This window comes from Gordonia sp. SCSIO 19800, assembly GCF_018132775.1.
GTDB classification, from domain to species: Bacteria; Actinomycetota; Actinomycetes; order Mycobacteriales; family Mycobacteriaceae; genus Gordonia; species Gordonia hongkongensis.
Window position 1 is genome coordinate 1 of record NZ_JAGRQM010000004.1, and the last position, 110,847, is coordinate 110,847.

Annotated in this window: 125 protein-coding genes, 3 tRNA genes and 1 pseudogene (1 of these 129 only partly in view); 92 read left to right on the forward strand and 37 right to left on the reverse strand. The window is 66.7% G+C overall.

The annotated features are described in order from the left end of the window. Together KB201_RS05650 and KB201_RS05655 are read left to right on the forward strand one after the other, a co-directional pair. Window positions 1–213: pseudogene (locus KB201_RS05650) on the forward strand (IS1380 family transposase); the annotation flags it as partial. A 424-nt stretch (window positions 214–637) separates the two neighbouring features. Then, complete coding sequence (locus KB201_RS05655) at window positions 638–2,344, forward strand: HNH endonuclease signature motif containing protein (protein ID WP_211538577.1); 1,707 nt, start codon at window positions 638–640, stop codon at window positions 2,342–2,344. Window positions 2,345–2,399: 55 nt separating this feature from the next. On the opposite strand, the gene KB201_RS05660 is transcribed toward KB201_RS05655, so the two are convergent. Next, window positions 2,400–5,828: an arabinosyltransferase domain-containing protein gene (locus KB201_RS05660; RefSeq protein WP_058250945.1), complete on the reverse strand. Its 3,429-nt coding sequence runs from the start codon at window positions 5,826–5,828 to the stop codon at window positions 2,400–2,402. A gap of 134 nt (window positions 5,829–5,962) precedes the next feature. On the opposite strand from KB201_RS05660, the gene aroQ reads away from it, so the two are divergent. Beyond that, window positions 5,963–6,421 (forward strand): type II 3-dehydroquinate dehydratase, encoded by a 459-nt coding sequence (gene aroQ / locus KB201_RS05665; RefSeq protein ID WP_058251126.1) that lies wholly within the window; start codon window positions 5,963–5,965, stop codon window positions 6,419–6,421. 85 nt (window positions 6,422–6,506) lie between these two features. Here the strand turns inward: aroQ and KB201_RS05670 are convergent, their stop codons facing one another. Beyond that, window positions 6,507–7,079: a TetR/AcrR family transcriptional regulator gene (locus tag KB201_RS05670; protein WP_176455872.1), complete on the reverse strand. Its 573-nt coding sequence runs from the start codon at window positions 7,077–7,079 to the stop codon at window positions 6,507–6,509. A gap of 140 nt (window positions 7,080–7,219) precedes the next feature. Here KB201_RS05670 and KB201_RS05675 point away from each other — a divergent pair, with 140 nt between their 5' ends. From KB201_RS05675 to KB201_RS05685, 3 genes are all read left to right on the forward strand, one after another. Next, window positions 7,220–8,116: an oxygenase MpaB family protein gene (locus KB201_RS05675; protein ID WP_078111872.1), complete on the forward strand. Its 897-nt coding sequence runs from the start codon at window positions 7,220–7,222 to the stop codon at window positions 8,114–8,116. A gap of 122 nt (window positions 8,117–8,238) precedes the next feature. Then, the gene (locus KB201_RS05680) at window positions 8,239–8,721 is read left to right on the forward strand and encodes an SRPBCC domain-containing protein (protein WP_078111871.1); all 483 of its coding nucleotides are present in this window, start codon (window positions 8,239–8,241) and stop codon (window positions 8,719–8,721) included. Next, the gene (locus KB201_RS05685) at window positions 8,714–9,031 is read left to right on the forward strand and encodes a metalloregulator ArsR/SmtB family transcription factor (protein ID WP_078111870.1); all 318 of its coding nucleotides are present in this window, start codon (window positions 8,714–8,716) and stop codon (window positions 9,029–9,031) included. Before KB201_RS05680 ends, KB201_RS05685 begins: the two co-directional genes overlap by 8 nt. 172 nt (window positions 9,032–9,203) lie before the next feature. Here KB201_RS05685 and KB201_RS05690 read toward each other — a convergent pair whose 3' ends face one another. After that, the gene (locus tag KB201_RS05690; RefSeq protein WP_078111869.1) at window positions 9,204–11,807 is read right to left on the reverse strand and encodes an AMP-binding protein; all 2,604 of its coding nucleotides are present in this window, start codon (window positions 11,805–11,807) and stop codon (window positions 9,204–9,206) included. Between the two features lie 332 nt (window positions 11,808–12,139). Here KB201_RS05690 and KB201_RS05695 point away from each other — a divergent pair, with 332 nt between their 5' ends. The 3 genes from KB201_RS05695 to KB201_RS05705 all read left to right on the forward strand — a co-directional run bounded on the left by KB201_RS05695 (window position 12,140) and on the right by KB201_RS05705 (window position 15,351). Then, the gene (locus KB201_RS05695; protein ID WP_211538578.1) at window positions 12,140–12,817 is read left to right on the forward strand and encodes a nitroreductase; all 678 of its coding nucleotides are present in this window, start codon (window positions 12,140–12,142) and stop codon (window positions 12,815–12,817) included. 237 nt (window positions 12,818–13,054) lie between these two features. Next, window positions 13,055–14,533, forward strand: a complete 1,479-nt coding sequence (locus KB201_RS05700; protein ID WP_211538579.1) for an AAA family ATPase — start codon at window positions 13,055–13,057, stop codon at window positions 14,531–14,533. Between the two features lie 140 nt (window positions 14,534–14,673). Continuing rightward, the gene (locus KB201_RS05705) at window positions 14,674–15,351 is read left to right on the forward strand and encodes a hypothetical protein (protein ID WP_211538580.1); all 678 of its coding nucleotides are present in this window, start codon (window positions 14,674–14,676) and stop codon (window positions 15,349–15,351) included. Between the two features lie 171 nt (window positions 15,352–15,522). Here the strand turns inward: KB201_RS05705 and KB201_RS05710 are convergent, their stop codons facing one another. From KB201_RS05710 to KB201_RS05725, 4 genes are all read right to left on the reverse strand, one after another. Continuing rightward, the gene (locus KB201_RS05710) at window positions 15,523–16,302 is read right to left on the reverse strand and encodes an MBL fold metallo-hydrolase (protein WP_211538741.1); all 780 of its coding nucleotides are present in this window, start codon (window positions 16,300–16,302) and stop codon (window positions 15,523–15,525) included. 5 nt (window positions 16,303–16,307) lie between these two features. Beyond that, entirely contained in the window at window positions 16,308–18,416 is a 2,109-nt protein-coding gene (locus tag KB201_RS05715) for an arabinofuranosyltransferase (RefSeq protein WP_282958889.1), read from the reverse strand. A 46-nt stretch (window positions 18,417–18,462) separates the two neighbouring features. Further along, entirely contained in the window at window positions 18,463–19,224 is a 762-nt protein-coding gene (locus KB201_RS05720) for a decaprenylphospho-beta-D-erythro-pentofuranosid-2-ulose 2-reductase (protein WP_058250949.1), read from the reverse strand. A gap of 65 nt (window positions 19,225–19,289) precedes the next feature. After that, window positions 19,290–20,714 carry an FAD-binding oxidoreductase gene (locus KB201_RS05725; protein WP_058250950.1) on the reverse strand — a complete coding sequence of 475 codons (1,425 nt, stop codon included), beginning with the start codon at window positions 20,712–20,714 and terminating at the stop codon, window positions 19,290–19,292. A 178-nt stretch (window positions 20,715–20,892) separates the two neighbouring features. Between KB201_RS05725 and KB201_RS05730 the strand changes: the two genes are divergently transcribed. Next, window positions 20,893–21,801 carry a diiron oxygenase gene (locus KB201_RS05730; protein WP_058250951.1) on the forward strand — a complete coding sequence of 303 codons (909 nt, stop codon included), beginning with the start codon at window positions 20,893–20,895 and terminating at the stop codon, window positions 21,799–21,801. A gap of 28 nt (window positions 21,802–21,829) precedes the next feature. On the opposite strand, the gene KB201_RS05735 is transcribed toward KB201_RS05730, so the two are convergent. Next, entirely contained in the window at window positions 21,830–22,456 is a 627-nt protein-coding gene (locus KB201_RS05735; protein ID WP_058250952.1) for a TetR/AcrR family transcriptional regulator, read from the reverse strand. A gap of 196 nt (window positions 22,457–22,652) precedes the next feature. Here KB201_RS05735 and KB201_RS05740 point away from each other — a divergent pair, with 196 nt between their 5' ends. Further along, entirely contained in the window at window positions 22,653–23,552 is a 900-nt protein-coding gene (locus KB201_RS05740; protein ID WP_058250953.1) for an arginase family protein, read from the forward strand. Between the two features lie 76 nt (window positions 23,553–23,628). Here KB201_RS05740 and KB201_RS05745 read toward each other — a convergent pair whose 3' ends face one another. Further along, window positions 23,629–24,189, reverse strand: a complete 561-nt coding sequence (locus KB201_RS05745) for a peroxidase-related enzyme (RefSeq protein ID WP_058250954.1) — start codon at window positions 24,187–24,189, stop codon at window positions 23,629–23,631. A gap of 264 nt (window positions 24,190–24,453) precedes the next feature. Between KB201_RS05745 and KB201_RS05750 the strand changes: the two genes are divergently transcribed. From KB201_RS05750 to KB201_RS05760, 3 genes are all read left to right on the forward strand, one after another. Further along, window positions 24,454–24,921, forward strand: coding sequence for an MmpS family transport accessory protein (locus KB201_RS05750; RefSeq protein ID WP_223259011.1), 468 nt, complete (start codon window positions 24,454–24,456; stop codon window positions 24,919–24,921). Then, the gene (locus KB201_RS05755; RefSeq protein WP_211538582.1) at window positions 24,922–27,897 is read left to right on the forward strand and encodes an RND family transporter; all 2,976 of its coding nucleotides are present in this window, start codon (window positions 24,922–24,924) and stop codon (window positions 27,895–27,897) included. 77 nt (window positions 27,898–27,974) lie between these two features. Continuing rightward, window positions 27,975–28,292 carry a hypothetical protein gene (locus KB201_RS05760; RefSeq protein WP_211538583.1) on the forward strand — a complete coding sequence of 106 codons (318 nt, stop codon included), beginning with the start codon at window positions 27,975–27,977 and terminating at the stop codon, window positions 28,290–28,292. Between the two features lie 27 nt (window positions 28,293–28,319). On the opposite strand, the gene KB201_RS05765 is transcribed toward KB201_RS05760, so the two are convergent. Beyond that, window positions 28,320–29,912 carry an NAD(P)/FAD-dependent oxidoreductase gene (locus tag KB201_RS05765; RefSeq protein WP_211538584.1) on the reverse strand — a complete coding sequence of 531 codons (1,593 nt, stop codon included), beginning with the start codon at window positions 29,910–29,912 and terminating at the stop codon, window positions 28,320–28,322. 61 nt (window positions 29,913–29,973) lie between these two features. Here KB201_RS05765 and KB201_RS05770 point away from each other — a divergent pair, with 61 nt between their 5' ends. After that, a complete protein-coding gene (locus KB201_RS05770; RefSeq protein ID WP_211538585.1) occupies window positions 29,974–30,804 on the forward strand; it encodes an aldo/keto reductase in 831 nt (276 codons plus the stop codon). 49 nt (window positions 30,805–30,853) lie between these two features. Here KB201_RS05770 and KB201_RS05775 read toward each other — a convergent pair whose 3' ends face one another. The 6 genes from KB201_RS05775 to KB201_RS05800 form a co-directional block, all read right to left on the reverse strand. Further along, window positions 30,854–31,366 carry a GtrA family protein gene (locus tag KB201_RS05775; RefSeq protein ID WP_307848044.1) on the reverse strand — a complete coding sequence of 171 codons (513 nt, stop codon included), beginning with the start codon at window positions 31,364–31,366 and terminating at the stop codon, window positions 30,854–30,856. 75 nt (window positions 31,367–31,441) lie between these two features. Beyond that, complete coding sequence (locus KB201_RS05780; protein ID WP_211538586.1) at window positions 31,442–34,075, reverse strand: dipeptide ABC transporter ATP-binding protein; 2,634 nt, start codon at window positions 34,073–34,075, stop codon at window positions 31,442–31,444. Further along, window positions 34,072–35,037, reverse strand: a complete 966-nt coding sequence (locus KB201_RS05785) for an ABC transporter permease (RefSeq protein WP_068971997.1) — start codon at window positions 35,035–35,037, stop codon at window positions 34,072–34,074. The genes KB201_RS05780 and KB201_RS05785 overlap by 4 nt, the downstream gene beginning before the upstream one ends. A gap of 1 nt (window position 35,038) precedes the next feature. Next, window positions 35,039–36,649 carry an ABC transporter substrate-binding protein gene (locus tag KB201_RS05790; protein WP_068971996.1) on the reverse strand — a complete coding sequence of 537 codons (1,611 nt, stop codon included), beginning with the start codon at window positions 36,647–36,649 and terminating at the stop codon, window positions 35,039–35,041. A 166-nt stretch (window positions 36,650–36,815) separates the two neighbouring features. Further along, window positions 36,816–37,694 (reverse strand): TIGR03619 family F420-dependent LLM class oxidoreductase, encoded by an 879-nt coding sequence (locus KB201_RS05795; protein ID WP_068972004.1) that lies wholly within the window; start codon window positions 37,692–37,694, stop codon window positions 36,816–36,818. Window positions 37,695–37,826: 132 nt separating this feature from the next. After that, window positions 37,827–38,300, reverse strand: a complete 474-nt coding sequence (locus KB201_RS05800) for a helix-turn-helix domain-containing protein (RefSeq protein WP_165629188.1) — start codon at window positions 38,298–38,300, stop codon at window positions 37,827–37,829. A 54-nt stretch (window positions 38,301–38,354) separates the two neighbouring features. On the opposite strand from KB201_RS05800, the gene KB201_RS05805 reads away from it, so the two are divergent. Together KB201_RS05805 and KB201_RS05810 are read left to right on the forward strand one after the other, a co-directional pair. Beyond that, the gene (locus KB201_RS05805; RefSeq protein ID WP_165630744.1) at window positions 38,355–39,182 is read left to right on the forward strand and encodes an acyl-CoA thioesterase II; all 828 of its coding nucleotides are present in this window, start codon (window positions 38,355–38,357) and stop codon (window positions 39,180–39,182) included. Continuing rightward, window positions 39,167–40,594 carry a DHA2 family efflux MFS transporter permease subunit gene (locus KB201_RS05810; RefSeq protein ID WP_165629187.1) on the forward strand — a complete coding sequence of 476 codons (1,428 nt, stop codon included), beginning with the start codon at window positions 39,167–39,169 and terminating at the stop codon, window positions 40,592–40,594. The genes KB201_RS05805 and KB201_RS05810 overlap by 16 nt, the downstream gene beginning before the upstream one ends. Window positions 40,595–40,767: 173 nt before the next feature. Here KB201_RS05810 and KB201_RS05815 read toward each other — a convergent pair whose 3' ends face one another. The 4 genes from KB201_RS05815 to KB201_RS05830 form a co-directional block, all read right to left on the reverse strand. Then, window positions 40,768–41,688 (reverse strand): glycosyltransferase, encoded by a 921-nt coding sequence (locus tag KB201_RS05815; protein ID WP_165629186.1) that lies wholly within the window; start codon window positions 41,686–41,688, stop codon window positions 40,768–40,770. Then, the gene (locus KB201_RS05820; protein WP_068971148.1) at window positions 41,685–42,524 is read right to left on the reverse strand and encodes an ABC transporter ATP-binding protein; all 840 of its coding nucleotides are present in this window, start codon (window positions 42,522–42,524) and stop codon (window positions 41,685–41,687) included. The genes KB201_RS05815 and KB201_RS05820 overlap by 4 nt, the downstream gene beginning before the upstream one ends. A gap of 11 nt (window positions 42,525–42,535) precedes the next feature. Then, on the reverse strand, window positions 42,536–43,399 hold the full coding sequence (locus KB201_RS05825) for an ABC transporter permease (protein WP_065631226.1): 864 nt from the start codon (window positions 43,397–43,399) through the stop codon (window positions 42,536–42,538). Between the two features lie 86 nt (window positions 43,400–43,485). Then, window positions 43,486–44,046, reverse strand: coding sequence for a bacterial proteasome activator family protein (locus KB201_RS05830; RefSeq protein ID WP_165629185.1), 561 nt, complete (start codon window positions 44,044–44,046; stop codon window positions 43,486–43,488). Window positions 44,047–44,106: 60 nt separating this feature from the next. Here KB201_RS05830 and KB201_RS05835 point away from each other — a divergent pair, with 60 nt between their 5' ends. Beyond that, entirely contained in the window at window positions 44,107–45,303 is a 1,197-nt protein-coding gene (locus KB201_RS05835) for a cysteine desulfurase-like protein (RefSeq protein WP_165629184.1), read from the forward strand. A 143-nt stretch (window positions 45,304–45,446) separates the two neighbouring features. Then, window positions 45,447–45,869 carry a MarR family winged helix-turn-helix transcriptional regulator gene (locus tag KB201_RS05840; RefSeq protein ID WP_211538587.1) on the forward strand — a complete coding sequence of 141 codons (423 nt, stop codon included), beginning with the start codon at window positions 45,447–45,449 and terminating at the stop codon, window positions 45,867–45,869. A gap of 8 nt (window positions 45,870–45,877) precedes the next feature. Here the strand turns inward: KB201_RS05840 and KB201_RS05845 are convergent, their stop codons facing one another. Further along, a complete protein-coding gene (locus KB201_RS05845) occupies window positions 45,878–46,849 on the reverse strand; it encodes an NAD(P)H-quinone oxidoreductase (RefSeq protein WP_211538588.1) in 972 nt (323 codons plus the stop codon). 76 nt (window positions 46,850–46,925) lie between these two features. Between KB201_RS05845 and KB201_RS05850 the strand changes: the two genes are divergently transcribed. The 4 genes from KB201_RS05850 to KB201_RS05865 all read left to right on the forward strand — a co-directional run bounded on the left by KB201_RS05850 (window position 46,926) and on the right by KB201_RS05865 (window position 50,287). After that, window positions 46,926–47,013: transfer RNA gene (locus KB201_RS05850), tRNA-Ser, on the forward strand. Window positions 47,014–47,346: 333 nt separating this feature from the next. Further along, complete coding sequence (locus KB201_RS05855) at window positions 47,347–48,516, forward strand: Fic family protein (RefSeq protein WP_211538589.1); 1,170 nt, start codon at window positions 47,347–47,349, stop codon at window positions 48,514–48,516. A gap of 28 nt (window positions 48,517–48,544) precedes the next feature. After that, window positions 48,545–49,417: an exodeoxyribonuclease III gene (locus KB201_RS05860; RefSeq protein WP_058251135.1), complete on the forward strand. Its 873-nt coding sequence runs from the start codon at window positions 48,545–48,547 to the stop codon at window positions 49,415–49,417. Window positions 49,418–49,612: 195 nt separating this feature from the next. Next, window positions 49,613–50,287 (forward strand): helix-turn-helix domain-containing protein, encoded by a 675-nt coding sequence (locus tag KB201_RS05865; RefSeq protein WP_058250974.1) that lies wholly within the window; start codon window positions 49,613–49,615, stop codon window positions 50,285–50,287. A gap of 15 nt (window positions 50,288–50,302) precedes the next feature. Here KB201_RS05865 and KB201_RS05870 read toward each other — a convergent pair whose 3' ends face one another. From KB201_RS05870 to KB201_RS05880, 3 genes are all read right to left on the reverse strand, one after another. Next, the gene (locus KB201_RS05870) at window positions 50,303–51,103 is read right to left on the reverse strand and encodes an ABC transporter permease subunit (RefSeq protein ID WP_058250975.1); all 801 of its coding nucleotides are present in this window, start codon (window positions 51,101–51,103) and stop codon (window positions 50,303–50,305) included. Continuing rightward, window positions 51,100–52,071 carry an ABC transporter ATP-binding protein gene (locus KB201_RS05875; RefSeq protein ID WP_211538590.1) on the reverse strand — a complete coding sequence of 324 codons (972 nt, stop codon included), beginning with the start codon at window positions 52,069–52,071 and terminating at the stop codon, window positions 51,100–51,102. The genes KB201_RS05870 and KB201_RS05875 overlap by 4 nt, the downstream gene beginning before the upstream one ends. A 124-nt stretch (window positions 52,072–52,195) precedes the next feature. Continuing rightward, window positions 52,196–53,287, reverse strand: a complete 1,092-nt coding sequence (locus tag KB201_RS05880) for a magnesium transporter CorA family protein (protein WP_211538591.1) — start codon at window positions 53,285–53,287, stop codon at window positions 52,196–52,198. Between the two features lie 149 nt (window positions 53,288–53,436). Here KB201_RS05880 and KB201_RS05885 point away from each other — a divergent pair, with 149 nt between their 5' ends. Further along, the gene (locus tag KB201_RS05885) at window positions 53,437–54,684 is read left to right on the forward strand and encodes a hypothetical protein (RefSeq protein WP_065631217.1); all 1,248 of its coding nucleotides are present in this window, start codon (window positions 53,437–53,439) and stop codon (window positions 54,682–54,684) included. On the opposite strand, the gene KB201_RS05890 is transcribed toward KB201_RS05885, so the two are convergent. Beyond that, window positions 54,658–55,167 carry a thioesterase family protein gene (locus tag KB201_RS05890; protein ID WP_211538592.1) on the reverse strand — a complete coding sequence of 170 codons (510 nt, stop codon included), beginning with the start codon at window positions 55,165–55,167 and terminating at the stop codon, window positions 54,658–54,660. The two genes, KB201_RS05885 and KB201_RS05890, sit on opposite strands and share 27 nt — an antisense overlap. 192 nt (window positions 55,168–55,359) lie before the next feature. Between KB201_RS05890 and KB201_RS05895 the strand changes: the two genes are divergently transcribed. Beyond that, window positions 55,360–56,337 (forward strand): alpha/beta hydrolase family protein, encoded by a 978-nt coding sequence (locus tag KB201_RS05895; protein WP_068972625.1) that lies wholly within the window; start codon window positions 55,360–55,362, stop codon window positions 56,335–56,337. A gap of 18 nt (window positions 56,338–56,355) precedes the next feature. On the opposite strand, the gene hisC is transcribed toward KB201_RS05895, so the two are convergent. Further along, the gene (gene hisC, locus KB201_RS05900) at window positions 56,356–57,423 is read right to left on the reverse strand and encodes a histidinol-phosphate transaminase (RefSeq protein WP_211538593.1); all 1,068 of its coding nucleotides are present in this window, start codon (window positions 57,421–57,423) and stop codon (window positions 56,356–56,358) included. A 118-nt stretch (window positions 57,424–57,541) separates the two neighbouring features. Between hisC and KB201_RS05905 the strand changes: the two genes are divergently transcribed. Next, window positions 57,542–57,633, forward strand: a tRNA-Ser gene (locus KB201_RS05905). A 36-nt stretch (window positions 57,634–57,669) separates the two neighbouring features. Next, window positions 57,670–57,742, forward strand: a tRNA-Arg gene (locus tag KB201_RS05910). 46 nt (window positions 57,743–57,788) lie between these two features. Here KB201_RS05910 and KB201_RS05915 read toward each other — a convergent pair. The 5 genes from KB201_RS05915 to KB201_RS05935 form a co-directional block, all read right to left on the reverse strand. Further along, window positions 57,789–58,958, reverse strand: coding sequence for a site-specific integrase (locus tag KB201_RS05915; RefSeq protein ID WP_211538594.1), 1,170 nt, complete (start codon window positions 58,956–58,958; stop codon window positions 57,789–57,791). 13 nt (window positions 58,959–58,971) lie between these two features. After that, window positions 58,972–59,199 carry a DUF3263 domain-containing protein gene (locus KB201_RS05920; RefSeq protein WP_211538595.1) on the reverse strand — a complete coding sequence of 76 codons (228 nt, stop codon included), beginning with the start codon at window positions 59,197–59,199 and terminating at the stop codon, window positions 58,972–58,974. Beyond that, the gene (locus KB201_RS05925; protein WP_211538596.1) at window positions 59,196–59,345 is read right to left on the reverse strand and encodes a hypothetical protein; all 150 of its coding nucleotides are present in this window, start codon (window positions 59,343–59,345) and stop codon (window positions 59,196–59,198) included. Before KB201_RS05925 ends, KB201_RS05920 begins: the two co-directional genes overlap by 4 nt. After that, window positions 59,342–59,761, reverse strand: coding sequence for a hypothetical protein (locus KB201_RS05930; RefSeq protein ID WP_249145160.1), 420 nt, complete (start codon window positions 59,759–59,761; stop codon window positions 59,342–59,344). The genes KB201_RS05925 and KB201_RS05930 overlap by 4 nt, the downstream gene beginning before the upstream one ends. Before the next feature lie 61 nt (window positions 59,762–59,822). Continuing rightward, window positions 59,823–60,974, reverse strand: coding sequence for a helix-turn-helix transcriptional regulator (locus KB201_RS05935; RefSeq protein WP_211538597.1), 1,152 nt, complete (start codon window positions 60,972–60,974; stop codon window positions 59,823–59,825). 180 nt (window positions 60,975–61,154) lie between these two features. Here KB201_RS05935 and KB201_RS05940 point away from each other — a divergent pair, with 180 nt between their 5' ends. From KB201_RS05940 to KB201_RS06170, 48 genes are all read left to right on the forward strand, one after another. Continuing rightward, a complete protein-coding gene (locus KB201_RS05940; RefSeq protein WP_211538598.1) occupies window positions 61,155–61,418 on the forward strand; it encodes a helix-turn-helix transcriptional regulator in 264 nt (87 codons plus the stop codon). Next, window positions 61,418–61,579 (forward strand): hypothetical protein, encoded by a 162-nt coding sequence (locus KB201_RS05945; RefSeq protein ID WP_211538599.1) that lies wholly within the window; start codon window positions 61,418–61,420, stop codon window positions 61,577–61,579. Before KB201_RS05940 ends, KB201_RS05945 begins: the two co-directional genes overlap by 1 nt. Next, on the forward strand, window positions 61,576–62,196 hold the full coding sequence (locus KB201_RS05950; protein WP_211538600.1) for a hypothetical protein: 621 nt from the start codon (window positions 61,576–61,578) through the stop codon (window positions 62,194–62,196). The genes KB201_RS05945 and KB201_RS05950 overlap by 4 nt, the downstream gene beginning before the upstream one ends. A gap of 57 nt (window positions 62,197–62,253) precedes the next feature. Then, window positions 62,254–63,072: a phage antirepressor KilAC domain-containing protein gene (locus KB201_RS05955; RefSeq protein WP_307848045.1), complete on the forward strand. Its 819-nt coding sequence runs from the start codon at window positions 62,254–62,256 to the stop codon at window positions 63,070–63,072. Beyond that, a complete protein-coding gene (locus tag KB201_RS05960) occupies window positions 63,069–63,296 on the forward strand; it encodes a hypothetical protein (protein WP_211538601.1) in 228 nt (75 codons plus the stop codon). The genes KB201_RS05955 and KB201_RS05960 overlap by 4 nt, the downstream gene beginning before the upstream one ends. Beyond that, entirely contained in the window at window positions 63,293–63,607 is a 315-nt protein-coding gene (locus tag KB201_RS05965; protein WP_211538602.1) for a hypothetical protein, read from the forward strand. Before KB201_RS05960 ends, KB201_RS05965 begins: the two co-directional genes overlap by 4 nt. Then, window positions 63,604–63,810, forward strand: coding sequence for a hypothetical protein (locus tag KB201_RS05970; RefSeq protein WP_211538603.1), 207 nt, complete (start codon window positions 63,604–63,606; stop codon window positions 63,808–63,810). The genes KB201_RS05965 and KB201_RS05970 overlap by 4 nt, the downstream gene beginning before the upstream one ends. After that, a complete protein-coding gene (locus KB201_RS05975) occupies window positions 63,807–64,169 on the forward strand; it encodes a hypothetical protein (RefSeq protein WP_211538604.1) in 363 nt (120 codons plus the stop codon). The genes KB201_RS05970 and KB201_RS05975 overlap by 4 nt, the downstream gene beginning before the upstream one ends. Beyond that, window positions 64,166–64,996 carry a PD-(D/E)XK nuclease-like domain-containing protein gene (locus tag KB201_RS05980; RefSeq protein WP_211538605.1) on the forward strand — a complete coding sequence of 277 codons (831 nt, stop codon included), beginning with the start codon at window positions 64,166–64,168 and terminating at the stop codon, window positions 64,994–64,996. The genes KB201_RS05975 and KB201_RS05980 overlap by 4 nt, the downstream gene beginning before the upstream one ends. Continuing rightward, a complete protein-coding gene (locus KB201_RS05985; RefSeq protein ID WP_211538606.1) occupies window positions 64,993–66,090 on the forward strand; it encodes a hypothetical protein in 1,098 nt (365 codons plus the stop codon). The genes KB201_RS05980 and KB201_RS05985 overlap by 4 nt, the downstream gene beginning before the upstream one ends. Further along, a complete protein-coding gene (locus tag KB201_RS05990; protein ID WP_211538607.1) occupies window positions 66,083–66,439 on the forward strand; it encodes a hypothetical protein in 357 nt (118 codons plus the stop codon). The genes KB201_RS05985 and KB201_RS05990 overlap by 8 nt, the downstream gene beginning before the upstream one ends. Then, complete coding sequence (locus KB201_RS05995) at window positions 66,436–66,717, forward strand: exonuclease domain-containing protein (RefSeq protein ID WP_211538608.1); 282 nt, start codon at window positions 66,436–66,438, stop codon at window positions 66,715–66,717. Before KB201_RS05990 ends, KB201_RS05995 begins: the two co-directional genes overlap by 4 nt. Continuing rightward, window positions 66,714–67,085, forward strand: coding sequence for a DUF3850 domain-containing protein (locus tag KB201_RS06000; RefSeq protein WP_211538609.1), 372 nt, complete (start codon window positions 66,714–66,716; stop codon window positions 67,083–67,085). The genes KB201_RS05995 and KB201_RS06000 overlap by 4 nt, the downstream gene beginning before the upstream one ends. Beyond that, window positions 67,078–67,515, forward strand: coding sequence for a hypothetical protein (locus KB201_RS06005; RefSeq protein WP_211538610.1), 438 nt, complete (start codon window positions 67,078–67,080; stop codon window positions 67,513–67,515). Before KB201_RS06000 ends, KB201_RS06005 begins: the two co-directional genes overlap by 8 nt. A gap of 106 nt (window positions 67,516–67,621) precedes the next feature. Continuing rightward, the gene (locus KB201_RS06010; protein WP_211538611.1) at window positions 67,622–67,771 is read left to right on the forward strand and encodes a hypothetical protein; all 150 of its coding nucleotides are present in this window, start codon (window positions 67,622–67,624) and stop codon (window positions 67,769–67,771) included. Then, on the forward strand, window positions 67,768–68,517 hold the full coding sequence (locus tag KB201_RS06015) for a hypothetical protein (protein ID WP_211538612.1): 750 nt from the start codon (window positions 67,768–67,770) through the stop codon (window positions 68,515–68,517). The genes KB201_RS06010 and KB201_RS06015 overlap by 4 nt, the downstream gene beginning before the upstream one ends. Continuing rightward, complete coding sequence (locus KB201_RS06020; protein ID WP_211538613.1) at window positions 68,517–68,726, forward strand: hypothetical protein; 210 nt, start codon at window positions 68,517–68,519, stop codon at window positions 68,724–68,726. Before KB201_RS06015 ends, KB201_RS06020 begins: the two co-directional genes overlap by 1 nt. Then, window positions 68,726–69,688 carry a DUF5131 family protein gene (locus tag KB201_RS06025; RefSeq protein ID WP_211538614.1) on the forward strand — a complete coding sequence of 321 codons (963 nt, stop codon included), beginning with the start codon at window positions 68,726–68,728 and terminating at the stop codon, window positions 69,686–69,688. Before KB201_RS06020 ends, KB201_RS06025 begins: the two co-directional genes overlap by 1 nt. Continuing rightward, on the forward strand, window positions 69,688–70,053 hold the full coding sequence (locus KB201_RS06030; protein WP_211538615.1) for a DUF4326 domain-containing protein: 366 nt from the start codon (window positions 69,688–69,690) through the stop codon (window positions 70,051–70,053). Before KB201_RS06025 ends, KB201_RS06030 begins: the two co-directional genes overlap by 1 nt. A gap of 74 nt (window positions 70,054–70,127) precedes the next feature. Beyond that, on the forward strand, window positions 70,128–70,295 hold the full coding sequence (locus KB201_RS06035; RefSeq protein ID WP_211538616.1) for a hypothetical protein: 168 nt from the start codon (window positions 70,128–70,130) through the stop codon (window positions 70,293–70,295). After that, the gene (locus tag KB201_RS06040) at window positions 70,295–70,507 is read left to right on the forward strand and encodes a hypothetical protein (protein ID WP_211538617.1); all 213 of its coding nucleotides are present in this window, start codon (window positions 70,295–70,297) and stop codon (window positions 70,505–70,507) included. The genes KB201_RS06035 and KB201_RS06040 overlap by 1 nt, the downstream gene beginning before the upstream one ends. Before the next feature lie 41 nt (window positions 70,508–70,548). Continuing rightward, the gene (locus KB201_RS06045; RefSeq protein ID WP_211538618.1) at window positions 70,549–70,881 is read left to right on the forward strand and encodes a hypothetical protein; all 333 of its coding nucleotides are present in this window, start codon (window positions 70,549–70,551) and stop codon (window positions 70,879–70,881) included. Continuing rightward, window positions 70,874–71,083 carry a hypothetical protein gene (locus KB201_RS06050; RefSeq protein WP_211538619.1) on the forward strand — a complete coding sequence of 70 codons (210 nt, stop codon included), beginning with the start codon at window positions 70,874–70,876 and terminating at the stop codon, window positions 71,081–71,083. Before KB201_RS06045 ends, KB201_RS06050 begins: the two co-directional genes overlap by 8 nt. A gap of 115 nt (window positions 71,084–71,198) precedes the next feature. Next, complete coding sequence (locus tag KB201_RS06055; protein WP_211538620.1) at window positions 71,199–71,618, forward strand: HNH endonuclease signature motif containing protein; 420 nt, start codon at window positions 71,199–71,201, stop codon at window positions 71,616–71,618. Beyond that, entirely contained in the window at window positions 71,619–72,512 is an 894-nt protein-coding gene (locus KB201_RS06060) for a hypothetical protein (RefSeq protein WP_211538621.1), read from the forward strand. After that, entirely contained in the window at window positions 72,509–73,003 is a 495-nt protein-coding gene (locus tag KB201_RS06065; protein WP_211538622.1) for a hypothetical protein, read from the forward strand. The genes KB201_RS06060 and KB201_RS06065 overlap by 4 nt, the downstream gene beginning before the upstream one ends. Further along, on the forward strand, window positions 73,000–73,227 hold the full coding sequence (locus tag KB201_RS06070) for a hypothetical protein (protein ID WP_211538623.1): 228 nt from the start codon (window positions 73,000–73,002) through the stop codon (window positions 73,225–73,227). The genes KB201_RS06065 and KB201_RS06070 overlap by 4 nt, the downstream gene beginning before the upstream one ends. Continuing rightward, window positions 73,224–73,592, forward strand: coding sequence for a hypothetical protein (locus KB201_RS06075; protein ID WP_211538624.1), 369 nt, complete (start codon window positions 73,224–73,226; stop codon window positions 73,590–73,592). Before KB201_RS06070 ends, KB201_RS06075 begins: the two co-directional genes overlap by 4 nt. Continuing rightward, entirely contained in the window at window positions 73,589–74,260 is a 672-nt protein-coding gene (locus KB201_RS06080; protein ID WP_211538625.1) for a hypothetical protein, read from the forward strand. The genes KB201_RS06075 and KB201_RS06080 overlap by 4 nt, the downstream gene beginning before the upstream one ends. 89 nt (window positions 74,261–74,349) lie before the next feature. Further along, complete coding sequence (locus KB201_RS06085) at window positions 74,350–74,682, forward strand: hypothetical protein (RefSeq protein WP_211538626.1); 333 nt, start codon at window positions 74,350–74,352, stop codon at window positions 74,680–74,682. A 61-nt stretch (window positions 74,683–74,743) separates the two neighbouring features. After that, window positions 74,744–75,064, forward strand: a complete 321-nt coding sequence (locus tag KB201_RS06090) for a hypothetical protein (protein ID WP_211538627.1) — start codon at window positions 74,744–74,746, stop codon at window positions 75,062–75,064. Beyond that, window positions 75,064–75,189 carry a hypothetical protein gene (locus KB201_RS25045; protein ID WP_282958890.1) on the forward strand — a complete coding sequence of 42 codons (126 nt, stop codon included), beginning with the start codon at window positions 75,064–75,066 and terminating at the stop codon, window positions 75,187–75,189. The genes KB201_RS06090 and KB201_RS25045 overlap by 1 nt, the downstream gene beginning before the upstream one ends. Then, window positions 75,189–75,497, forward strand: coding sequence for a hypothetical protein (locus KB201_RS06095; RefSeq protein WP_211538628.1), 309 nt, complete (start codon window positions 75,189–75,191; stop codon window positions 75,495–75,497). The genes KB201_RS25045 and KB201_RS06095 overlap by 1 nt, the downstream gene beginning before the upstream one ends. A gap of 122 nt (window positions 75,498–75,619) precedes the next feature. Beyond that, window positions 75,620–75,805 (forward strand): hypothetical protein, encoded by a 186-nt coding sequence (locus KB201_RS25155; protein WP_307848046.1) that lies wholly within the window; start codon window positions 75,620–75,622, stop codon window positions 75,803–75,805. A 7-nt stretch (window positions 75,806–75,812) separates the two neighbouring features. Further along, the gene (locus KB201_RS24785) at window positions 75,813–76,289 is read left to right on the forward strand and encodes a hypothetical protein (RefSeq protein ID WP_249145161.1); all 477 of its coding nucleotides are present in this window, start codon (window positions 75,813–75,815) and stop codon (window positions 76,287–76,289) included. Then, a complete protein-coding gene (locus KB201_RS06110; RefSeq protein WP_211538630.1) occupies window positions 76,261–77,820 on the forward strand; it encodes a terminase large subunit in 1,560 nt (519 codons plus the stop codon). The genes KB201_RS24785 and KB201_RS06110 overlap by 29 nt, the downstream gene beginning before the upstream one ends. A gap of 31 nt (window positions 77,821–77,851) precedes the next feature. Beyond that, entirely contained in the window at window positions 77,852–79,189 is a 1,338-nt protein-coding gene (locus KB201_RS25160) for a DUF935 family protein (protein ID WP_211538631.1), read from the forward strand. Further along, window positions 79,186–80,391: a head maturation protease, ClpP-related gene (locus tag KB201_RS06120; RefSeq protein ID WP_211538632.1), complete on the forward strand. Its 1,206-nt coding sequence runs from the start codon at window positions 79,186–79,188 to the stop codon at window positions 80,389–80,391. The genes KB201_RS25160 and KB201_RS06120 overlap by 4 nt, the downstream gene beginning before the upstream one ends. A gap of 3 nt (window positions 80,392–80,394) precedes the next feature. Beyond that, entirely contained in the window at window positions 80,395–80,757 is a 363-nt protein-coding gene (locus KB201_RS06125; protein WP_211538633.1) for a DUF2190 family protein, read from the forward strand. A gap of 27 nt (window positions 80,758–80,784) precedes the next feature. After that, window positions 80,785–81,708, forward strand: coding sequence for a hypothetical protein (locus KB201_RS06130; protein WP_211538634.1), 924 nt, complete (start codon window positions 80,785–80,787; stop codon window positions 81,706–81,708). Continuing rightward, a complete protein-coding gene (locus tag KB201_RS06135) occupies window positions 81,705–82,046 on the forward strand; it encodes a hypothetical protein (RefSeq protein ID WP_211538635.1) in 342 nt (113 codons plus the stop codon). The genes KB201_RS06130 and KB201_RS06135 overlap by 4 nt, the downstream gene beginning before the upstream one ends. 6 nt (window positions 82,047–82,052) lie before the next feature. After that, the gene (locus tag KB201_RS06140) at window positions 82,053–82,436 is read left to right on the forward strand and encodes a hypothetical protein (RefSeq protein ID WP_211538636.1); all 384 of its coding nucleotides are present in this window, start codon (window positions 82,053–82,055) and stop codon (window positions 82,434–82,436) included. A gap of 66 nt (window positions 82,437–82,502) precedes the next feature. Further along, window positions 82,503–82,817 carry a hypothetical protein gene (locus tag KB201_RS06145; protein ID WP_211538637.1) on the forward strand — a complete coding sequence of 105 codons (315 nt, stop codon included), beginning with the start codon at window positions 82,503–82,505 and terminating at the stop codon, window positions 82,815–82,817. Window positions 82,818–82,829: 12 nt separating this feature from the next. Then, window positions 82,830–83,159 carry a hypothetical protein gene (locus KB201_RS06150; protein ID WP_211538638.1) on the forward strand — a complete coding sequence of 110 codons (330 nt, stop codon included), beginning with the start codon at window positions 82,830–82,832 and terminating at the stop codon, window positions 83,157–83,159. After that, a complete protein-coding gene (locus KB201_RS06155; protein WP_211538639.1) occupies window positions 83,156–83,596 on the forward strand; it encodes a hypothetical protein in 441 nt (146 codons plus the stop codon). The genes KB201_RS06150 and KB201_RS06155 overlap by 4 nt, the downstream gene beginning before the upstream one ends. Before the next feature lie 2 nt (window positions 83,597–83,598). Next, window positions 83,599–84,360 carry a phage tail tube protein gene (locus KB201_RS06160; protein ID WP_211538640.1) on the forward strand — a complete coding sequence of 254 codons (762 nt, stop codon included), beginning with the start codon at window positions 83,599–83,601 and terminating at the stop codon, window positions 84,358–84,360. A gap of 71 nt (window positions 84,361–84,431) precedes the next feature. Continuing rightward, the gene (locus tag KB201_RS06165; protein WP_211538641.1) at window positions 84,432–85,082 is read left to right on the forward strand and encodes a hypothetical protein; all 651 of its coding nucleotides are present in this window, start codon (window positions 84,432–84,434) and stop codon (window positions 85,080–85,082) included. Window positions 85,083–85,087: 5 nt separating this feature from the next. Continuing rightward, window positions 85,088–85,339, forward strand: a complete 252-nt coding sequence (locus tag KB201_RS06170) for a hypothetical protein (protein WP_211538642.1) — start codon at window positions 85,088–85,090, stop codon at window positions 85,337–85,339. On the opposite strand, the gene KB201_RS06175 is transcribed toward KB201_RS06170, so the two are convergent. Continuing rightward, on the reverse strand, window positions 85,311–85,634 hold the full coding sequence (locus tag KB201_RS06175) for a hypothetical protein (RefSeq protein ID WP_211538643.1): 324 nt from the start codon (window positions 85,632–85,634) through the stop codon (window positions 85,311–85,313). The two genes, KB201_RS06170 and KB201_RS06175, sit on opposite strands and share 29 nt — an antisense overlap. A 33-nt stretch (window positions 85,635–85,667) precedes the next feature. Here KB201_RS06175 and KB201_RS06180 point away from each other — a divergent pair, with 33 nt between their 5' ends. The 11 genes from KB201_RS06180 to KB201_RS06230 all read left to right on the forward strand — a co-directional run bounded on the left by KB201_RS06180 (window position 85,668) and on the right by KB201_RS06230 (window position 101,197). Continuing rightward, window positions 85,668–92,099, forward strand: a complete 6,432-nt coding sequence (locus tag KB201_RS06180) for a transglycosylase SLT domain-containing protein (protein ID WP_211538644.1) — start codon at window positions 85,668–85,670, stop codon at window positions 92,097–92,099. Further along, window positions 92,099–92,926: a hypothetical protein gene (locus KB201_RS06185; protein ID WP_211538645.1), complete on the forward strand. Its 828-nt coding sequence runs from the start codon at window positions 92,099–92,101 to the stop codon at window positions 92,924–92,926. The genes KB201_RS06180 and KB201_RS06185 overlap by 1 nt, the downstream gene beginning before the upstream one ends. Before the next feature lie 254 nt (window positions 92,927–93,180). Continuing rightward, complete coding sequence (locus KB201_RS06190; RefSeq protein WP_211538646.1) at window positions 93,181–94,503, forward strand: hypothetical protein; 1,323 nt, start codon at window positions 93,181–93,183, stop codon at window positions 94,501–94,503. A gap of 95 nt (window positions 94,504–94,598) precedes the next feature. Next, window positions 94,599–95,699: an N-acetylmuramoyl-L-alanine amidase gene (locus KB201_RS06195; protein ID WP_211538647.1), complete on the forward strand. Its 1,101-nt coding sequence runs from the start codon at window positions 94,599–94,601 to the stop codon at window positions 95,697–95,699. A gap of 26 nt (window positions 95,700–95,725) precedes the next feature. Beyond that, window positions 95,726–96,094 (forward strand): hypothetical protein, encoded by a 369-nt coding sequence (locus KB201_RS06200; protein ID WP_211538648.1) that lies wholly within the window; start codon window positions 95,726–95,728, stop codon window positions 96,092–96,094. Next, window positions 96,094–96,483: a hypothetical protein gene (locus KB201_RS06205; protein ID WP_211538649.1), complete on the forward strand. Its 390-nt coding sequence runs from the start codon at window positions 96,094–96,096 to the stop codon at window positions 96,481–96,483. Before KB201_RS06200 ends, KB201_RS06205 begins: the two co-directional genes overlap by 1 nt. A 53-nt stretch (window positions 96,484–96,536) precedes the next feature. Beyond that, the gene (locus KB201_RS06210; RefSeq protein ID WP_211538650.1) at window positions 96,537–96,869 is read left to right on the forward strand and encodes a hypothetical protein; all 333 of its coding nucleotides are present in this window, start codon (window positions 96,537–96,539) and stop codon (window positions 96,867–96,869) included. Then, a complete protein-coding gene (locus KB201_RS06215; RefSeq protein WP_211538651.1) occupies window positions 96,869–97,585 on the forward strand; it encodes a PE-PPE domain-containing protein in 717 nt (238 codons plus the stop codon). The genes KB201_RS06210 and KB201_RS06215 overlap by 1 nt, the downstream gene beginning before the upstream one ends. After that, window positions 97,585–98,640, forward strand: a complete 1,056-nt coding sequence (locus KB201_RS06220; RefSeq protein WP_211538652.1) for a hypothetical protein — start codon at window positions 97,585–97,587, stop codon at window positions 98,638–98,640. The genes KB201_RS06215 and KB201_RS06220 overlap by 1 nt, the downstream gene beginning before the upstream one ends. Next, window positions 98,640–99,011: a hypothetical protein gene (locus KB201_RS06225; protein WP_211538653.1), complete on the forward strand. Its 372-nt coding sequence runs from the start codon at window positions 98,640–98,642 to the stop codon at window positions 99,009–99,011. The genes KB201_RS06220 and KB201_RS06225 overlap by 1 nt, the downstream gene beginning before the upstream one ends. Beyond that, on the forward strand, window positions 99,011–101,197 hold the full coding sequence (locus KB201_RS06230; RefSeq protein WP_211538654.1) for a glycosyl hydrolase family 28-related protein: 2,187 nt from the start codon (window positions 99,011–99,013) through the stop codon (window positions 101,195–101,197). Before KB201_RS06225 ends, KB201_RS06230 begins: the two co-directional genes overlap by 1 nt. On the opposite strand, the gene KB201_RS06235 is transcribed toward KB201_RS06230, so the two are convergent. Continuing rightward, window positions 101,176–102,612, reverse strand: coding sequence for an O-antigen ligase (locus KB201_RS06235; RefSeq protein ID WP_211538655.1), 1,437 nt, complete (start codon window positions 102,610–102,612; stop codon window positions 101,176–101,178). The two genes, KB201_RS06230 and KB201_RS06235, sit on opposite strands and share 22 nt — an antisense overlap. A 37-nt stretch (window positions 102,613–102,649) precedes the next feature. Next, the gene (locus tag KB201_RS06240) at window positions 102,650–102,883 is read right to left on the reverse strand and encodes a hypothetical protein (protein ID WP_211538656.1); all 234 of its coding nucleotides are present in this window, start codon (window positions 102,881–102,883) and stop codon (window positions 102,650–102,652) included. Window positions 102,884–103,015: 132 nt separating this feature from the next. Between KB201_RS06240 and KB201_RS06245 the strand changes: the two genes are divergently transcribed. Beyond that, window positions 103,016–103,216, forward strand: a complete 201-nt coding sequence (locus tag KB201_RS06245; RefSeq protein ID WP_211538657.1) for a hypothetical protein — start codon at window positions 103,016–103,018, stop codon at window positions 103,214–103,216. A 6-nt stretch (window positions 103,217–103,222) separates the two neighbouring features. Here KB201_RS06245 and KB201_RS06250 read toward each other — a convergent pair whose 3' ends face one another. Then, entirely contained in the window at window positions 103,223–103,402 is a 180-nt protein-coding gene (locus KB201_RS06250; protein ID WP_211538658.1) for a hypothetical protein, read from the reverse strand. A gap of 44 nt (window positions 103,403–103,446) precedes the next feature. Next, the gene (locus KB201_RS06255; RefSeq protein WP_211538659.1) at window positions 103,447–103,845 is read right to left on the reverse strand and encodes a hypothetical protein; all 399 of its coding nucleotides are present in this window, start codon (window positions 103,843–103,845) and stop codon (window positions 103,447–103,449) included. A gap of 495 nt (window positions 103,846–104,340) precedes the next feature. Between KB201_RS06255 and KB201_RS06260 the strand changes: the two genes are divergently transcribed. The 3 genes from KB201_RS06260 (at window position 104,341) to KB201_RS06270 (ending at window position 106,580) form a co-directional block, all read left to right on the forward strand. Continuing rightward, on the forward strand, window positions 104,341–105,258 hold the full coding sequence (locus tag KB201_RS06260) for a tyrosine-type recombinase/integrase (protein ID WP_211538660.1): 918 nt from the start codon (window positions 104,341–104,343) through the stop codon (window positions 105,256–105,258). A 297-nt stretch (window positions 105,259–105,555) separates the two neighbouring features. After that, entirely contained in the window at window positions 105,556–106,194 is a 639-nt protein-coding gene (locus KB201_RS06265; RefSeq protein WP_065631213.1) for a BlaI/MecI/CopY family transcriptional regulator, read from the forward strand. Beyond that, complete coding sequence (locus tag KB201_RS06270) at window positions 106,194–106,580, forward strand: hypothetical protein (protein WP_065631212.1); 387 nt, start codon at window positions 106,194–106,196, stop codon at window positions 106,578–106,580. The genes KB201_RS06265 and KB201_RS06270 overlap by 1 nt, the downstream gene beginning before the upstream one ends. Window positions 106,581–106,775: 195 nt before the next feature. Here the strand turns inward: KB201_RS06270 and helR are convergent, their stop codons facing one another. Then, window positions 106,776–108,902, reverse strand: coding sequence for an RNA polymerase recycling motor ATPase HelR (gene helR, locus KB201_RS06275; protein ID WP_068972624.1), 2,127 nt, complete (start codon window positions 108,900–108,902; stop codon window positions 106,776–106,778). Window positions 108,903–109,520: 618 nt separating this feature from the next. Between helR and KB201_RS06280 the strand changes: the two genes are divergently transcribed. Both KB201_RS06280 and KB201_RS06285 read left to right on the forward strand, forming a co-directional pair. Then, entirely contained in the window at window positions 109,521–110,306 is a 786-nt protein-coding gene (locus KB201_RS06280) for a hypothetical protein (protein ID WP_068972623.1), read from the forward strand. Window positions 110,307–110,466: 160 nt separating this feature from the next. Next, a protein-coding gene (locus KB201_RS06285) for a putative glycolipid-binding domain-containing protein (RefSeq protein ID WP_082652894.1) crosses the window boundary here: on the forward strand, window positions 110,467–110,847 show its 5' portion. It continues 174 nt past the right edge of the window; the window shows 381 of its 555 coding nt (coding positions 1–381); its start codon is at window positions 110,467–110,469; its stop codon lies off the right edge, out of view.

Here is a 110,847-nt window from a genome sequence, read left to right on the forward strand (position 1 = left end):
ACCGCGATCAGCCACAACCTGATGCGCACCCTCGCCGCACTCACCAACACCCCCAGACTGCGGGCCGCGCGGGGCGCTACGCTGCGCCGCACACTCATCGCGGTACCCGCCCGACTAGCGCGACCAGCACGAACACCGGTCCTGCACCTACCCCGACACTGGCCAACCCAACACGCCTTCACCACGCTGTGGGCCGCAGTGCATACTCCCTGACCTACCAACCACACCCCCCCACCCACCACCAAGGAACCCCAGTGAAAAGGCTGACACAGGTCAGCGAATACCACACGCCCACAACACAATCAGACGATCACGCGCCCCAACCCACCCCACCTGAAACCCCTTCCACGGATTCAGGCTGAGGAGCGGCCGGAGCTTGCGGAGGGCGCGTCAACCCCCTGCTCCCTGAGGAGCGGCCGGAGCTTGCGGAGGGCGCGTCACGAAGGGTCCCGCACCGCAAAGACCGCACAGTTCTTGCTCGGAGGCGGACACTACCAGCAACCACCGACAATCGACGGTGGCGACTCCGCGTAGCAAAGATTCTGTTGGACAACGTATTTCGAGCTGCCGATTGCCCCTATCTCGTGTACAGTCGAACGTACATTCGCGGCACGGATTCTCGGGGGAGGTGACCGTCATGTCCGACACCACACGCGTCGGTGGCGATTCGACAGCGCCGCAACCGCGTGCCGTTGAGTTGGTGGCTGATCTCCACCGCACCCTCGATAAATTGCAGACCGTAGACCTGTCGCCGTGTACCGATGCCGAACTCGCTGAGGTGGCCGCGGAGACCGAACGCGCCATCGCGCGTCTGACCGTTGCCGGTGACCGGCAGATCGATCAGGTCGAGGCTCGCGACCTGCCCCGAAAAGCCGGGTGCCGAACACTCATGCAGTACATGACACACCGGCTACGAGTCTCGAACCCGATGCGGCGCCGTAAGCAGATGGACGCCACCGCCACCCGCACCAGCCTCGGCGGCGAGGTCCTACCACCCGAACACCCCTGCCTCGCCGAGGCGTTCGCCGCGGGAGCTGTCGGCTCCGCCCACGTACAAGCCACCCTCGACGTCCTCGACCGCATCCCGGTCGCCGTCGACCACGACATCAAGGTCGCCGCCGAACGACAGATGGCCGAGATCGCCGAAGCCCACACCCCCGCCGACATCACCCAACTCGGTGCCCGCCTGCTCGCCCACCTCGACCCCGACGGCACACTGACCGACGACACCGACCAGAAACGACGCCGCGGCCTGTGGATCGGCCGCCAACGAGCCGACGGCACCGCCAAAATATCGGGCACCCTGACCCCCGCACTCGCCGCCCGGCTCACCATGATGTTCGCCGTGTGGGGCAAACCCGGACTCAACAACCCCGACGACCCCGCCTCACCGTCCGGACCGGCCGGCACCGCCGACCCCGACGCCCTGGCCTCGGCAGCCGACCGCGACGGTCGCACTCTCGCCCAAACGAATCACGACGCCCTCGACGCCGCCCTGGCCGCAGGCTTCGCCGACGGCACACTCGGCACCTCGCATCGCGGCCTGCCCGTGCAGCTGATCATCAAAACCGACCTCTCCGACCTCGTCCGCGAAGCCGGACTCGCCACCACCGCCACCGGCACCCTGCTTCCCGTCCGGGACCTGATCGCGATGGCCGGTGACGTCCAGCCGTGGTTGGCGATCTTCAAAGACGCCACCGCTGTGCCGCTGCACTTCGGGCGCGGCAGACGTCTGGCCACCCGCGAACAACGACTCGTCTCCTTCGCCCGTCCCGACGGGGAAGTGTGCTCGGCACCCGGCTGCGATCAGCCCGCCACCCACATCGAGCTTCATCACGCCCACAAAGATTGGGCCAAGGGCGGTCTCACCGACATCGATGACCTCGCACCCGCCTGTCCCCGCCACAACCGCATGGTCGGCGACCAACCCGGCCAGTACACCACCCGGATCGTCCGGTCCGGGCCAGACGAAGGCCGCTGCGCCTGGCGATTGAACGCCGAACCCGGCGCCCCGTTCAACCCCGAACACCTCAACCGCCGACCCGACATACCCCGGCGGTTCGCAGAACATCTGAACACCGTGCGCAACGAGATCCACGGACCTGCCACCAGGCCCGGCGATGAGTCGCGCCCAACCCTTCGTGACGCGCCCTCCGCAAGCTCCGGGCGCTCCTCAGGGAGCAGCGGGCGCCCCGACGCCGTCGGCTACGGCGACCGCGGCCTCCGTCTCGAACTCGCTTATCGCGAACTGGTCCATCCGCGAACACCGCCGGAGCACCTCACCAGCCCACCGCTGACCCCGGTCGAAGCAGAACTCGCACGCATACTCACCGACCACCGGTGACGGCAAAGCAGATCGCCTCGCCGACTACCACCGCGGCGACCGGGCCGCCTAACCGTCAGTGCCGCAACGGCGCGGGACTCCACAGTCCGCTGCGGGTGGCGGTGCCGGTCTCGATCTCGGCGAGCGTGTCGACGTCGCCGTACGGTTCGTAGCGTTCGAGGGCGCCCCAGTCGCGTCCGATGTCGGCCATCAGATAGGTCGGCACCGCCGTCGCCTGCTGGGAGACCTCGAGCCAGCCGAGCGGACCGCCGCCGAAGCGGTTCTGCCACGCCGACACCGCAGCCGCCAGATCCGAGCCCGGCTTGATGCGCCACTTCGGGATCTCCGCGACCCCGACGTCGTGGGTGAACGGACGTTGGCACGGGAACGCCAGGCCCGAGGTCCAGTCGATGTGGACCGGGTCGGTGCTGCCGACGACGTCCTGCAGGGTGTCCATCTGCGGGATCCGCGGCGGGGTGAGCACGATGAACCGGTCCTCGGCCAGGTTGTCGTCGGTGGCGACGATCCGCACGGCGGTGGTGTCCGACGGCAGCTCGTCGGTGTTGTAGCGGAGGTTGCGCCACGACGGCCGTGGGCCGGGATCGATCAGTTCGGTCTCTCCGGCGGCCTCGAGGTCGGCGTCGCGGGTGTCGGGACCGATGGGGTCCGCGGTGTACTCGAGCATCACGTTCGGGTTGTCGTACTCGCCGGCCACCGACATCGTGAGCAGCGGGCGGTCCCGCCAATCCGTCGGAAGCGCATACCACCCGGAGGTGAGGCGGGCCGGGACCTGGTCGAGCTTGGAGTAGCTGCCCATGACCGGGGTCGAGCCGGGATCGAGGAAGAACGGGAGCGCTGCGGTGCTGCCGTTGATCCCGGGTTCGGCGATCTCGCCGCCGCCGGTGCCGCCGGGGTTGGAGTTGACGATGTCGGGGGACTGCCAGACGTCGCCGGACAGGACACCCAGCGACCCCTCGCTGGCCGTCGACTCGAGTGCTGTCGGCACACCGTTGGGGAAGAATCCCGAGGTGGACGGCGCGCTGCCCGGTGCGGGCGGCGGTCCGCCGAGAGGGTTGGGCAGCGTCGGGTCGACCGGGCGGAGCATGTCGCGGTCGGGGTCGGACTCCACCCAGACCTTGTCGGCCATCCCGCACGGGTTGCCGGCGACGGCGGCGAAGTTGGACCGGGGTACCGAGTACGACGAGCTCTGGTGGATTCCGGCGAAGATCGCGGTGACGATCTGGAAGACGACCACCGCCATCGCCAGATAGGCCAGCGGGGCGGCCGCCATCGAGGCGACCAGTCGTCGGTACCACCGCTGATGCGCGGCGTCGGCGCCGGTGGATTCCTCGACGTGCGGATCGGTCCCGGTGAACGGCTCACGGAAGTGGAACCACAGCGCGACCAACAGCAGAGCGAGCGCGGCGTAGAGCAGCACGCTGCCGAGCATGATGCCGCCGATCTTGACCTGCTCGACGCCCCACGGCATGCCCCACGCGGAGTAGTAGTAGTACGAGTTCGGCGCGGTGAAGGCGAGACCGCCGATGAACAGGACGAGCGCGCAGAACAGGGTGCGGTTTCGCCTCGAGTGCATGGATTGCTGGCTGGCGGCTATGGCCGCGATCGCGGCGAGGGCGGCCGCGATTCCGGCAAAGACGCCGAAGTGGTGCGTCCATTTGGTGGGCGTGAACATGAGGAACACCAGCGATGCGAAGGTGATCGCGACGATGCGGCGGGTCGGGCCGATGGCGGTGCCGGGGATGCGGTTCTTGCGGACGAGCACTGCCGCCGAGACGACCAGCCCCAGGATCATGGCCAGTACCGCGAACCGACGGGCGATGGAACCGTCGGCGGAGAAGGCGAAGAGCGCCGAGTAACGACCGATCTCGTTGTACCAGCTCATCGACGGCCCGAGCGCCGACTTCATGCTCGACGCCTCGACGAACGACCGCAGGGTCAGGTTCGAGAACACGACGAAGACGACGAAGGTGCCGGCGGCGAGGATCGGCGCGATGAGCGCCACGAACGACCATCGCAGCGAGCGCTTGCGATCGCGGTCGGCGGTCTCGGGATCGCCGGATGCCGATCCTGCGGATTCGGTGTCTGTTGAGGACAGTTCGGCGACGACGCGGGCCCGCTTGATGAGCGCCATGATCATCGGGCGTGCGCCGGCGATCAGTGCCGCCACCGCGAGCAGGCCCGTCGGGCCGGCGGCGATGCTGAACGCTCCGATCAGGCACGCGACGGCGGCCGGCAGCATGCGACCGGTGGCGATGGCCCGTTCGACCGAACACCAGGTCAGCAGGGCGCCCAGGCAGATGATCGGTTCGGGCCGTAGGCCGTTGTTGAAGGGGAACCAGCACGCGAGGAACGCGAACGCCGCCGTCCAGGCGACCATCGGGCGGGTCAGTGCGGCACGTCCCAGGCGGGGAAGAACTTCGTGACTCACGATGAGCCACACCAGGATTCCGCACAGCAGTGCGGGCAGACGCATCCACGGACTGGCCACGGAGACGTGGCTGAGCAGTCCGAAGACCTGGTAGTACCAGCCGAACGGTGCCTCGGGTGCGCCGTACCAGCGGAAGTAGTTCGCGGTGTAGTCGCTGTCCTGAGCCACCCTCGACATGGTCAGGAGGTAACCGTCGTCGGAGGTGTTGGGCCCGATCATGTGCCACACGATCAGCGCGCCGATCACCACATAGTCGCGCGCATTCAGCCGCCACCACCGTGCCGGGAAGATCCGACGATGTCGCCGGCCGTCCGTCGAGTCCAGTGCTGCCAGAGCGGACAGGGCCAGCAGCGTCGACGCCACTCCGACGATCACGACCAGCCACTTCGAGATGGTCGGCGCAGTGTTGTAGCGCGAATCGATGGTGACGTGGGCGTCGAGTCCCGCGATGTCGGCCGCCGGCCCGGCGAGATCGGTGAAGAGGCCGGTCACCTGGGGGCGCTGGTCGGACGAGTACTTGAAGGCCTCTTTGTCCTCGGTCGTGCCGGCGAGTGGTTCGTCCTCACCGTCCTCGTTCCTGGTGCCGCTCGTCATGCCGACGAACTCGGCGGTCACCGCGTCGGAATCGGCGTGCACGACGATCTCGCGGCACCCCTGGTCGCGCATGTCCTGCAGCGTCGCCGACACGAGCGAGACGTTGCGGATGACCACCTCGACGCCCTGCCGGTCCAGGGGCGCATCGGCAGCACCGGTCTTGCGGATGAACAGGCCGCGCTCACCGGACTTCGGTGCCTGCTTGGGCGTGGTGGACAGCAGCACCGATCCACCGGGCGGCAGGTCGTTCACGGCAGTGCAGGGAATCGAGACGTCGAGGTCGACGGGCGTGTAACCGATCAGCGGGGACGACACCGAACCGATCTGACCGTTCTGCGGCCAGTCGATTTCGGCCGTTCGCTGCGACACCGGCATGAGTGGGGTCGCGAGAGCGAGCAGGAACCCGAGCAGACCGGTGACGATGGCGACGATCCTCGCTCGTCGAACGGTCTGCGCTGGCACAAAGAGAGATGGTAGCCGTTGGGATGTCCCGCCCCGGTGGGCGGCGGTGCGGGCACCACGGGCGGGTGTCAAAGGCCGCGCCGCGGCGACGCATGACCGCCGATCGCCAGGTCAGGGCCAGTATGGTGAATGCCATGTCCGACGCCGAGGTGCCCGACCGTCTGCCGATCCTGCTGCTCAACGGCCCCAACCTGAACACCCTCGGCACCCGGGAGCCCGCCGTCTACGGCTCGGACACCCTCGCCGACGTGGTCGACCTGGCCGAGCGCACCGCCGCCGAGCTCGGTTTCGGTGTACGCGCGGCGCAGACCAATCACGAGGGGCAGATGCTCGACTGGATCCACGAATCCGTCGGCGAGATCAGCGGCATCGTCATCAACCCCGGGGGATGGACACACACCTCGGTCGCCCTCGCCGATGCGCTCGTCGTCCCCGATGTCCCGATCCTCGAGGTGCACATCAGCAACGTCCATCGGCGCGAGGCATTCCGGCATCACTCCTATGTGTCACCGATCGCCGCCGGGGTGATCGCCGGTTACGGCATCCGCGGCTATGAGTTCGCGATCCGCCGGCTCGTCGATCTGGTCGGCTGACCAACCCGGCGCGTCGTCGACTGGGCGCAGTTTCTCGTCGACTGTGCGCGTTTTGACCGCCGACGGGGCCTAGAGGCGAGTCGAGTCATGATGATCCGGAGGATGATTCGAGAGCGCGGTCGAGGATCGTGCGGAAACCCCTGACCAGTGCCTGGTGCGAATCCAGCGTGCCGCTCTCGAAGCCGATCAGCAGATACATTGCCGCAGTGGCGAACTCCTCGGCCTCCTCGCGGTTGTGGAGCACCTCGTCGTAGGTGGCCGCGATGATGTCTCGACGCTCTCGGTCCACGGTGTGCTGAATGGCGAGCACCTCGGGATCGTGCGCGGCCCACACGCGGATCGCGGCCTCGGTCGCGTGTGACAGCTGCAGACCGATGTCGGTGAGGGCGTCGAGTCGCTCCCGTGGGTCGGCGATGTCGCGAGCACCGGCGATCAGTCGCTGGCTCTGTTCGTCGCGCCAGTGACGGATGAGAGCGGATCGATAATCGGCCCAGTTGCCGAATGCGTGATAGAAGCTCCCGGTGGTTGTCCCGGTCGCCTCGCAGATCGCCGCCAATTTCAGACCGGCATGACCGTGGTCGGTGAGGATGGCCAGCCCAGCGTCGAGATAACGCCGTTGGATGTACTCCGACGGCTGCGCCCTCTTACCGGTGGCCATGGGTCCAGTGTGCTGCACGAATGTCGAGGTCGACGTCCGGGTGCTCACAAGCTTGCGGCTCTCATATCCAAAATGTGACCCCTTGCACATTTCTATAAGTTGACTTACAGTGACGTGGCACTCACCGAGGAGGACATGTGATGGGTAAGGCGACACGTAACCGGGGGCTGGATCCGGAGACACAGTTTCACGAGATCTATCGGAACCTGTCGACCTTCGACTTCCCGTGGGACATCAATCAGGCACTCAGCTTCGCCCTCTTCCGCACGTACGCGGTACCGAGCATCGGCCGGTTGCTCGACGAGACGCGTGCGTTCACGGCCGAGACCCAGAAGCGCTACGACGACACCTCGCTTCTGCTGGAGGTGCCGCTTCTGGACGGTTTCGACAGCAGTCGGGGCAAGTCCGCGATTCGGCGCATCAACCAGATGCATCGCATGTACGACATCTCCAACGACGACATGCGTTACGTCCTGTCGACGTTCGTGGTCGTGCCGAAGCAGTGGATCGATGACTACGGCTGGCGGAAGCTGACGGACGACGAGGTGACCGCGTCGGTGAATTACTACCGGACCCTCGGGCGCCACATGGGGATCAAGGAGATCCCCGAGGACTACCACGCCTTCGAGGTCCTGATGGACGGCTACGAAAGCGAGCACTTCGCTTTCGATGACGGTGGTCGCCGCGTCGCCGATGCCACCAAGGGCCTGCTCGCGTCGTTCTATCCCAAGCCGCTCGCGCCGGCGATCGACATCTTCAGTCGATCGCTGATGGATGACGCGCTGCTCGAGTCGTTCGGTTACCGGCGGCCCGGACGTGTCGCGAGGTTGCTGTCGATCGGTGGACTCAAGGCGCGTGCCCGCGTCGTGGCGGCCCTGCCGGCCCGTCGCACACCGCAGTACGTGTCCGAGATGCAGCGAATTCGCAGCTACCCGAACGGTTTCGACATCGAGAAGCTGGGCACGTTCGCGGGTGGCTGCCCGGTCCAACACCTCGCGGCCGAGCCTGTACAGCAAACGGCGTCGACGGGAAGTTAGTCCGGTCTGCGCATCTCGTATCCGCGGAGCAGGTCGCTTCGTTCGCTCCGAACCGTTGCGCCAGGGAGGCATTAGTGCAACCATTGGGTTGCAGTAAGAAATCCGCAGCATGGGGAGCAACGATGAGTGACAACACCGAAACCCACGACGTGACCGCCTCGGCGACAGCCGAGTTCGACCGGATCGAGCGCGAGATCTCGATCGACGCACCCGCCGACCGGGTCTGGTCTCTGGTCAGCGAACCGGGATGGTTCATCAATGACAAGGCGATCACCGAGCACCGGATCGAACGCGACGGCGACCTGTCGACCATCCACGACCCGGTCCACGGCGCCTTCACCTTCCGCACCGTCGAACTCGACGAGCCGCGTTACGCGGCGTTTCGATGGCTCGCCGATGCCGCTGATCCGCAATCGGATTCGACGCTCGTCGAGTTCTGGATCACGCCGGCGGACTCCGGCGTGCTCCTCAAGGTCGTGGAGTCCGGTTTCTCGTCGCTGCCGGGAACGGAAGCGGAGCGACGCGCACGGTTCGACGGCAACAACGAGGGATGGACCATCGAACTCGAGCTGGCCCGAACACATCTCGGCGGCGTGCATGCCTGACGTCGCTCCCGTCGAGGTCTTCGCCGCGCTGTCCGACGAGAGCCGATGGCAGATCCTCACGCGACTGGGTTCGGAACCCGCGTCCGCGTCCCATCTCGCGGCCGAACTCCCGATCAGCAGGCAGGCGATCGCGAAACACCTTCGGGTCCTCACCGAGGCGGGACTGGTGACGTCCTCACGTGTCGGCCGCGAGATCCGTTACGAAGCCGTAGGTGCACAGTTGTCGCGGGTTGCCCATCGGCTCGACACCATCGGCCGTGGTTGGGACCGCCGTCTGAACGACATCAAACTCCGCGCCGAAAAGGGCTGAGCCGTCGGCCGCAAACCCTCTGGTTCCTGCGCCAGCCCCCGCTTCCTGCGCCAACCCCCCGCTCCCTGAGCGCGGCCAACCCCCGCTCCGTGAGCGCGCCAGCAGGGGGTGACGCTCGCATGCTCCGGGCGCTCCTCAGCTCAGGGAGCAGGGGGCGGGTCGTTCTTTCGGATCAGGGAGCGGCTGTAGCGGAGGGAGCGGCGGAGCTGATCACCTCGTCGATCGCCCTGGCGGTGTCGGCGGCGTGGGGTGCGCGGATCATCGAGATGTGGTCGCCGGAGACGTCGTGAAAGGTCACGGCACCGGTCGACATCCGCCGCCACAGGTCCGGGTCGTCGGGGTTGGTGCGGGCGCGGATGACGCCGAAGGGACCCGCGTACTCCCGGGGTCGGTACCGGCGAATCATCCTGGTGCCCAACCGGAAGAACACGATCCACTGCACCGGCGTCGGGAGCTCGACCATCCCGGCAGTGGGGACGAGGGCGGCCAGAGCGAGCTCTTTCACGATTCGCTGTGGAAGTGGTTCGCGGGCGGGGGTGGGGTCGTCCCCGGTGCGGTCGGGCAGGGCGGTGTCGCGGGCACCGCCGCCCAGCGCGCGCAGGCGTCCGACGATCCCGACCTTCTCACCACGAACCCGCTTGGCGAGTGCCGGGTCGAAGAGCGAGTCCAGAACGACGACTGGATCGCATGTTTCGCCTGCCTTGGTCAGCTGCGCCGCGACCTCCATCGCGACGAACCCGCCGAGCGAGTATCCACCGACCTGATACGGGCCGCCGGGCTGGACCGATCGCATGTCGGCGATCGCGCGTCGTGCCGCCGCCCGCACGGAATGATCAGCGCGGCCGCGCTTTTCGACGCCACGCGACTGGATCGCGTAGATGGGCCGGTCGGTCTGCAGTGCTCGGACGACCGGGGTGAGGCTGGTCGCCAGGCTGCCGGCGCCGGCCACCAGGAAGATCGGCCGGCCCGTGCCCTGCCGCAGCGGGATGAGGGTAGCCCCCGAGGCGTTCGCCGACCGCTCCTTCGCGGCCGACTCGATGCGCTGGGCGAACAGCGCGATGGTCGGCGCCTCGGCGAGCATCGCGGTGTTGACGTCCAGTTGGAGGTGATGCTGCACCTCGGCCAGCATCTTCGCGGCGGCCAGCGAGTCGCCGCCGAGTTCGACGAAATCCTCGTTGCGGCCGATGGATTCGAGTCCGAGGATCTGGCACCAGAACCGGTGCAGCGCCATCTCGGTCATCCCACGGGGCGGTTCGTGATCCGGACGTGCGGGCGGAGGTGGCAGGGCCGCCCGATCCACCTTGCCGCGCTCGTTGCGCGGGAGTTCGGCGAGCACGATGATGTCGCGCGGAATCATCCACGGGGTCAACGTCTTCCCGAGCTCCTGCCGGATCTCGGCCGGGGAGGGTGACCACTTCTCGGGGTCCACGGCGACGTGGGCGGCGAGCCGTGCCTCGTCGCGGTTGGCGGTGACGACCGCGTCGGTGGTCCAGGCCAGCGCGCGGATGGCGGCTTCCACCTCGAGCGGTTCGACGAGGTACCCGCGGATCTTGATCGCGTCATCGCTGCGGCCGAGGAGCGCGAGTTCGCCGGACTCGTCGAAGCGTCCGAGATCGCCGGTGCGATATCGTGTCCGGCCGTCGGGCAACTCGATGAAGCGCGTCGCCGTCAGCTCTGGATCCTGGTGGTAACCGGACGCTACATGGGCGGATTCGACGATGACCTCGCCCGTGCTGCCGACCGGCAGGTCGTTGCCGTCCGCGTCGACGATCCGGACGTGCTTGTCCGACGCCGGCACGCCCACGGGGATGGCGCCGGGCTCGACGTCCCGCTCGGGCGGGAACAGGTTGAAGGCCAGGTTGCCGACCTCCGATGCGCCTGCCCAGCAACAGAAGACTCCGTCGGTCAGGATCGTGTCGCGGGCCAGCTGGATGTCGGCGCGGTGCGTCGGCTCACCGCAGGTGGACAGCAGTCGCAGGAATTCGACGGCGTCGTCGGCCGACAGCTCACCCAGCCAGGATCGCAGCAGCGACGGGGTGCAGTGCGCGGTGGTCGCCTCCTGTGCGACAAGCCAGTCCCGAAGCCCGGTCGTGGTGCGGCGGCGGACATCCCAGAGCAGCATGGTCGACCCGTTGAGCAAGCTCATCGCGAGCGCGTCGAGGCCGCCGCCGAAACTGAGGGGTAGCAGGACGACGGCGCGGTCGTCGGGTCGCATGCCGAGGAAGCGACGGCCGTCCCGGGCGTGATTGACCGGCATCTTCTGCGCCAGCACCACGCCTTTGGGGGTGCCGGTCGAGCCCGACGTGAAGAGCAGGACCGCCGGATCGTTCGGGCCGGGCTGGTCCGCGATACGCGACTGATCTGGTTCTCGGGCATCGGCTGCGGTGTCCAGGACATGGGCACCGGACCGTTCGAGCACGACGTCGCGTCGATCCGGCGGCAGGAACGGGTCGAGAAGGACGAGGGGGCGTCCCGAACACAGCACCGCCAGCATCCCGATCACCGAGTCGATGTCGGATTCGATCTCCACCGCCACGGGTCGGCCCGGATCGGTGGTGGCGACGATCGTGCGCGCGAGGTCGTCGACCCGGGAGGCGGCGTCGGCGAACGTGATCGACTGCTCGGGGGTCTGGAGTGCGACGGCCTCACCACGTACCGCGGCGACGGCTCGCCATCGGGCCGCGGCGGTGTCGGCGGCGTCGACGCCCGGAAGGTCGGTGACGGCCGTGGCGCCGGTGGGAGTCGCCCGGACTTCGGGAGGGTTATGGCTGTTCATGTCCTCAAACTTCCGCGGAGGCGGGAAACGTCGACGGTCATGGACGGGCCACGGAACTCTCAGCCCGGGCAACGGTGCCACGCCGCGCGGGACTCGGCCCCTCCTCCGGCCCCGACAGCTTGCCTGGCAAGCCTACCCTTAGTCGTGCGAAGGAGCACGATCGGAGCGGGGTGGGAGCACGGGGATGCGGTCCGGTCGGCCGGGCATGACACGGGAAGCGGAGACATCCGGCCGGTCGGCGGTAACGTGTTCACCGGTCGTCGGACGGTGTGGTCGCTGCATCGCCGTCCGCGACGACGGGGCTGTTCGAGGCGTGCGAGGAGAGATCGACGATGCAGTACGACGAAGTGGTTCTGGGACGTCGCAGCACCCGCGGGTTCACCTCCGACCCCGTGCCTCGAGAGCTCATCGAGGAGATCCTCACCCTCGCCATGCGAGCCCCGTCGTCGATGAACACACAACCGTGGAACTTCCACGTGATCACGGGTGAACCGTTGGATCGCATCCGCGCGGGCAACACCGAGCGCAACCTGGCCGGCGTTCCCCATTCGCGAGAGTTCCGGACGGGCGCGGAGAAGTTCACCGGGACGCACCGCGACCGTCAGGTCCAGGTTGCGAAGCAACTGTTCGGCGCGATGGGCATCGCCCGCGAGGACATGGAGATGCGGCAGGACTGGGTGCTGCGGGGGTTCCGTCAGTTCGACGCGCCGGTCTGTGTGATCGTGACCTACGACCGCATCCTCGACGGCAGCGACGACACCCCGTTCGATTGCGGCGCGGTCTCGAATGCGCTGGTCAACGCCGCCTGGTCGCGCGGTCTCGGCGCGGTCATCAACAGCCAGGGCATCATGCAGTCGCCCGTGGTTCGCGAGCACGCCGGCATCCCCGACGATCAGGTGATCATGAAGAGCATCGCGCTCGGCTGGCCGGATGAGACCTTCCCGGCCAATGCGGTGGTCTCCGAACGCAAGTCGGTCGCCGAGGCCGCGAGATTTATCGGTTTCGAGTAGTAACGTTCTGCCTCCCAGGGCTTGCAAAGAGCCAGTTGCGCAGGAGTCAATTGAACGTAGTGTGTCAGTCTCCCGGCAGACCCGAAACATCGCACGTGTCCGAGAACTAAAGGTGCCATACTCTCAGTAGCCTGGCTTCGAGGCTAGCTGCATATGAGTCAGTACAGCCTGATCTGCGCACTAGTTAGCAGTCGCTCGAAATTGCACAAGACATCCTCGGGAAACGAGAGCAGTGGAATGAAAATCCGCGTCGTGGATAGATTTGACAACCCGCCCAGCAGATACTTCGAAACACTTGTTGTGCTTCGACGCGACAATTGGGACGACTTCGGGTTCAAGACTTTATTCGATGCCGAAGTGTTGATTCCTGGGCAAGAGTCAGTCGAGCTTGGGAGCGTCAAGATTCTCCGAGCGGGAATGGACGGCGGACCCACTCCCTTTGACAGTCCGCAATTCACCGCATTAGACGAAAGATACTGTTCACTCGGACAAGATATTGAGTATTATGAAAAACTGCTTTTACTGCCTGAGCGGGAACGGGCGCAGTTTCTGAAGTTCATGCGCGACGCGGCTACTGACTTATCGATCGTTGCGGCCTTTAGAGGTGAAGAGGGTTGGCAGAATTCAATTCTCAGGTTCGGTCAAGCTGAGCACACCTTACGGGCAGCACGGTCTCTCTTTGGCGGACCTTCGCCAACCGTAGGTAGGTCCGGTCTGGTGCACAGTAGTTCAGACCTGCAGACCGAAGTACGATTCGATTTTGATGACACAGGCCCCTTGCCTGGTCGATGCAAAGTGTTGATCGGTTACAACGGTGTGGGAAAGACTCGTCTCTTGGCAGAAATCGCTCGCGAGACTAGCAAGGTGGGAAATGGCGATCCCGTACCTTCCAGCACACCCCAATCTACATTTGGTGCGGTTATTGCAGTGTCCTATAGTGCATTTGACACGTTCGAACTCCCGCTGGTCGCCGACAAGGACCGGGCGTCGACTACCAGCTTCGGGTACACATACTGCGGCTTACGGCGGCTCGAGAACGGTAAAGCGAGCTTGCAGCTGAAATCCATTCCCGAGATCGACTCGGAGCTAACCTCCGCATTTAGTCTTGCCTGTAGCAGAGACGTGCATGCGCTGGAGCGGGCACTCGCAGATATAGACAGCGATCCTTCCTTCGGGCGGGTCGGTTTGAACTTATCTGACTGGGTTCAGGTCGGGGTAATACCGGAAAATATAGTATCTCGCTTGAGTGCGGGCCAGAAGATCGTTGCGAATATTGTGGTTCAGTTGGCTGCACACCTTCGTAGGAGGTCTCTCGTCTTGATCGACGAGCCGGAGACCCACCTCCATCCTCCGCTACTCGCATCTCTGCTGCGAGGAATCCAGAGGTTGCTGGAGGCCTTTGACTCGTATCTCATAGTCGCAACGCATAGTCCGGTCGTGCTGCAGGAGGTGCCAGCTAAGGACGTTCAGGTTATTGAGCGCTTCGGCGGCGGGATTCGGGCGGTTGGCCCGCAGCTCGAAACCTTCGGGGCGGGTCTAGGCGAACTTACAAACGAAGCTTTCGGTCTCGACAATTCGGTCTCGGACTACCGGGCCGTTATTCGCGAGTTGGCTCAGGGTATGAGCATCGACGCTATCGAGGAGTTGTTTCCTCTCGGAATGGCGAGTCAAGCTCGAGCGCTGGCCATGCGTGCAATGCGCCGGGAGGGTCAGTGAGGACACTCCCGATCCCGCTTATCGATGAAGCAGATCTCTACGATCGGTTGGTTGCTCGTCGAGGAGTCGATACTTCAGCCGTACTGCGCGGAGTGAGAAGCCGAGTCCTTTACTCGTATCAACAATACCGGGAAGAGGCTGTGACGTCATTGGTGAGTGTAGGATTCGACGAGGATGCTGCGGTTGCTTTGCGGTCGAATTACCGAGTTCTGAGGTCGGGTGCACTAGCCGAATACGGATTGTCGATTCTGGGTCGGAGTAGATTGTGTTGTCTTTGTGGTCTGCGGGATGTTAGCGAACTGGACCACTACCTTCCGAAGACGATATTCCCAGAATATTCTGTTTTAACACTGAATTTGATTCCAGTCTGTGGTGTCTGCAATAGGCTAAAGTCCGAACACTACAAAGCGCTAGACGGAAGGAAGGCATTCATCCACGCATACTTCGACGATCTTCCATATGAAGAAGAATTTTTGGTTGCACGTGTCGATGTCGATCGCGCAGTTCTACCCTTCTTTGAGGTTGCACAGACCTCTCAAATGTCCAGCGAAACATTCGACGTACTCTCAGGTCAATTTAAGCGTTTCGGATTGGCCATGTATTACGCAGAAGAGGCCGTTGAGTTGCTGGCCGACAAGTCGGATGCAATAGAGGGTTATTTCTCCGATGGTGGGGCACTCGCCGTCCAGGAGTATCTCGCACGCGACGCTCGTAGCGTTCGCAAGCGGCATGGTGCCAATTTTTGGAAGTCGGCGACTCTATCGGCTGCTGCAAGTTCAACAGATTTCTGCGAAGGAGGATTTCGTCTTCTATCGTAGTCAATCACATCCGTGGGTTTTCTGGAGCGGAAGTTGTCCGCGTCGGACTGTCGGTGGCGACGAGCGGCTATATATAGACAGTACGAGATCGCCTCCTGACTTGCTGAGTGTGGTCAAGTCCCGCTGACCCGGAAAGAGGAGCGAACCAGTAAGAGGTCTGCTGTCGCTTATTTATCGTGACAGCGCCGCACGCGCGGCCGCGGCCACGCCGCCGCGACGAATCGGGCCGTGGCCCGGCAGCAGGATGTCGGCATCGAGCTCGGTGAACCGTTCGACGCTGCGTCGCGCGGTGGGTTCGTCGTGCTGGAAGAGCGACGGGATGCACTGCGGCCCGGTGATCGACGAGATCTCGTGTCCGCTCACCAGTGCGTCGCCGGACACCAGGGCGCGGCCGTCGGCGACGAGGTAGGCGCTGTGGCCGTCGGTGTGGCCGGGGCTCGCCACGGGGACCGGTGCGCCCGGGAGGTCGAGCGGTCGGTGCCCACCGGTGGAGAACCCCGACGCCTGGGCGAGACCCGCACGACTGAGGACGCCGAGCGGAGTGGTCTTGGCCAGCCACGCCCACAGGCGGGGGTTCGCCACCTGCGGGGCGAGATCGAGCGCGTTCGCCTGCTGGAGGTGACGGCGCAGCGCGTGATCCACCTCGACCGGGTCCATGTAGACGTCGAACCCATACTTCGCTTGCAGCTTGACGAGACCACCCAGGTGGTCGACGTGAGCATGGGTGAGGAGCGCGCCACGTACGTCCTCGGGCTTGCGGCCGATCCGTTCGATGGACTCGACGACCTGGGCGGCCTGGCCCGGATAACCGCCGTCGATGAGCGTCAGCTCGCCGTCCTGCTCCAGCAGCACCCAGTTCACGACGTCGGTGGAGACGAAATGGGTTGTCGACGAATCGCCGTCGACCCGGGTGATCGTCATCGGTCGCGCGGTACGGAACGGGAGTCGCATCATCATCACTTCCGGACGACGAGCACGAACGGGCCGCGCTCGGTGACCTGGAAGCGCGGGTCGTCGAACACCGCCGGGTCGAAGGTGACCGTGTAGCGCTTCACGTTCGGATCGTTGGGATAGACGTCCTCGGCGAGGCGGAGCGTGTAACCGTCTGCGCTGTACCTGAACAGGAAGACATTCGGCGGGGTCCAGGGGGATCGGTCGAGCGCGTCGACGAGCTGGTCGGCGTTCTCGCTCTTCGCCCAACGCTCGATCGCGGCTGCGCGCTTGTCGAATTCGGCCAGCGGATTGGCGTAGTGGGAGGTGAGTCCCTGGAATCCCCAGTACGGGTAGATCGACAGGAACCCGAAGTCGGCGGTGAGGACCACATTCTCGGTGCGCGGCCGGCCGGTCTGTTCACCGATCAGCTTGTCCAGCTCCGCGAAGTACGACTCGGCGCCGGCCGGGCGGGCGTCGGCGCGTTCGCCGTATCCGTCGGTGTCGGTGTAGGCGGTGGTGATCTCGGTACCCAGATGACCCGGGATGCTTTGTGCCATCGCGATTGCCGAGAGGACGGCGAGTGCACCGACGACCACACGAACGTCGCCGAAGCGCCGTACCGCCGCATGCGCGAGGTCGACGACACCGAAGACGCCCGCCGCGCTCAGTGTGGCCACCAGGATCGGCTCGAGACGGAACGAGAGAAGGGTCGTGCCCAGGGCGGTCATCAGCATCGACAGCAGGCAGAAAAGATAGACCGTCACCACCGTGACGCCCATGGCCAGGGCGACGGTGCGGGTACGGAAGCGCAGCAGAATCCAGAGGAGGCCGATCATCGTGATCGCGCCCACGAGGTTCAGCCCGAACATCGGCAGCGGCAGCACCGAACCGCGTTCGGGCAGATAGTGTTCGGCGGTACCGCCGCTGGCGGGCGTGTTGGTCAGGCGTGCCCACAGGTAGGGCGCCCACACCAGCAGGGCGATCAGGCCGGAGATGACCCCGACGGCGACCAGACGACCGATCACCGCGAGCACGACACCGCGCCGGCGGCTGGTCACCGTGGCCGACGGAGTGGCCTTGTTCGACGCGCTCAGCCAGCCTTGGACGGCGAAGTAACCGGCCAGCAGGACAGCTGTGAGGGCGAACAGTCCGGTGTAGAGCGTGTAGGTGGCGGCCGAGATCCCCAGGAACACACCGGACGCCGCCACCGCAGGCCAACTCGTCGCGCCGAAGAGCGGACCCGCGGGTCCGTCGGCGGCACGGGTTCGTCCGCGCAGCGCGTAGGTCAGCGTGATCAGCATGGGTACGCCGATCAGCACCAGAATGGCCGCATACGGCTCCGGCGAGGCGTACAGCAACGTGACGGTGGTGACCGCGAGGCCCAGCGCGACACCACGATCGGCGCCGAACATGCGGATGAACAAGATGACGCCGACGGCCGCGGCCACCGCCATCGACACGATCGCCCAGGTCTTGTATGCCTCCCAGCCGGGCTGGCCGAGCAGGTTCGCGAACCGGCCGCCCCACCAGAACCAACCGGCCGGGTAATAGGGCGGCAGATCGGTGTAGGTCATGTCCGCGAGGTGCGGGCTCGACGTCATGCGGGTGAGGTACTCGGTGCGGAACTCCTGGTCGACCGAGAGTCCGAAGAGGTAGAGACGTGTTGCGCCCAGCGGCATTCCGATGGTCACCGTGACGAAGCCCGACATCGCGGCCGCCGACAGCACCGGCACCAGCAGTCGGCCCTTGCCGTAGCGATAGAGCAGTGCGGCGACCACCAGGATGGCGATCGCCAGCACCTGTCCGGCGGTCGTCAGCGACCGGGTCACGTTGGAGGAGTTGAACGCCGGCCACTCGACGGTCCCGATGGCCGTCAGTCCCGCCATCGACACCAACCCGCCGACCACTACGGCGATCAGCAGCGACAGTACCGCGCGTACGTAGCCCGTCGAACCCTGCGGTGCGGAGGGTGAGTCCTCTTCCGCTCCCTGAGGAGTCCCGGAGCTTGCGGAGGGCGCTTCGCCTTCCGCTCCGTGAGGAGTCCCGGAGCTTGCGGGGGGCGAGTCCTCTTCCGCTCCCTGAGGAGTCCCGGAGCTTGCGGAGGGACGTCTCGAAGGGTCAGGTCGGTTCATCACGTCCACTCAGACTCTGCTGTTCAGCGATTGGGCGATTCAGCGATCAGATCGGCAACTTGCGGAAGATCGGACGCGGGATGTGGCGGAGCACCATCATGATGTAGCGGAACGGCCCCGGCACCCAGACGATCTCCTTGCCCTTGGTGGCCGCGGCCACCGCCAGGCGACCGACGTCCTCCTTGTCGACCGTGAGCGGCGCTTCCTTGACATGCGCCGACAACCGGGTGCGGACCTGGCCGGGGCGGATGACGAGGACGCGAGCACCGAAGGGGCGCAGCGCCTCTCCGAGCCCGAGGTAGAAGCCGTCGAGTCCGGCCTTCGTGGAGCCGTAGACGAAGTTGCTGCGGCGGACGCGCTCGCCGGCGACGGAGCTCATCGCGATGATCTGTCCGTGGCCCTGCGCCTTGAACTTTTCGCCCAGCAGAACACCGACGGAAACCGCTGCGGTGTAGTTGATCTCGGCTTCGGCGACCGCGAGGCCGTGGTCCTGCCAGGCCTGCTCGTCGTCACCCTGGATGCCGAAGGCGACGATCGCGACGTCGACGTCACCGTCGGCGAACGCCTTGTCGATGACCGCCCGGTGGGTGTCGGTGGCGCGGGCGTCGAAGTCGATCTGCGTGACCTCGGTGGCGCCGGCGTTCTTGGCCTTCTCCACCGCCGCGGCGGCGGTGGGGTCACCCGGCAGGGTGGCGAGGATGACCCGCGCGGGGCCCTTGCTGAGGTACTCCGCGGTGATGGCGAGCCCGATCTCGGAGCTGCCGCCCAGGACCAGGATGGACTGTGGGACGCCCACGGCGTTGATCATTATGTACTCGCTTTCGGTGACGTACAGGTCGGGTGCGCGTGCGGCGCGTCGAAAAGGGCAGTCGGTCAGGCGAGTTCGAGGCGCCGACCCATGTCCGACATGAACACCCGGTTGGGGTCGATGCGACGACGCGTCGCGATCCAGTCGCCGATCTCCGGGTACATGGCGTGGAAGTTCTCGGCCGAGGTGCGCGAGTCCTTGGCGGTGTAGAGGCGGCCGCCCATCGCCATGACGCGGCGGTCGAGCTCGTTGAGGAACTCGGCGAGGCCGGCCTTGACCGGGAAGTCGAGGCAGACGTTCCAGCCCTTGAACGGGAAGCTCAGCGGCGCCCGGTTGCCCTCGCCGAAGAGTTTGATGACGTTGAGGAAGCTGACATGGCCCGACGCCTGGATGTCCTCGATGAGCGCGGTGAACTCGCCCTCGTTGCCGGTCGGCACGATGAACTGGTACTGGCAGAAACCACCGCCGCGTCCGTAGGCGTTGTTCCAGTCACCGAACACGTCGAGCATGTGGTAGAACTGCGCGAGATTTTTGACCTTGCCCTCACTGGGCGGTCCGATCCGGTAGTACGCCTCGCCGACTGCGGAGAAGCTGAGCTTGTTCGCCAACCCGCGCGGGAAGATGTCGGGGAACCGGACGAGTGGCTTGTTGTTGAACGACAGCGGGTTGTCGCGGTACTTCTCCGGCAGTTCGTCGACGCGGGCGAGATTCCCCCGGGAAAACGTGCCGCGACCGAGCTTCGGCGGCGCGCTGATGGTGTCGAACCAGCCCGAGGCGTATTCGTATCCGTCCTCGAATCCGTCCTGGAGATGCAGGTCGAGGGTCTCCTGCAGCGAGCCGGTGCGCGCGGTGTCGGCGATGAAGTAGGCGCTTTCGGTGCGCTTCATCTGGATCTTGGCGCGCAGCACGATGCCCGTCAGTCCGATGCCGCCGATGGTCGCCCAGAAGAGTTCGCCGTTCGGGTCGTCGGCCGAGCCGCCCGGGGTGAGGGTGAGGATGCGGCCGTCGGCGACGAGCAACTGCATCTCGACGACGTGGTTGCCGAAGCTGCCCTGGCTGTGGTGGTTCTTGCCGTGGATGTCGTGGGCGATCGCGCCGCCCACCGTCACCTGTCGGGTACCCGGGAGCACCGGGACCCACAAGCCGTGGGGGAGCGCCGCCTGCATGAGCGTGTCCAGGGAGACGCCGGCGTCGACGTCGACCGTGGCCGACTCGTCGTCGATCGCGTAAATCCTGGTCAGTGGGGTCATGTCGATCGTGAGGCCGCCACTGTTCTGGCCCGACTCGTTGTACGAGCGGCCCAGTCCGCGGGCGATGACGCCGCGCTTGAGGTAGTCCGGCTTGTCCGCGTTGTCGTCAGCCACGCGGGCCACCGCCTCGGCGATGACCTCTGGGTACGGCGTGGACAGGACGTGACCCTCGATCGGGGTGGTGCGAGACCAGCCCACCAGCTTGCGGGTCGTGATCGGCAGCAACTCTTCAGTAGACATCGCTAGAGAGGTTACCTGGGCGGGGTTCACAGACCGACCGTCATGCCGGGGACGCGGAGTCGTACCCATGACCTCCAAGCGCTCGTCGATGCCATCGAGAAACGCACCATTGACTGATGGCACGATACGTGGTGGCATGCATCACAGACGTACTACCGCGCACGACGAGGAGCCCGGCATGGAAGCGCTCAGAGATGTGACCCGTTCCGACGACGGAATCGACGAGGTGTCGCAGCGCTTGCTGGCATCTGCCGCGCGGTTGTCGCGCAATGCGCTGACCGAGATCGACTGGGATGCGCCGCTCGAGAAGGACAAGTACGGCTGCAGCCCGGAGTGGTCGACTCTGTATGGAACGGCCTACTGGAATGAGATGACCGAGCAGCAGCGGATCGCCCTCACCCGGCACGAGACGGCGTCGATCATGAGCATCGGCATCTGGTTCGAGATGATGCTGCAGGAGATGGTGATCCGCGATCAGTACCTCGGCGACTACCATCGCCCGGAGTTCCAGTTCGCCCTGACCGAGGTCGCCGACGAGTGTCGGCACTCGCTCATGTTCGCCAAGACGTCGCACAAGCTGACCGGGACCAGCTACACGCCGCATCCGCGCCTGGGTCGCTTCGGCAAGTTGTTCATGCGGGTCGCGGGCAGCGAAGTCGCCTACGCCGGAATCCTTGCCGCCGAGGAAGTCCTGGACGTGCTGCAGCGTGGCTGCATGCGTGACGATCGGGTGCTGCCGCTCGTGCGCACCGTCAACGAGATCCACGTCCTCGAGGAATCTCGCCACATGCGTTTCGCGCGAGAGGAGGTGCGCCAGTCCATGGCGGACGCCAGTTGGATTCGGCGACAACTCAGTTCGGTGATCACCGCGATGGCCGTGTCCTACATCCTCGTCAGCCTCGTCCGCCCGAAGGCCTACGCCGACGCCGGTCTGGACCACCGTCGGGCGGTCGGAGAGATGCGCCGCAACCACCATTTCCAGTCAATGGTCCGCTCGGGTTGCGCGCACTTGATGGGCTTCCTCGACGAGGTGGGTCTGCTCACCCGGCCCGCGGCGCGGATCTACCGCAAGGTGCACATGCTCTGACGGGCCGATGCCGAACGTCCCCCGGCGATCACGAATCCTGGTGCGGGGGAGTGATGATCACGGCGTTGACCAGCGAGAGCAGGTCTTCGATGCCGGTGCCGTCGGGCAATTGGTCGGCGAAGTCGGTCTCCAGTGCGGCCAGGCCGTGCGCCATGGCGAAGGTTGCGACGGCGATGAGTTTGCCGGGCACGCCGCCGCCCCAACCGTGGTCGGCGGCGTCGGAGACGGTGCGCGTGTGCAACTCCCATCCGCGCGCCCGTGCCGCGACCAGGTCGGGCGCCTTGTTGTCGACGAGTCGTGAGCCCATCATCAGCGTGACCGTGGCGCGGTTGTCACGCGCGAATCGGACGTAGACCTGCCCCAGCGTGGCGACGGCCTCGCCGAGCGGGGCGTCGTCCGGCAGTTGCTCGAGAGCACGCATGTGTTCGGTGTGGAGGTTGTCGAAACCGCGGACCGCGACCGCCGTGAACAACGCCCGACGATCGGCGAAATGGTGGGCCACCGACTGATGCGTGATACCCACCCGGCGGGCGATCGCACGCAGGCTCGCGTTCTCGGGTCCGGCCTCGTCGAGTTCGGCGACAGCCGCGACGAGCAGAGCTTCTCGGACCTCGGGCGCGGTCCGGCGTCGGATCGGGCAAGCCGGCTTCTGCATGCTCGCGATTATGGATCACGGCGTTCGTGACGTGGCCCGACCTCGCCCTCATGTGCGAGCTGGGCGGCGGGTCGGCCAGGACGTCGGCTTCGGATCTTCATGGTCTGCATTCCGATCTGGGCGGCCAACAGGCGATTGGTTCTGCGACGATGGGTGCCATGGAGCCAGCTCACGCCAGCTCAGTCGACGGCACTCGATGAGAACGACGGTGCTGGGTGTGCCCAGTAGTGCCGGCGCCTACTGCGTGGGTGTAGAACGAGCGCCCGGCGCGTTGCGAGCTGCCGGCCTCGTCGAACAGCTGCGGGCGTCAGGCACGGACGTCGTCGATGCCGGCGATCTGACGACACGGCTGTGGTTTCCCGACCGTGAGCGACCGTTCGCGCAGAACCTCGGCGAAGAGGCGGATGCACTCGTCGAGCTTTCCACCGCTGCGGCGAGCCTGCTCGCAGCTGACCAACGTCTGCTCGTGCTCGGCGGAAGCTGCACAGTCGCCTTCGGACTCTGTGACGCGATGGCACGTGCCGGAGAACGGCCCAGGCTCGTCTACATCGACCGGCATCTGGATCTCAACACCCCCCGCTCGACGACGGAGGGCTCGCTGAGTTGGATGGGGATGGCGCACGCGCTGGGTCTCGAGGGGGCCGCGCCGGAGTTGGTCGATCTGATGTACCGCACACCGTTGTTGCGGCCGTCGGAGCTGGTCTACCTCGGCGTTGATCTGAGTCGAGAGACAACTGATTGGGAACGCGGACAGGCTGCAGAACACAGAATCGCGGTCGTCGATCAGACCGCGCTCTGCGACGACCCCCGTCGTGCGGCCGCCGACGCCCGCCGGATTCTGGCGTCCGGACCGTTCCTGGTGCATCTCGATGTCGACGTACTCGACTTTCTGGACGCGCCGATCGCCGAGAACGTGAACGGCCGAAACAGCGGGCCGACCATCGCGATACTCGGACAGGCACTCGGCGCGCTGCTAGAAGATCCCGACTGCTGGGGAATGTCGATCGGGCAGCTCGACCCGGCGCATGCGTCGGCAGATCGAACCGCGATACCCAGGCTCGTGTCGGTGCTCGTTTCGGCACTGAGCTCCACCTAGCCTCGTGTGGTGACACCCGCTCACTCGTGTCTGTACCGGCTCGATCCGCGGTGAGCTGATCCGGCCGTGTCCCGAGTCACCGACCCATGGAATAGAACTCGTGATTGGGTGCCACCGCCGTCAGGTGTGCGAGTCGGTTCGACGCGGCGAAGAACGCAGTGATCGCCCCGACGTCCCAGATCTCGTCATCGGTGAGCCCCGCTTCCCGGGCGCGGGCCATGTCGCTGTCCGCGAACAGTTCTGGGGTCCTGGTCAGGGCGAGGGTGAGATCGACGATTGCGCGCTGACGCTCATCCAGGACCGCTCCGGCAGGGTTGGTTGCCACGTGATCGGAGAGGTGTGCGTCCTTGGATCGCACGCGCAGGATGGCGCCGTGGGCGACGACGCAATAGATGCAGCGGTTCGCTCCGGACGAGGCGACGACGACCAGCTCGCGTTCGGCTTTCGACAGCGGACCGGGGCCCTCCATCAGGACGTCGTGGTAGTCGAGAAAGGCTCGCAACTCGTTCGGGCGGTGACCCAGTGCGCGAAAGATGTTGGGGACGAAGCCCGACTTCTCCGCAATGGGTTCGATGCGTTCACGGAGGTCAGCCGGTAGGTCGGCGAGTTCGGTCAAGGGGAATCGGCTCGTGGTCATGGCAAGGCCTTCCGTCACAGGGGCGCACCCTGCTCGCTTCGCGAGGAGCCCATGGTCGCGCCTCGCGACGTGACTCACCACCCCCGGAAGAAGGGGTCACGGCCATCACGCATGGAGTTCATGGCGGAGGTCCGCGTCGGATGGCTGTCGAGACAAGACGCGGGCGTTCGGTGGACCTTGCCAACGTGCGATGTCACATATAGAGTCCCTGCCACTGGCAGGCTGAACGCGGCTCGGCAGGCATAAGGCCAGGTCGAGACGCGGATGTCTGATGTCGATGGGGGTCCGATGAAGAAGTCCGTCGCGTACGCAGGCTCGTGGTGGGTCGTTCTGGTGGTCATCGCGGTGATGTCCGTGTCGGCGTTCTACGTCGGCAAGCTGCGCCTGAGTGAGATCCCCGACCGGGCGATCGGCCACTCGCCGGCGGCGCCTGAGGCGGGCGTCGTGCGCGACAAGTCGATCGAGTACGTGGTGACCGGCCCGGCGGGCTCGTCAGCGCGGGTGTCCTACATCGAGCCCGGGGGACGGGTCGTCGACGACAAGGTGTCCGTTCCGTGGCGAGTGATTCTCCGTACGCGGGAACTGACGTCGTCTGTCGGTGTCCTGACCCAATCGTCCGGTCGAGGAGCGCTGTCATGTGCGGTGCGGGTCAACGGATTCGAGCGGGTACGTCAAACGGGGTCGGGCTCCGATGGCAGTACGGTCGCCAATTGTCTGGTCCCGGTGGCGTAGATGAGCGCCGAGGACGGGGAGCGATCGATGACCGCACGTGAGCGGTTCGCTCGACTCAGGCGTGGGCTCGCCGCGGAGGTCCGGCGGCCGGTGCATCGTGAGGTACTGCGCGACAAAGATTCTGCTCGGCCACGTTTCGCACGATTTCTCTACGCGTGTTCGGTACCGGTCATCGTCATCTGGCTTCTCATCGCAGGTGGTCTCAACATCGTTGTACCGCAACTGGAATCGACGGTCACCGAACATGCGCAGTCCTTCCTGCCCGACGAGGCGTCGTCCGTGCAGGCGCTCGTCAAGATGGGTGAGTACTTCGGCGGCGGGGGCAGCAACAACTTCGTCTACGTCCTGATGGAGGGCGACGAACCCCTTGGGCCCGAATCCCGTACGTACTACACCGACCTGTTGGCCGAGTTGACCGCGGACACCGAGCACGTCAACTCTGCGATGGACCTGTGGTCGAACCCCGACCTCGCCCCGGCCGCGCAGAGTGCCGACGGCCACGTCGCCTACGTCCTGGTGAACCTCGCCGGCAACATGGGCACCGCGCTCGCCATGGAATCGACCCAGGCAGCGCGTGACACCATCGCCGCGTCGACGCCGCCACCCGGCATCGACGTGCACGTCACCGGGCCGTCGGCCGTCGTCAACGACGAGATGGTCGCGATCAACGACTCCATCATCCTGCTGGTGTCGGTGTGCGCGTTGCTGGTCGGTGCCGTGTTGCTGCTGGTCTACCGGTCCGTCGTCACCGCGATGGTGCCACTGCTCGGGGTGGGGCTGGCGTTGGCCGTGGCCCGCGCAACGATCTCCTTCCTGGCCGAGAACGAGGTCATCAAGGTCTCGATCTTCGCCGCGGCGCTGTCGGCGGTGATCGTCCTGGGCGCGGGCACCAACTACGGGATCTTCCTGGTGGGCCGATATCAGGAGGCGCGCCGAAAGGGACGTGACCCCGAAGACGCCTACTACGACGCACTGGCCGGCGTACAGCACATCGTCGTGGCGTCGGCGCTGACAGTGGCCGGTGCGATGGCGTGCCTCGCGGCAACGCGTCTGGCGATGTTCAGCACCTCGGGATTACCCTGCACCATAGCCATTCTCATCACCCTCGCGGCTGCGCTCACCCTCGGCCCCGCGGTCCTGGCCCTCGCCACCCGGCTCGGGTTCGTGGAGCCTCGCGAGTCGGCGTCGCCACGCCGCTGGCGCCGGATCGGGACCACGGTCGCCCGCTGGCCCGGCCCGATACTCGCCGCGGCACTCGCTGTTCTCGCCGTCATGATCATCCCGCTCGCGATGTACGCGCCGAGCTACAACGAACGTCGCGCCCAGCCGGCGGACTCGCCGGCGAACGTGGGTTTCGCTGCGGCAGAAAGGCACCTGCCGCCGAACATCATGGCGCCGAGCGTGCTCATCGTCGAATCCGACCATGACATGCGCAATGCGGCGGATCTGATCGCTCTCGCGCAGATGACCGATGCCGTCGCCTCGATCGACGGCGTGAACGCGGTGCAGGGGATCACCCGACCCCTCGGGGAGACCCTCGACCAAGGCACCCTCACCTCGCAGGCGGGGTACATCGGCAACCGCTTCGGACAGATGACATCGCTTCTGCGCGACCGCATCTCCGAACTCGACGCAATCGGTGCAACGGTCGATCGCCTGGACACCGCCATCGACGGCCTCGACACCGCGCTGCAGCAAGGGGCGGCCGGCGCGGGCTCATTGTCCGATGCCACTGCGCAATTGCAACGAACGAGCGAGTCGACACTCACCAAGGTCGACGAACTGTCGGCGGGGATCGCGCCGGTGCGTGGACTCGTCGAATCGGTCCCGCAGTGCCGGGGTGTCGACGCGTGCCGTACCGCGCTTACCGGACTTTCGGTGCTCGATGACGTTCCCGCACTGCGTGATTCCGTGCGGGAACTGGCGAGCGGCACTCGTTCCCTGGGCGATGCGCTGCCCACTGCGGCCGCGCAGATCCCGACGCTGCGCGCGACGGTCACCGAGATCCGCGAGCTGATCGGCCCGCTACGCACGACCCTGGGGGCCCTGCTGCCGCAGATCGGCGAGATCACCGACTTCCTCGACGAGGTCAGCGGGGCGTACTCGGCGGGCAGTCCCGCTTCCGGCGGGTTCTTCCTACCCAGCCAGGCGCTGGAGAGTCCGCTCTTCCAGAGCGGCATCCCCTACTACTTCTCCGACGACGGCAAGGCGACCCGGATGATCGTCACGCCGCAGCGCGAAGGTTTCAGCCGCGACGCGATGGACGTCAGCGCGGAGGTGATCCCGACGTCACTGGCGGCGATCAAGAACACCTCGCTCGCCGGATCGACCGTCAGCATCGGCGGGCCGGGCGGCACGCTGCTGAACATCGAGTCGTTCGCGCACGAGGACTTCATCGCGATTGTCGTCGCCGCGTTCGCCTTCGTGTTCTGCGTCGTCCTCTTCCTGCTGCGCAGTCTGGTCGCCGCGCTCGCGGTGATCGGGACCGTCGGGCTTTCCTATCTGTCCGCGATGGGTGTCTCAGTCTTCCTGTGGCAGGGCCTCATCGGCAATCCACTGCACTGGTCGGTCGCACCCATCGCGTTCACCTTTCTGGTCGCCGTGGGTGCCGACTACAACATGTTGCTGTTCAGTCGTTTTCGTGAGGAGTACGGCGCGGGCGGTGGAACCGGTCTGATCCGCGCGATGGTCGGTACGGGCAGCGTGGTCACCCAGGCCGGACTCACCTTCGGGATCACGATGCTGGCCATGCTCGCCAGCTACGCCCACAACGTCGCGCAGATCGGCACGACCGTGGCGATCGGACTGCTGATCGACACCCTTCTCGTCCGCACACTGGTGATGCCGGCGATCGCGCGACTGTCCGGTCGCTGGTTCTGGTGGCCGACGCCGTTCGTGTCGCTACCCGCGCGAGGAGCGGATCGGGCCACGACGACCATCGCCGATGACCGTCCCCTCGCCGAGATGCGCTCATAGGGCCCGGTCGACGGGTTTGGCGCCTGGCTCCGGCGGGCACGCGGATATCTCACGACCCGACGACAGGAGCACGGCAGATGAGTCACAAGCCACCCAAGGACGTCCAGGAGGCTGCCCAGCGCGCGGTGCGATGGATCGACGACGGCAAGGCGGGTAAGGGGTTCACCGACACCGGCCGTCATCGGGCCCACCAGTTGGCCGACGGCAAGGACGTCGACGACGACCAGATCAAGAAGATGCGCAACTACTTCTCTCGCCACGAGGTGGACAAGAACGCGACCGGGTTCAACAACGGCGAGGACGGTTTCCCGACAGCGGGACGCGTGGCCTGGGATGCGTGGGGCGGCGACCCGGGACGCCGGTGGGCGAATGCGCAGAAGATCGAGGGTGACTGACCGGGCGTGGAGGTCCGGCCGTGACGTCTAACGAGGTAATTCGAGCACGCCCGCACCCAGCACTGCCGCCGCGGCGTTACGGCCCGGGATACCGCTGACCCCGCCTCCGCGACGAGCGCCCGCTCCGCACAACAGAAGTCGCGGATGCGGGGTCTCCACGCCCCACCGGCCGACCTCCGACACGGTCTCGGCCCACGGCCACTGCAGCGGCCGGTGGAAGATGTGTCCGCCGGGCAGTCCGACGGCGTCCTCGAGGTCCTGCGGGGTCTTTGCCTCGATGCACGGCCGGCCGTTCGCATCGTGCGCGATCACCGACTGGATGGGTTCCCCCAGCACCGAATTGAGCGAGGCGAAGGTCGCGCCGACAGCGTGCTCGACGGCGCCGGGCTCGTCGAACACCTCCGGTGGCATGTGCAGCCCGAAGAGCGTCAGCGTGTGTTTGCCCGCGAGCTCCGGGCCCAGGATCGACGGGTCGGTGAGCGTGTGGCAGTAGATCTCGCACGGCGGGACATCCGGCACCTCACCACGATTCGCTTGCCGCCACGCGTCGTGCAGCTGGGTGGCGGTCTGGTTGATGTGGAAGGTCCCGGCGAATGCCGACGCCGGCGGGGTCGACCCGTCGCGGAGTCGCGGTAGTCGGTCGAGCAGCAGGTTGATCTTGAGTTGCGACCCGCGGGCGTCCGGCTCGCAGGGGATCGGCGTCCCGTCGAGGAACGTGTTGAACACCTGCGGCGCGCACGCGGCATAGAGCATCGAACCGCGGAAGGTGCCGCTCGTCGTCTCGACGGTCCCGTCGCCGGGATCGACGCCGGTGATCTCGACGCCCGTTCTGATCTCGGCTCCCGCCGAGGTCGCCGCCTGGTAGAGCGCACCCGACACCGCGCCCATCCCGCCGACCGGGACGTCCCAGTCGCCGGTCCCGCCGCCGACCACGTGGTACAGGAAGCAGATGTTCTGGCGCAGGGACGGATCATCGAGGTCGGCGAAGGTGCCGATGAGTCCGTCGGTGGCGGCGATCCCGCGGATCAGGTCGTCGTCGAAGTACTGACGGAGCAGCGTGCCCAGCGGCAGCGTGGTCAGCGCCTCCCACAGTTCGGCGGTCGACGTGTCGGTGGTGGACTTGTCTGGGCCGACGACGAGGTCGTGCATGTCGGCGGCGGCCCGCAACGGCTGGGTCATGGTCGGGAAGACGCGGTCGGCGACCACACCGAGCCGACGGTAGAACGACTGCCACGCGGTGAAGCCGAGGTCGGAGCCGGTCACCCGCCGGAACGACGCGGCCGTCGCATCGTCGTCGAGGTTGTCGACGACGATGCCGCGCGCCGGATCCGACGGCAGGGGCGTGTACGACGAATAGCGGCGTCGGATGAGTGTGACGTCGAGGTCGAGGTCGGCGATGATCTCGCGCGGCATCAACGAGACCAGGTACGAATACCGCGACAGGCGCGCGGAGAGACCGGCGAACGGCGTCGCCGACACCGTGGCGCCGCCGACGTGGTCGGCCTTCTCGAGGACGAGCACACGCCGGCCGGCACGAGCGAGGTAGGCGGCAGCCGTGAGGCCGTTGTGTCCCGCGCCCACCACGATGTCGTCGTACGACGCGTCGTCTCCGGTGCTCATCGGTCAAGCGTTCCAGATCGACCGGCGGCGCAGGATGTGGTTGTCGACATATCCTGATGCGGTGGACATCCCCTCGGTCGAGCTCAGCAACGGCACCTCGATCCCCCTGGTGGGGCTCGGCACCTACAACATGCTCGGCCGGCCGGCTGTCAGTGCCGTCAGCTCGGCGATCAAGTCCGGTTACCGCCTCCTCGACACCGCGCCCCGGTACAGCAATGAGCTGAGTGTCGGGATGGGGCTGCACGGCACCGGCGTCCCGCGCGAGGAGATCGTCGTGCAGACCAAGTTGAGCGGCGGCGACCAGGGTTTCGACGAGGCGATCAACGCCGCCAAGGAGAGCGCCCGCAGGCTCGGTGTCGCGCATATCGACGTCTACCTCATCCACTGGCCGTGCCCGAGCCTGGGCCGCACCGTCGATTCCTGGAAAGCGTTGCTCACGCTCGCCGACGAGGGATACGTCCGCACACCCGGCGTCTCGAACTTCAAACAGCACCACCTGCAGATGCTCTTCGACGAGACTGGACGCTGGCCGGTTCTGAATCAGATCCAGTGCTCACCGTCGCTGCCGCGAACCGAGTTGCGGGAGTTCATGTCCTACAAGGGTATTCATGCTCAGGCGTGGCATCCGACCGGCCGCAAGGAAGGCCTGCTCGCCGACCCGGTCATCCTCCGGATCGCGCGCAAATACGGCAAGTCGCCGACGCAGATCGCATTGCGTTGGTCGGTGCAGAACGGCATCAGCGTCGTCCCGAAGTCGTCGCACACCGGCCGCCAGGTGGAGAACGCCGACCTGTTCGACTTCGCTCTCGACCCCGCCGACCTGGCCGAACTCGCCACCCTCGACCGCGGTGAGCGCGCCGCCCGTGACTCCGACGTCGACGAGGAGTTCTGACCCCGCCCGTCGACTGGGCGTCCGCTTTCGTTGACCGTGCGTTCTCGGGTCAGCGGATCTTGAAGATGACCATCCGCTGGACGACGAAGTTGATGACCGTCGCCGTGCCTTGGGCGACGACGTACGCCGCGAAGCTGTACAGCAGCGTCTCCTGCCAGGCATGCGACAGAAGCGTGTAGATGCCGACGTTGACGAAGTAGGTCACCACGTAGAGCGCGACGACCGACACGAACCGCGCCATGCTCGGTTCGGCTCGGAACGTCCATCGACGGTTCAGCAGGTACGCGACGGTGGTGCCGAGGATGAACCCCGCGGATTTCGCGGGCCAGAACGGCAGGTCCAGGCCGTATTGCAGGAGGATCGTCAGCCCGAAGTCCAGAAGTCCGGAGAACCCGCCGGTGATGACGAAGCGAACGAGCTGAGTCTTCAGACCGACGTTCGGCGACGCCTCTTCGTCGTCGAGGGGCAGCTCGATCGGCATCGGCGCATGGCGCGTGGCGAAGTCCTCGTGGCTCGGTTCTTCGTCATCGCGGACGTGGTCACCAGGGTCGGGTCGAGACACGCTGACACCCTAGCCGACGACGCCCTGGCAACCGTGCCGACGGGCGTGGCGGGGTTGCGACGCACAGTCGACGGGTCAGGCCCGCTGCGGGACCTCCGGCGGGATGGCCGCGAGCAGTGCGCGGGTGTAGTCGGTCGCGGGGTCGTGGAGGATGGTCGACGCCGGTCCGCTCTCGACGACCTTCCCGTGCTGCATCACAGCGACGGTGTCGCTGATCTGCTCGACGACGGCCAGGTCGTGCGCGATGAACAGATAGGTCAGCCCCTTCTGACGCTGGAGCTCGGCGAGCAGGTCGAGGACGCTGGCCTGCACCGACACGTCGAGCGACGCCGTCGACTCGTCCAGGATCAGGACCTCCGGGTCGGACGCCAGCGCGCGGGCGATGCTCACCCGCTGTCGCTGGCCGCCGGACATCTCGTGCGGATAGCGGTCGAGGAATGACGCGTCGAGGCTGACGTCGGCGAGCAACTCTTCGGCACGACTCCGCGTGCCGTCCCGGCCGTCGGTGAGGCCGTGCGTCCGCAGCGGTTCGGCGATCGACGCCGCCACCGTCATCCGCGGATCGAGCGAGGCGGCCGGGTCCTGGAACACCATGGCGACGCGGCGTCGGAGCAGGGCTTCGTCGGCGCCGCGCGCCCCGATGGCCTCGACCCTCCGGCCGTCGAGGGTGACGGTCACGCTGCCCCGCACCGTCGTGCCCTGGGCGGACGTGATGAGGCCGGTGATGACGCCGGCCACGGTCGATTTCCCCGAACCCGATTCGCCGACGATCCCGAGCGTCCGGCCACGAGCGACCTGCAGGTCCACCCCGTCGGCGGCGTGCACCACCCGGCGCCCCGACGGGCCGCGGACCACATAGTCGACGCCCAGCCCCGTGACGCGGAGCAGTGGGTCGGCGTCGGTTCGCTTCTGAAGAGGCGACGCGCCATCACGTTCGGTGACCTTGCTCAACAGCGGACGTGAGTCCAGCAGTGTGCGGCTGTACTCGTCCTGCGGGTCGTCGAACAGCGTTGTGACGTCATTGTTCTCGACGATCCGGCCGGATCGCAGCACCATCACCCGGTCGGCGATCCGCCCGATGACGCCGAGGTCGTGGCTGATCCAGACCACCGCCATACCGCGCTCGCGCTGTAGTTTCGCGACGAGGTCGATGATCTGTGCCTGCGTGGTCACGTCGAGTGCGGTGGTGGCCTCGTCGGCGATGAGGAGTTCCGGATCGCAGGCCAACGCGATCGCGATCATGACGCGCTGCCGTTGGCCGCCGGACAACTGATGCGGGTATGCGCGCAAACGGCTTTCGGGGTCGGGCAGGTTCACGTCGCGCAGCAGGGTAAGGGCCCGTTCGCGCGCCTCGCCCCGCGAGAGGCCGAGATGCCGGCGCGGACCCTCGGTCAGTTGTTGTTCGACGGTGAGCAGGGGATTGAGGCTCGACGACGGGTCCTGGAAAACGAAGCCGACTCGCGAACCGTGGAGGGCCCGGAGTTTCGCCGGTGTGGCGCCGACGATTTCGGTGTCGCCGAGGCGGGCCGACCCGCGGACGTAGGCGCTGGGCGCGTCGAAGAGACCGGTGGCCGACAGCACACTGAGCGACTTGCCCGATCCGCTCTCCCCGACGATCCCGAGCGTCTCACCCGGCGCGACCGAGAAACTGATGCCGTGCACGATCTCTCGCGGACCGACACCGACGACGAGGTCCTCCACGCGCAGCACCGATCCGTCGGAGCTGACGTGTTTCGCGGTCGACGGTGTGGTCACCGTCGGCGACTTGCGTTCGTACCCGCGGTTGCGCAGCAGCGTGCGCTGGCGCGGGTCGAGCACATCGCGTACGCCGTCGCCGACGAGGTTGAACGCGAAGACCGTCACGAGGATCGCCAGACCGGGGAACACACCCATCCACCAGGCGGTGGTGATGAACCCCTGTGCGTCGAAGAGCATCCGGCCCCACGACGGGTCCGGCGGCTGGACGCCCAGACCGAGGAACGACAGCGCCGCCTCCGACAGGATCGCGAACGCGAGCGAGATGGAGGTCTGGACGATGACCGGACCCGAGATGTTGGGCAGCACATGCCGCATGAGGATGGCCGGTGTCCCCACCCCCATCGTGCGTGACGCCTGGACGTACTGGGTCTGTCGCACACGCAGGGTGTCGGCGCGCGCCACCCGGGCGAAGATCGGTATGTAGACGACGCCGATCGCGATCATCGCCGAGGTGACTCCCGGTCCCAGGATGGCGACGATGGCCAGCGCGAGCAGCAGTACCGGGAAAGAGAAGACCACATCGACGATCCGCATGAGCGCGGTGTCGAGGACGCCACCGGCGAAACCGGCGACCATACCGAGGATCACGCCGACGGTGAGGGAGATCGCCACTGCGATGACCGCCACGCGCATGCTCACCGACGCGGCGAGCACCACCCGGGAGAAGACGTCGCGACCCAGGTCGTCGGTCCCGAAGAGATGGGACCAACTGGGTGCCTGCAGCGCATTCGGGACGTCGATCTCGTTGGCGCCGTATGGAGCGATGAGCGGACCGAACACCGCGCACACGAGGACGACTGCGATGATGATCAGCCCGATCACCGAGGTGCGGTTGCGTAGCAGCAATCGCCAGGCCGAATCGGTCGACGTTCCGCTGTTGAGCTCGGTGCCGGCCGGTTCGTCGTCGACTCCGGTACCGGGCTCCGGCGGGTCGGGTGAGGTGAGGGTCATGACAGTCGAATCCTGGGATCGATGACGGCGTAGAGGATGTCGACGACGAGGTTGACGACCAGGAAGATCACCGCGATGAGCAGGATCGCACCCTGTAGAACCGGGTAGTCGCGCGCGGCGACCGAGTCGTAGACCAGCAGACCCAGTCCGGGCCAGGCGAACACGACCTCTACGACGATGACACCGCCGAGCAGACCTGCGAACTGGATACCGGAGATGGTCAGCACGGGTACGAGCGCGTTGCGTCCGACGTGATCGAGGAGAACACGCTTGGTGCTCAGCCCTTTCGATTCGGCCGTCGTCACGAACGGTGCGTTCGCCACGTCGAGCACCGACGAGCGCACGTATCGCGTCATGATCGCCCCCGTCACGACCCCGACCGTGATCGCCGGCAGCACGAGGTGTTCGAGCCAACCGAGTGGGTCGTCGGCGAAGGGTTGGTACCCGGCCGATGGTAACCAGCCGAGCGCGGTGGAGAAGAGACCGATCAGCAGGATGCCCATCCAGAAGTCGGGCACGGAGATCCCGAACTGGCTCACCACGCGAATGACGTTGTCGGCCAACCGACCTTCCCGCAGTGCCGCCCAGAAACCGAGAGGGACGGCGATGAGCAATGCGACGACGATCGCCGCGGTCGCGAGTGTGATGGTGGCGGGAAGCCGATCGAAGAGCATCGTCGTGACCGGTTCGCTGTTGCGGAAGCTGACGCCCAGGTCGCCGGTGAAGGCACTGCCGACATAGTTCACCAGCTGTGATGCGAGCGGCTGGTCGAGTCCGGAGGCGCTGCGCAGGGCCTCATACGATTCCGGGGTGTAGCGGGTGCCGAGTGCGATGCGGACGGGATCACCGGGCACGACCTGCATCAGGAAGAACACCGCGACGATCACGCCGAGCAACACCGCGACCGTGTAGAGCAGCCGCACGATGATGAAGCGCGCCAGCGGCGAGTGCAATGCGGTCATCTCAGCTCCTCTCCAGCCGGGCATCGCGGAACCGGATGGCCTTGTCGGGTCGGACGACATATCCCCGGAGCTGCGTCACAAAAGCCTGGGTCGACGACGGGTTGTAGAGGTAGAGGTAGCTCACGTCGTCGGCGATGATGCTCGCGGCGTCGGCGTAGATCCGTTTGCGGGCCTCGACGTCGAGTTCGGTTCGGCCCCGGTCCAACAAGGCGTCGACCTCGGGATTCGAGTACTTCTGTGCGTTGGAGGTGCCCTTGGAATGGTGCTGGGCGTAGTAGAAGTCGTCAGGGTCGATGCTGCCCAGCCAGCCCAGGAGCAGGGCGTCGAAGTCGCCGGCGGCCTGGCGGTCGAGCCATGCGCCGAAGTCGAGTTGTTCGATCCGGACGTCGATCCCGACGTCGGCGAGGTTCGACGCGATCACCTGCGCCGCCGTCACCGTCTCGGGATACTCGGTGGTCACCATCAGGCGCATGTCGAGTCCGCGGATGCCGGCCTGCCGGAGCAGGTCTCTGGCGTTCGCGACGGCGGCGTCGCGGTCGAGTCCGGCGGTATAGCGGTCGTAGGGTGCGAACCAGGGACTGGTCGAGGGGATCGCGAGCTCGTTGGGCGTCGCGGTCCCGTATCCGACGACCTGCGCGATCGAGTCCCGGTCGATCGCATACGCGACCGCCTGGCGGACCCGGGTGTCGTCGAACGGTGGGGCGTCGAAGTTCATCGTGACGTACCAGTAGTCGTTGGCGACCACGGTCCCGACATCGAGTGTGTCGTCGCGGCGCAGGATGCTGAGCTGCTGGGCGGGAATGGCGTCGGTCCAATCGATCTCACCCGACCGTAGTGCGGACACCGCGGTCGTTCCCTGTGAGATGAAGCTGTAGCGCACGCCGTCGACGGCGGGCGCCCCACCCCAGTAGTCGGGATTCGACGCCAACACGATGGATGCGCCCGGCGACCGGGAGACGAACGAGAACGGCCCGGTGCCGATCGGCCTGGTCGTGATCTCACCGGATTCGACGTTGCGGCGGTTGACGATGGCCAGCCCCTTGAACCCGCCGATGCTGGTCAGCAGATTGGGGGTCGGTGCGCTGACGGTGAACCGGACCCGACGGTCGTCGAGGGCGGTGATCGACGCGATGGCCTCGAGTTTGTATGCGTTGGACAGTTCTTCGTCGATGATCCGACGGAAGGAGTATTCGACATCGGCTGCGGTCAGCGGGTCGCCGTTGTGGAACGTGACCCCGTCGCGCAGCGTGAACGTCCATTGCAGGCCGTCGGGGCTCACCTCCCAGCTCTCGGCCAGTGCCGGCCGCATCTGGAGTTGCTCGTCGGGTTCGACGAGGGTGTCGAAGACGTTCTCGAGTACTTCGAAGGTGAAGTAGGAGCTGGACTTCTGCGGGTCGAGCTGGTCGGGTTCACCGGCGATGGCGGCCTTGATGGTGTTGACGGTGTCCGACGACCCGCCACCGCATGCGGCCAGCACGGACGTGCCCAGCAAGGCGGTTCCGGCGACACCGGCGACGCGAAGGAACCCGCGGCGATCGAGAACGTCGGGTCTGCGCGGCGGAAGCTGCTCGCGCACAGATGAATACACCGACCCGCTCGGCGAATCGGTCATCACTGTCCTCCCGCCCGGCGAGTGTTCGCCTCGGAGTCTCACCGCACGTCGGACGCGCCACGGCATGCGTGGGGCGCCCCGCTGTGCAGTGTGCCCCAGCGGTACAGGTGGTGCAACCGTGCCATACCCCAGGGCAGGGCGGAGAATGCCGGGAGGGGCAGGACGATCAGCCGTTGACCTTGGCGATCACGTTGTCGGCGTACCAGTTCAGATGGTCGATCTTGGTCTGCAGCGGCTCGGTGTCGTCGCCCATGACATACGGCAGCCGGAAACCGACGATCACGTCGGTGATCCCCTTGTCTTCCAGCCGCTTACATCCGTCGACGGTGTAGGCGTCCATGGAGATCACGTGGATCTCGAACGGATCGTTGGTCTTTCCCTCGGCCTTGCGGATCTCGTTGATCCGGTCCAGCAGCGTCTCGAGCTCCTCGGGCGGACCGCCACCGTGCATCCAACCGTCGCCGCGGATGACCGCGCGACGCAGCGCGGCGTCGGCGTGACCGCCCACGAGTAGCGGGATCGGTTCGGTGGGCGCGGGGGTCATCTTGATCTTGGGGATGTCGTAGAACTCGCCGTGGAACTCGAAGTACTCGCCGGTGGTCAGGCCGCGGATGATGTCCATGCACTCGTCCATCCGCTTGCCGCGGCGCTTGAAGTCCACGCCCATGAAGTCGTAGTCCTCGGGCCACGGACTCGTGCCGACGCCCATCGCGAAGCGGTTGTTCGTCAGGTACGCCACCGAGCTGGCCTGCTTGGCGACCAGCGCGGGCGGGCGGACCGGCAGCTTCACCACGAACGGGGTGAAGCGGATGGTCGAGGTGACCGCGCCGAGCGCCGCGGCCTGGATGAAGGTCTCGATGAACGCCTTGCCGTCGAGGAACTCGCGATTGCCGTCGGGGGTGTACGGATACTTCGCGTCCGATTCCTCCGGATAGGCCAGCGAGTCGGGAATGGTGAAGCCGGCGTACCCCGCGGCTTCGGCGGCCTGCGCGAGCGGCGCGTAGTACGACGGATCGGTCATGGCCTCGGCATACGTGAACCGCATCATGCTCCTCGGGACGGCAGTGAAACTCCGTCCACAGTAGAACACGTTCTAGTTATTCGACATGGACTTCGTCATCGTCGCAGGTCTCCAGCGCGCAGGGGGATGGCAATTGTCGGCTGGTGGCGCCCAGGGTCAGCGAAGCCCCGCGAGGGGATTGTCCGTAGTCGCGCCGGGGCCCGGGTGTACCCGTAGTTCGCCGGTGCCGATTCGCTCGCCGCATGCCGAGCACGTCGGCTCGACCGTCATCGTCTGGCCGCAGGAGTGTGTCGACACCACTGGTGCGCCGTCCTCGGCGGTCCACCGGTCACCCCACTGACGTAACGCGGCCAGAACCGTCCAGAGGTCCCGGCCCTTCTCGGTGAGGCGGTAGTCGTAGCGCACCGGGTTGTCCTGGTACGGCTCCTTCGCCAGGATGTCGTGTTCGACGAGGGTGTCCAGTCGCTGGGTCAACACGTTGCGCGCGATGCCGAGCCGCGACGAGAACTCGTCGAATCGCGTCACACCGAACATCGCGTCCCGGACGATCAGCAGCGTCCACCATTCGCCGACGATCTCCAGAGTTTGGGCGATCGAGCAGTTCATCTCGGCGAATGAGGCGCGGCGCATGGGATCGAGAGTAGTGGGTTGCGTGACGCAACTCAATCTGCTTGCATGAGTTGCGTGAAGCAACTCAGCAGGCAAGAAGCCATTGATGACGGATTGTTGGACAGTTTCGGAGCGACCCCGACCGGAGATGGTCGATGGTCGGCGACCATCGACCGTTCCTGGTGGGGATGGTCGGGCCCGCACGGTGGTGCCATCGCGGCGCTGGCCGTCCGGGTCGGCGCCGATGCAGCGCCGGGTACGACGGTGCGCGCTCTCGATCTGCGATTCGTCGGCAAGCCCGACGGCGGGGAGTTGCTCCTGACGCCGACGGTCCGGGAGGTCGGTCGGCACACGAGGGTCGTCGACGTCACGGTCACCCAGGCGGGTGTCGACATCGCGTCGGCATCAGTCACGACCGGGCGGGTCGGGGAATCCGCACCTGCCGATGTCATCGACCGGGTCGCGGGCGTTCCCGGCCCGGAAGGGCTCGACCCCTTCATGATTCCCCCGGAGATCGTGCCGATGGGCGCGCAGCTCGATGTGCGACCGGTCGACGGTCCGCTCGCGCTCACCGGAGCCGACGAGGCCTGGATGCGGGCATGGATCACCACCCGAACCCCGATGGCCGTCGACGCAGGTTACCTGGCCCTGCTGGCGGATTGCCTACCGCCCGCCGTCTTCCCGACTCTGACTGCGCCGCTTGCACTTCCGACGGTGGCATTCTCCATGCATGTGACGGCGCCGCTGGACGACGCCACTCCGGCGCCGATTCTCGTCCATACGCGTAACACCTCGACGTCCGGCGGCTGGTCGGTCGACGACACCACGCTGCGCGACCGCGGCGGCCGGCTCCTCGCCTCCGCGCGCCAGAGTCGCCGGGTTCTCGGATGGCCGGTCCGATGACGGTCACTCGAAGCGGCCCGGCGACGCCGGCGCCGACTGTCGCGCGGCCCGGCCTCGTCCTGCTCATCCTGTCCGGGGCGGCGTTCATGGCCAGCCTCGACGTCTTCATCGTCAACGTCGCCTTCGACGACATCGGCGCCGACTTCACCGGCGCGACCCTGTCCCAGATGTCCTGGATCCTCAACGCGTACGCCATCCTGTATGCGGCGCTCCTTGTTCCGGCGGGCCGGATCGTCGATCGGTACGGCCGCAAGGGCGGCTTCCTGCTCGGTCTCGCGATCTTCACCGCGGCGAGTGCGGCATGTGCCGCGGCGCAGGGCGTCTGGTGGCTGGTGGCATTCCGCGCACTGCAGGCACTCGGCGCGGCGATTCTGACCCCGGCGAGCCTGGGTCTGGTCGTGGCGACGTTGCCGCCGGAACGTCGGGCCCGGTCGGTGCGCATCTGGGCGGCCACCGGCGCCCTGGCCGCGGCCTTCGGGCCGGCCGTCGGCGGTCTTCTCGTCGAGGCGTCGTGGCGCTGGGTGTTTCTGGTCAACGTGCCCGTCGGCGTGGCGGCGATCGTCGCCGGGGCGATCGTACTGTCCCGCCCCCAAAACGTCTCGGCCAGTGGCTTTCCGGACGCGTTGGGCGCGCTTCTCCTGGTCGTCTCGGTGGGGGCCTTGACACTCGGTCTGGTCCAGGGGAGTGAGTGGGGTTGGACGGACGCGCGGATCACCGGTGCGTGGATCGTCGCCGGGGTAGGGCTCGTCGGCTTCGTCCTCAGTTCGGCGCGTCATCCCGAACCGGTGATCTCGCCTGCACTGCTGCGGATCCGGGCCTTCTCGGTCGCGAACGTGACGATGCTGCTGTTCTCCATCCCGTTCGCCGGCGCACTTCTCGCGAACATCCTGTGGTTGCAGCAGGTCTGGGGCTTCTCGCCGATCGTGACGGGTCTCGCGGTGTCAACCGGACCGCTGATGGTCCCGATCTTCGCGGCCGTGTCGCATCGCCTCAGTGCGCGGGTCCCGGTGGGGCGACTCGTCGCCTTCGGTTGTGTGCTCTTCGGTCTCGGGTCGGCCCTCATCGCCCTGTCGGTCGACGCCACACCGGATTTCGCCACCGAGTTCCTGCCTGGCTGGCTGGTCGGCGGTGTCGGAGTGGGCTTCGCGTTGCCGTCGATCCTGTCCTCGGCGACCGCCGACCTCCCCGCAGATCAGGCCGCGACCGGGAGCGCGGTGGTCAACATGAGTCGTCAGATCGGCATGTCCCTGGGCGTCAGCTTGCTGGTCGCGATCATCGGCACCTCGGCGGTGTACGCCGATGTGCACGACTCGTTCCTGACCGCCTGGTGGGTACTCGCGGGAATCGCTGCGCTGGGCGCGATCTCGGCGTTGGGGATGACCCCGCGCGCGGTGCTGAATTCCGCTGCCTGAGGTGTGAGGACCCATTGCTCCCTGAGGTGTGAGGAGCGCAAGCCGCCGGGCCGAGCAAGCGACGAAGGAGCGCGTCGAGGTCGACGAGCCTCGAAGGGCATGGTGACGTGCCTTGTGAAACCCTTCGTGAAGCGCTTCGCTCGCAGCTCAGGGAGCAGTGAAGGATCAACACCTCAGGGCCGCGTGAACCGCTCTCGGCGACCGAGGCCGCGGAGCCGCACCCACTCGGCGAAGCCCTTCGGATCGCGTTGCTGCACAAGGAAGAACCAACCGAAGCGGGCATACTCCTGCGGCAACAGCTTCCGGAGTCCGGGCTGGCTCATCAGGTAGCCGCGGTTGCGGTAGGTGAAGAACCGCTTGGTGTCGTTGTCGGGGTACTGGGTGTGCATGCGACCGCCCAGGATCGGTCGGAATTCCGCCGAGCCGTCGGGGTGGAGGTATCCCGCGCGAAGGCAGGTGCCGAACCGTACGCCCGAGCGGACCAACCGACGGTGCACCTCCACCTCGTCGCCGCGGAAGAACAGCCGCAGGTCCGGCACGCCCACCTGCTCGAGGCACCGTGCGGAAAACAGAGCGCCGTTGAACAGCGACGCGATGCCGGGCAGCAGATCGTCGTCCTGGGTTTCACCGTCGGCAAAAAGCTCGGACCGCTTACGGCGCCACACGAGTCCGCGTCGCAGCGGGAAGGCGAGGGTGTCCGGGTCGTCGAGGTTGGCGACCACTGGCGACACCTCGTCGAGATCATGCCGTGCGGCGCAGTCGAGCAGCGTCGAGAGAACCGTCGGACCGTCGGGTCGGCCGTCGTCGTCGGCGCACCAGACCCAGTCGGCGCCGAGGGCGAGCGCATGCAGCATGCCCAGCGCGAATCCGCCGGCACCGCCGAGATTGCGTCTCGACCCGAGGTAGGTCGTCGGAACGGGCTGTGCCGCAACGAGTTCGGCGACTTCTGGTTCGTCGGCGTTGTCGACGACGATCAGATGGTCGACGGGCCGGTCCTGGCCAGAGACCACGGCCAGCGACTCGGCGAGCAACTCCGCGCGACGGTGCGTGACCACGACCGCGACGACCTTCGGAGCGACGGCGCCGTCGGTCACTCCGGGGTCCCTTTCTTGTCCGCCTTCTCCAGGTCGGCGATCACCCGGCGGACGTGTGCCGCGGCGTCGGGGCCCTCGTACGCCTCGACGACCTCTTCGATGCCGCCTTCCATGCGGACCTGTCCGTGGTCGATCCACAGGGCGCGGTCGCACAGCTGGGCCAGGAACTCGTTGGAATGGCTGGCGAACACCAGGATTCCCGACCGCTCGACGAGCGCCTGGAGCCGACCCCGCGCCTTGCGCATGAAGTCGGCGTCGACGGCGCCGATGCCCTCGTCGAGGATGAGGATCTCCGGGTCGATGGAGGTCACCACGCCGAGTGCGATGCGCACCCGCATACCGGTGGAGTAGGTGCGCAGCGGCATCTGCAGGTAGTCGCCGAGCTCGGTGAACTCCGCGATGTCGTCGATCTTCTTGAGCATCTCCTTGCGCGTCATGCCCAGGAACATGCCGCGGATGATGATGTTCTCGTAGCCGGAGATCTCGGGGTCCATGCCGACGCCGAGGTCGAAGACGGGGGCGACCCGGCCGTGCACCCGGCAGGCGCCGCGCGTGGGTTCGTAGATGCCCGACAGCAGACGCAGCAGCGTCGACTTGCCGGCGCCGTTGTGGCCGACCAGCCCGATCCGGTCGCCGTGCTTGAGGTGCAGGTTGATGTCCTTGAGTGCCTCGACGACGACCACGTTCGACTCGGTGGAGCCGATGACGCCGCCGGCCGCGCCGATGACCGACTTCTTGAGCGACCGGGTCTTGGCGTCGAAGATCGGGAAGTCCACACACGCGTCCCACGTGTCCACGCGGACGCGGTTGTCTCCGAGATCGTTGTTCCTGGCCATCGAATCCGTCCCTACACCCAGTACGCCACGCGGGCCCGGTAGTTGCGCAACACCAGCATGGCCAGCACCCAGCCCACGGCGGTGCAGCCCAGGACGACGGCCCAGTGGTAGAACTCGACCGGCTCGCCCAGCAGCGGTCCGCGCGCTATTTCCAGATAATGGAACATCGGGTTCAGCTCGACGAGCTTCAATCTCGACGACGCCTCGCCGGTCGCGTTCCCGAGGCTCTGCGTCGTCCAGATGATCGGCGTCATGAAGAAGACCAGCTGCACCGCGGTGGTGAGGAGCTGGCCGATGTCGCGGAATCGGGTCGACAGGATGCCGAACACGATCGTCACCCAGATCGAATTGACCACATACAGCGCGAGGGCCGGGACGATCAGCGTGACGGTCCAGTTGAGCGGCGGCGGGAAGATCAGGAACAGGATGACGATGATGACGACGTTGTGCGCGAAGATGATCAGCGCTCGCCACACCACGCGGTAGACGTGCACGCTCACGGGGGCCGGAAGCTGTTTGATCAGGCCCTCGTTCTTCGAGAAGACCTCGGAGCCCTCGAGGATCGAGCTCGAGATGAAGTTCCAGAAGATGAAGCCGAGCGCGACGTACGGCAGGAACACCCTGATGTCCATGCCGAAGAGCTCGCCGTAGAGCAGACCCATCGCGATCGCGGTCACACCGGTCGCGATCACGATCCACAGCGGTCCCAGGACCGAACGTCGGTAGCGCTGCTTGATGTCCTGCCAGCCGAGGTGGAACCACAGTTCGCGGCTCGCGAAACCGTCGCGGAGGTCCTTGACCGCGCGCGCGAAGCTGCGCGAATCAGAGCCCTGGGGACGCGCGGGGATCGCGTCGTCGTCTACTACCGCTGACACGAGGAGTCAGCGTACCCCTCGGCCCATCCGCTGCCCGCTGCCGGTTGAGCGGGTGACCCTGAGCCGGTTGATCCCGGTGTGGCGACCTAGAGGTACTGCCCCGTGCTGTGGCCGGGTCCGCCGGCACCACCGGGGGCGGGCATGCCGGGCGGAAGCGCGCCCTGACGCATCTGTTCGAGCTGGGCTCGAGCGGCCATCTGCTGGGCGAACAGTGCGGTCTGGATGCCGTGGAACAGTCCCTCGAGCCAGCCCACGAGCTGGGCCTGGGCGATGCGGAGCTCGGCATCCGACGGGGTGCCCTCGTCGGAGAAGGGGAGTGCGAGACGTTCGAGTTCTTCGCGCAGCTCGGGCGCGAGGCCTTCTTCGAGTTCACGCACCGACGATTGGTGGATCTCACGCAGGCGATTGCGCGACGCGTCGTCGAGAGGAGCCGCACGCACCTCTTCGAGCAGCTGCTTGATCATCGTGCCGATGCGCATGACCTTGGCGGGTTGCTCGACCATGTCGGCGACGCTGGTCGATTCCGACGACTCGCCGTCCATCTGCCCATCCGTGCCCGCGCCGACGACGATCACGTTGTCGGAGTCGCCGGCCGAGCCGAACGGTCCTGAGGTGGGGCCGGGTCCTGGAGTGCCTTCGATAGCCATGCGTCCCATTGTGCCCGGACACCGCGAAACGGCAGATGGCCGACGTCTATCCTCGTGCCCATGGCTTTCGACGTCGCCTACGTGCGTGGATTGATTCCATCGCTCGGCGACGGCTGGATCCACCTCGACCCGCAGGCGGGGATGCAGATCCCCGATTCGGTCGCGACCGCTGTGACCACCAGTTTCCGCTCTCTGTCCGCCGCCCCGGGCGGGGTCTACCCGTCGGCTCGCACGAGCGCGGAGGTGGTCGACGGTGCCCGGCGCGCGATCGCCGATCTCGTCGGCGGAGACGCCGCGGGTGTGGTGCTCGGACCGTCGCGGTACGTGCTGCTGGCCGGTCTGGCGGAGGCCCTCGCGCCGCATGCGTGGCTGCGGGGTGACGTCGTCGTCACGCGTCAGGATGACGAGCCGAACATCGTGCCGTGGCTGCGCGCGGCGGATCGTTACGGCGGCCGGGTTCGCTGGGCCGAGGTCGACGTCGAGACCGGCGGACTACCGGCCTGGCAGTTCGGCGATCTCGTCACGCCCGATACGGAGGTCGTCGCGGTGACCCTCGCGTCGTCCACGACCGGGGCCGTCACCGACATCAGCGAGATCGCGCCGCTGGTCCGCGAAGCCGGCGCGCTTCTGGTCGTCGACGCCACCAACGCGGCGCCGTACATCAGCCTGGACATCCACGACCTGGGTGCCGACGTCCTCGTCGTCTCGGCCGAGCGGTGGGGTGGTCCGCGCATGGCGGCCATGGCCTTCCGCGAACCCCACCTGATCGACCGGCTGAAGCTGATGTCGATGGACCCGTCCGCGCGCGGACCCGCCCGGCTCGAACCCGAACCGCAGCAGGGCGCGATGCTCGCCGGGTTGGTCGCGTCGGTGGAACATCTCGCGGGACTCGACGAGTCCGGGATCGGCAAGCGCCGGCGGCGTCTCGTCACGTCGATGGACGGTGTGTACGAGTATCTGCAGCGCCTCAACTATTACCTGGTCACGACCCTTTCCCAGCTCAACCATGTGAACCTCGTGGGGACCGAGGAGAATCGGATACCGCTGGCGAGCTTCACCGTGGAGTCGGTGGGTGCCGACAAGGTCGTCCGGCGTCTGGCCGACAACGGTGTCTGCGCACTCGCCGACCTTCCCAACCGCGCCCTGGCTCGGATGGGTGCACCCGACTTCGGCGGTGCCGTCACGGTCGGGCTGGCCCCGTACTCGACGCCTTACGAGGTCGATCACCTGGTGCGAACGCTGGGTTCATTGGCCTGAAGCCCGGCAACCCTACCGAAATTCACTATGGTGTTGTTTGGGTTAACGACAATGTATGTCGTCATGCTGTGTCGGCAAAAACGATTGATGGTCCAGAAAAGGGCCCGCCCCGGTCGCTCACCGCTGCGGAGGCCGAGAGCTGGATGAACCTCGTCGACGGCGGCTGGGCGCTCTTCGCCCGCGTCAACGACGAGTTCGCGAAACGGGGCCTGTCCGTATCCGATCTGCGCATTCTCGAAGCGGTCTGTACCAACCGGCAGTTGAGCGTCAGCGAGGTCGCCGACGCCGTGCACATGCGGGTCAGCACGGTGTCGCGCATGATCGGCCGGCTCAGCGACGACGGCAACATCCACCGGTTCGAGTCGAAGGCCGACGGCCGACACCGACTCGTGCGTCTGACCGATCACGGTCGGCGCACCCTCGCCCTCCATGTGAACGCCCGAGATCAGGTGATCCGGCAATTCGTCGTCGACGCGATGACCCCGGAGGAGTTCACCGCCCTCGGCGTCGCGTTCCGCAAGATCCGGGAGGCCGTCGACGCCGCGGAGCCCGCGGCTACCGACTGAGCCCCCGCTCAGCCCGCGACGCTCAGCAGCACCTTCCCGACCACGTCACCGCTGTTGAGATGGTCGTGCGCGGCGTCGGCGTCGGCGAGCGGGAACACGCGATCGACGACGGGTACGACCGTGCCGGCCTCGATCAGCGGCCAGGTCCGGGTCAGGGTCGACGCCACGACCTCGGCCTTGCCGCCGGGACCGTGTACGGGCCGGGCGCGCAGCGTCGTACCCATCACCGACAACCGCTTGGCCAGTAGATGTCCGAGATTGATCTCGGTCGTGGTGCCGCCCTGCATGCCGATGATCACGAGGCGTCCATCAGTGCGCAGTGCTTTCAGGTTCGACTTCAGATACTTCGCGCCGATGATGTCGAGGATGACGTCAGCGCCGCCGGCGTCCTGGAGGATCTCGGCGAAGTCCTGGCTCGAGTAGTCGATGAGGATGTCGGCGCCGAACTCGCGGCAGCGCTCGAGCTTGTCCTGCGTGCGGGCGGTCACCGCGACGCGAGCGCCCATCGCGTGCGCGATCTGGGTGGCGTGGGTGCCGATGCCGCTGGACCCGCCGTGGATCAGCAGGAGCTCGCCGGTGGTCAGATGCGCGGTGTCGAAGATGTTCGACGACACCGTGCACGCCACCTCGGGCAGCGCCGCCGCGGACACCAGGTCGACGCCCTTGGGAACCGCCAGGAGCTGCTCGGCCGGGACCGCCACCTTCTCGGCGTAACCGCCGCCGGCGAGCAGCGCGCACACCTCGTCGCCCTCCGACCAGCCGCTGACCCCGTCGCCGAGCGCCGAGATCCGCCCCGAGACCTCGAGTCCGAGGGTGTCCGACGCACCGGGTGGCGGGGGATAGTTGCCCGCACGCTGCAGGATGTCGGCGCGGTTGACGCCGGCCGCGACCACATCGATCACGACTTCGCCGGCCGCGGGAGTCGGGTCGGGCACATCGGACAGGGACAGGTTCTCTGATTCGACGACGATGGCTTTCACCTCTTCGATGGTGTCACAGCGCACCCGAGTGCCAGGCAGGTCCGGTCCTAGGTTCGTGTGTAACCTTGCTCGTCAGGGAAGCGTGGCAGAGCGGCCGAATGCACTCGCCTTGAAAGCGAGCGTGGGTAAAACCACCGGGGGTTCAAATCCCTCCGCTTCCGCCAGAAGTGTTACTTGTTTGCGCAGGCAAGCCAGCCGCCTGAGTCCGCGCCACCCGTGCCCTGACTGCTCGACGCCGGCAGATGCCTGACGGTCTGCGGCGTTGACGACGGCCTTCAGATCGTCGTCCAGCGGCATGACCTGCATCAGGGTGTTTGAGCAACAGTCTCTGTGGCGACCGTCGATGCGGCCCGCGAGTTGGCCTCACCTCACTGCATCGGTGCTCGACGGACCCGCTTTCCAGGGCTGCGGTGAACCTTGAAATTGACGGGGCCAATTTCAAGGTTAGTGCGTTAACCTTGAAATCACATCGTTGGTTTTCAAGGTTGGATCACCCAGTGGATCTCGAGAGATTGAGAAACAGCCCGGTCGGGGAGCTAGTGCCCATCAGGGGTTACGACCCTCGGTTCAACGAGGAGTACAAGTACTTCGGCTACGTCCCCAACAGACTGCCTGCGGGTTTCGAGTTGCAGGCGTCGACGTACTCGGTCGTTGTCGAAGCGACCGCAGCGCTCGCCCGAGCAGATCAGGCTTCTTCGCTGCTCCCCAATCCCACACTGCTGGCGCGGCCGGCGACGCGCCGCGAGGCAGTCAGCACGTCGGCTCTAGAAGGGACTTACGCGGCACTGTCGGACGTGTTCGAGGCGGACTTCCTTGACAACGACGAGATGACCAGCTCAGTCAGTGAAGTTCGAAACTACGTAACCGCAGCGGAGCGCGCTTACGAGATGATCGGTCAAGGCCGATCGATCTCCATCCGAATGCTCGAAGACCTGCAAGCTGAACTACTCCGAGGCACACCCAGTGACGGTGCACACGCCGGTAGCGTGCGCACCTCTCAGGTCTTCATAGGTGTCGGCAACCGGCGTGTGGATTCGGCCCGCTTCGTTCCGCCTCCAGCGGACCATCGTTTGACCGATGGCTTGGAAGCTTGGCAAGCGTGGATACGCGAGGTCAACGACGTGCCCACGATCATCCGTGTTGCTGTGTCTCACTACCAGTTTGAGACGCTCCACCCGTTTCACGACGGAAACGGTCGCTTGGGTCGGCTCGTCGCGACTTTGCAGCTCATGTGCGCGGGCGAGTTGCGATACCCCATCCTGAACTTGTCTCCATGGCTTGTGCAGAGGCGCTCTGAGTATCAAGAAGGATTGCTTCGCGTGTCACAGACGGGGGACTGGGACACGTGGATTTGCTTTATGTCTGCAGCAATTCACGCCGAGGCTCTCGAGGTTGTGGCCCGAGTCGATCGGCTACTCGCCCTTCGCGAGAGCTTCCAGCTGACACTGCGCGGGTCGAAGGGCGTCGCACTGCGCATCGCTGACGACTTGGTGGGGTACCCAATGATCACGGCCACCCTCGCTTCGAAGTTGTACGGCGTTTCGTACCAAGCAGCGAACTCTGCGATAGCGAAGTTAGTGGACCTGAAAATTCTTCGACAGCGTACCGCTGGCCGGTACGACCGGATCTTTCAGTGCGATGCCGTCCTGACTGCCCTGGAGTACTGAGCGACACCGAGGCCAGAGGAGAAAGATGATGAGCACCGGTGGATTCACCGTTGCGTCGTTCAATGTCAACGGGATCCGCGCCGCGCGCCGTCGGGGGTTCGACGCCTGGCTCGCCGGACGACAGCCCGACGTGGTCGGACTACAGGAACTGCGGTGTGGCATCGACGACGTCGGTGAGTTCGACGGTTACCACGCAGCGGTCGACGTCGGCTCCATCGCGGGACGTAACGGCGTCGCGGTGCTCACCAGAAATGAGCCGGCCGCGGTGCGCACCTGGCTGACCCATCCGCCGAAGGCTCGCGGGCTGTCCGCTTTCGCTCACGAGGGTCGCTACGTCGAGGTCGATCTCGCCGATCGTCCACTGACGGTCGCCAGTCTCTATCTGCCCAAGGGTGGACTCCCGGCCGAGTTGCAGCGTCCCGGCTCGATGCGCGAGGCGCCCGACGGCGGCGCCAAATACGCACGCAAGCAACGCTTTCTGGCCGGGTTCACCCGTGAGCTCGCGCGCAACCGGCTCACCGCCCGCCGCGCCGGCCGAGAGTTTCTACTCCTCGGCGACCTCAACGTGGCACACCTCGAACACGACGTCACCAACTGGCGCGCGGCCCGCAAGATGGAGGGCTTCCTTCCCGAAGAACGCGCCTGGTTCGGCGAGATCACCGGTCCGCGCCGGCTGGTGGACGTCGTACGCGCCCTGCACGGTGACCGTCCCGGACCGCTCACCTGGTGGAGCTGGGCGGGGGCGTCGTTCGTCAAGGACGTCGGGTGGCGCATCGACCACCAGCTCGCCTCGCCCGCGCTTGCCCGGCGGGCGCGCTCGGTGGTGGTCGACAAGGAGGCGTCGCCGGACCTTCGGCTGTCCGATCACGCCCCGCTGGTCGTCGAGTACGCCGAGCTGTGATCCGGGGCTCCCGCGTCCCTGATCGATGGTGGTCGCCGAGTGGCTTCGACTCGGCGCCTCGCTGGCGCTCGGTGCCGGCTCAACCAGCGGTGGTTGCGGTTGCGGCTGCGGCTCACCCAGCGGTGGTTGTAGCTCACCCGACCGGCTCAACCGGCAAGAGGTGGCGCCGGCTCTACCAGCAGTGGGGAGGCTGCGATGACATCGTATGGACAGTTCTGTCCGGTGGCCAAGGCGATGGAATTGCTCGACGAGCGCTGGACGATCCTCATCGTCCGCGAACTACTCTTGGGCAGTCGGCATTTCAACGAGTTGCGACGCGGGGTGCCGAAGATGTCGCCGGCTCTGCTCACCAAGCGCCTGCGCAGTCTGGAACGTGCCGGGGTGATCAACCGCAGCGTTGTCGGCGGTCGTTCGGTGTACACGTTGACGACGATGGGCGAGGAGCTCGCCACGGTCGTAGAGGCACTGAGCGCGTGGGGAATCCGCTGGATCGGCGAGCTGGGCGACGCCGACCTCGACCCGCATCTGCTCATGTGGGACATGCACCGCACCGTCCCGGTCGACCGGTGGCCGCGACGACGCACCATGGTGCAGTTCGTCTTTCGCGATGTCATCGGCAAGGCGAGCACATGGTGGCTGGTCGTCGCGGGTGGTGAGGCGCAGGTGTGCGACTTCGACCCCGGTTACGAACTCGACGCCACCGTGATGACCGATCTGCGTACTCTCACCGAGATCTGGCGGGGCGACATCGACTGGCGTCTGGCGCTCGCCGCCGACCGCGTCGAGATCCACGGTGCCGCGGAGGTGGCACGAGACGTGCCGTCGTGGATCGGGCAGAGCCTCTCGTCGGCGGTCCCGCGACCGGCGTGAGCGCCGCGGGCACCGTCAGGCGATGTCCCGGCGGAACGTCGTGTAGCGACCGATGACCGCGAACGCGGCGATGTAGGCGAGCATGACGAGGGCGCCGGCCCATTGCGGGAGCAGGTCGTCACTGCCACCACCCATCGTGGCGAAGAAGCTGGAGCCGACGAGGGCGTCGGCGGCGGACCCGGGCAGGAACTTCGACACCGACGACGTGACGTCGAAGGTCGCCAGCGCGATGCGTGCGATCGGTTCCACGAGCTGGGTGAAGGCCAGCAGGATCACGATCGCGGCGACCTGGTTGGACACCACAGCGCCGAACGCCACCCCCATCGCGGTCCACAGCACCATCACCAGCATCGACAGGCCGATCACCTCGAGGGTGGAGCTGTCGCCGAGGAATGCGCCGTCCCCGACCGTCGCGAGGATCGGTGCCGCCGTCGCGACGACCGCGAGAGTGCCGAGGACGCCGTAGAGGAGTCCCATCGGGATGCCGGCGATCAGCTTGGCCACCAACAGGATTCCGCGTCGCGGTTCGACGAGCAGGCTCGCCGTGATGGTCTTGTGCCGGAACTCCCCGGTCACCGCGAGGCTGCCGATCACCAGGGCGAACACGTAACCGATCGGGCTGGTGAGGGCGTAGATCGAGCGGGCCAGATCGGCGCCGACGAGCGTCGTGGGTTGTTGCATGGCATTCTCGGTCGTCATCGAGAACGCCAGTGCCGCACCGATGAACCCGAGGTAGGCGACCATGGCGATGAGCAGGACCCACCACATCCGCGTGGAGGTGAACTTGCGGTACTCGGCGATCAGGGCGGCCCTCATCGGACGGCCCCCGGCGACGTCGGTGCCCCGTTCGGGCCGGGATCGGCTGACCCGCCGGAGAAATGACTGGTCGGTGCGTCCGAAGACTTCGTGAGGTGCAGGAAGACCGCCTCGAGGTCGGCGCCGACGTCGGCGAGCTGGTGGAGTTCGATGCCCGCGGTGAAGGCGGCCGTCCCGACCGTGGCCGCGCTCACGCCGGGCACCCGGAAACCGTCGTGCGTGTCCTCGAGTTTCCACCCGCGTTCGCCCGCGAGTGCGACGAACGACGCGCGCGACGGCGTCCGCACGACGACCGCGTGCTCGGCCAGCGCCTCGAAGTCGGCGAGCGTGGAGGCCCGGACCAGTTTGCCGTTGCCGATCACCACCACATCGTCGACGGTGCTCCGCACCTCGGCGAGCACGTGGCTGGAGACCACGACCGTTCGACCCTCGTGGGCGAGCGACCGCAGCAGCCCGCGCAGCCACACGATGCCCTGGGGGTCGAGGCCGTTGGCCGGCTCGTCGAGCAGGATGATCTGCGGATCGCCGAGCAGTGCGGTGGCCAGGCCGAGGCGCTGCCGCATGCCCATCGAGTAGCCGCCGACGCGGCGGTCCGCGGCCTGGGACAGTCCGACGAAGTCGAGCACTTCCCGGCACCGCGACGTCGGGACCCCGACCTGCGGGGCGAGTGCCTTCAGGTGCCCGAGTCCGGTGCGCCCGGGGTGGAAGCTCGACGCCTCGAGCGCCGCGCCGACATGCTGGGCGGGTCGCGGGATCTCCCGGAACGGGCGGTCGCCGATGAGTGCTCGGCCGGCGGTCGGTTCGACCAGGCCCAGGAGCATCCGCAGCGTCGTGGTCTTGCCCGAACCGTTCGGTCCGAGGAACCCGGTGACGCGACCGGGGGCAACGGTGAACGACAGGTCGTCGACCGCGGTCAGGTTGCCGAATCGCTTGGTGAGACCGTCGATCGTGATCGCGGGTGACTCCATCGGTGCCTTCCGTCGGTGGGCTGGCCCATACGCTATCAAACGCGCACGTGGTCAACCGCTTTCATGTCGAAACCTGCCGTGTACGAGTCACACTCGTTGCAGGACAACACATCCGACGATGCGGTCACAACCAATCGCGTTTGCGGAACGACAGATAGAGGCCGACCACCACGACGAGGATCAGCGTCGTGCTGGTGATGAAGCCGAGTAGTCGGTCGAAACCGGGGAACGGAACGTTCTGCCCGTAGAAGCCGGTGATGGCCGTCGGCACGGCGATGATCGCGGCCCACGCGGTCAGCTTCTTCATGACGGTGTTGAGTCGCGCGTCGGCGAGGGTCAGGTTGGTCTCGAAGACGGTGGTGATCATGTCCCGCAACGACTCTGTCCACTCCGACGCCCGGAGCGCGTGGTCGTAGAGATCGGAGAAATGCGGGTCGAGCTCCGGTGGCGCGTGGTTGTCGAACCGCCGTCGTTGGATGCCGGCGATCACCTCGCGCATCGGCAGGACCACCCGTCGCAGGACGACGAGGTCCTTGCGGAGGTCGTAGGTTCGGCGCTGCAGTTCGCGGCCGGGGATGCGCTCGTCGAACAGCAGTGCCTCGAGGTCCTCGATCTCGTCGTCGAGGCGTTGCACGGCGTCGAAGTGTCCGTCCACGACGACATCGAGCAGTCCGTGCACGAGCGCGCCGATCCCGTATTGCGTGGCGCCGCTGTCCGACCAACGCCGCATGACCTCGTCGATGTCGAGCGCCGGGGTCGGTCGCACGGTGATGAGTGCGTTCCGTTTGACGAAGATCGAGATGCGGTGCAGGTCGAACATCCGCGCCCGACCGTTCGCGGAGGCGCGGAAGTCGGTGGCCGCGGAGCCGTCGTCATCGTCGTCGTCCCGGTCGTCGGCCGGCGACTCGCCGTTGTGCAGCGACACCGCGTAGACCATCACGAAGGTGTGCCCGGTGTAGGTGACTGTCTTGACCCGTTCGGCCGCCGCGACCGTGTCCTCGATCGCGAACGGGTCGAGGTCGAGCTCGGCCGCCAACCGGGACAGGGTCTCGTGGGTGGGGCTTTCCAGATCCGCCCAGATCAACTTCTCCGGATTGTCGAGACAGGTGGAGATCTCCTCGAGGTCGAAGCCATCCACCGGGTCGCCGTTCCGCCAGATCTGACCACGGATGCGTTCGACGCCGCGAGGTCCCGACACATCCGAGGGAACTGTCATGTGGCCATCGTGACACCGGTGGGGGTGTTCCGTCGGTGCGACAGGCAGGCGAGACGTCGACCACACCGGGTGGTCGTCGCCCGCGGGTAGCATCGAAATCGGTGTCTGTGGACGGGCGCGGACACCGATTCTCCAGGTAAGGCGGCGGCATGGTCGACAGCAGTTCCCGCGGACATCGCTTGATGCCCGCGCGCACGAGCGAACAGATCCGCGAGTGGTGCGATCGTTCGGCGGTACCGGGCGAGCGGCGCGAACTGTCGGACACCGCGGCGCTGCTCATCGCCTCCGGATACCTCACCCCGGGTGGTCGTGCGATCGTGGTGCGCCGGATCTCCACCGGTCGGCCGATGCCGTCCATGTCCGCGGGTTTCGGCGATCTGCGCCGCTTGCAGCGCGCGATCGTCCAGATCGAACACCAGTTGTCGAGTCCGGTGGTGCCCGGTGTGGTCGCGGCCGTGATGCGTAACAGGCTCAACGGCCTGCAACGACGCCGCGAGGACGCACGCAAGCAGATCGTCGCCGGTAAGGGTGTGTTCGCGTCGGGGACCCGGGCGATCCGACGCGAGCGACGGGAGAACGTCTATCTCGAGATCGAGGAACGAGACCGGTTGTTCGCCGGGCTGCTGTGCACTCCGACCCCCAACGTCAACGCGTCGAGCTATGTCCGTCGCGCCGGCACCGCCGCGTTCGACCGGATCGCCGGCGTGGTGGGGCAGGTCGCCGCGAAGTCGGGCAACTCGCAGGCGGGGCAGTGGGCAGACCAGTTCCTGTCGGGCGTGCGCGAGACACCGGGCGGAGCGACTCAGACCGGCGCCCCCCGCGCCGCGGCCTTCGTCGACGGCTACGAGACGCTGCTGTTCATCACCGGTCACTACTACGACCGCATCCTCGGCAACCCCGCCTGGCGCTCCGACCACTTCGAGGTCCAGCGCACCCAGGTGAACCTGCACGCCGAGGTCGCCGAGATCGCCGCCGACGTCATCGCGTTGCGGGCGGTACGCATCGACCTCGACCGGGCCAAGCGCAACGGCGGCTTCGACCGCACCTTCGCCGCGCAGATCGATCAGCGTGAGACGACACTGCGACCGGTGTGGACCGAACTCATCGACCGTGTCCAGGCGCTCGGCGAGGTCGCGCATGTCGTCGAATCCGCGGCCGTCGAGCTGCAGGTCCTCGCCGAGTACAACAAAGCGGCGACCCTGGACGACCGCATCGACGCGTTGATCGCGCGGTCGGGCGACCGCGAGATCTCCGTCGACAACGCGAAACGGCTCACCGAACAGGTCCGCAGCGGCGAAGAGCAGTTGCGCATCTATCGGGATGTGTTGCAGGGCAACATCGCGCGGATCTCGCCGGCGGTGCCGCGCGAGTTACCCGCTCGCTACGAGCCGTCGTGACCACGTGCTGAGGTAGTCCTTCTCGGTGGGGGACAGCCGCCGCAGGGTGTGCTTCTCGATGTCGACGACGGCCATCTGCGTGCTTGCGACACACGCCGGACGACTGTCGGAATCTGCTCCGACACTCCGGATCGCGTAACCGATGGTGAAGTCCACTGAACGGAAACCCTTGATCCACATCCCGATTCGCAGCGGCGAGTCGTCGTGACGCAGCTGGGCCTGATATCGGATGTCGACGTGCATGATCATCGCGCTGGTGATCAGCGGGGCGTAGTCCTCGCCGGCGCTCAACAGCCACGCGATGCGCGCCTCCTCCATCAGCGTCACCATCCGCGCGTGGTTGATGTGTCCGAACGCGTCCATGTCCGACCAGCGCACCCCGACCTCGGCGACGAAGGCGAAGTCGTTCGGACCGAGTCCCGTGGTCGACGGTGGTTCGTGCCGCTGGGAACGCGCGTGGTGAACAGAAGGTGAAGTGGGCATCGTCGACTTTCCTCGGGGGTCCCGGTGCCCGCGAGATGCCGTGGTCACGACCTTCCACTCGGCTGAACGCCGGGTAGTCTGTGAGTCTAGATGTCCGCGTCGGGCCGATCCGGTCGGCGCGGACTCGCACGTGGTGACACGACGAGGTCCCGGGTGCACTCCGGGGGGATTGTCGGTGAGGGAGTTGGCGAGATGTCGAGGCGATTGATCGCGGGTCTGGTGTGCCTGATGGTGGGGATTCTGTCGACCCCGGCCATCGCCGACGCCGCTCCCAAACAGGTGGCGCGCATCGCCAAGTCCGAGAAGCTGAGTGCGCTGCGTACCGACATCTGGGTCTTCTCACCGGCGATGAACGAGCGGATCAAGCTGTCGGTCCTCACCCCGGTCGGCGGATCGACACCGCGGTCGACGGTCTACATGCTCGACGGCGCCGGCGCCGAGGGCGAGGTCAGCGACTGGATCACGAAGGGTCGCGCCGGACGCTTCTTCGCCGACAAGAACGTCAACGTCGTACTCCCCACCGGAGGCAAGGGCACCTTCTACACCGACTGGCAGAAGAAGGACGCCGCGCTCGGCAAGCCGATGTGGGAGACGTTCCTCACCAGGGAGCTGCCGCCGCTGATCGACGAACGGTTCGACGGCAACGGCCGCAACGCGGTCATCGGGCTGTCGATGGGTGGGCAGGCCGCGTTCTCCCTGGCCATCCGGCACCCGGAGATGTACACCGGCGTCGCCTCGCTCAGCGGCTGCCCGCCGGTGTCCGGTCCGGTCAACGAGGCCTACGTCCGTACGACGGTCGGTCGCGACGGCGGCGACGCCACCAACATGTGGGGCCCGTTCGGCTCCGCGGGCTGGCGCGCACACGACCCGAGTCTTCATCTCGACCGGTTGCGCGGGAAGAACATCTTCATCGCCGCCGGTTCGGGAGCCATCGGCCCCCTCGACCTCCAGCGTCAGATCGAGCCGGACGAGGGGCCGCGCGACGTCGTGACGGCATCCTCGTCGGCGCTCGAACTGGGTGCCTACCGCTGTTCGCTCGAGTTCGCCATCACGATGCGTGCCGCGGGGGTGCCCTACACCGACGGTTTCCGCCTCATCGGAACCCACACGTGGGCGTACTGGGAGCGCGACCTCGCGGCCCTGTGGCCGACCATCGGCCGGGGGCTCTGACCGGCTCGGGGTCCAGGATCAGCTCCGGGGACCGTCCCAGCTCTCGGCGAACTGCAGGAACACGTCGTCCTCGGCGGCGTTGGTGACGGTCACCCGCACGCCGTCGCCGTCGAACGGGCGGACCACCACCCCGGCGTCGACGCAGGCGCGCGCGAAGTCCATCGACGCCGCTCCCAGGTCGAGCCACACGAAGTTGGCTTGCGAATCGGGGACCCGGTAGCCCGCGTCGCGCAGTCGTGCGGTGACGCGGGCCCGTTCGGCGACGACCGCGTCGGTGCGGGCCAGCAACTGGTCCCCGGCGTCGAGGCTGGCGAGCGCGGCGGCCTGGGCGACGCTGCTGACCGAGAACGGCACATGAACCTTGCCGAGGGCGGTGATGACCTCCGGATCGGCGATCGCGTAACCCACGCGCAGCCCGGCCAGCCCGTACGCCTTCGAGAAGGTGCGCAGCACCACGAGGTTGCGGAACTCGCGTCGGAGTTCGAGTGCGTCGTACGCCTGACTCGACGGCAAGCGCAGGTATTCGAAGTACGCCTCGTCGAGAGCGACGATGACGTCGGACGGCACGTTCTGCAGGAACTCCCGCAGGTCGGCTGCCTCGACCACGGTCCCGGTCGGGTTGTTCGGATTGCACACGAAGATCAGCCGCGTGCGGTCGGTGATCGCGTCGGCCATCGCGCGCAGGTCGTAGGTCAGATCGCCGGTGAGCGGGACCTGGACCGGTGTCGCGCCCGCGACGCGCGTCGCCAGGGGATAGGTCTCGAAGGACCGCCACCCGAAGACCACCTCGTCGCCCGGTCCGCTGGTGACGAGGATGAGGTTCTGGCAGAGGATGACCGACCCGCATCCCACCTGGACCTCGTCTTCGGTGACCCCGAGGCTCTTGGCCAGCGCTGCGGTCAGCTCCACCATCCCGTTGTCGGGGTAGCGGTTCACGGCTGCGGCCGCCGCGCCGATCGCCTCGACGACGCTCGGCAGCGGACCTTCGGTGACCTCGTTGCTGGCGAGCTTCACCGCTCCCGGAAACGTCTTGCCCGGTACGTATACGGGAAGGTCGTCCAGGTCGGGGCGGATTCGCAGGCTCACCCGACCAATGTAGGCCGCGACCCCTATGAGGCAGAAACCGGCTCTGACCAACCGGTTTGCTTGTGGACGCGAAGGGTGTGTAACCTTTCGACTCGGCAGTTCGAAAGGACTCCGCCAAGGAGGCGTGCCAGAGCGGCCGAATGGGACTCACTGCTAATGAGTTGTCTCGCTAAAACGGGACCGGAGGTTCAAATCCTCTCGCCTCCGCCACCGCAGTCGGCCGACGGCGGTACAACTGAATAGCACGCGCCCGTAGCTCAACGGATAGAGCATCTGACTACGGATCAGAAGGTTTGGGGTTCGAATCCCTACGGGCGCACAGAGAAACCCCCTCCACCAGCACAATCCGGTGGAGGGGGTTTCTGCTATCCCGCACCACCCACGGAAAACCCACGAGAAACCGGCGCGAACTGATCAAGCACGTGCCGGACGTCCGGGCCGACAACCGTCTTCTCGATGTAGTGCACCCGGGTCACCGCCGGGCCGGAATGGCCAAGCTGCGCCGACGCGGTCTCGATGTCGGCGGCACGTTCCAGCGCGGTCGCGACGGTCTTGCGGAACACGTGCGGTGTCACCCACTCGAAGTCGTCGCCGCGAGCATCGCGGAACTGCCGCCGAACGTTGGCCGTCGAGCGCGGCCCACCGGTACGCGACGGGAACACCAGATCCTCGTCGGTGGGAAGGTCGCGCGCGAGCTGCCGGCGCAGCGCGGCCGCGGCGAACGACGGCAGGATCATGGTGCGCCGGGACGAGTCGGTCTTCGGCTTCTCCTGGCGGTGGTTGCGGACGATCGTGCCGCAGACAGTCACGGTGGGTGGGTTCGCTGCGAGGTCGACGTCGGAGCGCCGGATCGCCAGTACCTCGCCGATCCGCGAGCCCGTCCCGACCATCACGTCGATGATCTCGGGGAGGTCGAGCCCGCGGGGTGCGCCGAACTGGTTGGCGCCCGACCACTCGGCCACGTTCGCGCGGAGTGTGGCGACCTCGAGCACGGTCATCGCTCGGACCGGTTTCTTCGCCGCGGCGCGCTTCGAGGTCTCCCGGACCGGGTTGTGGTCGAAGACGTCATGGCGCGTCGCGAGGCCGAACATCCCGGTGAGCACGACACGGCACACCTTCACGTTCGCCGGCGTCTTGCGCGCCTTGACGAACTGGTCGAGCAGGCCGACGGTCACTTCGCCGAGGCGGACGCTGCCGAGGGCGGGCAGCACGTGGACGTCGATGGCGGACTGGTAGCGGTCGATGGTCGACTGGCTGTGCTCGCCGTCGTTCGCGATGTCGGCGATCCACACCTTCGCGAGGGTCGCGATGGAGGTTTCCCGGTCGACGAGTCCGTCGCGCGCAGGAGCGGCGCGATCGCGGAGCGCTTCGACGAGCGCGCGTTCGGCGGCCGCGCCGGACTTGCCGAACCGTTCGACCGGGCGGGTGACGCCGTCGAAATCGCGGTACTGGGCGCGGGCACGCCACCGTCCGGGCGTGATCTCTGTGCGCGTGATCTTGCCCCAGGTGCCGAGGGGGAGTGGTGGGCGCGCCATCAGGTGGGTCGATTCATGGTGGGGATCTCCGTTGGGCTCGGGTAGATCGGATGCGGCGCAGGCGATTCACGAGCTGTGGTGAATACGCTAACGCTTCGGGGTCGTCGAGCAGGGTGTTCACGCGCTGCCAGAATCGGGTGACCGACATGTCGAACTCGTTGCGGATGGCGTCCGCCTGGTTGCCGCTGTGGTTCCAACGCTGCGCGGCGAAGTCGAGCACGGCGCGGTCGTCGTCGGTCACGCGCCGAACTCCGGCCCGTCGGGATCGGCGGCCTCGGCTGCGGCGTCCTGGATGTCGCGCACTCGTGGTCTGTCGTCGGTGTAGCGAACGCAGACCACCTCACCGTTGACTCTCATCACTCCCGCGATCTGACGTTCGTCGGTCATGCGACTCCCCAATCCAGGTCTAGCTGGTTCTCGATGTGTGCGAGTTCCCACGGCTCGAGGTGAGCGAGGCGGGTTCGTACGGTCGCCGGTTCAACCCACAGCATGTCGGCGAGGTTGGCGATGTTGGGATGGCGGTTCCACCGGAGTGCGTCGACGAGGTCGTCGAGGTCGATCATTCGCTCGGCAGTGAGCCGGTCGACGCGACGTTCCTCGACCTCGTCGGCGGGGATGATGCCCCGTTCGATGTGGATCGTCTCGTGACAGACGACCACGCGACGCTGCGACTGACAGAGCCGCTCATCCATCCAGATCACCCCGACACCGTCGGTGACCGCACGCAAGGCGCCGGGCAGTCGGGTCCACACCACCTTCACGTGCGGGTGATGGTCGGCGAGGTAGCGCCACGGATTGAACATGTCCTAGTTCGTATCGCGAGGCACCGACAAAGCCGTTGTGTGACCAGGGATTACACGATTGTCATTCGCCGGTATGGTCGTCGGGGTCCTGGGAGAACTCGTCCTCAGTCGGGGGCGAGTCGATCCCCTTCGGGCCACCGGAATCAGCGGCCACAGGCAGATCCATCGGTGGGTAGGCGGGCGGGTCAAGGTCCTCGGGTTGATTGGGAGGTGTCAAGGATCGGCCCTTGCCCAAGCTCGCTCGGGTGCTTGTGATGCGCCGGCCGACGCTGCGAATCTGGTGCCGGCTCGGCCGAGGCGGCAGGCTCCCCCTGCCTCGGGTCTTCTGACCTTCAGGCGCTTCGCCCGAGCGGCCCGCAGACGTGGATTCCGTCGCGATGTCATCTACTTCTCCTTCGTCGATGTCGCCGTGCCGGTCGACAAGAATGTCCTCGATCGCGAGATAGAGCTGGTTGTAGTGGTCCAGGGATGCTGGCCGGCGGGCTGGGACGGCGAGTGACTCCGCTACAGGGAAGATCAGCTCCTGAACTTCGTGGGACGGCCATGTCTCGGTGAGTTGCACGTACGCCTCAGCCAGAGCGTCCTTGTCGTCGAGCCACCAGGGGTCGTCGGACGGGGCGTTGGGATCGCCCGACGCAACGCCGAGTACCTCCATGACCTGTTCTGTCGATATCCACAGTCGTTCGCGGTCGTTCTTTTCCTCCCGCAGGCGCTCCACGTTTCGAGTCATCTCTTCGACGAGCAGATCAATTGCGGTGTTCCGCATTGAAGTCAGTCTCTGCGCTGTCTGCGTCGCGGTCTCTTCGCTGAGGTCCACAAGGTACGCGTGCTCCTGGAACGCGTCTGTGACGGACTCGAGCGATGTGTGCAGATGTCGAAGCGCGTCGAAGTACCCAAGCTGTGGCGCGCGCGATGTCGCCTCGGCGATGACTGCCCCGGCTCCGACGCCGGCACTCTTGCGTGGCTGGCCAATTGAGCCCGGCTCGAGCCCGGCGAGGATCTTGTCGACGCTCTCGCGTGACCACTGGAGCGCTCGCTCGAGATCGCGACGCTTACTCGTGCTGAGCGTGGTCGTTCGGCTGTTCTCGATCTCTCGTACTTTCGCAGCGCTCGGTCCACCCGCGTCTTGCACGTCCTTCTGCGTCATGCGCAGTTCGGTGCGGCGACGCCTGACGTAGGCCCCGAGTCGCTCCCAGTTATCCGGCGATTGCATGTCTCCCATCGTTGCCTAACAGGGCATGACAGGTCTAGCGGGCATACGACAGGTTTATCGCTGGAAGTATTCGAACATCGGTGATTACACGTCTGTCATTTCACAGCTCAGGGGACAGAAATAGACAGATCTATCGATCTAGCGTTGCACCTGTCGCAACCTGTCGCTATGGTTAGCGACATGAGCGATAAGGCTATCGGGGCACAGGTTCCCATCCGAGCGCTACGAGTCGCCTACGGGCTCTCCGTGAACGATCTGATCGAGCGCATCAAGCAACACGGCGGTCCGGCCAAGCTGCACCCGGACACCATCCGCAACGTCGAACTGGGCTACAAGCGGGCGTCCGCCCCCCTCATGACCGCCTGGGCGAAGGCGCTCAATCTGACCGCGCTGGACGTCTACCAACCCGAGCCCATGAAGTCCTCGCAGGAACGGGTCGCCTGATGCCCGCCGCGGTGTGGCGCCCGTCGATCCGCGAGATGTACCCGGTCCTCGGGATCGAGAAGTTCCGACGCAACGGAACAGTCGCTGCGGTTGTGGAGCTGCCCGACGGGTCGACGTGCGAACTCACCGCGATAACGGACGACATCGAGGTGCGGCCATGAGCACCGAACTCCTCGACGCACTGCGCCGGAATCCGCTTCGGCAGGAGTGGGTGGACGAACTCCGCGACCTCCTCGACCTGATGGAGAACTTCTCCGACAACGACCAGCGTGCCCGGTTCCTGCTCTCGTCGAACTTCCTCCGGGACAACGGGGGCGCGATCGCTGAACAGTCCCGTCGCCTCGACGTCGAACTCGGCGGCTACACCATCTTCGAGGTTGCCGTCGCGTGTGACTCCGGCTGCGGCCGCGAGGTGACGCATCACGGCGTCGCCGCGACTGACGTCGACGCCGCAGCCCGGATCGCGCGGGAACGGATGGTCGCCGAGGGATGGGCGGAGGCTGACGGTTTCCATTGCCGCGCCTGCCTTCTCGCCCGGTCGGGCTGGCAGTCGCAGCCCGGACCCGACGAGGCCGGCCGCGCGATGAGCGTTGAGGCGATGCCGCACCAGGACCGTTCGGGCATTGTCCGCGCGCTGACCGCGGACTTCCACGACCACAGTGCGCCCGAACGGTGCAGGTGCGCTGCGCGTGACTCGGGGACCTCTCACCCCCTGGCGGTCGCGCAGGCCGGGGCAGGCGGGGAAGCCGCCCCGGTCACCAACCTCCCGCAGCACTGAAATGCCCGCCTCGGTGCGGACACACCGGGCGGGCCAGAACAACGATTGGAGAAGTTCGTGAGCAACGATATCACCAACTACGGCGTCGACCCCTCGCCGTTCGACACGATCAGACGCGCGCGACCCGACGGTTCGGAGTACTGGTCCGCGCGTGACCTCATGGCACCGCTCGGCTACGGCGCCGAGTGGCGGAACTTCGCGGCGGTGATCGACAAGGCGCGGGTCGCCGCCAGCAACCAGGGTTACACCGCCGCAGACCTTTTCGTCGGTGTCACCGAAAAGGGTGGCGGTCGTCCACGCGAAGACTTCGAACTGGCGCGCTTCGCTTGCTACCTGGTGGCGATGAACGGGGACCCGCGGAAGCCCGAGGTCGCTGCTGCGCAGGCCTATTTCGCCATCCGAACCCGGGAGGCCGAGACGTCCGCTCCGGCGCTCACCGGACCGGAGCTGCTCGCCGCCGCTGTGCTGGAATCCCAGCGCGTCATCGAGCAGCGCGAGGCCCGCATCCATCATCTCGAGCAGGTCGTCACCGAGCAGGCCCCGAAGGTCACCTACGTCGACACGTATGTCGCTGACGCGGACCTGCTCTCGTTCTCGACTGTCGCCTCAACGAACGGCATCACCGAAAAGGCGTTGCGGAACCTCCTGATCGAACGCGACTGGATCTACTCACAGACGGACTCGCGTTGGTCCGAGTCGAAGCAGAAGAAGACAATTCGAAACCGGTACAGCGAGAAGGCCTCGCACAAGCGGCATTTCCGCCGCGTCGAAACGCACGAGGCGCCGCGGTTTCGTGGCTCCGAGGTGATGCACACCCTGAAGATCACACCCCAGGGCGCCGAGGCGATTGCACGCCTGATCGCGAGGGCGGCATGACTCACATCCTGTTCGACGAGGCGCTCGTCCCGATTGAGACCGAGCACGGCGACATTCACCTGACGACCGGCACCGGGCCCGCGGGCCCGCGGATCATCATCGCGACCCACGGTCCCGAGACCGCCGACATCCATCTGACCGCTGGCCAGGCGTACGCGCTGATCTTGCAGCTGTTCGCCGCGATCTCCCGGACGGCCAGGAGACGACTGGGAGGCAGACGATGATCAGCCGCGAAGCGCTCGACGAGCTCGGTGTCGCAACCGATCTGCAGACCGCCGCCGAGGCCCTCGGTATCTCGAAGTCCGCAGCGTACAAACTCGCTGCCGCAGACGACTTCCCAGTTCGCGTCATCCGGATCGGAACCCGCTACTCCGTGCCGACCGCGGAACTCCGCGAGGTACTGCTCGGCGAGACGCCGCCGCCGGCCGACGAGATCCTCGCCCGCCTCGACCGCATCGCCGCGTCCAATGACGAGATCGTCCGGATCCTCCGCGTCCTCACCGTCAACACCACACACCTGAAGGACACCGCATGAACACGCTTCTCGACATCGTCTTCGTCCGCAGCGCTCCGACGCCGGACTCGTTCTTGGTCGCGATGTTGTTCTGGGGCGCCGTCACCCTCGTTGCGTCCAGCTTCGTTCCGCCGATCGCGCGGTGGTTGACCGACCGCGACCTCGAACAGCTCGACGACGACGATCTCGAGTTCACTCAGGTCACGCGAGGCGAGATCCGATGACCGCGACGATTCCGACAACTCTCCGCATCGACACAACCGCGGATCTCGAACTCGGCCGCGACCCGATCGAGGACTGGATCAACGTCGCGTCGGTGCGGCCGGCCACGATCACCCCGCTCGCTCTCGACGACGGACCGGGCGCCCGGATCCGGTTCGCCGTCGAGCTCGGCGCCGTCGCCGACACGGCCGAGGTGATTGTCCCGTTCACCGACCTGGCCGAGTACGTCGACCAGGTGCGGGAAGGCGAACTCGACGGATTCGAGGACGCACTCGACCACCGGCCGCCCCGGGGCCGGTCCCGCAAGTACACCGACGCCTACACCCTTGGTGAGGTCGAAGCGCGAGGGAGAGCCGAGTGACCATTCCCGCCGAAGACGGCATCTACGAGGGCATCTCGGACCTCGACTATCACGGCGATCCGCACTCACTGTCCTCGTCGGGGGCGCGCACGCTCCTCGAGGCTGGCGGGCCCGCGAAGTTCATGTACGCCCCGCGGGTCGAGAAGTCGGACTACGACTTCGGGCACGTCGCGCACGCGCTGATCCTGGGGGAGGGATCGAGCATCGCGGTCATCGATGCGAAGGACTGGCGTACGAAGGCGGCGAAGGAGTCCCGCGACGCGGCGCGCGCCGACGGGCAGGTCCCGGTCCTCGCTGACACGTACGCCCAAGGCGAGCAGCTCGCGCTGGCCGCGAAGACCCATCCGCTCGGCGAGCTGCTGTTCGCCGAGGGCGTGCCGGAGCTGTCGGCGTACTGGCATGACGAGCAGACCGGGATGCGGTTGCGGTGCCGGCCGGACTGGATGACCGGCCCGCTGATGGTCGACGTCAAGACGACGAAATCGGCTGCACCCCGGGACTTCGCGAAGTCGTGCGCCGACTACGGGTACCACCAGCAGGAAGCGTTCTACCGCGACGGACTCGCCGCGCACGGCATCGACGCCCAGTTCCTGTTCTTCGCGATCGAGAAGACCCGCCCGTTCCTGTGCTCGGTCATCGAACTCCCCGCCGAGGCCGTCGCCCTCGGCCGATCCCTCAACCGCGTCGCCGTCGACCTCTACGCCGACTGCGTCACCAACGACCGGTGGCCCGGATACCCGGAGATCATCCACCGCATCGAACTTCCCGAGTGGTCCTACCGGGCCGCTGAGTACACCCTCCGCCAGCACGAAAGGCAGTACGCATGACCTCCACCGATGTCGCCCACACTCCCGCTGACGATTCGCTGTCGGTCCTCCCGCCGGCACAGCCGATGCAGTCGCAGTCCGTTGCCCAACTGATGGAACACGCGAAGGCGATGGACACCGCCTACCAGCTGGCCGAGGCCATGTGTGGGACCGCGCTCGTCCCGTCGACCTACCGGGGGAAGCCGCAGGACGGAACCGCCGCGATCCTGTACGGCGCAGAACTCGGTCTCACTCCGATCCAGTCGTTGCAGCAGATCTTCGTGGTGCACGGCACCCCGAGCATCTACGCGAGAACCATGGTCGCGCTGCTGAAGTCGCGCGGCTACAAGATCTGGACCGAGGCGGCGTCGCCAACGTCGGTGACCGTGATGGGTGAGGCCCCGGACGGACAGGCCGAAGCGTCGACCTGGGACATCGAGCGCGCCACTGCCGCGGGGTTCGTTCCGACCATCGACGAGAAGACCGGCGAGTACAAGCTGAACTCGAACGGGAAGCTTGCCGGCAACATGAAGTACCTGACGCAGCCCGAAGAGATGCTATGGGCGAAGGCGGCAGCTACGGTCTCTCGGCGCCTCGCTCCCGACGTGCTCCTCGGCATCGCCTACACGCGAGAGGATCTCGAATCCGAGACCCCGCAGGAAGCGCCGCGCCGCATCCCCAATGAGGCGACCGCCCCCGGTGTCGACGACCTCCGCAAGCGCTTCGGTATCGCCGCAGCGCCGAAGTCCGCACCCGAGCCCGAGGCGCCGGCCACTGAGGCCGCCGAAGCGGTGGGGGAGTCGACCGAGTCCGACACCGCCGCACCGTCGAAGGACGACCTCAAGCGGTTCACCGCGCTATTCGCGCGCGCCGGGATCACCGGGAACGCGGCCGCGGCGAAGGCGAAGCGGAAGACGGTCACCGAGAAGCTGATCGAGCGGACCATCGAGGACGACACCCCGCTGACCGCCGACGAGTGCCTGAAGGTGGTCGAACAGCTCGAGGCGCTCGTCGCGCAGGGTGAGGCCGACGGCCGGGGCGACGCCGCCCTCGTCGACACCGTCGCGGCGCTCATCGAGGAAGGCGACGCCCAGTCGGAGCGGACCCGTGACTGACAACCCGTATCGCGTCCGCGCGATCCACTACGCCGACGGCGAGGTCGAAGACCTCGATGCTCTGCGCCGTGAGGCCGCCGCCGCCGAGGCGTGGCGGCGGTCGGCGGGCAACGCGGAGCGGCTCATCGAGCGCATCAAGTCTGGCGATCTGGTCTGGAGCGGAACGGCGTGGACCGCCCCGGAACGCATGGTGGAACCCGTCGACCACACCGACCCCGAGCAGATCCGGCGCGCGGCCGGCGTCGTCGAGGGCATCGGAATGGACTACGGGAGTCGCCGCCCAGACGCGGTGAGGTTCGACGCGGTGGGTCTGCGTCACCGCGCTGAGCAGATCGAGGCGCGCTTATGATCACCGGCGCAGTCGCATTCGTCGACACCGAGACGACCGGCCTCGACCGAAGCGCGGAGATCTGGGAGTTCGCGGCGATCATCCGCCGCGGCGACGGCAGCGAGTCTACGGTCCACATCCACATCGAGCACGACATCGAAGCGGCGCAGGGGCTTCCCGAGCGCTTCCGCGACGATCACAATCGGCGGTTCGGTGCCATGGGCGACGTCCTGTGGGCGCGCGACTGGTTCGATGCGCTGTGCGCGATCGGCGGGCGATGGGTGGGGGCTCAGCCATGATCCACGAACTGAAGATCAACGAGCGCTGGTACTACCACGTCCGCGACCTCACGAAGAACGTCGAGATCCGCGTCCACGACCGCGATTACCAGGCGGGCGACACGCTGCTGATGACCGTGCCGGAGAAGCGGTGGCTGCGCGTCGAACGCAGGATCACCCACGTGTTGCCCGCAGGGCTCGCCGACGGCATTGGCCACGGGTACGTCGCCCTGTCCCTCGACGACGGCGGCAAGCTCGCGGAGGTCGAGGAGCGGGCACGCCGGGCTGAGAAATCGAACGCACCTCTGCGCGGGACGATCACGCGGCTGACGCGCGAGATTCGCGTCCTGAAGGAGTGGGCCGAGAACCGGGGTGTCGACGATGTCTGACGACGTGCAGGCCAACGCTCCGCGCGGTCACATCCTGACCGTCACGCAATGCGAGGACTTCGATCCCGAGTATCCGAGCTTCGAGTACTCGATTGAATGCCGGAACGTCGACAAGTGTGGCGGTTGGCAGGAATGCCGGGAGCCGCACGAGGTCGACGGCGTGTCAGCAGCGGACGGACCGTGGGACTGCGACGACGACGCGCCGTGGGAGGGGCTGGAAGAACTCGAGTTCCACGGCGTACTGCACACATGGCACTGGGGTCACGGCTGGACAGTGCCATACCCCGGATGCGTGGTAGCCGCGAACGACGCGATCTGCGACGACGCCCACGACATCGCCCTCGACCATGGTTGCGGCCGACACGAAGTCGACGACGACTGGGACGACGAGGATTGCCGCCTGATTCACGTCCGGGCCATCGCCTCATGATCCGCCGCCTACTCCGCCTCGCGCTCACGCCGTTCCGCATCGGCGTCCAGCTCGTCGGTCCGCGTGTCATGCCGTTCGCGTACCCGTTCGAGCAGGAGCCGGACGAATGACGCGGGCGCGGCGCATGATCCGCCGATCCTCGCGGCTCGCGCTCAGCGCCGCGCTCGCCTTCGGCGCCGGCTGGGCGTGGACCTACTACCGCAACGCTCGGGAAATCGAGCACAACACCGTTACCGGCACAGGAGCCGACCTATGACCCTGACCCTGACGGCCGACGAGGTCGACCTCCTCCGCGAGTGGCCGCGGTTCGCCGAGGCGTGCATCGTCAGCCCTGATGGTTCGCGCCGCATCCGCGAGTCGTGCGCGAGCGGTGGTGGATTCGGCCGAAACTACGAGATCAACGGCGGCAGGCTGATCGGCACCTGGTGCCGGTACGAAGTGGTCGAGACGTTCGGCCCGGATGCACGGCCCGATCTCGTCGGGCGTCCCGCGCGACTCCACTTCAACCCACCCCACCGCGAGGTGTCGATCACCCTGTCGCGCTTACAGAAGTGGGCCGATCAATTGCCGGGAACCTTCCGCGAGCGGGCGATCGTGCTCTATCACCCCAAGACTCGCGACCTCGACGCCCTGCATCGCGTCACCCTCGAAGCGCTGGACCTCCAAGGACGCCGCGATCTCGAGCAGGCCCGCGCCGAGTGGTTCACCGAGCCGCCGAGTAGCGCCGCCACACCGACCTCGCCACACTGCAGCGCCGACGATCACGCGGCGTGCTGGGCCGGACATGAACGACCGCCGAACTGTGTGTGTTGGCGAGACCTGAAGAACCGCCGCATCAGCCCCCGCGGCATCGTCGCCACCTTCCGCCCCGGCTGGTCCCCACATACCCGCAACACCAGCGCCCGCATCGTCGCACCCGTCGAGCACTACACCTGCGGTTGCGACTGCCACACCGTCGGATTCGCTGGCCAACAGCTCGATCTCTTCCAGGCGGTGTCCTGATGTCCGTTTTCGACACCCGTCTCGCCGCCTGCGCGATCGACATCCCCGGCATCCGCAACATGGTGCCCGCACTCCTACTGCGTGACGGCGCCTACGCGATCAACCCCGAACTCGACCGACACGATCGGCGAGTCACCCAACGCTGGATCGACAAGCGCGGCTCTGCCTTCCGGGAAGCCAACCGCGACCTGCTTGACAAGGAGAAGTGATGGGCGACACCACAATAGAGTGGACAGAGAAGACCTGGAATCCCGTGACCGGCTGCACGAAGGTAAGCCCCGGCTGCGATCACTGCTACGCCGAAACCCTCGCTGAGCGGTTCCGCGGCACGCCGGGTCACTACTTCGAGAACGGGTTCGACGTCCAGCTCCGCGAGAACAAGCTGACCGAGCCCCTGCGGTGGCGCAAGCCCCGGAAAGTGTTCGTCAACAGCATGTCCGACCTGTTCCACGACGACATCCCTGAGGCGTACATCGGGGCGGTGTTCGACATCATGGCGAAAGCGCCACAGCACACGTTCCAGATCCTCACGAAACGCCACGCGCGGATGCGGGCCCTGCTGACGAAGTGGGCAACCCAGGTGCCCGACGACCTCCCGCAGTACAAGGCGGCATTCCGGTCCCATCAGGCCCAGTGGGCAATGGTGAAGCAGTGGCCGCTGCCCAACGTCTGGCTGGGTGTCTCGACCGAGAATCAGCAGTGGGCCGACATCCGGATCCCCGCGCTCCTCGACACCCCGGCGGCCGTCCGATTCATCAGCGCCGAACCGCTTCTCGGACAGATCGAGCTCTCCAGTTCAGCACTCGGCCGCTACTACGGTGGCGACCCGCGCGAGGACGAGTCCGGTCTCGACTGGGTGATCGCCGGCGGCGAGTCCGGCCACGGCGCACGGCCGATGCATCCCGCCTGGGCGCGGTCCCTGCGCGACCAGTGCGTCGCGGCGGGGGTGCCGTTCCTGTTCAAGCAGTGGGGCGAGTGGGCGCCGCGGGGGCCAGACGATCTCGCCACCGGCGAGCGCGCCGACGTGTTCCTCGGTCGCGATGGACGTGGAACGTACTTCGCGAACCGCTACCGGGCCGACGTGCAACGGATGGTTCGCGTGGGGAAGAAGGCCGCCGGTCGCGAGTTATACGGCCGCACCTGGGATGAGTACCCAGGCGGTGATCGCTGATGCCGCAACGCATCCAGTGCACCACGGACGGGTCGCCGATCGAGGGCGTCTACGTCGGCCCGGACTCTGAGTGGGCCTGTCCGATCACGTTTAGCGACGTCGGCGGCCAGTACCCGAGCCTGACCATCCCGCAGATCGCGCGCATGATCGTCCGCGACTTCGAGGTTCTCGCGCGGCGCGGGCGCCTTGCGTTCCCGAGCTGGCGGTTCCTCGGCGGCGAGCGCGGGCCGGTCGAGTTCACCTACCCGTCGGTCGAACGCATCCGGTCAGAGCTCGCGGGGCGTGACCTCGTCTGCTGGTGTGAGCCGGAGATCGCCTGCCACGCCGACGTGCTCCTGGAGCTCGCGAACGGCGGTGCGTCATGACCCTCGCTACGAGTGCGGCCCTGGTCGACGCTTCCCAACGCCGGCCAGGGCCTGACCCCCGACCCACCGCGGTCGTGGGGACGAGGACTGCGAACGACCGTAGACCCCGCCCCCGACAGGTCCGCCGCGTCGGCGACGTCGTCAGCCGCCTCGAGAACGACGGCACCGTCACCTTCTGGCGCCTCCTCGACGTCCACCAGGACCGGTACGGATTCGTCATCACATCCGAGCAGGTGCGGTGATGAGCTACCAGTACATCGGACGGCACCGGCTCGAGCATGGTGGCGAGACCGTCGCGACGATCATCCGCCGCGCGACGTTCACGGGCCCCGAATGGCTCGCGAAGATCCTGGCCTGGCCGAACCCGTGCCTCGCACCGACGATGCCCGCGGTCGCCCCCGGCAACGTGAAGGCCGAACGCCAGGGGCGCAACAGCTTCGGCGGTGGTCGGTGAGCAGATACCTCGGGCCCCAAGACCCAGTCCACAGCCGTCGGATGCAGCCGCGGGAGCTGCCCGATCAGGTAGTCCGCGGGGCGGTGGCCGTCTGGCAGTCTCGAGACTTCCTCGCTGTGCTGTTCCGCGACGGCGACCACCGACGTCTGACGGTCAACCGCACCCAGTTCGACACCCGCACGAACAGGTGGCGCGACGGCATCACCTGGGACGAGCTGATGTCAGTCAAGGCCGAGTGTGGCTTCGGTGACCTGTGGGCCGTCGAGGTGTACCCACCGACCGCCCACACCGTAGATGTCGCTGCGATGCGCCACCTCTGGCTCCTCGACAGCGCCCCGCCCTACGCGTGGAAACGCGGTGACGCCAATGCCTGAGTGCTACGTCGTCGACTTCGCCCACCGCCGCGACGGCGGCCCACCGCTCATCGGCCCGTTCGACGACCACCTCGAAGCCCACATGGCCGGGCGCCGCGCGAAAGCCGGCCGATTCGACATCCGCACCGTCTACCCACCCGACGCCACCGACACCACACCCGCAGTCGACCTATGGGCACAGCCGGACGGCGGTGACTCGTGATGCCGAAAGGCGTGTTCCCGCACTGCGAGCGCTGCGGATCCCGAGTCCAGCAGTGGACCGTTCGGATCTGCGCCAGGTGCCGACTCAGCGAAGACACGAAGGAGGTGCGCACGACATGACGTGGCGCGTGATCGAAGGAACGGACGGCCAGTATCAGGTGTCCTCCGAGGGCTACATCGAAGGACCTCGAGGCCCTCTGACGCCATGGATCGGCGACGCCGGCGGCCACCTCCGTGTCGACCTTCCCGGGCGGCGCGAGTACGTGCACCGAATTGTCGCGGCCGAGTTCATCGGTCCATGCCCGGACGGTCTCGAAGTCCGCCACCTGAACGGAAATCCGGCAGACAACCGCGTCGCCAACCTCGCCTACGGCACCCGGTCGCGGAACGTCCTCGACGCCGTGCAGCACGGCACCTACCGCAACGCCAACGCCGAGAAGACGACGTGCCCGCGGAACCACCCATACGACGCCGCCAACACCTACGTCACGCCTGACGGCCGACGCCGGTGCAGAGCGTGCAGGAAGGGGCAGTAGATGGCCCGCATCCGAGCGATCAAACCCGAGTTCTGGTCGTCGCCGAACCACCCGTCCGATCCGTGGACCCGGCTGCTCTACATCGCCATGTGGAATTGGGCTGACGACGCAGGCGTGGGGACCGCGAACCTGAAGGAGTTGGCCGGCTTCGCGTTCCCGAACGACGACGAGATCGATGTCGGCGCAATGCGCCGTATGTGCGCCGACATCGCAGCGCACTATGGCGCGCTCTTCTACACGGTTGGCGGCAGACCGTACTTCTCGATCCCGGCGTGGCGCGAGCACCAGAAGTTCGACAAGCGAAGAGAAGGCCGCCATCCCGGTCCAGAACAGGCAGAAAGTTGGCTCTACCAGCACAGACAGGGCGAGTCGGCGCAGTGCGCCGACAGTGCGCCGACAGTGCGCCCACATATCGACGCACCGCCCGCGCCGGAAGTAGGAACAGGGGAACCTAGGAACATAGGAACCGGGAACCCTCCCGCACTTCCTGAGTTATCTCACCAGGGCGGCGCCGCAGTTTCGCCGCGCCGAGAGACGCGGGCGTCGAAGCGAATCGCCGACCTGAACGCGACCTCGCGCAGCGGAACCGCGAACCAGTTCGCCGTCCAATTCGCCAACTGGGCCGGCGGCGGCATCCCGCAGCAATCGCTCATCGAGATCGCCCAAGAGGTCGACATCCTCATCGCCGACGGCATCGATGCGCACCAGATCGCCGAGGGCGTCAAGGCGTGGCACCGCTCAGACCGCGTGTACGCCTCCCAGATCCCGCACTTCGTCGCCAAGGCCGCCAAGCCCGTCGCCGACGAAGCGAAGCCCACCAAGGCCACGCTGCGGGCCGTCGACACCCTCGCCGCCACCGAGAGACTCATCGCCGAGTTCCGGGAGTCAGCGTGACCGCCCCGTCCGAGATGGCGATTCGCGCCGCCGGCACCGCGCTCGCCCGGGCCGAGATCTTCGACGACCGCGTCACCGCCGACACCGCCCGCATTCAGGCGTGGGCCGAGGCGATGGAACCGCACGGCCTGGACCAGGCCGACGCGATCGCCGCAGTGACCGCCCACTACAGCGCGCCGAACGCCTCCACCATCCGTGTCGGCGACGTCATCACCGCGGCCCGCAAGATCCGCCGCGAGCGCGCCGAACGCGAGAAAGGTGAGCAGGGCGCCATCGCGGCGCCGGACCAGCAGCTCGGCGGCCTCCCGATCGGGGACGCCGACGGCACACCCATCTGGTCGGCCTACGAGCAGCACGACGCGATCACCGTGCCGTGCCGAACATGCCAAGCCCAGCCCGACGAGGCGTGCGTCAACCTCGCCACCCAGATGACCCGCAAGATCCCCTGCGCCACTCGGATCACCGACGGCATGAAAGCGAGCCGAGCATGACCAACCACGACGACGTCCTCGACCGCATCGACGCGGTCATCCGCGACGCCGAGATCGACGAGCTCGTCGACTGGCAACTCGCGCAGGGGGAGCGCGCCGGATGCGCGCTATCGAGTGCGGTGGAACGATCCTCGACGTCGTCCTGGTTCGCCGATCAAGTCCGCGAGGTGCGCATCACTACCGCGTGGCTTGCCGGCTGCGTCCGAGAGCTGGTCCGACTGTGACCGCCACGATCGTCCTGCCGTACCCGCGTCCGCCGCTCACCCCGAACCAGCGCCCCGACCGGCACACCAAAGCCCGCCTGACGCGCGAAATCCGGACGACGGCGTGCTGGCTCGCGAAGAGTGCCAACCTCGCGCCCCTGGGCGGATCGGCCGTCACGGCGACGTGCACCTGGTTCGTCCCCGACCGCCGCAAGCGCGACGTCGGATCGCTCACCCTCACTGCGAAGGCCGCGATCGACGGACTCGTCGACGCCGGCGTCCTGCCCGCCGACGACTGGACCGTCGTCACCGAAGAGCGCTACCGAATCCGCCTCGACCCCACCCGACCCCGCATCGAACTCACCCTCGAGGAGGCCCAACAGTGAGCATCCGGAACGGACTGCTGCTCAGCGAAGGCGAACTGTTCGACCTCGCAACGAAACTCGACACCGTCGGCGAGATCTCGGAACGTCTCGCCATCCTCGCCACCGATCCCATGCCTCGGCTGGGTGTCGCCGGCCCCCACGTCCAGTCGCAGCCCTCATCCCGGCCGCCGTACAACATCGGCGCCCAGGGACTCCTCGACGAGCTGTGCAACGAGATCGGCACCTGCGTTCGCCTCATCTGCGAGCATCGCAACGCCGAACTGGTCTCGATGGGACTCGCAGCCGCCGCGACCTGGCTCAAGCGCAACCGCATCGCCATCGCAATGATGCCCAACGCCGTCGAACTCCACGACGGCCTGATCAAGGTCATCGACCGGTGCGCGCGCTCCACAGGGCTCATCGAGGACGAACCTCGGATCAGTGCCGACATGGTCGCCGAAGCGAACCGCCAAGTCGTCACCGCAATCCAGATCGAGAAGCTCGGCTACAAGCTCGGCGACCAGGCGAAGGGGCTCAACAAGAACCGGGTCGACTACCTCCGCAGATCCGGCCGCCTCGCTGGCACCAGAGACCCCGAAACCGGCACGTGGTTCTACCACCTCGGTGATGCCCTATCCGCCCACAAACGCGCGCGAGAGGCACACGCACAACGGAGCTCACATGCTTGACACCAATTCAGCGGGTCCAATGGTAAGCTGCGCTTGCGCGACCGTTGGCCCCGATGCCCGGTCGCGTTCGTCATGTTCGGAGGTGCCTCGTGACCGAGACCTACAACCTCGACCGCACCGGCCGCGGACGGTGGGTGTCCATCGCCACCCCCTCCGGACTACCCGGCACCCTGTGGACCAACGACAGCGACAGCCTCGGATTCGACCAGCCCAACGTCGCCAACACCGACCCCGGGCCCGACCTCATCCCGCCGGACGAGACCATCCGCCAGCTGATCGCCCACCACGCCGACCAAGGCCACACCGCTACAGAAGCATTTGACCTGATCGTCGAATCACTCACCGACGAACGCAACCGCTTCTACATGCGACCCCGATACGGCGACCTCGAGAACTGGCGGGAACGACGTGCGCCGGCCTGAGTTCGCCTCGGGTGGGCGCGTAGACCCCAGCAGAGCCAGCCTGTTCCGGCCGGACCCGAAGGTGCTGTGCACCTACACGCTGCCCGACACCAGCCGAACGGAAGCGGCACGGAACCTCCTCGCCAAGTTCAACAACCTCGGAGACCCGCTGATGCATCTGCCCGAACTGCCCGACGAGATCCAATCCGAAGACGTTCAGCGCGCACTCGAATCGCTCGGCATCCCATCCGCCCGGCTCGTCGAGGCGGTGTTCCACCCCAACAGCGTGGCCGTCACGTACCTCCGGACCAACGCCGACGACGAGCCACTCGCGGGCAGCAGCGACAGCATCTCCCGGGTGACGACCAGCATCCGCGTCCGCTGGCCCAAGCGCGCCACCTGATGCAGGCTCTCCTCTGCTGGTTGGGGCTCCATCGTCACGACGCGCACGTGTACTACGACGCGAACGACAACGCGCTGACCATCGAGAAGTGCGACAGCTGCGGACGGTTCTGGAAGGTGGTCTGATGCAGGCCATCCCGGACAGCCACTACGCCCACAAGTGGCGGATGCTCGTCGCCCGCATCACCGCAGTCAGCCAAGAGATCCAAGCCGGACACCACCTCAGCCCCGACCAACGGCAACGCTTCGAACGCGAACTCCTCCCACGCATCACCGTCATCCGAGACCTCGAGAAGTCCAACGCACGCGGACAACTCGCCCTCGAGATCGACGAAGCCGAAGCCTGCTTCTACCGCATCATGGGCCAACACTGGCGACCCCGCCCCGACACACCAGCCGCACGCGAAGTCGCGCAACGCGGTCACCAACTCTGATGCCAACAGCCAAGCAGCGCAACACAACTCAACGCGGGCTCGGGTGGAAACACCAGAAGCAACGAGCCCGACTCCTCTCCCAACACGTCGACGGCACACCCTGCTGGTGGTGCGGCAAACCCATGCGCAAAGGTCAAGCACTCGCCGCCGACCACACCCACGCCCGAGCACACGGCGGCACCACCGCCGACCGACTCCTCCACGACCTCTGCAACAAAGAACGCGGAGACGGCAGCCGCGACCACGAACGACCCGCAATCCTCAAGCTCCGCGGCGGACACCCCGCCAACAGCCTCAACTGGGGGTGACCCACCCATGCCTCCCGCCCGCAGCCACACCCCCTCCCCGCCACCCCAGGCGCCCACCGGCGCCAGCGGCGTCGACACCCCCACCACGGCACCCCCCGGAAAAGGCGAACCCCCCGGGGGGCCTGACTGCCAGGGGGAGTCAGCATTTTTTTGGCACGGCTCGGATTTCGAGGCGGCGGGGTCGGCGCTGTGGGCCGATCTGGCCGACGAGGCGGACCCGTACTCGCTGCTGGTGATGGTTGTCGAGGCGTGTCGGCTGGCTGACCGGCTGGCGAAGTTCGATCTGCTGTTGCGTGGGGACATCGACACGTGGGTGCGGCTGACACACCGTCTGATGACCGACGACTACGAGCTGAAGATCGACTCGGCGGCGGCGGAGGCCCGGCAGACGGCGGGCGCGCTGCGGCAGATCCTCGCCGAGATCCGCCGGCAGAAGAGCGAGCAGGACGACCCCGGTGACGGTAACCCTCTCGACGATCTCTGAGTTCGACGTCGATGCGGCGTTCGCGGAGATCGTCGCGAAGGAGTGGCCGACTCTCGAGGGTCGGCAGACTCCGCGGTCGTTGTGCTTCACTCCCGGCGACACCGAGCTCGGCGGCAAGGCGGGTCTGCTGGCGTTCCGCGCCGGGCGGATCCGGGCGATGCCGTGGCAGTCGTGGTCGCTGGATCACATCATGGCGAAGTCGCCCGACGGGACGTGGACGCACCCCGAGTGCTGCCTGATCGTTCCGCGGCAGAACGGCAAGTCGCTGATCCTGGTGATCCGCGTGCTGTACGGGCTGTTCAAGCTCGGCGAGAACATCGTGTTCTCCGCGCACCAGTGGGAGACGGCGAAGTCGCTGTGGAAGCGGGCCTGGGCGATCGTGAAAACGACGCCGTGGCTGAACAAGCTGGTCGAATCGCACACCTGCAGCCAGGGCCGCGGCACGATCGAGCTGGCGTCCGGGGCGAAGGTGGTGTTCACGACCCGGTCGGCGAACGCCGGCCGCGGCCTGGACAAGGTCGACCTGGTCATCTACGACGAGGCGTACGACCTGACCGAGGCCGACATGGCGGCGCTGTCGCCGACGAAGATGGCCGCCGACGACCCGCAGACGATCTACACGTCGTCGGCAGTCAACCAGGAGCAGCATCCCAACGGGCAGGTCCTCGCCGCGGTCCGGGAACGCCTGCTGGCCGGCGAAGAGGGGCTGTTCGGCGCCGAGTGGATGGCGCCGGAGGAGCTCGACCGGGCGGAGCCGTCGACGTGGCGGTGGGCGAACCCGTCGTTCGGGGTGATCCAGACCGTCAAGAAGCTCGCCGCCGAGTTCAAGGCGATGACCACCGGGGCAGGACGCAAGAGCTTCGACGTCGAGTACCTCGGTCGTGGCGACTGGCCCACCGAGGTGACGTCGAAAGAACCGGTCATCGACCCCGACCTGTGGGGTGACATGGGACAAGCCAATCCGCCGGTCCGCGGTTCGATCGCGCTCGGCGTCGACATGACGGCCGATCAGAAATGGGTGACGATCGCGGCGGCGACGTGGACCGATGACGACCGTGTTCGGCTCGAGATCGGGTATCACGAGGCCCCGTCGCATGAGGTGATCTCGACACTGCTGCGGTTGATCTACCGGTGGGACCCGTGCGTGCTGGTGATCAACGGGACGAGTCCGGCGAAATCGCTGGTGCCGGAACTCGCGAACGCCGGGATCGAACCGGAGCTGACGAGCTCGTCGCAGATCACGGAGGCGTGCGCCAGCTTCTACACCGCGGCGGTCAACCACCAGCTATCACACGCGGACGATCCGCGACTGACGGACGCGCTGATGGGGGCGGACAAGAAGGAGTTCGCGGGCGGTGCGTGGGGCTGGGACTACAAGTCCGACGTCGTCCTGTCACCTCTGCAGGCCGCCACCCTCGCGCACTGGGGGCTGCAGGCGTTCGGCACCTCGCAAGTGCCCGACCAGAACGCCACACAGGTTGAAACCGCCCGAGAACCTGCCGAAACCGGCCTCATGGCCGTTGGATTCTGACCCACACGACCCCGTTCAGAGGAGGTGACCGGTGGCCACACCACCCACCCAGACCCCGACGAGGGAGATCGGGTACGCCTCGGAGACGGTCAACGGCCAGTTCTGGCAGCCGGCCGAGGAGACCGCGGAACTGCGGTGGCCGCTGTCGGTGCACGTGTATGACCGGATGCGCCGTCAGGACGCCCAGGTCACCTCAGTCCTTCGGGCTGTGATGCTGCCGGTGCGACGCACTCAATGGCGAATCGACCCCGCCGGGGCACGGCCCGAAGTGGTCGAACACCTCGCGCAGGATCTCGGACTTCCCGTGAAGGGCGGGGATGCTCAGGTCTCCCGAGTCCGGTCGAAAGGCCGGTTCTCGTGGGAACAGCACCTGCAGATGGCGCTGCTGCACATCCAGTACGGGCACATGTTCTTCGAGCAGGTGTACACGGTCGGCGACGACGGCCTGTACCACCTGAGCAAGTTGGGACCGCGCCTGCCGCGCACCATCTCTGACATCAAGGTCGCCCGCGACGGCGGCCTGGTCGCGATCGAACAGTACGGCTTCGATCAGTCGGCAGGGCTGGTGCGGATCCCAGTGCAGCGTCTCGTCGCCTACGTCAACGAGCGCGAGGGCGGCGACTGGACCGGCAACTCGCTCCTGCGCCCGGCCTACAAGCATTGGCTGCTCAAGGACCGACTCCTGCGAGTGCAGACGCAGACCATCGAACGTAACGGCATGGGTGTCCCCGTGTACGAGGCTGGGCCCGGCGACGACCAGACCCAGATGGACAAGGGCGCGAAGATCGCCCAGTCGTACAAGGCCGGGAGCGCATCGGGCGCGGCCGTCCCACATCAGGCGAAGCTGCGTCTGCTCGGCGTCGAGGGAAACCTGCCTGACGCCAACCCGGCCATCCGCTACCACGACGAGCAGATCGGTCGCGCCGTGCTGGCGCACTTCCTCAACCTCGGCACCCAAACCGGTTCGTGGGCCCTCGGTTCGACGTTCGCGAACTTCTTCACCCTGTCGCTGCAGACACTCGGCGAGCAGATCGCCGACACCGCCAACCAGCACATCATCGAGGACCTCGTCGACGCCAACTGGGGACCGAACGAACCGGCGCCCCGACTCGTGTTCGACGAGATCGGATCGCAGAAGGACGCTGTCGCATCGGCACTGAAACTCCTCGTCGACGCCGGCATCCTCAGCCCCGACCAGCCCCTCGAGGAAGCGGTGCGCCAGGACTACGGACTGCCAGCACCCGACCCGGACACGGCGCGAGAAGTGCCCGCCCAACAGCCCGCCCCGGGCAACCCGCCGCCGCCCACCGGTCGCGCTGGCCGACCACGCGCGCACATCGACACCGAAGGAGCGCTGACACTGTGGTGAACGCACGAACTCCCGCGATGGAACGCCTGTTGGCGTCTCGCCCCACCGACCAGGCAGGCCGCCCCTGGTACGAGTTCCGCAACGCCGACACCGACGACGACGGCCCCGTCGAACTGTTCATCTACGACGTCATCGACGACTGGTTCGGCGTTTCGGCGGAGATGTTCGCGCGCGAGCTCACCGGCATCGACGCCGAGGAGATCACGGTCCGCATCAACAGCCCGGGCGGCAACGTGTTCGACGGGATCGCGATCCTCAACGCGCTGCGCGGCCACAAGGCCCACGTCACCACGATCGTCGACGGTCTCGCCGCGTCGGCAGCGAGTTTCATCGCGATGGCCGGCGACGAGATCGTGATGAATCGCAACGCGGAGATGATGATTCACGACGCCTCCGGTGTCTGCATCGGCAACGCCAAGGACATGGGCGAGATGCACGACATGCTCGAGCGGGTCAGCAACAACATCGCCTCCATCTACGCCGACCGCACCGGGACCGACGCCGCCGAATGGCGCACCGCGATGCTCGCCGAGACCTGGTACTCCGCCGACGAGGCCGTCGACGCGGGCTTGGCCGACCGAGTCGAGTCCGCCGGCGATGAGACCGCCGAGAAGGCGAAGAACCGCTTCGACCTGTCGATCTTCAACTACGCGGGCCGCGAGAAGGCCCCCACACCGACTCCTCTCGCTGCCACCGGGGCGCCAGAGGTCAATGGAGGAAAGGAGGCCAACACCATGGCCACCCTGAATGAGGGCCTCGCGGAGCGCCTCGGCATCCCTGCCGACGCCGACGACGAGACCATCCTGTCCGCGGTCGACGAAGCGCTCGCCGAGCGCGCAACCGGCGAGCCGGAACCGCAGGAGCAGCAGCCCGCCGCGCACCTGCCCGAGGGAGTCGTCGCGATCGACGCCGCCACCCTCGAGGAACTGCAGGCCGCAGCCCGCCGCGGCGACGAGGCCCGCGCCGAGCAGGAACGCGCCGCCCGCACCGCCGCCGTCGACAACGCCGTTCGCACCGGCCGCATCGCCCCCGCCCAGCGGGAGACGTGGCTCAACCGTCTGCAGGCCGACCCGACCGAGGCGCAGGTGCTCGACGCCCTGGCACCGGTTTATCCGGTCGACCGCGAACTCGGCCACGCCGGCACCCCCACCAACGACAACTCCGACGGCGTGTACGAGGCGCTGTTCGGCAAGGAGGCCTGAGCCATGCCCGAGTACGCACCCATCTACAAGCCGGGTCAGGAGATCACCCGCACCGCGTCGGCCGACATCACCGGCGGCCAGCTGGTGGTGGTGTCCGGAAACGACACCGTCGCACCGTCGTCGGCCGCGACCGCCGCTTGGGTCGGCGTCGCCGCGCAGTCGGTGAAGTCCGGTGAGAAGGTCACCGTCACCACCGGCGGCGTCCACGAGCTCGCCGCGTCCGGCGCAGTCGCCTTCGGCGACGCCGTCATCCCCGCCACCGGTGGCGCAGTCGCGACCCTCGGGTCGGAAACCAACTACGCCCGCGTCGTCGGCACTGCGCTCGCTGCGGCAGCCAACGGCAAGGTCAAGGTCCTCGTCCGATAACGGGCGGAATCAGAAAGGAAGGCAGACATGCCGATTCACTATCCGCCCGCCGCGCCGACACTGTCGGGCGACGCGCTCACCATCGATCGGTTCCTGAAGGACCCGACGCTGGTGGCGCGGCGGCTCCGCACCCTCGCCGAGCAGCGGTTCATCGCTGACGTGCTGCTCTCGGCCCGCCTGACCACCGACTCCGGTTCGATCCTCTACGAGACCGGTGAGTCGATCTACTCCGACCGGGCACCCGAAGCGGTCGCCCCGGGTTCGGAGTACCCGCTCACCACCGTCGGCACCGGCGATGCGCAGCTGGCCAAGACGGTCAAGTGGGGCCGTGACGCCGAGATCACCGACGAGGCGATCTCGCGGCAGCGGATCGATCCGGTCAACCGTGCCCTGACCAAGCTGGTCAACAACACGGTGAAGACGATCGACTCGGTGGCGCTCGCCGCGATCGCTTCGACCGTCACCCAGTCGACTGCCGCGCTGTCCTCCTGGGCGTCGGGCACCCCGAACATCTTCCGCGACATCGCTCGCGCGAAAGCGAAGATCCGGGCGCTCAACGAGGGATTCGAACCCGACACGGTGGTGGTCGACGACGTGACGTTCGCCAACATCATCAGCGACCCGGCGTTCGCTCTGCTCCTGCCGCGCGAGTCGCGGGACACCCCGGTGTTCACCGGCAACTTCCCGATCATCGACGGCATGCGCATCCTGCCCTCGCCGAACCTGCCCATCACCGGGCGGGCGCTCATCGCCGACACCGTTCAGCTCGGCGGCATGGCCGACGAGAACCTCGGCGGCCCCGGCTACGTGTCGGCGGAAGGTGTCGGTATCCAGGCCAAGACCATCCGCAAGGACGACGAGGACAAGTGGCGGGTGCGCGCACGCCGCGTCACCGTGCCCATCGTCCTCGAGCCGAAGGCTGCATGGTGGATCACGGGGGTGGACGCATGAGCTACGAAGTGATCGCCCCGCTGGTCGTCGCTGGCGACCCGGAGGGCAAGCTCAAGTACCACTACCAGGGCGCGATCGTCGAGTACCTGTCCGAAGAGGATGCCGAACGGTTCCTCGATGCCGGCATGGTGGTCGAGAACGACGACATCCACACCGAGTCGCTCGTTCCTCTCGACGATCCGGCCGACGGCGGGGATCCGCCCCCGGTCGGCGACGGTGTGCGTCCGCCGAAGACCGCCTCAAAGGAGGCGTGGGTGGAATACGCAATCGCCAAGCACGGCTTCACCCGTGAGGACGCCGAGGCCGCCAGCAAGGCCGACCTGCAGGAACTCGGATAGGGTCTCGTGGCCTACGCCCAGCACACGGACGTGGCCGCGCAGTGGCGCGCGTTGTCTTCGGAAGAGACGACGCGCGCCACTGCTCTGCTCGAGATGGCGGCCATCCTCATCGACTTCCACGTTGACCTGACGGGACTGCCCGACAGTCATCCGAAGATCCGTGTGGCCAAGCAGGTGTCGATCGACATGGTCATCGAGGCGCTCGAATCTGCCGGCCACCGCGGCGGAGTCGCCTCGTACTCCGTGCAGCTCGACAACGCGATCGACTCGCGCACCTACCGCGAAGGCGACTACAGCACCTCCGTCGTGTTCACCGGTGCGCAGCGCGCCCTGTTCGGGCTCTCGTCGACCGAGCAGAGTCCCGTCGGATTCTTCGGCGACCACCCATGATCGTCGTGCCCCCGTGTGCGGGCCCCCCTCACGGGGGCACGGCTTCCCAGTGAAGGACGACAGGCCGTGAGCATCGAACGATTCTTCACTCGCGAGTTCTCGGTCAGACGCCATCTCGGCGACGGCGCGACTGGGCCAACACTCGCCGAGCCCGTCACTCTTCGTGGACGCATCAAGCACGAGAACCGGATTGTCGTCGACGACAAGGGCAACGAGGTCGCCTCCGCGACTGAAATCAGCATGCCGATCGCCACGCCGACGATCCCAGCCGGTTCTGCAGTGTCCATCGACAACGGGCCGTGGCGCACCGTCATCGGCGAGTCCCGCCACATCGGCGGCTTTGCCAACTCGCCCGACTACTACTCGATCGATCTGAACTGAGGAGGTGGCCAGATGGCGTTGGAGGACAACACCGATCAAGTCATCGGTCAGATCGCCGACGCATGGACGGCCTCGATGCAGGCTGGTGCCGACGAGTTGCTCGACAGGTCGAACCGGCTGGTCCCCGTCGATGACGCCGATCTGCGAGACTCCGGCGTTGCCACGGCCGAAGGGAAGAAGGCGGCCGTCGCCTACACCGCCCCGCACGCGATGAAGCAGCATGAGCGCCTCGATTTCGAGCACTCCGGCGGTGGGCAGGCGAAGTTTCTCGAGACGGCGGCCCTGGCCAACGCCTCCGCGATTGAGCAGGCCATCGCCGGTGTCATGCGAGACCAACTGTGAGTGTCGATCCCGCCGACCTGGTGTCGTCGCTCGCGCAACGTCTCGATGACGTTGGGTTCGGCTTCTACCGGCCGTCAGGGCCGTACCCAGTCGATCTCGACCGGCCCGCGGTGACCCTAGGCAAGCTCCCGCAGAACATCACCTCAGCCGTCGCGATCAACCACTACCTGACCGACCCGGACGTGTTCACCGTCGAACACAATCCGCTGCACCTCGTGCAGCTGAGGTTCCGTGAACCCGGGCCCGACCCGCGTCCGGTCCTCCGCAGCGAGCGCCGAGCATTCCGCCTGCTGCACACCCTGACTTCCGGCTCCTGGCCGGGAGGAGTGTCACCGCTATCGGTGACGTTCTCACACGCCGCACCAGCCGATCCCGACGATGACGGGAACTGGACCAAGGCGGCCAACTATCACATCCGCCTCAACCCAGGAGACTGATCATGACCTCACCCACGCCTCTGAAGGCGACCAACACCGCCGATCTGTCGGTGGCGACGTCGGGCCAGGTCCGCGTCGAGATCGACACCGCGGCACCCGGAGCGAGCTCCCCCGAATGGACCGAGATCAAGGGCATCCAGCAATGGGGCCCGAAGTTCGAGCAGAACACCGAGGACGACACCGACGTGTCGACCGGCGGCTGGGCCTCGGAATTCCCGATCGGCAACGCCTTCACCGTCAGCGTGTCCGGCCTCGTCAAGGGCGAAGAGGACCCGACCTTCGTCGTCGACCCCGGCGTGCAGGCGCTGCTCAACCACTCCGAGACCTACGGCAAGGCCGGCGTCGCGCACCTGCGCTACCAGCGCACCGACGGCATCCCCGAGGCCTACGAGTTCTACTCCACGGTCAAGGTGTCCAAGGGCGACGACAAGCCGCCGGCACTCCAGAAGTGGTCGGGCGACCTCACCGGCAAGGGACAGCCGCTGGCGATCGACAAGTGGGGCGACACCGTCACGAAGGTGTTCACCATCGACTCCGGCGTCACCGGATACACCGTGACCGTCGACGGGCAGACCACGGCGAGCATCACAGCCAAGACGGCCGCGGCGCTCAAGACGGCGCTCGAGGCGCTGTCGACCGTCGGCGTCGGGAACGTCAACACTTCCGGATCGACCGGTGGCCCACTGACCGCCGAGTTCCAGGTGCCCGTCACGACCGTCACCGCCACCGGCACAGGCGGCAACGTGACCGTCGCGAACGGCTGACCGAACCGTCCACCGGGTGAGCTGCCAGGGGGCCGGCAGCTCACCCACCCACACCACGAGGAGGGCCACCTGTGGGATTCAAAGATCTGAACGAGTTCTTCAAACCCGGACTGCAGCTACCGATTCGCGGGAAGACCTACACCATCCCGTCGGTGAACGCCGAGGATGGACTACGCCTGCGGCTGCTGTTCAGCGACCCGTCGGTGAGCCTCACCGATGAGGGCGAACTGAAGGAGATCATGACGCTCCTGGGCGCCGAGTGGGTGCCCAAGATTGAGACCGTCAACGTCACCGACCCCACCACCGGCGGCTTTGCGGTCGACGACGACGGGAATGTGCTGACCACCGAGGCCGACCGCGGTTCCTACCAGGGTGGTATCTACGAGGAGATGGCCGATGACGGCCTGTCCTGGGAAGAGATCATCCACGCCGGCAAGACCGCGCTGTTCAATGCCGGGCTGGGACGCACTCTCGCCGAGGTGTTCTGGGAGACCGGGCTGGCGGAGGACGATAACCCGGGAAACTCGGTGCCCCCGAAGCCGGGGGAGACACCCGAGCCCGAGTTCCCGAACAGAGCCACGAAGCGGGCGGCGAAGAAGGCCGCACCGAAGAAGGCGGCGGCCAAGAAGGCCACCTCCGTCAAGGGCGGTACGGGCTCTTCGACCCGCGTCCGAAAGCGTACGGCGAAGACGACCCCGGCGGCGGGGACTACGACCCAGTAACCGGGATGCGCGACTGGTACAGCGTGCCGCGCGCATCCGAACCCGACATCGCCGTCAAGATCACCTGGCCCGAGATCCTCGAGCAGTGGGTGTTCCTCGCCCACGACCTACTCGAGGTCTACGGGATCGATGTCGAGAGCGGAATTCTCCGCGATCGGACCTGGAAGTGGTTCGAAGACAAGGTCGTTGACATGCTGTTCCGCGGTCCGCGGCTGAGCGCGTGGCGCGCTATCCGAGGAGCGTCGCCCGCCCCGTGACGTTGTCACCGTCATCGCGGGCGGCGCACTCGAAGTCCTGGAAACCTGTCATCCCGCCGAAGCTGTTCTCGGCGTTCACGCGGCCCGTCACCGCGTAGGTTCCATCCCCGTTGTCGACCACGTCGACGTCATCGAACTCGGCCGAGTCGGGGTCCTTCAGCTGTGCCTTGACGGAATCTTCGCAGGCACCCTCGGCGGCCGTCGTTCGCCAGGACTCGTCGTCCGCGCCCGAGCAACCCCCGATCAGTAGGGCGGCAGCCAGCCCGGACGCCGCTCCGATCATTCGCATCTTCATCCCGCAATTCAACACCACGAGGAGGGCTGAGCAATGGCTATCATCGTCGCCGATCTCGTGGCTCAGTTGCGGGCCGATGACGCGGGCGTCGAACAGGCCCTCGATCGCACACGGTCCAACCTCCAAAGCGTGGAGCGTCAGGCCCAGTCCACCGGGCGTACCAACTCTCAGATGGCGAGCGCCACCGCTGCCGCATACAGCCGCTCCCAGGCTGCGGCGACACGTCTCCGGATCGCCGAAGATCAACTCGCAGAGGCAAAGCGGACTGGTGCGGCTAACACGCAGCAGATGATGGCCCTCGAGGCGCGCGTGCAGTCTGCGCGCGCTTCGGCGATCTCGGCGACGTCGCGGTATCAGCAGGTCCAGCACAGCGCCGCACGCGTGACGAACACCCTCAACCAGTCGAATCGGCTGGCGGCAACCGCGCACACAGCTGCCGCGGACGCCTCCGCCTCACACACCCGCAACCTGTCGAATCTGCAGATCGTCGCGGGTAAGGCGCGGCTCGCGCTGCAGACCGTCACGGCCGCGGCCGGCGCGACGACCACCCTGAAGTTCTTCACCGATGCGGTGCAGAACGCACGTCGCCTCGCGGCGCAGACCAACCAGCTGAACGTGATCTTCGGGGACAGTCGGGTTCAGATCGAGGCGTGGGGACGGTCTGCGTCGGACACGATGCGCATGTCCCAGCGCGAGGCCCAGGGGGCAGCGGTCCAGTTCGCGACGTTCGGCAAGGCGGCCGGCCTGTCAGGCGGCAACCTGGCGGCCTTCTCGATGAAGGTCACGAAACTCGCGGCCGACCTCGCCTCGTTCCAGGGAGTGACGGTCGAGGAAGCCATCCTCGCGATGGGGAGCGCGTTCGCCGGTGAGACCGAGACGATGCGCAAATACGGTGTCCTGCTTGACGAAAACACCCTGAAGGAGGCTGCCTACGCTCACGGCCTCGCAGCTACCGGGTCTCAGCTGACGCAGCAGCAGAAAGTTGCCGCCGTCTACTACTCGATGATGGAACAACTCGACTACGCCCAGGGCGATGTCGAGCGATCGAACGGCAAGTTCGGTGCCAGCGTCAAGACGCTCAAGGCCAGGTTCGAAGAGTTCTCCGCGACCATCGGCCAGAAGGTCATGCCGATCGCGCAGACCTTCATCGACCTGCTGTCCGGTCCCGGAATCTCCGGCGCGGGAGAAGGAATCGGCATCCTCGCGTCGACGGTCGGTGTGCTGGCGTCTGCGTTCAACTCGCTGCCCGGGCCGCTCAAGGCGGCGCTCGCGGCGATCGTCGCGGTGCGCGTCGCGCAGACCCTGCTGCAGAACCGCATGTCCCAGGGCCCCGGCGTGTTCTCGCGTTTCGGCGCAGCCTACTCGACGGCACTCGGTTATGTGCGGCAGGCGAACCCGGGAATCTCCACCGCGGGCGCCCACATGCGAACCCTCGCCTCGGGTGTGACCGGCGCGACTGGCGCGATGGGCATGATGCGGTCAGCCGGCCGCGGTCTCATGGCGACCTTGGGTGGACCGTGGGGGCTGGCGATCGCGGGCGCGACAGCCGTCCTCGGGTTCTGGATCGCGAAAAAGCAGGAGGACAAGGCCAAGTCGCAGGAAGCCAAGGCGGCGACCGAAGAGTGGTCGGAAGCACTCATCGAGTCCAAGGGGGCGATCAACTCCAGCATCCGTTCGATGGCGGCGAAGAAGATCGCCGAGACCGATGCGCTGGAGACCGCGGAGAAGCTGGGAATCTCGCAGCGCGAGCTGATCGACGTCATCCTCCGGGGCCGCGGGGCCGTCGACGAGTGGTACGCCGCGCTGGTCAAGTCGGGCCGCATCAAGGAGGGTGCGTTCGGCGGAACGATCGGCGACATCCAGCGCCTCGCCTCCGAGTACGACAACGGCCGGATGAAGGCCGAGCAGATCGCCAAGGCGACCGGCGACGTTCGGGTGTCCTTCGACGGGACAGCCCAATCGACGGGCGCCATGACCGAGGCGATGACCGAGTTCCAGGAGTCGACAGACGGTGCGGCGTCGAAGGTCGACAAGCTCGCGAAGGCGCTCAATCAGCTCACCGCCGATGGACAGACAGAGGAAGAGGCACAGCAGGCATGGGCTGACAACATCCGCGAGCTCGGCGAAGCACTGACCGAGGCGGGGACCGCGGCGGTCCTGGCCAACGGCAAGATCGACTTCACCACGAAGGCTGGGTCGGAGCTGCAGGACGCCGTCCAGAAGCAGGCCGAGGCCTTCAACCAGGTCGCCTCCGCGGCCTTCACAGCCGCACAGGCGCAGGGAAAGTCGGTGCCAGAAGCGGCCGAGATTGCCCGACGGAAGCTGATCGAGCAGCGCAAGGCGCTCATCGACATGCTCACCGCGCACGGCATGGGGGCCGACGCCGCTAACCGCCTGGCCGACGCGTACGGACTGATCCCGTCCGAGGTCGTCACCCGGCTCAACGTGCAGGGCTTCGACGAGGCCAACGCCGGGATCGGCACCCTGCTCGTCCAGCTGAACTCGCTGCCGCGCGAGAAGCCGGTCTCGGTGACCGCACCGGGTGGGCAGGCCGCGCTCGACCTGCTGAACAGCCTGGGCATCAGGGTTCGCGCCGACAACAGGAAGAACATCGAAGTCACCTCGCCGATGGCGCCGGCAGTGCTTGACGTGCTGAACCGGCTGGGCCTGTCGGTAGTCACGAACAACGGCAAGACGATCATCGTCACCGACAACGGCACTGCCGCGGTTGTGCAGTCCAACATCGACCGCATCCACGGCCGTCAGGTCCGGATCAACGTCACCTACGTCGACAAGGCGGGGAACGAAGTCACCGGCATCGACCCCAGCACCGGGGGAGTGCCGCTCAAGCCCGAGTACTTCAAGGAGCTGACGCCGAAGGGCAAGGCTGCTGGCGGGCCGATCGTCGGGCCGGGCACTGGAACCTCCGACGATGTGCCGCTGTGGGGGTCCAACGGCGAGTTCATGATGAAGGCGGCCGCCGTGCGCCGCTACGGCCTGCCGTTCATGCACGCGATCAACGCCCAGCGCCTCGCTACCGGCGGGCCGGTCGGCGCGGTACCCGGCGGCGCAGCGTCGGATGGCGGGGGACAGGCGACGGTCACCGATCCCGGCGCCGCCACCGTCGCCGTGCCCGGAATGGGCCTGCCGGATGCGCTCGGCCAGGTCGCCGACACAGTCACCCAGGTCAAGGACTCGCAACTCGACCCGGCGATGACCGAGGCCACTGCCGGCGTGACCGAGTACGGCCTTGCCACGCGTGAGCAGACCGCAGCAGTGCAAGCCGCCTGGACCGCGACGGGTTCCGCGGTCACCACGGCCGCAGGGTCGGTCATCAGCCCCGCAGTGCGCGGCGTCGGCCAGGTCGCGCAGTCGACGATCGCGGGGATGGTTGTCCCTGCGCTGGCGGGCATGCGCAGCAACGTCGCAGTGACCGCGATGGGCATCCAGACCGCAGCCGGTGCCCAGATCAATCCGGCGATCGCGTCGGTGGGCTCGACGGTGCAGGGGGTGCATGCGGGAACCGTCGATCCGGTGCTGGCCGCGATGCGCGGTGCGGTCGGCAACACCGCGGCGTCGTTCGGGACCGGCGCCGCGGCGATCGCGTCCCAGTGGAACTCGGTGCGCGAGGCCACCGCCGCCCCAGTGCGATTCACGATCGGGACCGTCTTCAACAACGGCCTGGTCGGGATGTGGAACTCCGTCGCCGACCTGATCGGCACGAGCAAAATGTCGCCGTACCCGCTGGCGTTCGCGTCCGGTGGTGTCATGCCCGGCTACACCCCAGGCCGCGACGTGCATCACTTCGCGTCGCCGACGGGCGGCAACCTCGCGCTGTCGGGCGGCGAGGCGATCATGCGGCCGGAGTGGACCCGCGCCGTCGGCGGCCCGCGCGCGGTCGACCGGATGAACGCGCTGGCCCGCTCCGGTGGGCTCCACCGGGTGAAGCGCACCGACCAGTACCTCGGCGGGGACATGGCGTTCGCGTCGGGCGGCACCGTGCAGGGCGGCGCCGAGATCACCTCCGAGATTCAGCGCACCATGTGGGACGCGGTGCGCACCGCGTTCCCCAACGTCGTCCTCACCTCGGGCACCCGCTACGCCGACGTCGGCTCCGGATTCGACAACCACATGGGTCAGCGCGCCCTGGACCTCGCCGGACCGATGCCGGAGATCGCGCGGTGGATCTACCAACTCAACCGGACCCAGCCCGTCGAGGAGCTGATCCACGCACCGCTGCAGGGCTGGCAGAACCTCAAGTCCGGGCAGCCCCTCAACTACGGCGCCGGCACCGACGCCGACCACTACGACCACGTCCACTGGGCGATGGCCGCGATGCGATCGTTCGCCGGTCGGCTGGTGTCGATGGCCGGCGGCTCCGGCGGCGCGCCCGCGGTGCAGAAGTCGATGAGCCAGATCATCGACGAGACCCTGACACCGCTGCGCGCGCAGGTCGAAAAGAACATGGGGACAGCGGCGTTCGGCGGCCGAATGGGACAGGTCCCCCAGGGTGTGTTCGCGAAGATGAACGAGGCGATGACCGCGCGACTGCGGGACCTCGCGACGAAGTACATGGGTCCCGCGATCGGTGGCGGTGGCGGGGATGTGGAGCGGTGGCGTCCGATGGTCATCGCCGCGCTGCGCCGCAACGGCTTCGAACCGAACCGACGCAACCAGGACCTGATGCTGGCTCAGATCCAGTCGGAGTCCGGCGGCAACCCGGGCATCGTGCAGGGCGTCCAGGACGTCAACTCCGGCGGCAACGAGGCCGTCGGCCTGCTCCAGGTCATCCCGGGCACGTTCGAGGCCAACCGCGACCCGTCGCTGCCCAACGACCGCACCGACCCGTGGGCGAACATGAACGCCGCGCTGCGCTACTACCGCCGCCAGTACGGCGACGATCTCGGCGCGATGTGGGGCAAGGGCCACGGCTACGCCCAGGGCGGCACCATCCCCGGCACCGGAAACCGGGACACGGTGCCGATCCTCGCGACCCCGGGCGAGGAGGTCATCCGCAAGGGCCCGGCGGAGAAGAACCGCCCGATGCTCAAGAAGATCAACGAGGGCGGCGACGTACGGGTGTTCGTCACCAACTGGCCTGCCGGCGCGGCGTCGGCGAGCACGACGAGCGTCGCAGCGACGCCTGCCCTGCCCGCGGGCACCGATCCGAGCCTGACTGCGACTGTGCCGCCCGTCGATACCGGCGTGCCGACGTCGGAGATCACCGCCGACGAGAACAAGGTGGCCGAGGCCAAGCGCAAGCACCAGGAGGCGACCGATCGGGTTGCGCTCGCCGAGCAGAAGCTCGAGGAGGTTCGCGCGAACCCGAAGGCGAAAGCATCGCAGCGCGAGGCCGCCGAACACGCTGTCGTGAAGGCAAAGAACGACGTCACCGCCGCGACCGAGCAACTGCGTCAGGCTGAGCAGAAGCTCGACGAGACCCGCACGACGTCCATGGCCACACCCACCACACCTGGCGGGTCAGCGAGCTCGACTACCCCGACGGGTCCGCCGACTGCGTTCGAGCTGAAGTTGCGCAACCCGTTCCAGCCGTTCTGGTGGCGGGGCGAGAAGGAGTACCAGGAGCGGCTGCTGCAACGGGCGCGCGAACTCGAGCAGGCCGAGCAGCAGCGGTCCGGCGGCGGGGCCGGAATCGGGGACACCACCACACTGTCGTCGATGCTCGGCACGGAGAACGCTGTGGCCGAGCGTAAGCGGGTGCTCGATGAGGCTGAGGGCAAGCTGCGGATCGCCCAGATGAAGCTCGACGAGATCCAGGGCAGCAAGAACCCGAAGCCCTCGCAGATCGAGAGCGCCAGGCAGGCCATCACGCGCGCCGAGAACGACGTTACGAAGGCGAAGGAAGACCTCGCCGTCGCGGAGCAGAAGCTCGCCGAGAACCAGGCCAAGCCCATCAAGCAGCCCGCCATCACGAAGATGTGGGTGGGCGGCACTGTGCCGGGGACCGGCATGAGTGACACGGTGCCCGCCCTGCTGACCCCGGGTGAGGAGGTCACCCGTCGGGCCATGGCGATCAAGCACCGGCGGCTACTGAAGGCGATCAACGCCGACCAGGTCGCCCGGTACGCGTCCGGTGGCACAGCAGGATTCGGCGGTTACACCGCCGACAGCCGCGACTACATGGCACCCACCAGCCTCTCGGACTGGCTCGCGCTGGGCGTCGGCGGTGCCTCGTCGGTCGCCGGCATGGTCGCCCCGTACGCGCAGATGGCCCTGACCGGTCAGGTCGATCTCGGCAACGCACTGCCGCAGCTCAATACCGGCGCGAACGACCCCACTGGCGGGTTCGCGACGAGCGTGATCAGCGACTTCGCGAGTCAGATCTCGCAGCAGCTCAACGAGCTGATCCGTGCGGTCAAGGAGGGGCAGGACGTTCACGTGAAGGTGGAGAACGATCAGTCGCCGAGCGCGGCTGGTCTCGTCGGTATGGCGATGGGGGTCTGATGCTGTTCGAACCGCGGGTCCGCCTCACCGACCTGTACGGCACGGGCTGGGAACTGTCGACACCCACCTGCCCTGTCCGTCTGATCTCGATCAAGGGGCTCGACGGCGCGAACTGGGAGTTCGACTCCTCGACCGGTGTCGGCCAGCCGGGCATCACGATCAACGGCCGCGACGACAAGGAATCGATCGTCGAGATGGAGGTGTGGCTCGGCCCAGTCAACCCTGGTGAAGAGGCGCTCGCGCTGTTGCGGCGCTGGCGAAAGGGACTGGGTCGAGGCATGCCCCGCAAGGGGCGGCTGCTCAAGCTCGAGGCGCTCGCCTCGGGGCGATTCATCGTGCTGCGGATGGAGAACAAGCCCGACACCCCGAACTACGCGCAGATGTACCACGTGGGTCGGACACGGGACGCCGTGAAGCTGCTGTCGGAGGAATCATGGTGGCGCACTGACCCGTTCGACCACACCTACGCGTCGGCCGAGTTTGGGTCCATCACGGTGCCCAACTTCGGCGACGAGGACTCCTGGCCGTGGTACCGGCTCACCGGGCCGATCAGCAACATCACGATTGGAATGGCCGGCGAGACCGTCACGCTGCCCGCCACATGCAACCTAACCGCCGGTCAGTGGCTCGAAATCGACACCGACCCTGACCGATGGCACATCACGCACTCCGCCGGCGGGGACCGCACCTGGAAGGTCGGCGAACGCTGGCGAGTCAAGGCACCCTCGGAGGAGTCAGAGATCCCGGTGACGATCACCGGGACCGGAATCACCAGCGCCACCACGCTGCGCGTCGTTGTCCCGCAACTGTTCCACGGCGCGCTATGACCGCACCCGGATACGCCCGACCCAACATCTCTGGGCCGGGCGATTTCGACTACCTCGACGTCGGGGTCCGCAACAACCCCGTCATCGACTGGCGGCCGATCGGCTCCTACAACGAGGTCGGCATTAACTGGACGTGGGACCTGGAACCCGGGAAGTTCGCGTTCGAACTGCGCCCCGACCATCCGCTCAACGATGAGATCCGTCAGGCCGACATCGATCGCCACATCTACCAGTTTCGTGCCGGGCTACGAGGCATGCCGTTCACCGGCCGGATCATGCAGCGCAAGCAGATCGGGAAACCGGGCCGGGAGAAATTCCTCTACACCGGGGTGTGCAACAAGATCTGGCTTCAACGCTCATATGCGTGGGTGAATCCGCTGTTCCCCCCGGAAATCCAGATCGGATTAACCGGCAAGCAGGACATCATGTTTGGGCCGCCAGACCCGGTTTTCAAGTACTACCTGGCGAAGAACTTCACCCGCCTGAACAAGCCGTTCTATTGTGCGCTGCCGCTGAAGTGGCCGTCGGCATGGTCGCAGGACAACCTGATGGACTACAACTCGGTTGACGACGTTCTCGACAGCATTCACGATGCCACCGAGAGCGTCGTCGGGCTGATGGCTCGCTTCACCCAGATGGACGAGCTGTTCAAGCAGAGCGTCGAGCGTCTTGAGCTAGGTATATCGGTCGACCTGTGGGATGGCCGCGGGACCAGCCCACAGGTGTTCAACACGTCGAGCCTGGGAGCGCTTCAGTCGATCATCGACCACACGTCCGACCACTTCCTCGACCTAGGCCAACTGCTGAAGCCGGTCAACAATGGCCTGTTCTCCTTCACTGCCAACCGAGCCTGCTACGTCTTCGATACCCACGAGAAGCGGGACCGCCGGGAAGTCCAGTTCCGCACCGACGCCGAGGGGCAGATCGACTCATACGAGCTGACCGTCAACGCGCCGGACGCTGTACGCGCGATCGTGGGAGGCAAGTCCCCGTCGATGGTCAATGACCTGATTGAGATCGGGGCGAACCTCGCGATCACGGCGATCATCGCGGTCATCGCCACCATCCCCGGCCTATCGGGTATTGGTGGTCTCGCGCTCACTGTCGGTGACCTGTTCGACGACATCTTCTTCGCCTATCAAGTGTTCGTCGACCATGACCTCGAGGACGAACTAGGCGACGACGACGCGCTACCTGAGAAGTTCGCCGACAACACCGCTGCCTGGTCGATCGACTCGTACGCGATCGGGAAAACGACCCTGCATGAGCACGGCGGGAACAAGCAACTCGAGATCACCGGCCGCTCCGGACGTTCCGATGGGCTTGGCATCAGTTTCGGCGCCGACGACGGTAGCGCCCGCCGCTACCGCCACGGCGACATCGTGACGTTCTGGGACCGCGGGAACACCGTCGAGAAGTACGTCAGCGGCGTCGCCGTCACCTCGAAACCAGGGGAACGGATGCGCGAAGCGCTCACAGTCGGGTCCGACAAACGCGCCAAGGGCCCGTGGACGCGCCTCATCGCAGGCGTCCAAGGCGCCGGCCAGTGGTCCCGCGGCGCCGCGAACAGTACCTGACGATCACTGCAGCTTCACCCTAGTTCGATCAAAGTCCAACCCCCGCACTCGAGATCACGGGTCCGGGGATCTCACCCATGCCCAGGAGGCACATCATGGCCGATCCCGTTTGGCTCCCCGACGTACTGCGCGCTGAAGGTCTGCGCTGCGACATCTACCCCGGCGCGTTCGAGCGCGGCCACGGCGACTTCGGCGCCATCTGGGGTCCGTTCATGCACCACACCGGTTCGTTCGGCGAGACGCCGCGGGGCATCGCGCAGCACTCGTCGCTCGGCCTCGCGTCGCAGCTTCACCTCGCGGCGAACGGCGTCGTCACGCTGTGCGGCGTCGGCGTCGCGTGGCATGCCGGCACAGGCTCCTGGCCGGGCATCCCGAAGAACAACGGCAACGCCGTCACCATCGGCATCGAGGCCGCGCACAACGGCACCGCGGCATGGTCGGACGCCCAGTACGGCGCCTACCTGAAGGTGGTCCGCGCGATCAACAAGCGCCTCGGCAACCCGTGGAACAAGGTCGTGGCGCACAAGGAGTACGGCGCGATCCAGGGCAAGTGGGACCCCGGCAACCTCGACATGAAGCTGTTCCGTCACCGCCTCCTCCAGGCGCCGGACAAGCCGCTCGTGATCATCAACATGATCGAGCTCGAGGCCAAGGAGAACCCGTGGGTCGGCGCGCGGAAGGCGAAGGCCGGCGCCGCAGGGGAGCGCCCAGTCGGCCGCGACGGCAAGGGCCGGTTCGTCGAGTACGACAACGCGCACATCTACTTCCACCCGGCGACCGGCGCCCACGCGATCCCGCACGGTGGACTGTTCGAGGCGTACACCGACCGCAAGTGGGAGACGGGCGAACTCGGATTCCCGGTCCGCGACTTCACGAAGCTCGCCGACGGCGCGGTCATGGCGTTCCAGGGTGGCGTGCTGTACCGCAAGGACGGCCAGGACCACCACGTCGTGAAGGGCGTCATCGGTCAGCGGTGGGCGCTTGAGGGATACGAGAAGGGCCCTCTCGGCTGGCCGACGTCGGACGAGATCCCGAATGGCACCGGCGGCAAGTACCAGACCTTCGAGCACGGCGTCCTCGAGTGGGACCCGTCAGGCGCGGTGAAGAAGATCGGCGACGCCGCGAAGGACCTCACGCTCGTCAACGCGGCCGGCATCCCGCTGGCCGTCGAAGCAGTCGACCTCACAGCGGCCTGAGCCGCACCGTCAGAAGGAGATTCACCATGACCATCGCCAGCTACAAGCCCTCGCAGATCCGCAAGTTCATCGTCGGCATCGTCGGCGCATTCGTCGCCCTCGCGGTCAGCCTGACGGGTGAGTTCGCCAGCTTCCTGCCCGCCGAGGCTGCGACCTGGATCTCGACGGGTGTCGCGTTCGCCACCGCGGTCGGCGTGTACCTCACCAAGAACGCCGCTGTCATCGACAGCCTGGATGGCGGCGGCATCAACACACTCGTCGAGCGCACCGCAGCCCAGATCGAGGGACAGCTTCGAGAGATCCAAGCCGCGATCCAGGACGGGAAGAACATCCGGGTCAATGTCCAGCGGCCGACGACCGAGTTCGACGGCAACATCGGATCGTCGGAAGGCTGATGCTCGGCGCGCGGCTGATGGCCGCGGTCACCGGCTGCATGCAGGTGGCGGTCGGCGTGCTGTACATCTCCCCCGAGGAGTTGGTGCGCCGACCATTGCAGCCCGGCCAGGTGTCTGCCGTCGTGTGGGTGGAATCCATTGGCCCCATGTGGTTCTTCGGATTCCTCCTCACCGGACTGGCGCTACTCCTTGCTGTCGTGCGCAGACGCGGGTTCATCTTCGCCCACGTCGCTACGTCGGGGTTCCTGGCGTTTTACGCCGGGTGCATCCTCTTCTCCGCTGTTCTGACTGAACCGCCGGTTCCTGTAGTCCACGGGACGTTCGCGGGCTTCATGGCGATCTTGCACATTGCGATCGCCCGTGGTGACGCGGAAAGGAACTGTCGGTGAGCCCAGAATTGATCGCCTCTTTCGGAGGTCTACTCGCTGCCATCGGTGCGCTCGTGACCGGCGTGCTGGCGACGCGCTCGAAGGTGAAGCTCGACGACATCGCCAAGCTGCACGCCCGGATTGATGAGCTCGAGGCCGACCTCGCGAAGGAGAGGGAGGCCCGCGACCGCGATAACGACCAGGCGCGGGCGAAGCACTCGCGGATCATCGCCGACTACGAAGCCGAGCTGGCTGAGCTGAAGGAGCGTCTGCGACAGCGGGATCGGACCATCGGGCGTCTCGATCATGTGGTGCTCGCGCTGCGCACCTACGTCGCGCGGGCCCGACGGAAGCTCGTCGACCACGAGATCGACCCGCCGGCCGAGGTCGAGGGGATGAACGACTGATGATCGAACTCTTCTGGTGCGACGGCACGTGGGCAGGGCGTGGGGGGTCGCCGGCGTCGGAGGCACTGAGGCGGAGTCTGCGGCCGTCGGTGAAGTTCACCTACGTCAGCTATCCTGGCATGTTCGGCCCGGCGACCGGCGCACACCACATGTCGGCGGCTGAGTCGATCGAGGCCGGCGCGCGCACAATGGCCGCTGCTGTCCACGCCTCCCCGTATCCGGCGATCGTCGGAGGCTACAGCCAGGGCGCGATGGTGGCGTACCGGTTCGCCCGCGACATCCTGCCGAAGCGCCCCGAGCTCGACGTGCGGGCGGTGGCGGCAATGGGCAACCCGCACGAACCATCGCACCGGGGCGGGCGCGGCGGGATCGCCGAGCGAGTGGCACTCCCGCGGCCACTGATCTCCGAGTGGGCGCCCGGCGACCCGATCGCCGACCTCGAGGAGAATGCGCTGCTGCGCGAGGTGTGGGACCTGACCAGGTGGATGTCCGTGCGCGACTTCCCGTCTGCGGTCCGATGGGCCAACTCCCTCAGCGACAACGTCATCGAGAGTGCCGCCGGCGACGACGGCCCCGACGAGTGGTGGCGACGTCCTGACGTCCTCGCGTCGCTCCGTGGGGCGAACGCCTATTTGTTCGGCACCCAGCACACCACCGACTACCGGCGACTCGGTCTCGCAACGCGCCTGGCTCGCAGGATTGAGCGGGTGGTCTGATGCCGGCATGGCGCTATCCCGGGGCGAAGCCGACCGTCGATGACGAGGACGGCCTGCTCGGACAGCTCCAGGGCATCTTCGGGAATGTGTTTACGACCCTGCTCACCAACATTCTCACCGGGGTGTTGACGGGCCTGGCGGCCCCGTTCGTCTTCCTCGCAGAGCTCATGGGCTTGCGGTGGAGTCAGGTCGACCGTCATGAAGATGGCATCCAGGGGATCCACAACGGCTGGTTCGGTGGCGGCGCCACCGGCGATCCGCTCGAGGTGCAGTACACGATCGAGTCGATCAAAGACACTGTGATGAACGGTGCGACGGTGGAGACGAAAACGTCGTCGGGCACGTGGACGAAACCGCCCGGCATCGTTGAGCTGACGGTGATCATGATTAGCGCCGGATATAACGGCGCCAACGGAACTGTCGGCGGCGGCACCAGACCAGGCGGCGCTCCCGGATGGGGTGGGTCTTTTCGCGCGCAGGTCCTGGACCCATCGTTGCTGCCGGATTCGATCCCGTACACCGTCGGAACCAACGGCGCGGCATCGACGTTCGGTGACATCTCCGTGCAGACACCGGTTGGTGGCCCGCAGAACGCGGCGCGCGGCGACATGATCAGCTTCTCCGAGGCCACACCGTCGCTGCCCGCTGCCAGGGGCGGGCAGGGCGGACAGAGCGGCCAGCTCAACGCCGACAACACCGATGGGTCGCCGGGTCAAGCATCACTTCTTGGAGCGGGCGGGTCAGGGGGCGCGCGGAAAGTCAACGGTGGAACCGCCGGGCCGGGAACGGCAGGCGGAAACGTCAGTCTCACTGCGGCAACTAAGGGTGGCGGCGGGGGCGGCGGAGGTGGGGGCGGCGCCCAAACCGCTGACTTCACCAATGCCGAGGCCGGGCCGGGCGCACCTGGAGGCTATCCGGGCGGTCCGGGTGGTGGCGGTGGGTCGTGCTACAACGGAAGCCTTTTCGCTGAAGGAACTGCCGGTGCCGGCGGTCTCGGTGCGCACGGCGTCATCTGGATTATCCACAAATCCCCAACTCTCCCCGAGGAGCCGTGATGGACGCTGTTCTCGTCGAGGCCGATGTCGCCTACGCCTGCCCGGTCACCAACCTGTACACCTGCGAGAGCGGGCAACACCTGCTCATCACGGTCCGCGCGAACGACTACGTGGCAGGCATTTTCGAGGGGCTGACCGGAATTACGATGCCGTCGGCCTCTCGACACGTGACCCCCAGCGTCGAGGTGTTTCTCGCCGACGAACGGGGTCAGGTCATCGACTACGACGGCGACCCCACCAACGGACTCACCCCGATCCTGTCTACCGATCCGGCGTCATTCGCGATGACCATCGTCCCCGACCTCCACACCCACGCCGACGCTCTCGCAGCACTCGGCTACACCGTCACCGATACACCCGAGGAGTCCTGATGCCCACAGTGTCTTTCACCGTGAAAGACGGGATCGGCAACGCGAGCGGCCGCCGAGATCTGTTCTTCCGGTCCACCCACCTCCGCCATACCGACGGAGCGATCATCTCCACCAAGAGCGGAGACGAACCAGGCAGAGTCCCGGTCGTCGACGGCCAGGTCGTCGAACTCGACCTCGCCGAAGGCCCGTGGCAGGTGTCAGGTCTCGACTACTACGGCGTCGGCACCATCGACTTCACCGTCCCTCCCGAAGGCGGCGACCTGTGGGACCTGATTGCCCTCGAGATCGGCCTACCGAAACCGAGCAACACCGAACAGGTGCGAGCCGCTGTGCAGTCATGGCTGGACGACAACGCCCCCGACGACCTGCTGTCGAAAACGGACGCTGACGCGACATATGTGCGGTCTGTGAACGGCGAACCGGTCGGCCCGGACGGCAACGTCACCGTCTCGGCGGAATGGTCGGCCATCGATGGCAAGCCGAGCGTCATCGCGGCTGGCGCAAATGCCGCGGCGGCACGTACCGCCATCGGGGCCGGAACAGCGTCCACCGTCGATGACCTGACCAACGCCACCGCGGTGGGAAAGTCGCTGGCTAAGTCCGCCGACGCGACCGCGGCGCGGGCCACGATCTCAGCGGCCTCGACCTCGTTCCTCGCACGAAACGCGCGCGACGCAGGGATCAGCATCACTGGTTCCGTGGACGAGACCACGAAGATCAACGCTTACCTGCAGGACGCGTACAACAATCAGCGCGAGGCGTACTTCCCACGTGGCGACTACCTGGCTGACCAGATTGTGATCCCGTCAGGGCTGGCTGTGGTTGGTGGCGGAGTAGGCGGGTTCGGCATCAATGCCGCCGCCGCAGGAACACGGTTCCGACAGCCGATCGGGGCGAACAAGCCGATGGTGGTGTTCACCGGGAACCTCGATGACGGCAAGCTACAGATCGGGCCGGTCGACATCTCGCACATCATGTTCATGGGTCGGCTGGAGAACACCGCCGGCAGCGCGATCGCCTTCCAGGCCGCCGACGGAACCCTCGGCATTATCCAGGACACGACGGTCATCAAGAACTGCATCTTCCGGTACTGGCCCCAGCACGGCATCGAAAGCAAGGCGGGCGCTCGACCGTTCCACGTCGAGGACGTCAACTTCCTGTGGAACGGCGGCGCCGGATGCTACTTCGAGCAGTCGAACCCGAACTACGTGCAGGCGGTGTGCTTCGACAACATCTCGGGTGACGGCAACGGCATGGGGCTGGTGTATTTCAAGAACCTCGACAGCCATGCCTCCGTCAGCTTCGTCGCGCCGAAAAGCGAGCGGCGCGTTCATGCGGTCACTGGGGTGCCAGGCCAGCTCGACGCAGTGATCTTCGAGAATTGTGACGACTCGAAGGTCAACATCGTCGGCGGCACACACATCTCATCCGTGCCGTCCGGCGCGAACCACGAGCCGCCCGGGGCGTTCATCGTGGTGAAGGGCACAGGAAAGCCGCAGATCCACTGGGTCGGTCTTGACGTCCGTGTCCGGCCCACTGACGTCGCCGGTTCCCCGTCGATGATCAAGGATGAGGCCCTGGGCTACACCATTCCGATCACCACGAGTGAGGGGTTCTACGGCGGAACCGACGGCCAGTACCGGTGGGCACATTCGCTGACGATCGGCCGCGAGGATGAGCCGCTGGTCGGTGAATCGACCCTGTCGCGCCGGAACATCGCGTCGAACGCTGTGGGATCTTCATCTGGCGCGCTCCGGCTGACCTACTTCACCGCCAAGAAGACCGAATCTGTCGCCAACGTGCGCGTCATCAGCGGCACCACCGCTGCTGCGACGCCCACCCTGTGCCGGATCGGCGTGTACGAGGTGGCAGCGAACGGGGACCTCACGTTGGTGGGCGCAACAGCCAACGACACCACCGTCTTCGCCGGCGCAAACACTCGGTACACCCGGGCGCTGACAGCCCCATTCACGAAGATCCGGGGCCGCCGGTACGCGGTGGGGATCTTGGTCGTCGCGGGCACGGTCCCGAACTTCACGGGACTCGGGGCGCTCAATACCGACGAGGCGGCGGTGGAGCCCCGCGTTGCGGGGGTGGTTCACAGCCAGTCTGACCTGCCGTCCACCGTGGCTGCGTCGTCGCTGGCGATCTCGGGTGCACAGATCTACGCCGTCTTGACACCCTGACGCGGAGGACGTGAGCTCGCGGCTGGCTGCCCGTCCTGCTCCTGGCGGTGTTTCCGCGGCACGAACACCGCGAGGAACAGCAGCAGGAATACCGGGGTCTGACTCAGGCCCGGCGCGAGACTGACCTCGGTGCCTGCCGACAACCCGAGCATGAGGGCGATCGCGAACACCGGCAGCAGCTCGGGGCGCTGCGCATACCGCCACACCAGGAACACCGTCACGCCGAGCACGCAGAACGCGCCGATGAGTCCGCCGTCGAACAGTGTTTGCAGGAACGAGTTGTGCATTGTCAACGCGCTACGGCGGGAGAGGAAGTCGCCGATCCCGGTGGCGTAGTAGTCCGACGCGCCAGAGACGGCGTGCCCGTTGTAGCCGAACCCGGCGACCTGATGCAGCAGCGAGTCGACCTGGCGGTCCCAGAACCCGATGCTCTGCTCCCAGATGATGTCTCTGGTGCCGAGGCCACCGATGTCGTGGACGCTCTGGCCGCGAGCAAGGTAGTCGTTGCCGGCGATCTTCTCGGCCACCCAGTTCACGCTCGGCCGGAGCGCGGGGAGGAGGAACGGCAGCAGCATCACTCCACCGGCAACGAACGGTGCACCTCGCCGCGTAATCCGCGGCGCGATGAGGATGAACAGCGCCGCGGGGATGAGCATGAGCAGCGGTGTGCGGCTGTTCGATGCGGCGATGACGAACAGGCCGGCGGCCACGCCCACCCAGTGGTACCAGCGCGGCGCGGTTCGGACACTCAGCATGGCGACGACGGCCAGGATGAGTGCTGCTGCGATGAACGACGGTTCGTTGATCGACCGGGCAAACGGGAAGAACACACGGGCCCCGAAGAACCCGCCGCTCGACTCGTAGCCGCCGACCCGGACCGACGCCGAGACGGACTGGATACCGACGATCCAGCCTGCGATGTTGGCGACCAGGTACAGTGACAGGCCGGCGGTCAGGGATGCGTACGCCGTCGTCCTGGAGACGCTCACCGATGCGGCGGCGAGAACGAGGACAACGAGCACGAACAGTGCTGCGATCGTGTACGGACCGTTGCGGAAGATCAGGCCGGCGGCCAACAGGAGCAGCAGAACCGGCACGTAGTTGATCGGGGCGTCGTCGACTCGCTGGCGTCGTGCGAGGCTGATGAGTAGCAGCAGGCCGAGCAGGACCAGCGTGAGGATTGTGCTGTGTCGGATCGACACCACGAGGGGCAGCGCGACGAGCTCGAGTGCGAGTGGGTGGCGCTCCATTCGGGTGAGTGCCGGCAGGGATCGGCGTAGTCCGATCAGCATGCCGACCGCGGCGACGAGAACGCCGAGCCCGATGGCCCACCACGGGGCGAACGCGGCGGCGGCGCCAGCAGCGATCGCGAAGACGACGCCGCCGATTGTCCACCCTATTCCGACTGTTGCCATTCGGTCATCATGCCCTATTCGGGAATGGGCCGCCGAGTCACGGTCGGCGAAATATGAGACGCGTCAGCCTCTGCACAGAATCGTTGATCGTCGGCGTTTCCCGCTCCTCGCCCTGGTCGTCGTAGAGCTTCTGACCTGCGACAAGGAAGACGACGGCCATGATGAGAATGGGAATAACGAAGGTGGCGGACGCTCCGTATATACCGCCGACCGATGCTGCGACGAAGAATGCTACGGCGATCCAAAAGAACACTAATGCCGGTTTCGCCATCGTTCACCGCCCCCGTATCTGTGGATGCTCAGGAAATATTGCCACACCGCGGCGCGAAGCGCGCCTCGTCGATCACCGCCGCGACCCGCTCATAACTTCGGGTGTGGGCCTTCGAGAGAGGAGGTGAGTTCGATGATGAACATCGCCAAGATCAGACGGGGCGAGTGCGGAGACCCTGGCCCGTACGCCGCGCATTGCACCCTCGATCCCGGGCACCAGTGGAGCTGCTACGACGGCGGCGAGGACGTGTCGTTCAACCATCGCCAGGACTTCCGGCACGACTGCACGGACCCCGAGTGCGAGCGCCAGCACTTCACCAACGAGGGCGACTGACGACCCTCACGGCTCCCAGTCGTCGCCGAGCACCGCGGCCAGCCGGTCGGTGAGGTCGGGCGCTTCGGGCCGTCGGCTGTAAACGACGTCCTCGCACTCGACGACGAGCTCGAGGAGGTCGGGGTCCGGCTCAACCCATCCGCCATCCGTGCGCACCTGGTGCTCGGCCTGCCGACGCCGCATCACCGACGCGACAGCTTGGGCGGCGGCGCGCAGCGTCTCACGATCGGTCAGCTGCGCTCCTCGAGGTGCTCCACCCGCGCTTCGAGTCCCTGAATCAGTTCCTCGAACGCGGCCGACAGGTTCACTAGAAGGCCGACCCGACGGAGTGCTGCCAGGGCATAAACGCCGAGATCATCCGCGCCGTCCGACGGGCTGCGCTCGATAGCCCGGGTGATCCGTTGCGTAATCGGCAACCCCGGGAGCCGCTCCTCGAACGCACCGGTGTTTACGAATCCATCAGAGACGTCCCCTGCCTCGCTCGGAATCCGGATCAGCGACTCCAACTCGGCAATCGCGTTCACGACAGCCTCGACTGGATTGGTCCCGTCATTCAACCGCTGCGCGAGTGTGTGTGTTGTTTCGAGGTGCGGGGGCAGTCCACTCGTATCGAACGCGTCTTCAGACACAGTCTCTCCTCCTGTTGGTGCTCCCAGCGTAGGAGAAAACTGCGCGGGAACCGCGCACCAGCGAGCAGCGTCTAATCCGCATGCTCTACGACGTCCTCGCCATCATCGTCTGCCTGTGCGCCGCCGGTCTGCTCATGCTCACCGCTCCGAGATCGTGAGAAGTGTTGCGCAACAACAGAATTGCGTGCTACAGTGATCTCACAAGTTCAGAGCGGGTGAGAGTCAGGAACATCACCAGATCGCCGACGCACAGCGACCCGGCCACTGCGGAAACAATGAGACACCACCCCCGGAGGCCCATGACGGGGCACCCGCTCTGAACCTGGACAACCACGACGGCCCGCCCTCCACACGGAGGGCGGGCCGGTTTCGTCGTTCTGTGGAATCGCTATGGCGCGGCTCCGGTTTCGCGGGTAGAAACGAGAGCGGCCCCGGTGGTGTTGGAGCACCATCCGAGGCCTTGCCACCCGTTCAGAGCTGACCTGAAGGATGACCGTGTCTCACGCTACCGAAGCGTGCGCGCTCGCACGCGCCGACCTCGACCTGTACATCGAATCGTTCCTCGCCCGCTGGGAATCTGCCAACACCCGCGCCACTTACCGCCAGGACCTCATCATGTGGCTGCGCTGGTGCGACCTCCACGACAAGCACCCGATCTCCGACGCCTCCCGACCTCTCGTCGAGATCTGGATGCGGTGGCTGCGCGACGAGCGCGGCAACTCGGCGTCGACGATCAACCACCGCGTCGGCACCCTGTCCCAGTTCTTCGAGATCGCCCTCGACGACGACCTCGTCCGGAAGAACCCGTGCCGTCTCGTGCGTCGGCCGCGCGCGACACCGGACGCCGACGAGCGGATCGCGCTGACCCGTGACGAGATGCAACGCCTCACCACCGCCGCGGCCGCGTCGAGCCCGGCCGACCACGCACTCATCGTGCTGATGGGGATGTGCGGGCTGCGTGTGTCGGAGGCGTGCGGCCTCGACGTAACCGACTGCAACGAGATCGCGAAAGCTCACCGGTGCGTCCGGTTCGTCGGCAAAGGCAGCAAGCCCGCGCTCGTCCCGATGCCGCCCGCAGTCCAGCGTGCCGTCGACGCCGCGATCGGCGACCGCACCACCGGGCCGCTCATCGTCCGCCGCGACGGCTCGAGAATGACGAGAAGATCCGCCGACCGCGTGGTGAAGCGGTGCGCAAAAGACGCCGGAATCACCTCAGTCTCCGTCTCGCCGCACACCCTGCGCCACACCTTCATCGTCGGCGCGCTCGACGCCGGCGCCTCGCCCCGCACCGTCCAGCTCTCCGCCCGCCACGCCGACATCTCGACCACCCTGTCGACCTACGACCGCGGCCGCCAGGCACTCGACGACCACGCCGCGTACATCGTCGCCGGGTACTTCGGGTCCGCCGCCTAGGACGCTCAGGCCCACGGTTTACCCACGACAAACGCAACAGAATCGATGGATTGACGGGTAACACGTGGACCGCGTTACTGCGATGAGCTGGAACTACGGGAGCGGGCGGGGATATGTGGACCCCGACCTACGCGCGGGCCAGTTCAGAAGGTTTGGGGTTCGAATCCCTACGGGCGCACAGAGAATCGCCAGGCGAGACCATGTCTCGCCTGGCGTTTTGTTTCGTCTTCTCACCACGAGATGCTGATCCCCAACTATAGTTGCGATAGTCTAACTTTAGTTGGAGGGGAGTCGGAGATGCAGCTCCACAAGCCGTTCGCGACGGTGACGCCGACCCTGGACGGCGACGTGCTCGATGTCCTTGCGAGTGCAGACGAAACATTCACGATCACTCAGGTCCAGCGCATTCTCACCTCTGCGTCGGGAGAAGGAATTCGCAAGGTCCTCAACCGCCTCACCAAACAGGGCGTGGTGCTGCATGACGAGGTGGGTAGGACCCACACTTACCGTCTCAACACCGAGCATCTAGCGGCTGACGCAATCATGGCGGTATCGCGCCTGAACTCGACTTTTCTGCGCCGACTCGAACAACACCTGAGCAGCTGGGGGAGCACGCTGCGTTACGCCGCCGTGTTCGGTTCGGCCGCCACGGGGCGGATGGCGCTCGACAGCGACATCGATTTGTTCCTGGTGCGGGGCCCTGATTCCTCCGACGACGGGGACGACTTGTGGGAACAACGGGTGACCGAACTCGCTCGACTGATCACCGCGTGGACCGGTAACGACGGCCGGATTGTCGAGTACGCCGAGCAGGAGTTTCATGCCGCGGCCTCTGCCGGTGAGGCTGTGTTCGACGACGTGTCGAAGCAGGGCCTGACCGTCGCGGGGACACGGTCCTGGTTCAACGCGCAGCTGCGTTCGGTGAGGAGGCCTTGATGGCCGGACAGCGGAACTGTGACTCCGGGGTCACCGCGGGGCGTCTGTCGAAGGCGAACGAATTTTTCGACGCCGCAGAACTTCTCGTCGACGAAATGCCCAACGCTGCCGGCGACTTGTACGTCGATGCGGGTATCGCTGCCGCGGACGCGATCTGCTGCGTGCGCCTCGGTACGCACTCGAACACCGGCAACCACAGTGAGGCTGTTGCCCTGCTCCGGCGAGCGGACAGCGGATCCGAACGGCATCTGAATACGCTGCTCAATTTGAAGAACAAGGTTGCTTACACACATCAGGACCTGAGCTCCGCAGAGTTGAAGAAGATGAATCGCGCTGCGGAACATTTGGTCGAGGCGGCGAAGCAGGCGGTTGCGGCTCGGGGGTAGCGCCGCGTGCAGAAAGTCTGGGGTTCGAATCCCTACGGGCGCACCACAGAGGCCCGTCACCGATCCCGGTGACGGGCCTCTTCTGTGTGCACCGGAACCCTGGGTGGGTGGACGAGGTGCCGGTGCTGTCTTCCATCCTCGCCGGCGTCCGGGACGTCGACACGAGTACGGCACTACCCCAATCGGTGGTGGGGTCTACGTGCGGAGGATCACCAACTGCTGAGTCGCCCGGGTCATCGACACGTAGCGGTCGACCGCGCCTTCGGTGCCCGCGCCGAAGGCGTCGGGGTCGACGAGCACCACGAGGTCGAACTCGAGCCCCTTGGCGAGGGTGGGGGTGAGCGACCGCACGCGGTCGGTCCCGGCGAAGCCGGGTTCGCCGATCACACAGGCGATTCCGTCTCGATGGGTCGAGATCCAGTCGTCGACCACGGTGTCGAGGTCCGCGCGGTCGCCGTAGGTGACCGGAATGCCCGCGCGCCGAACCGAAGTCGGCACGTTCGCGTCGGGGAGCGCCGCGCGGATGACGGGGGCGGCCGCATCCATGATCTCTTCCGGGGTCCGGTAGTTGATCGTGAGTCCCGCCGAGGTGACGTCGCGCAGACCGACCCGCCGAAGTCGCTCTGCCCACGACTCGGGGAATCCGCGTCGTGCTTGCGCGCGGTCGCCGACGACGGTGAAGCTCTTCGACGGGCAACGGTCGATCAGCATCTGCCACTGGGCGTCGGTGAGTTCCTGCGCTTCGTCGACGACGATGTGCGCGAACGGCCCGGACAGTGAGCGGGCGGTCTCGCTCACGGACCCGTCCCCGAGGTTGTGGCGCAGGTTCTCGTGCCGGAGCATCGTCATGAGTCCCTCGCCGTCGTCGTGGACCTCGGCGGCGATAAGATCGTCGACCACCTGGTCGATCCGCTCGCGTTCCCTCGCCAGGTCCGTGCGCTGCCGGCGACGTCGGGCCGACGCTGCCGGGTCTCCGATCCGGCGATGGGCGCGGTCGAGGATCGGCAGGTCGGCATCGGTCCAGGCGTCGGGGACGCTGCGCTGGAGTGCGCGTACCTCGCCGGGCGGCAGCCACGGCGCACACATGCGGAGGAAGGCCGGCACCGACCACAGGTCACCGACGATCTCGGCGGCGTCCAGGATCGGCCATGCCCGCGAGAAGGCCGCCGCGAGTTCGTCATTCGCCGCCAACGCACGATGCAGCGCGTGCTGGGGCACGTCGTCGTCGTGTCGCGACGCGATGATCGACACCAGTTCTTCCCACACTTCGTCCCGCGCCTCGTTGTGTGCGGTTCCGCGCTCGGCTGCGTCGAAGGCGTCTGCCCAGTCACCCGCGGTCAGAGTCGTCTCCGTCCAGGGTGTTTCGACCACGAACGGCGTCGTCGGCGGTTGTTCGTAGAACTTGACCGCCGGCTCGACCGCCTCGACCATGCGAGCCGACGACTTCAACCGTGCCACGTCGACGTCGGCTTCGGTTGTCGCCGAATCACCTTCGACGACGAGATCGGCGAGGGTGCACGTCTGAACGCTCTCCTCGCCGAGGCTCGGCAGCACATCGGCGACGTAGGCGAGGTATGGCCGATGAGGTCCGACGACGAGCAACCCGCCCCGATGACCGGCGAGGCGCGGATCGGCGTAGACGAGGTAGGCGGCGCGATGCAGCGCGACGACTGTCTTGCCGGTTCCCGGCCCGCCGTCGACGACGAGGGTCCGGTGCGAGTCGGCTCGGATGATCGCGTCCTGATCGGTGGCGATGGTGCCCAGGACATCTCGCATGCGCGGGGAACGACTGGCGCCGAGGTCGGCGAGGAACGCGGACTGCTCGTCGAGCGCCGCGTGCGAGGTGAGCACCGCGGGGTCGTCGACGAAGACCTCGTCCCAGTAGTCGGTGATCCGGCCGTGGGTCCAGCGGTAGCGGCGTCGGCTCACCAGTCCCATCGGGTCGCGGCGGGTGGCGGCGAAGAACGGCGCGGCCAGCGGGGTGCGCCAGTCGACGAGCAGGGTCTCGCCGGCGGCATCGGTCAGCCCGAGCCGGCCGATGTAGAGGATCTCCCCGTCGTCGCGGACCAGCCGACCCAGGCACAGGTCGAGGCCGAACCGCCGCAGCGATCGGATACGTGCGCCGAGCTGGTGGATCTCCATGTCGCGGTCGACGGCCCGGCGACCCCTGCCACCGGCTTCGCGCCGAAGGTGCTGCAGGCGCTCGTCGGCGTAGGCCAAGGTGCGTCGAAGGTTCGTGGTGATCGAGGCGAAGTGTCGGGTGTCGTCGGCGACGAGGGCCGGATCGTTCTTCGGGGACAGGCTGTCGGGGAGGGCGAACACCGCGGTGGTCGTCGAAGTCGCGTCGTCGGGGACTGGGGCTTCGGGGACTGGGGTCTCGAGGACTGGGGTTTCGGGGACTGGGGGCACAGAGATGACTCCGAATCAGCAGGTGGCAGGGCTGGTCGTCGCAGGTGAGACAGCGATTCTGCACCGGATAGGGGGTCTTGCGGCAAGCCCCTGTCCAGGGCTTATGGTGAAAGGGGCAGAGATCGGCGGGTGCGCAGGTGAAACGGACCCCGATATCACTTGTCCTGGACGTCCGCGCAGCTGTTGCAGCCCACGGTGCTGTATGTGAAAGTACTTTCAGTTCACTACGGTGAACTCTTTTCGGTGGGGCCTGTCAGGGGGCTGCCGCCCCCGAGGGCACGGGGGTGGGGCGGCAGCGCGGCCACGGTTTCCGCGTCTCCGTCATCGATGTTCGGGCTCATTCGACCGACTGGTTCACTGTCGTCGCGGCATCGTCGTGGCCTGCGGTTTTCCGATCGTCGAGGTGGGCTCCCGACTTCGCGCCGTAAGGTCGGAGAGGGAATGACGCGCGGCGTCGAGCCGAACCGTAGGTTTCGGTCGAGGCCGCGCCGCGTCGGCGACGACGCTCGAGAATCCGACCGGAGGCCGACGATGGGACAGCCGTACGGGGGGCCGAACCCCGGCGCTCACGACCCTCGACGCCGCGACGGAGGCGGCAGCCAGACCGGCGGGTCGCCTCGCGATCTCTACGGGCAACCCGTCGCACCGCAGCTCTATCCGCCGCTCGGGTACGCCGCGGACGGGACCCCGATGTTCCGCCCCGGCCAGCCGACGAACACCGAGCTCACCATGGCCGAGCGCGCCGAGCGTGCCGAGGCCGAACGCGTCGCGACTGCCGAGCGGGAGGCCGAAAGCGCCGACGGCCGACCGGGATCACGCATTCGCAAGGTGCCCACCGCGACCCTGATCCTGACCCTGGGCGTGGTGGTGCTGCTCGTGGTGGCTTTCGTCGGGTTCCTCGGGCTGCGGGAGGAGGCACCGCAGGACCGCTTCGCCGACTCGCCGACGGTCACCGACACCATGCCGATCCCACGCACCTTCGAACCGCCCAGCCTGACCCCGCCCGACCCGGGACAGCGGCTCCCGGGTCAACCCGGTGAGCGCATCGATCCGCAGAACAAACCGGTGACCTACGAGGCGACCATCGACGGGCAGGCCACCATCCTCTACGTCGACGACAACGGCTTGCGCTCGGAGTTCGCCCCGACGAATCCGTGGACCGTCCAGTTCACCGGCGGGGTCAACCCGCTGCGCCTCCTGGTCATCGCCGGAACGGGCAGCTCGGTGAGTTGCTCGATCACGGTGGCGGGCGAGGTGGTGGTCGAAGACACCGTGACGCCGTCATCGACCCGCCGAACCGCGTCCTGTATCGCCTGAACGGTCACGTCTTCAGGGCCCCGGGCGGGGTGATCGGTCGGGTGACCAGGTCGTCCGATGTGTGATCGGGGCGGTTGCTCGCTACCGTGGTCACGTGAGTTCTCCGCAGACAGCCCCTGACAGCGGTCAGTCCTCCGCCACCAACGACGAGTTCAAGACGATGCTCACGTGGCGAGGCGAAGACACCGATCGACTGGAACAGGTCCGCCTGGTCGTGTCCGGCGCACGACTCAAGGCCTATGGACGGATCATCGCCGCGGCGACCGCCGACCACGAGGCGTTCTCCGCGTCGTACGAACTGCAGACCACCGATGCCGGTGTGGTCAAGCGGCTCACCGTTCACCTGGTACGCACTGACGGTGAGACGCAGTTCGGCATCACGCGCGACGACGAGGGCACGTGGCTGATCCGTCGTCCCGACGGTGAGACCACCCGCTCGGACTTCGACGGCGCCGAAGACGTGGACCTCGCACTGTCACCGATGTTCAACGCCTTGCCGATCCGGCGACGTGCCCTCTCGGCGTCGACTCCCGGAGCGGTC

Coding starts and splice junctions, on each gene's coding strand:
- KB201_RS05895 (WP_068972625.1), top strand. CDS start 55,360: ATGTCGAGGCGATTGATCGCGGGTCTGGTGTGCCTGATGGTGGGGATT.
- KB201_RS06245 (WP_211538657.1), top strand. CDS start 103,016: ATGATGAACATCGCCAAGATCAGACGGGGCGAGTGCGGAGACCCTGGC.
- KB201_RS06135 (WP_211538635.1), top strand. CDS start 81,705: ATGAGCTACGAAGTGATCGCCCCGCTGGTCGTCGCTGGCGACCCGGAG.
- KB201_RS06195 (WP_211538647.1), top strand. CDS start 94,599: ATGGCCGATCCCGTTTGGCTCCCCGACGTACTGCGCGCTGAAGGTCTG.
- KB201_RS06000 (WP_211538609.1), top strand. CDS start 66,714: ATGATCCACGAACTGAAGATCAACGAGCGCTGGTACTACCACGTCCGC.
- KB201_RS24785 (WP_249145161.1), top strand. CDS start 75,813: ATGCCTCCCGCCCGCAGCCACACCCCCTCCCCGCCACCCCAGGCGCCC.
- KB201_RS05935 (WP_211538597.1), bottom strand. CDS start 60,974: ATGCAATCGCCGGATAACTGGGAGCGACTCGGGGCCTACGTCAGGCGT.
- KB201_RS05870 (WP_058250975.1), bottom strand. CDS start 51,103: ATGAGGGCCGCCCTGATCGCCGAGTACCGCAAGTTCACCTCCACGCGG.
- KB201_RS25045 (WP_282958890.1), top strand. CDS start 75,064: ATGCAGGCTCTCCTCTGCTGGTTGGGGCTCCATCGTCACGACGCGCAC.
- KB201_RS05985 (WP_211538606.1), top strand. CDS start 64,993: ATGACCTCCACCGATGTCGCCCACACTCCCGCTGACGATTCGCTGTCG.
- KB201_RS06160 (WP_211538640.1), top strand. CDS start 83,599: ATGACCTCACCCACGCCTCTGAAGGCGACCAACACCGCCGATCTGTCG.
- KB201_RS06270 (WP_065631212.1), top strand. CDS start 106,194: ATGGCCGGACAGCGGAACTGTGACTCCGGGGTCACCGCGGGGCGTCTG.
- KB201_RS05730 (WP_058250951.1), top strand. CDS start 20,893: ATGGAAGCGCTCAGAGATGTGACCCGTTCCGACGACGGAATCGACGAG.
- KB201_RS05945 (WP_211538599.1), top strand. CDS start 61,418: ATGCCCGCCGCGGTGTGGCGCCCGTCGATCCGCGAGATGTACCCGGTC.
- KB201_RS06055 (WP_211538620.1), top strand. CDS start 71,199: ATGACGTGGCGCGTGATCGAAGGAACGGACGGCCAGTATCAGGTGTCC.
- KB201_RS05675 (WP_078111872.1), top strand. CDS start 7,220: ATGGGTAAGGCGACACGTAACCGGGGGCTGGATCCGGAGACACAGTTT.
- KB201_RS05965 (WP_211538602.1), top strand. CDS start 63,293: ATGATCAGCCGCGAAGCGCTCGACGAGCTCGGTGTCGCAACCGATCTG.
- KB201_RS06010 (WP_211538611.1), top strand. CDS start 67,622: ATGACGCGGGCGCGGCGCATGATCCGCCGATCCTCGCGGCTCGCGCTC.
- KB201_RS25155 (WP_307848046.1), top strand. CDS start 75,620: ATGCGCAAAGGTCAAGCACTCGCCGCCGACCACACCCACGCCCGAGCA.
- KB201_RS06205 (WP_211538649.1), top strand. CDS start 96,094: ATGCTCGGCGCGCGGCTGATGGCCGCGGTCACCGGCTGCATGCAGGTG.
- KB201_RS05790 (WP_068971996.1), bottom strand. CDS start 36,649: ATGACCGATTCGCCGAGCGGGTCGGTGTATTCATCTGTGCGCGAGCAG.
- KB201_RS06280 (WP_068972623.1), top strand. CDS start 109,521: ATGGGACAGCCGTACGGGGGGCCGAACCCCGGCGCTCACGACCCTCGA.
- KB201_RS06025 (WP_211538614.1), top strand. CDS start 68,726: ATGGGCGACACCACAATAGAGTGGACAGAGAAGACCTGGAATCCCGTG.
- KB201_RS05670 (WP_176455872.1), bottom strand. CDS start 7,079: ATGGCCACCGGTAAGAGGGCGCAGCCGTCGGAGTACATCCAACGGCGT.
- KB201_RS06220 (WP_211538652.1), top strand. CDS start 97,585: ATGCCGGCATGGCGCTATCCCGGGGCGAAGCCGACCGTCGATGACGAG.
- KB201_RS06015 (WP_211538612.1), top strand. CDS start 67,768: ATGACCCTGACCCTGACGGCCGACGAGGTCGACCTCCTCCGCGAGTGG.
- KB201_RS05765 (WP_211538584.1), bottom strand. CDS start 29,912: ATGAGCACCGGAGACGACGCGTCGTACGACGACATCGTGGTGGGCGCG.
- KB201_RS05750 (WP_223259011.1), top strand. CDS start 24,454: ATGTCTGATGTCGATGGGGGTCCGATGAAGAAGTCCGTCGCGTACGCA.
- KB201_RS06050 (WP_211538619.1), top strand. CDS start 70,874: ATGCCTGAGTGCTACGTCGTCGACTTCGCCCACCGCCGCGACGGCGGC.
- KB201_RS06185 (WP_211538645.1), top strand. CDS start 92,099: ATGCTGTTCGAACCGCGGGTCCGCCTCACCGACCTGTACGGCACGGGC.
- KB201_RS05685 (WP_078111870.1), top strand. CDS start 8,714: ATGCCTGACGTCGCTCCCGTCGAGGTCTTCGCCGCGCTGTCCGACGAG.
- KB201_RS05890 (WP_211538592.1), bottom strand. CDS start 55,167: ATGCCCACTTCACCTTCTGTTCACCACGCGCGTTCCCAGCGGCACGAA.
- KB201_RS05835 (WP_165629184.1), top strand. CDS start 44,107: ATGGCTTTCGACGTCGCCTACGTGCGTGGATTGATTCCATCGCTCGGC.
- KB201_RS05755 (WP_211538582.1), top strand. CDS start 24,922: ATGAGCGCCGAGGACGGGGAGCGATCGATGACCGCACGTGAGCGGTTC.
- KB201_RS05795 (WP_068972004.1), bottom strand. CDS start 37,694: ATGCGGTTCACGTATGCCGAGGCCATGACCGATCCGTCGTACTACGCG.
- KB201_RS05710 (WP_211538741.1), bottom strand. CDS start 16,302: ATGCGACTCCCGTTCCGTACCGCGCGACCGATGACGATCACCCGGGTC.
- KB201_RS05995 (WP_211538608.1), top strand. CDS start 66,436: ATGATCACCGGCGCAGTCGCATTCGTCGACACCGAGACGACCGGCCTC.
- KB201_RS06005 (WP_211538610.1), top strand. CDS start 67,078: ATGTCTGACGACGTGCAGGCCAACGCTCCGCGCGGTCACATCCTGACC.
- KB201_RS05785 (WP_068971997.1), bottom strand. CDS start 35,037: ATGACCGCATTGCACTCGCCGCTGGCGCGCTTCATCATCGTGCGGCTG.
- KB201_RS05860 (WP_058251135.1), top strand. CDS start 48,545: ATGAGCACCGGTGGATTCACCGTTGCGTCGTTCAATGTCAACGGGATC.
- KB201_RS05925 (WP_211538596.1), bottom strand. CDS start 59,345: ATGACCGACGAACGTCAGATCGCGGGAGTGATGAGAGTCAACGGTGAG.
- KB201_RS06020 (WP_211538613.1), top strand. CDS start 68,517: ATGTCCGTTTTCGACACCCGTCTCGCCGCCTGCGCGATCGACATCCCC.
- KB201_RS06235 (WP_211538655.1), bottom strand. CDS start 102,612: ATGGCAACAGTCGGAATAGGGTGGACAATCGGCGGCGTCGTCTTCGCG.
- KB201_RS06240 (WP_211538656.1), bottom strand. CDS start 102,883: ATGGCGAAACCGGCATTAGTGTTCTTTTGGATCGCCGTAGCATTCTTC.
- KB201_RS05810 (WP_165629187.1), top strand. CDS start 39,167: ATGGCCGGTCCGATGACGGTCACTCGAAGCGGCCCGGCGACGCCGGCG.
- KB201_RS06060 (WP_211538621.1), top strand. CDS start 71,619: ATGGCCCGCATCCGAGCGATCAAACCCGAGTTCTGGTCGTCGCCGAAC.
- KB201_RS05715 (WP_282958889.1), bottom strand. CDS start 18,416: ATGAACCGACCTGACCCTTCGAGACGTCCCTCCGCAAGCTCCGGGACT.
- KB201_RS05695 (WP_211538578.1), top strand. CDS start 12,140: ATGCAGTACGACGAAGTGGTTCTGGGACGTCGCAGCACCCGCGGGTTC.
- KB201_RS05960 (WP_211538601.1), top strand. CDS start 63,069: ATGACTCACATCCTGTTCGACGAGGCGCTCGTCCCGATTGAGACCGAG.
- KB201_RS06070 (WP_211538623.1), top strand. CDS start 73,000: ATGACCAACCACGACGACGTCCTCGACCGCATCGACGCGGTCATCCGC.
- KB201_RS05725 (WP_058250950.1), bottom strand. CDS start 20,714: ATGTCTACTGAAGAGTTGCTGCCGATCACGACCCGCAAGCTGGTGGGC.
- KB201_RS06225 (WP_211538653.1), top strand. CDS start 98,640: ATGGACGCTGTTCTCGTCGAGGCCGATGTCGCCTACGCCTGCCCGGTC.
- KB201_RS05880 (WP_211538591.1), bottom strand. CDS start 53,287: ATGACAGTTCCCTCGGATGTGTCGGGACCTCGCGGCGTCGAACGCATC.
- KB201_RS06180 (WP_211538644.1), top strand. CDS start 85,668: ATGGCTATCATCGTCGCCGATCTCGTGGCTCAGTTGCGGGCCGATGAC.
- KB201_RS05700 (WP_211538579.1), top strand. CDS start 13,055: ATGAAAATCCGCGTCGTGGATAGATTTGACAACCCGCCCAGCAGATAC.
- KB201_RS06040 (WP_211538617.1), top strand. CDS start 70,295: ATGAGCTACCAGTACATCGGACGGCACCGGCTCGAGCATGGTGGCGAG.
- KB201_RS05940 (WP_211538598.1), top strand. CDS start 61,155: ATGAGCGATAAGGCTATCGGGGCACAGGTTCCCATCCGAGCGCTACGA.
- KB201_RS05655 (WP_211538577.1), top strand. CDS start 638: ATGTCCGACACCACACGCGTCGGTGGCGATTCGACAGCGCCGCAACCG.
- KB201_RS05875 (WP_211538590.1), bottom strand. CDS start 52,071: ATGGAGTCACCCGCGATCACGATCGACGGTCTCACCAAGCGATTCGGC.
- KB201_RS05975 (WP_211538604.1), top strand. CDS start 63,807: ATGACCGCGACGATTCCGACAACTCTCCGCATCGACACAACCGCGGAT.
- KB201_RS05830 (WP_165629185.1), bottom strand. CDS start 44,046: ATGGCTATCGAAGGCACTCCAGGACCCGGCCCCACCTCAGGACCGTTC.
- KB201_RS05720 (WP_058250949.1), bottom strand. CDS start 19,224: ATGATCAACGCCGTGGGCGTCCCACAGTCCATCCTGGTCCTGGGCGGC.
- KB201_RS05865 (WP_058250974.1), top strand. CDS start 49,613: ATGACATCGTATGGACAGTTCTGTCCGGTGGCCAAGGCGATGGAATTG.
- KB201_RS05820 (WP_068971148.1), bottom strand. CDS start 42,524: ATGGCCAGGAACAACGATCTCGGAGACAACCGCGTCCGCGTGGACACG.
- KB201_RS05745 (WP_058250954.1), bottom strand. CDS start 24,189: ATGACCACGAGCCGATTCCCCTTGACCGAACTCGCCGACCTACCGGCT.
- KB201_RS05800 (WP_165629188.1), bottom strand. CDS start 38,300: ATGCGCCGCGCCTCATTCGCCGAGATGAACTGCTCGATCGCCCAAACT.
- KB201_RS06265 (WP_065631213.1), top strand. CDS start 105,556: ATGCAGCTCCACAAGCCGTTCGCGACGGTGACGCCGACCCTGGACGGC.
- KB201_RS06125 (WP_211538633.1), top strand. CDS start 80,395: ATGCCCGAGTACGCACCCATCTACAAGCCGGGTCAGGAGATCACCCGC.
- KB201_RS05885 (WP_065631217.1), top strand. CDS start 53,437: ATGGTCGACAGCAGTTCCCGCGGACATCGCTTGATGCCCGCGCGCACG.
- KB201_RS06175 (WP_211538643.1), bottom strand. CDS start 85,634: ATGAAGATGCGAATGATCGGAGCGGCGTCCGGGCTGGCTGCCGCCCTA.
- KB201_RS06200 (WP_211538648.1), top strand. CDS start 95,726: ATGACCATCGCCAGCTACAAGCCCTCGCAGATCCGCAAGTTCATCGTC.
- KB201_RS06170 (WP_211538642.1), top strand. CDS start 85,088: ATGCGCGACTGGTACAGCGTGCCGCGCGCATCCGAACCCGACATCGCC.
- KB201_RS05915 (WP_211538594.1), bottom strand. CDS start 58,958: ATGGCGCGCCCACCACTCCCCCTCGGCACCTGGGGCAAGATCACGCGC.
- KB201_RS06095 (WP_211538628.1), top strand. CDS start 75,189: ATGCAGGCCATCCCGGACAGCCACTACGCCCACAAGTGGCGGATGCTC.
- KB201_RS06215 (WP_211538651.1), top strand. CDS start 96,869: ATGATCGAACTCTTCTGGTGCGACGGCACGTGGGCAGGGCGTGGGGGG.
- KB201_RS05740 (WP_058250953.1), top strand. CDS start 22,653: ATGAGAACGACGGTGCTGGGTGTGCCCAGTAGTGCCGGCGCCTACTGC.
- aroQ (WP_058251126.1), top strand. CDS start 5,963: ATGTCCGACGCCGAGGTGCCCGACCGTCTGCCGATCCTGCTGCTCAAC.
- KB201_RS05970 (WP_211538603.1), top strand. CDS start 63,604: ATGAACACGCTTCTCGACATCGTCTTCGTCCGCAGCGCTCCGACGCCG.
- KB201_RS05735 (WP_058250952.1), bottom strand. CDS start 22,456: ATGCAGAAGCCGGCTTGCCCGATCCGACGCCGGACCGCGCCCGAGGTC.
- KB201_RS05840 (WP_211538587.1), top strand. CDS start 45,447: ATGAACCTCGTCGACGGCGGCTGGGCGCTCTTCGCCCGCGTCAACGAC.
- KB201_RS06190 (WP_211538646.1), top strand. CDS start 93,181: ATGCCGTTCACCGGCCGGATCATGCAGCGCAAGCAGATCGGGAAACCG.
- KB201_RS06030 (WP_211538615.1), top strand. CDS start 69,688: ATGCCGCAACGCATCCAGTGCACCACGGACGGGTCGCCGATCGAGGGC.
- KB201_RS05780 (WP_211538586.1), bottom strand. CDS start 34,075: ATGACCCTCACCTCACCCGACCCGCCGGAGCCCGGTACCGGAGTCGAC.
- KB201_RS06130 (WP_211538634.1), top strand. CDS start 80,785: ATGCCGATTCACTATCCGCCCGCCGCGCCGACACTGTCGGGCGACGCG.
- KB201_RS05760 (WP_211538583.1), top strand. CDS start 27,975: ATGAGTCACAAGCCACCCAAGGACGTCCAGGAGGCTGCCCAGCGCGCG.
- KB201_RS05930 (WP_249145160.1), bottom strand. CDS start 59,761: ATGTTCAATCCGTGGCGCTACCTCGCCGACCATCACCCGCACGTGAAG.
- KB201_RS06230 (WP_211538654.1), top strand. CDS start 99,011: ATGCCCACAGTGTCTTTCACCGTGAAAGACGGGATCGGCAACGCGAGC.
- KB201_RS06045 (WP_211538618.1), top strand. CDS start 70,549: ATGCAGCCGCGGGAGCTGCCCGATCAGGTAGTCCGCGGGGCGGTGGCC.
- KB201_RS05950 (WP_211538600.1), top strand. CDS start 61,576: ATGAGCACCGAACTCCTCGACGCACTGCGCCGGAATCCGCTTCGGCAG.
- KB201_RS05690 (WP_078111869.1), bottom strand. CDS start 11,807: ATGAACAGCCATAACCCTCCCGAAGTCCGGGCGACTCCCACCGGCGCC.
- KB201_RS06150 (WP_211538638.1), top strand. CDS start 82,830: ATGGCGTTGGAGGACAACACCGATCAAGTCATCGGTCAGATCGCCGAC.
- KB201_RS05680 (WP_078111871.1), top strand. CDS start 8,239: ATGAGTGACAACACCGAAACCCACGACGTGACCGCCTCGGCGACAGCC.